Consider the following 114949-nt stretch of genomic DNA (forward strand, 5'->3'; position numbering starts at 1 on the left):
ATCAACGTGAACGACGAAGTTGAAATCGTAGGTATCAAAGAAACTACGAAGACAACGTGTACAGGTGTTGAGATGTTCCGTAAGCTTCTAGACGAAGGCCGTGCAGGTGAGAACATTGGTGCCCTACTACGTGGTACTAAGCGTGACGAAGTAGAGCGTGGTCAAGTACTAGCAGCTCCAGGCACAATCACTCCGCACACGAAGTTCGAAGCAGAAGTATACGTACTGTCTAAAGATGAAGGTGGTCGTCACACGCCATTCTTCAAAGGCTACCGTCCACAGTTCTACTTCCGTACAACTGACGTAACTGGTGACATCCAGCTACCAGAAGGCGTAGAAATGGTAATGCCAGGTGACAACATCAAGATGGTAGTAGAGCTAATCTGCCCAATCGCGATGGATGAAGGTCTACGCTTCGCAATCCGTGAAGGTGGCCGTACAGTTGGTGCTGGTGTTGTAGCAGGCTAAAGCCCAACCCACAGGGTGATGATGTAGGCAAGGCTTTAGCCTTGCAACCGCCAAAGGCGGTCACATTCCAGAGGCCAGTACCTAGACACAACCGTGTTTTTATATGTATGGTTAGGCTGAAGCCCAACCTATAGGGGCTGATGTGGTAGGATAAAACTGAACCCAAATGGTGATGGTGTAGGCAAGGCTTCAGCCTTGCAACCGCCGAAGATGGTCATATTCCAAAGGCCAGTGACTAATCACAATCACAACCAATTATTCACAGCGTAGTGAGATTCAACTGTATCTGCGAATCTATACTCACTCATTCCTCTTGATATCATTGCGTTGCAATGAGAGCGTCTACCAGCTCAATGCTACCTCACCTATGATGTTGTCTACCGGAACGAAGCCCCAATAGCGGCTATCTAAGCTATTATCACGGTTATCTCCGAGCACAAAGTAATGATTATCCGGCACTTTCCACTTTGATTTTCCTTGATAATATCGCTCAGTTCGTGGGGAGGCATGTTTGTTTAGCCATATGTTATAAGTGTGTTCCTCTATCGACTCTGAATAACCCTGATACGGCGGCTCGCTTATTGCGCTTTGCTCAATTTGAGGCAGAGCTCGCATAGATGCACATTGAGCATCAAGCGTATCGCAGGCGGGTTGAATGAATACTTGCTTGCCCTTCAGCGCTATTGTATCCCCGGGCAGGCCAACAACGCGACTTATGTAGTTGATACTAAGCTGCTCTGGGAACTGAAAGACAATAAGACTACCTCGCTGAGGCCTTTTGGAAGGGGATTCTTTTTTTAGTTGAATGCCCGCTAAGCGATGATTTTCATAACCGAGCTTATTTACCACCACTACACTATTAGGTGTTAACGTGGGGCTCATCGAAGAGGATGGTGCAGCAAACAATTCAAAGGCATTGATTCGCGTAAACAATATAAGTACCAGAAATAGGATGAAACCTAACAGCGATATCCACCAGTTAGCATACCAGCTACGGGGTTGGTTGCTGTCATAGTTTTTTGCGAGCCAAAGAGTGTGGATGAACATCAATATAAGTAATAAAAATGCGAGATCGATGTAGCTAGATAAAAAAGGTGTCAGCTTGGGGCCTAATAGAGCGACCAGTGCAAAAAGGCTCAAATATGCGAAAAATAGCCGTCCTCTATTAACATAAAGGAACGCGAAAGGTTGCATAAAAATACCTAAAATGACTGAAACCCAAGTATTTGGTTTCCATAGCTGTTTTTGAGTTGTCATACTTATCCTTGTATATCTTGTTCTCCATGGTGGGAGTCATGACTCTACAACAATTCCTATTAAAGGCCAAAGGTATGGTGTTTTTTCAGTTAGGTTGAAGCGCGGTGTTTCTATTAGCTGTTTACTCACAGGGATAGAGGTTGTAGGCAAGGCTTCAGCCTTGCAACCGCCAAAGGCGGTCACATTCCAGAGACCGGGACCTAGTATACAATCAATAATCCCCCAAAATGGTTAGGTTAAAACCGAACCCACAGAAACAGATGTTGTAGGCAAGGCTTTAGCCTTGCAACCGCCGAGGGCGGTTATATCCCAGAGACCGGGACCTAGCCACAACTGTGTTTTTATATGTTTCTCACACATGGTTAGGCTAAAGCCCAACCCACAGAAACAAGTGTTGTAGGCAAGGCTTTAGCCTTGGAACCGCCGAAGGTGGTCATATTCCAGAGTCCAGTACCTAGCCACAACTGTGTTTTTATATGTTTCTCACACATGGTTAGGCTAAAGCCCAACCTACAGGTCCTGATGTTGTAGGCAAGGCTTTAGCCTTGCAACTTTGATTACATACGCCACTCTCACCTCTAACCTCAAGGGCTGTTATGCGCCTTTTAAATACTCTTTTCTGTTTAGCTGTGTCCCCATGCCAACTTCTCCCATTAAATCTCCCCACAGCTCTCTGTAGTGCGATCTTGTCGCGTTGGCGACGGCAACCAAAGGGAGAATGATACGATTCCCCCTTTGGAATCCCCCCGTACCCCGAAGCATTTGCTATTGCTTGCGCGTGTTGATGCTGTCAACGCACCCAGCGAAACTCGACTTCCTGTCTCGGTTCGCTTAACTCGGCATCCATGCCTCGTTGTACTATCAGCACCACCATGCTCAGCGCAAATGCACGGGGAATTGGGCTGATACATCGGTGTTCTGAGACAATTTTATTTTGTTGTGAGCTCTTTAGAAACTCCGCGAACCCGTAATTCGCCAATGCTTCCGAACTCAGGTTTTTGCTAAACGCTCCGCTTAGGCTGGACACGATTTAACGGCACTTCCCTGTGCCGGTAAATCTCGCTCGGCGTCCTGCCTCGCTGTCTTAGCCACGCGCCGCAGCAAAAGCCGATTTCTCCAGCGCGGATTTAAACGGGTACTGGGCTGATACATCGGTGTTCTTGAAAGGGCAGGAGCTTGTGGCTGTATAATCTCTTATAAAACGCGTCACCAAAATTCATCTTGATTTAAGCCGCGTGTACTACAAATGCTGTTTAACAAGTGTTAGTCTAAAATAATATGAAAAGTGGTGCGTTCTGATAGTGCCTTGTAGTCAAAAATTAAAAATTATGTTGATGTGAATAATATGGATATGGAACTTTTTTTTGGTTCATTTTGTAAGAAATTACCTTGGAGCGTTGTTAGTCAGGTATTAAAAAAACATCAAATTTCCCCAAGTCAGGGGGCTGATAAAACAATTTCTAGATTAGTTGAGCTGTATAAAAGTAAGAAAATTACGCAAAGCTTAATTAATGAAGTGAAGGGTGTTTATAACAGATATACTAGATTTGGTGACAAAACACTTTCGATAGATGTAGTTGATAAAAATGACTTAAGTAGGTTGATTGCCGTAGCTACTTCTGCTGTTCCTGATATAAAAGCTAGTGATATTAATTTTCCATATTATGATGATAAGACCGACAAACTTTTAACAGAAGACCCGGTTTTCGTGCACCAAGAAGTGCTCGGTAAGTACATACACCTTTATTTTGCGAGCGTAAGAACAATAACAGAAACCATATCGATAGATGATTCATTTTTTGCGCAAAATAACAGTTCATTCAAATTTCCAGTAGGGATTTTTGACGTTTCTGCAAAACAAAGAGTTAAAAGAAGATATTACGACGTAATTACAGTTGACACCAGTGCGGGGCATATTTTTTATAAATTAGATATCAGTGTGCCCTATATTTCACCTGAAATAACAACTATTAAAACTAAGTTGCACTCAAAGTTTATTACCATGATAGGTAAAAGTATTGCCAGGAATAAGCATAACCTTTTTCCTGCTGTTGGAAAAATATATAAAAGCTCACAGGGTAGAGTTTGTGAACTGGGATATCAGGTATCTGCTGTAACACATGGTGAAAAAATGCGCTCTAAGCATAAGGATTTGAGGCGAGAAAAGTTTCACCAAGGCGGTAAAAGTGTTGTTCCAAGTGTGGATGTCTTTCGAATTGCCAACAGATACGAAACTACGGACCCTATTATTAATGTTGAGTCAGAAATCTTATTGCCAGGACAAACTCGAATGTTGACTGCAGGGCAATCACCCTTTCTAAACTATGCTATTCTGACAAAGTGCTTAAACGATAGCGACTTTCAAAAGCATATAGATAATTTAATATGATTTTTCAAAAGTTGAAAACGCGAGTTAGGAATGACTGGGACGAACCGAATATCATAAAGATGATAGACGGGATCCTAGCTGCGTTTGAAACTTTCCCAGAACATTATCACGATTCTTATTCTTCAATTTACACTATCGAGAATATTTTAGCTGACGATGAAGAACTGACTTCAGACCCTAAATTTAGAGCAAATTTGATGCTCGTAATTGATTATCTAGTTAGTGACTCAGTTAATGTATTGAGTTTGTCTTATTCAGTCCACGGTCCCGAAGGTCTAATTCCTTTGAGTGTGGAAGAGTTACGGGAAGCGTACTCACAGGGGTTTTATGTATTTGATAATGGGGAGGCTATTGATAGCCTTAATGATAATGTAGTAATAACCTTCGGTTTATCAGATACTTATTTTAATGAATGATATTAGCGCAATACCTGGTAGGTTACAGGATTTAACACTCTCGGAATTAACCTCTGGAGAATACAACTCACTCTTCCCTAATGCTATTTCAGGCTTGAGTCGGGACTTGTTACATGCCCAAGATTATGAAAAGTTCAATAATGCTGTTGACTCTAGCCTAAATAACATACTGTCAAAAATCCAAAGCCATCCGTATGCTCGAAGATTTGATTGCGAGGACCGTATAACAATAGATATTGTAAACAGTTTTCAATTACTGGGTTTTAATGCAGAGCATGAGGCTTATCATAATGGAAATGTAGACATTACGGTTAGTCATGCGCAATCTATTTATTGGTTAGGTGAAGCTAAAATCGATAGAAATTCAGGATACATATTTGAAGGCTTCCGGCAGTTGGTTGACCGTTACTTAACAGAGAATAGAACCAAAACGTTTCCAGTAATGCTTATATATTGTAAGACTAGGAGTATTAATAAAACTAAAGAAAATTGGTTGAGTTACCTAAAGAGAGGGGATTTAATCAAAGAGTTTTCGATTAACGTAACTGATGATGGTGGTGGAAAAGATTATCTTCTTACATCTCATCGCTGTAAAAAAACTAGCCAAACAGTGACAGTAAAGCATCATTTCATCTCTTTAAAAGATTGCGCGTCTGATAAAAGTGCAAAAAACAGAAAAAGTAATAACTGTCCTAATTGCAGTAAGCCATACTAAAAAACCGACAAGCTCTAAACTTGAAAGCCTTAGCCAACTTAGTTGCAAGCAACTCGTCCCTGAAGCAGTATTCCGGCTCGACATCCGTTGTCTCGCGTTCAAGCCTAAAATAGCTCCACGTTTTCGCTATTTTCGGGCGGCTCTCACCCTTTTGACCGCTTCTCCACCACCGCAGCCGTCATCCTTGATATACAACACAAATCGCCAGCACTGTTGTAAATTTTTATCTCCCACACTGATGAGCGGCCGCCTAGGTGCACGGGTTTGGTTACGGCTTTAAGTGTGCCGGTGCGTGAGGCTTTGAGGTGGTTGGCGTTGATCTCCTGGCCGACGCAGTAGTACTTGCTGGTATCGACCACAAAATTGGCGGCGTAGCTGGCCACGGTTTCGGCCAATGCCACGTAAACGCCGCCATGAACAATGCCCATGGGGTTATATAATTCATTGCTCACAGGGAGGCAGGCGACTAGGTAATCGTCGCCTATCTCTGTGATCTCAATGCCGAGTTTAGTCATTAAGGTGCCTTTTTCTCCTACACCTAAATCGAGCTTTTTACATAAGGCTAAGTCAATCTCTTGGGCCCAAATACTCATCTGTACTCCTTAAACAGCAACGCGGGTAAAGGTTTTAATTCGGTGTTCAGTGGCTAATGTATCGACATAGTTGAGTACATGCTCTGGAAAGGTTAAGCCTTTGACCACAGTGAGGTTGCGCAGAAACGGAAACAACGCCACATCGGCCCAAGTAATATGTTCTGGGGTTTGTAGCCATGTTAACTCACTCAATGCGTGCTCCATCGTGGCGATGTCAGTGTCGCTATTGGCTAACACGCTATCGAAAGATTCGCCCAGGCGCTGCTCTTTCTTTTCGCGAAAATAGCTGATAGCGGTATCAATAGCGTATTCCGGCAGGGCCAGTTGCGGCCAACGCACAAAGGTCAGCCGTAAAAAGGTTTCAAGGTGCTTTTCAACCCACTGTTGGGCTTGATTAAAGTGCTCTCCCTGTGACAGCTCCTTGTTGGCAAGAGTGCAGAAATACTCGGCAATATCTAAGCTTTCGGCCATCGCGGTATCATCATCTTTGACCAAAATAGGCACTATTTTTTTACCCACTAACTGGTTGGGAGTGGCCTCGTCATCGTTGAGTAGGAAACGCACGTCCACCTCTAGCCCCAAGGCGCGTGCAACCAGTAATGACTTTATACAATAGGGGCAATGTTCAAATATAAACAGCTTCATAAAAAATACCTCAGAGCTTGCGAATTACTACCTTTTGGCCTTAGCTGTAACTAAACAATAGTTGCCGGACGAAAGCAAACTTTCGCCATTAGATCATCATGCAATATGAATCCGTTTACGAATTTTGGTTTACTCACAGCAGTCCACAGGATTGGTTTAAAAAAAGCGCCGACTTTGACGCCACAATAAAAAAGCAATTTTTACCTACTTACGAGGCAGCGCGCCAAGGCGAGCTTTATTCTTGGCGAAAATCTGCTCGAGGCGCGTTATGTGAAATTATAGTGCTGGATCAGTTTCCTCGTAATATGTTCCGCGATACGGCCCAAGCGTTTGCAACCGATGCACTGGCTTTATGTTTGGCGCAGAATGCGGTGGAGAAAAAGTTTGCTTTAGAGCTTGATGATACCGAGCGTAGTTTCTTATACATGCCCTATATGCACAGTGAGAGCCAGGCGATTCATGTGGTGGCTGAGCAGCTTTTTCGGCCCTTAAGTAACTATAAATATGAACTGGCTCACAAAGAAATCATTGACCGTTTTGGGCGTTATCCACATCGTAATGATATTCTCGGTCGGCAATCGAGCGACGCTGAACAGGCGTTTTTGAATCAGCCTGGTAGCCGCTTTTAGTTAAGGGCTTTGTGCCCAGCGCTTCGCTTGTTCACGTTGTTCATAACGAAAGGATTTAACCTCTGCATGAATAAAGTGTGCGCCAAGGTGCTGGGCAAAGTCACCAAGCAACGAATTGGTGGCAATGGCTACTTTATTCACCTTTTGATGATGGTCGCGCACAAATTGCAGATGAGAGAGTAACGCGGCAAATGAGTCCCACCCCGGAAAGTGTTCAGTAGCAATAATGAGAGCATGTAGCTTTGCATGCTGTTCAATATAAGGGTCGATAATACGCACGGCTGCTGCAAAGTCTTCTGCTGTCAGCTGGCCTTGTGGTTCGAGTAGAGCGGTATTGTGTGTTTCGTTTATAGTGATATTGAGCATATATCCTCGCCAACGAGTTCCTTGTATGCTCTATCAATATAGAATATTTACTTACAAGCGGTTGGTTATTGGTGCAAGGTTGTAGGTAGTGCGCTGAGGTTTAAAGTTTCACCTACGCAGCTTTGCAGCAAACTTTGAACTTGGTCTTTTTCGTTTTGCGAGTAGCGAAGGTCATATTTGCTCATGATGTAATTAAAGCGCTGAATGTACTGACAGCGGTAATCTTGATGCGGCGGCAACCATTGCCAAGGGCCTTTTGCGCCTTTGCTACGATTTAGGCCATCATCAACAGCAAGCAAATTCTCCATATCGTTGGCAAATTGTGCCTTTTGCGAACGACTCCAGGTGGCAGCACCGTGTTCATAGGCAAATTTAAGCGGCACAATATGGTCTATATCTAAGTCATCGTCATTGCGTAGTATCTGCCCCGAATAAGGGTCATGCCACTGGCCGCTGGTGACGGTGCAGCGCGCTTGAGTGGTGTAGCTTACATCACTGTGTGATTGGGCAATCAGCACTTCAGCACGAGCGTCTTGGCAGTCGTGATCGGTGTCTAACCAATGTGGCCAGCTATCCCGATGATAACTATTTTCTGATGTTTGTTTAGTGTAGTTCTTTGGTAAACGTCCACCGTCTGCTAGACAGCTTTCTAAGTTCGCATAGGGGGTAAAAGATTGAGTGCGTTGATAATGAGCCGAGTCTTCAGGGTGACAAAGGCCGCTGCGCGACATCTTGATCGTATCGGCTTTGCACGCACCTATCGTCAGTGCCGAAATAAGTAAAAGGAACGCTGAAAATACACTTTGGCGAGTCATCTAACTGCTTAATAATATGACTAAAACAGCGCTACTTTAAAGCATTGTCGCGCATTCGTCACCTATCACTTTATGAGTATGAGGTGAGGTTGCATATGAACAAAAGCGAAGTTGCATTAATTAAGGTTGCAACGGTCAGCAAATTCCCTGATTTTATTTGCGATTTTCATTTAACTGTATATACTCACAGTTAAATGTACTGTATGGAAACCCAGTTGTATGCGCCCATTAACTAAACGCCAATCGCAAATTCTTGAGCTGATTAAAGTCTTTATTAAAGATACCGGCATGCCGCCGACGCGTGCAGAAATTGCACAAACACTGGGGTTTCGCAGTGCTAACGCCGCAGAAGAACATCTTAAGGCGTTGGCTAAGAAAGGCGTAATCAAAATGAAGCCTGGAGCGAGTCGAGGTATTCAATTGGTCGAGGAAGAAGAACCCGAACAATTGGGCCTGCCTTTAATTGGCCGCGTTGCTGCGGGCGAGCCCATTCTTGCCCAACAGCATATAGAGAGTCACTGCCAGATAGACCCACTGCTGTTCAAGCCTGCTGCAGATTATTTGCTGCGCGTAAATGGCATGAGTATGAAAGACATCGGCATTATGGATGGCGACTTATTAGCGGTACATCGCACTCAGGTGGCTGAAAACGGCCAAGTGGTGGTCGCGCGGGTTGATGAAGATGTCACCGTGAAGCGTTTAGAAAAAGCTGGGCGTAAGGTTCTGCTGCATGCAGAGAATGAAGAATTCACACCCATTGAAGTCGATTTAGAGAATGAATCCTTTAATATTGAAGGCTTAGCTGTAGGTGTGATCCGAAACGCCGACTGGATGTAATTAAATTTACTTATTTTGCCTCTAATAGGTCTGTTATTAGGGGCTTTCCCCATGTTCCCTCCTTAGCCACAGTGCTTTCTAACAGCTTGAATCTCCCTGTTAATTTATTAATAAAACGTAAACAAAAATAGTGTATTAACTTGCTATTAGCTCAATCTTTGACTAATTGGTTATATTACAGGCTTTGCTGGTCGGTTTTTCAACAGTTTATTTAGGGTCAAAGTTGTCGACTGGTAAAAGCATAATAATAACGAAGATTGGGTATTAAGCTGTAACCGCCTCTTCCTTGCATTGCGCAACAATAAGGAGATGGTACACATGAAGAAGCTGAGCTCCCTCATGTTGCTATGTCTGTTATTCCCTCAATTGGTGTCCGCGAATAGCAAGTACAACTTGCGCCAAGGGGTAACTGACATTAGCGAAAATGTTTACCAACTACACATGACCATATTTATTATATGCTGTGTGATTGGTGTGGTTGTTTTCGCGGTGATGTTTTGGGCGCTGCTCAAACACCGTAAGTCAAAAGGGGTCACCCCCGCTACCTTTCATGAAAGCACCAAAGTAGAAATACTTTGGACAGCGATTCCATTTGTTATTCTCATAGCCATGGCTGTACCGGCCACCAAAACCCTGATTGCTATGGAGGATACAACAAAGGCCGATATCACCATTAAGGTGACTGGTTCACAATGGAAATGGCACTACGAGTATATGGGTCACGATGTGGGCTTTTACTCACTGCTGTCAACGCCTCAAGAGCAAATCAAAAATGCGCAAAATAAGGGCGACAATTACCTCCTCGAAGTAGATAAACCCTTGGTCATTCCCACTAATCAAAAAGTACGCTTTTTAATGACCTCAGATGACGTCATTCACTCTTGGTGGGTGCCCGATTTTGCAGTAAAGAAAGACGCTAACCCTGGGTTTATCAACGAAGCTTGGACACGCGTAAACGAACCAGGTACGTATCGCGGCCAGTGCGCCGAGTTATGCGGTAAAGACCACGGCTTTATGCCGGTAGTCGTAGAAGCAAAACCCCCTGAAGAGTTTGACGCTTGGCTGGCAGAGCAGAAACAAGCGAAGCAAGCTCAGGCGCAGGCCGATGCTGAGCTGCTAGAACAAATCCTCTCTGAAGATGAGCTAATGGCATCTGGCGAGCAAGTGTACATCACTCGCTGCGCAGCTTGTCATCAGCCTACGGGGCTCGGTTTACCTGGAGTCTTCCCCGCCATTAAAGGCAGTCCAATAGCTACCGGCGATATTAACGACCATATCGATATTGTGGTGCACGGTAAGCCAGGGACTGCGATGCAGGCATTTGTCGGTCAACTTACGCTAAAAGAGTTGGCTGCGGTGGTTACTTACCAACGCAATGCCTTTGGTAATGAAACCGGTGACATCGTTCAACCAAGCGTGATTCAGGCCTATATTGATGGGGAGGAACAATGAGTACAGCAGCTGCAACACATGAACATCACGGGCCTGCAACCGGAATTAAACGCTGGCTTTTTACTACTAACCACAAAGACATCGGCACCTTGTACTTACTATTTTCGTTGTTGATGTTTTTAACCGGTGGCGCCATGGCAATGGTGATCCGAGCCGAGCTATTCCAACCAGGACTTCAGCTGGTTGACCCTCATTTTTTCAACCAAATGACCACAGTACATGGTTTGATTATGGTATTCGGCGCTGTGATGCCTGCCTTTACGGGCTTAGCTAACTGGATGATCCCCATGATGATTGGCGCGCCAGATATGGCTTTGCCGCGAATGAATAACTGGAGCTTTTGGATTCTGCCATTCGCTTTTGCCATCTTATTGCTGTCGCTGTTTATGGAAGGCGGCGGTCCGGCCTTTGGGTGGACCTTTTATGCGCCCTTATCGACCACCTACAGCAACGACAATACTGCACTGTTTGTATTTGCCATTCACATTATGGGGATAAGCTCCATCATGGGGGCCATTAATGTCATTGTGACCATCGTTAATATGCGTGCTCCAGGGATGAAGTGGATGAAATTACCGCTGTTTGTGTGGACATGGTTGATCACTGCGTTTTTATTAATTGCAGTGATGCCGGTGTTGGCGGGTGCGGTGACCATGGTGCTCACTGATAAGTATTTTGGCACTGATTTCTTCAATGCCGCCGGTGGTGGCGACCCTGTGATGTTCCAGCATATCTTTTGGTTCTTTGGTCACCCGGAAGTGTACATTATGATTTTGCCAGCGTTTGGCATTATCTCCACCATAGTTCCTACCTTTTCACGCAAAAAACTGTTTGGCTATTCGTCCATGGTATACGCCACGGCCTCCATCGCCTTGCTGTCTTTTGTGGTGTGGGCCCATCATATGTTTACCACCGGTATGCCACTGGCCGGGGAATTGTTCTTTATGTACTCGACCATGTTGATATCGGTGCCAACGGGAGTAAAAGTATTTAACTGGGTAGCCACCATGTGGCGCGGTGCCATCAGCTTTGAAATACCAATGATGTTTGCTATCGCCTTTATTGTGTTGTTTACCCTCGGGGGCTTCTCAGGGTTGATGTTGGCAATTACCCCAGTGGATTTCCAGTACCATGACACCTACTTCGTGGTGGCGCACTTCCACTATGTTTTAGTGACCGGGGCGGTGTTCTCTATTATGGCCGCTGCTTATTACTGGCTGCCAAAATGGACTGGGCACATGTATAGCACCACGTTAGCGAAATGGCATTTCTGGCTGTCGTTGGTTAGCGTTAATGTGCTGTTTTTCCCCATGCATTTTGTAGGTTTGGCGGGTATGCCGCGACGTATTCCAGACTATGCGCTGCAGTTTGCTGACTTTAACGCCATTATCAGTATTGGCGGTTTCGCCTTTGGACTCTCTCAACTGCTGTTCGTTGCCGTGGTGTTCAAGTGCATCAAGGCTGGAGAGCAAGCACCAGCGAAAGTGTGGGATGGCGCAGAAGGCTTGGAGTGGGAGGTAGCATCTCCGGCACCCTACCACACCTTTGAAACGCCACCTAAGGTGCAGTAATGAACCACGCACCGTTATTAAAGAAACTAGTCATCAGCGTCATTGGCATGTTTGCGTTCGCCTTTGCCTTGGTGCCGCTTTACGACGTGTTCTGCGAAGTAACAGGGCTTAATGGTAAGCCCTCACTCGAACAGGCGCAGCAAAGCGAGCATGTGGATGACTCTCGCGAAGTGACGGTGAGCTTTACAACCCATGCACAAAGTGGTGCCCCCTTTGAGGTGTTAGCGCAAAAGCAAGAAGTGGTGGTGAAACCCGGGGCGATGACAGTGGTGACATTTGCCGCAGCGAATACCAGTGGTGAGCCGCGAGTCATGCAGGCTATTCCATCTGTTTCTCCAGGGCTCGCAGCCAAGTATTTACACAAATTGGCGTGTTTTTGCTTTGACCAGCAGCCGCTACAAGCCAATGAACGGCTTGAATACCAATTGCGCTTTTATGTCGACCCTGCGTTGCCGCAGGAGTATGAGGAATTAACGCTGTCTTACACCCTCTTTGACATCAGCGCTAAGCGACAAGACTTACTCGCAGCGCAAGCGCGATAAACCGAGCGAGGTTAACGAAATGAGTAATCAGTACGAAAAATATTATGTTCCGGAGCAAAGCCCCTGGCCGATAGTGGGGGCTGTTGCGTTGTTTTTTATCGCTGTGGGCGCGGGTCTTAGCGTTATGCAGTTAGAGCAAGGCGGTGGCTCTGGTACCTATTGGCTTATTGCCGGTATTGCGGTGCTGGTGTACATGCTGGTGGGATGGTTTCGCAATGTGATTAATGAGTCACAAAGTGGTTTGTATTCGGCGCAAATGGATCGTTCTTTTAAACAAGGGATGAGCTGGTTCATTTTCTCAGAAGTTATGTTCTTTGGCGCTTTTTTTGGGGCGCTATTTTATGCCCGTATGTTGGCTGTACCTTGGCTTGGTGGTGAGGGTAATAACTTGATGACCAACGAAGTGTTATGGCCTGAATTTAGCGCCTCGTGGCCGCTAGAGTTAACACCAGGCGGTGATACAACTCAGGCGATGGGATGGCAAGGTTTGCCGCTAATTAATACCATTATTTTGCTAGTTTCTTCGGTGACTTTACAGTTTGCGCATACTGCAATTGAGAAAGACAACCGTAAACAGCTTACGGTATTTCTTGCTCTGACGGTGATACTCGGCGCGGTATTTCTGTTTCTTCAAGGTGAAGAATACATTCACGCATATCAGGATCTAGGCCTTAAGTTAGACTCGGGTATTTATGGCAATACCTTCTTCTTGCTCACAGGCTTCCACGGTATGCATGTCACCTTAGGGGCGATCATGCTTACCGTGGTACTCATTCGCGTAATCAAAGGGCACTTTAGCAGTGAAAAGCACTTCGCATTTCAGGCTGCGGCTTGGTATTGGCACTTTGTTGATGTGGTGTGGTTGTGTCTATTCGTATTTGTGTATGTGTTGTGATCGGAGAAGGGTTAAAGCGCAGCAAGCCAGCTTGCTGTGCGAGCAAAATAATAATCAGGACGATGGCGCACAAGGCAACACGTTTGCCTAAGTAGTGCGACATCGGCACCTTGGAGTCAGACTTCAGCATAGCCAACATGGCACGGAATAAGGTGTATATGACAAAAAGTAGCAGCGCAACAATAATAATTTTTATAAGCACAGTGCAGTTTTCCTCTAATTGGTGTACGAGTGAATACTCATAAGCTTAGCGCATTTTTGTGGAGTAGCATTGTCGTGTTAGTAGTAAGTACTTGTGTAGGCTTGGGTTTCTGGCAGTTAGATCGTGCCGAGCAAAAGCAAGAGCGCGAGCAGCTATTGCAGCAATGGGCCAGTAAAGGGCGCATTCCTTTTACCCAAGCTCAGCGCCTGATCAATTCTGATGTTGATGCCACAGGTATGCAAACGGCAGTGTCTGGTCGTGTGCTACAGCACTACTGGTTGCTTGATAACCAGGTTTATCAAGGCCGAGTTGGCTACGACGTATTGGTGCTGGTTATGCCTCAAGGAGCTAGTCGGTGGCTACTGGTCAACCTTGGTTTCATTGTTGCGCCAACAACACGTGAGCAACTGCCTCAGTTGCAGCTACCGACACAGATAACGCTTGATGATGTGCTCATTAAAGAAGGCCCGTTAGGGTCAATTACCTTGGCGCAAAGCTCACCATCAATGGGTTGGCCTAAGCGTGTACAGCAAATCGATATAACAAAAATCGCGAATCAAGCGAGAGTCCCCGTTTATAATTTTATGGCGTATGCGCAAACGCCTTCGCCGTTAGTTGCTACCGAGCCACATTACCAGCCTGTAACCATGCCTGCAGAAAAGCATATAGCCTATGCATGGCAGTGGTTTCTCATCGCCTTAGCGGCGTTATTGATTGCGCTTACCGCCTTTTGGCGTGCAAGGAGAGGGTATGACAAATCGTAAACCATTAGTGATTTTTATTGCTTGTTTCATTATTCCCGTTGTTGCCGCTATTGCCGTTCTTAAAAGTGGCTGGCTACCAGCAAGTACTAGTAATAACGGCACTTTAATGAGTGAGCAGGTGGAACTTGAACAGTGGGGCCAGTACCCCGTGTCGCCCTGGACTATCGCGCTAGTGAATCAAGCTGGTTGTGGCCCTTGCCAAGCTCAGTGGCAAGACATGCAGTCGCTCTATGTGGCGCTTGGGAAAAACCAAAGTAAGGTGCGCATGGCAGTATTAGGGGAGAGGCCACGCAGCGCCGGGGTGCCCGAGGTGTTGTATGTAGATTCAGTGCCCAGTGCATTAAAAGCAGGTCATCTGTACTTGATAGATCGCCATGGCTTGGTGGTATTGGAATATGACTACGCTGAGCAGGAGCAGCAAAATCGACTTATCCATAAAGGGTTACTAAAAGACATTAAAAAACTACTTAACTATTCTCGCAGCAGCTAACGAGGCCAGTATGACAAAAAATTATAAAACTCTGGTGTTATGCACTGCCATTCTCGCAGTGTTGGTGGTGGGCTTGGGCGCTTATACACGTTTGAGTGATGCAGGGCTTGGGTGCCCGGACTGGCCCGGTTGTTATGGCTTTCTCACCGTACCCGATCAAGCCCATGAAATACAAAAAGTGCAGCAGCATTTTCCTGGTGCGCAGGTAGATCAAGGTAAAGCTCTCAAGGAAATGGTGCATCGCTATTTTGCCGGCGGCCTAGGCTTATTGATCCTAGCTTTAGCAGTGTATGCATTACGCCATGCAAAGTTACCCCATGTCCCGTTGCGTTTACCAATGGTGTTGTTGTTACTGGTTATTTTCCAAGCCTTACTGGGCATGTGGACGGTGACCATGAATTTACAGCCTTTGGTAGTGATGGGGCATCTTCTTGGTGGCTTTTCCATTGCTAGCTTACTGTGGTTACTTTACCTGCGAACCCATTCTCAGCCCGTATTTGGTGGCGACCCCGGAGCGCGAGCAAGTCTAGGTTGGAGCCTGTCCGCGTTAGTTGTGGTGGTGATACAGATTGCCTTAGGGGGATGGCTCGCGGCAAATTATGCAGCCACACATTGTATTGGTTTCCCGATGTGTGCGGGCAGTGAGGCGTTCTCACTCAGTAGTGTTTTCCAGCTACCTACCGAGCACAGTAATTATGAATTTGGGGTGTTGTCGTTCGAATCGCGTATGTCTATTCATCTATTGCATCGCTTTGGCGCATTCATTACCGCCGTGGTGTTGCTCAGTGCCATGTGGCAGGTATTTCGCAGTGCGCAATCACAGATGATTAAACAGGCGTGTGGCTGGGTTGTGGCGGCCTTAGTGGCGCAAATAAGTTTAGGTATCGCGTTAGTACAGATGAGTATTCCGTTAAATGTGGCACTTGCCCATAACTTGATGGCGCTATTGCTATTACTGACCTTAGTGCGGTTGTGTTATCTACAAAAATCAAAAAGTTAATAAGGGAGCAGGCTATGAGCAAAGCGATTTATTGGCAGTACGGAGATAGTAAAGACACCACATGGCGCGATTATTTAGCCATGTGCAAAGCGAAGGTTGTGCTGATGTTGGTATTAACCGCTTGGGTTGGCGTAGCTTTAGCTCCCGACATGGGGCGCAGTTGGTTATTGCAAACAGTGAGCTTACTGGGTATTGGCTTATTATCAGCAGCCGCAGCGGTGATTAACCATATTGTGGATAGAGAAATTGATATGAAAATGGCTCGCACTCGCCATCGCCCGGTGGCCCGTGGCAGAGTGAGTGAGCGCAATGGCTTTATGTTTGCAGCACTGATTGGTGGGCTTGGGTTTGCTGCTTTGGTTAGCGCTGCTAACTGGCTGTGTGCCATTTTAACGCTGATGGCACTGGTGGGTTACGCAGTTGTATATACATTATTTCTAAAGCGGGCAACGCCTCAAAATATTGTTATCGGGGGGCTTGCAGGGGCGATGCCTCCTTTGCTTGGTTGGGTTAGTGAAACGGGGCAACTTGCTGCAGCACCATGGCTCTTGGTGATGATCATTTTTACTTGGACCCCTCCGCATTTTTGGGCTTTAGCTATTGCTAGAGAGGCAGATTATCGTCGAGCGAATGTGCCTATGCTACCTGTGACGCACGGTATCGATTTTTGTAAAACATGTGTATTGGCGTATACCGTGATTCTCGCCTTAGTGTGCATTTTGCCCTATTTAATTGGTATGTCAGGACTATTTTACTTGTTATCAGCAGTTATTCTTAATGGTGTATTTATTGCTTACGCCTGGCGTTTAAAGCGTGAACAGGACCATCGCAGTGCAATGGCCGTTTTTAAGTTTTCAATTGTGCATTTAATGGTACTCTTTGTCGCATTATTTATAGATAAGTGGATGTTTTATGTGGCGTAAATTAGGCGCGGCCGCACTATTTTCTGTTCTGCTACAAGGGTGTTCAAAGCCGACATTAGAGGTTGATGCGCTGGTGTATGAGCCAGCCAAAGTAGTGAAGCCATTTAAGCTTAAAAATCAACACGGCGACGATGTCGGCGTTGATGACCTAAAATCGCAGTGGGATTTGCTGTTTTTAGGTTACACCAGTTGCCCTGACGTGTGCCCCATGACCTTAGCAAAGCTCCGGCAGGTAGAAAAAAAGCTTGCCATAGAAGATATAAACGTTTGGTTTATATCAGTAGATCCTAATCGCGATACTGCACAAAAGCGTCTACAGTATATTAATTACTTTAATCCTAATTACCAGGCCGTGTCGGGACCGCACAAGGCACTTTACCCCTTTGTCCAGAATTTAGGGCTAATTTATGCAGTGACTGAAGAGCAAACAGGAGACTATTTAGTGGACCACAGTGCCTCTGTGGCACTGGTCGATCCGCATGGGAAAATACGGGCTATCTTCAAACCTGAATTTAAAGCTGGCAGTGTACCAACGATTAATACAGACACTATGATCAAGGACCTTAAATCTATACTCAGCTACTACGGTGGCTGAGCCAGGATCAGCGTGTCTCCCTTCGGTTGTCTATACATAGGCAGCCAATTCACCTAACTCTCTATTTATTTAAAGATTTTTTTACAAAATTCGCTGGCAATCTAACTAACTAGGTCTAAGCTTTTGATATGAGAAATGTTAAATGCTCAAGCATAATTTATGTTTAGGTTGCCTAACGAATTAACCATTTCACAAGTTGAAAATTTACAGGCAGAGCTACTGAAGCAGCTCCAGCAGGGCAGTGATCTATGTTTGGATATGGGCGATGTAACTCGTGCCGATACTGCCTGTATTCAGCTTTTGTGTGCGTTACAAAAAGCATTACAACTTGGCGATCACAGCATTACATGGGAAGGCTCGAGTGAAGCGCTCGTAAACGCTTGTCAAAGCTTGGGTGTAGCCAATTATTTAGCGCTAAATGGAAACTAAATTAGGGGTGGGTATGACGAAGATTCTAGCCGTGGATGACTCAGCTTCAATGCGTCAAATGGTGAGCTTTACCTTGAAAAAGGCAGGTTATGAAGTCACTGAAGCGAAAGATGGCAGCGAAGCGTTAGCGATCGCCAAAAAGGATAAGTTCGATGCCGTAATTTCAGACGTCAATATGCCGGTTATGGATGGCATCACCCTGATTCGAGAGCTAAGAACCTTGGGTGATTACAAGTTTACCCCTTTGCTTATGCTTACGACCGAATCCGGGCTAGATAAAAAGTCTGAGGGCAAGGCTGCGGGGGCCACCGGCTGGATAGTTAAACCCTTTAATCCAGACCAACTACTTGCAGTAATGAAAAAAGTAATTCGCTAAGGCTGCGCGGCTATGAGTATCGATCTCAGCCAATTTTTCGAAGTCTTCTTTGAAGAGAGTTTCGAGGGCCTTGATGCCATGGAGAGTGAGCTGTTAAATCTTACTCCAGGTGAAGCCGATAGCGAAACGCTCAATACCATCTTCCGCGCAGCCCACTCGATCAAAGGCGGCAGTGGTACTTTTGGGTTCACTTCAGTGTCCGATTTTACCCACGTTTTAGAAACCTTGCTGGACCAAATACGCCAAGGTCAGCGTCAACTTGAAGCACAGCACGTAAACCTGCTATTGCGTTCGGTCGACTGCTTGCGAGAGATGTTGCAGGCACTGCAAAGCGAACAAGATCCAGAATTACACACTGCCAAGGAGCTACAACAACAATTTGAGGAAATTCTTGGTCTAAGTGAAGGGGAAGTGGCGGCCAACGAAAACGAAGCGAGCGCTTCACCGTCGCAGCAAGCAGAAACTAGCACCTATCAAATTTTATTTAAACCGCACCATCATTTATTCAAAACAGGCAATGAACCCCTGTTTATGCTCAGTGACTTGGGTGATCTCGGATCCATTGAAGTTCAAGCTGATTTATCCGCCATCCCTGAAATTCAGAATCTACAGGGTGATGAATGCTTCATGTCTTGGAAAGTATTTTTGCAAACTGAAGCAACACAAGAGCAAATTAAGGAAGTGTTTGAGTGGGTAGAAGATGATGCTGATATCGATATTAGTCTGTGCGGAGGCTTGTTCTCAGAGCAAGAGCCATCCGCACCGGTTGAGCCATTGGAGCACGATGATGCTGCACAGCAATCAAGTGAAAACGAACCGGTGGCCCAAGCGACTCAAGCACCGGCAAGTAAAGGCAAAGCAAATAAAGCTAAATCTAATGAGTCGACTTCCATTCGTGTTGGCATAGATAAAATTGACTCGTTAATCAATATGGTGGGTGAACTGGTTATTACGCAATCCATGCTCAGCCAACTGGGTGAGCAGGAAGTGACCGAAAATACCTTGGCTGCACTGCAGGAGGGGCTTGCACAGTTAGCGCATAATACCCGCGATTTACAAGAAAATGTCATGCGTATTCGCATGCTGCCAATTAGTTTTGTATTCAGCCGATTTCCACGTTTAGTGCGAGATATATCGCAAAAACTCGGTAAGCAGGTGGAGTTAAAAATTCTTGGCGAGGGTACCGAGCTTGATAAAACAGTGATGGAGAAGATCTCTGATCCCATGGTGCATTTAGTGCGCAATTCGTTAGATCACGGCCTAGAGACGCCAGAACAGCGTAAACAAAGTGGTAAACCTGAAATTGGCACGGTGACACTCAACGCCTTTCATCAAGGCGGCAATATTGTGATTGAAATAATGGACGATGGCCGAGGCCTAAATACTGAAAAAATCAGAGAAAAAGCCATCGCTAATGGCCTAATCGATGGCAATGAAGAGCTCAGTGACGACGACATTAACGAGCTCATTTTCGAACCTGGGTTCTCCACAGCCGACGAAGTGAGTGACATCTCCGGGCGCGGTGTCGGGATGGATGTGGTGCGCCAGAACATTAGCTCCTTAAGCGGTTCTATCGAGGTGGTGTCGACCCCAGGTACGGGGTCAACTTTTACCATCCGTTTGCCACTGACGCTCGCTATTTTAGATGGTCAACTGGTCCGCATTGCCGAACATACCTATATTGTGCCGCTCATTACCATCGTTGAGTCATTACAAATTGATACGAATAAGGTCAGCCGGGTCGGCAAAAGCTTGGAGGTACTGCGCCTGCGTGATGAATACATTCCCATTTTACGGTTATACCAACTGTTCAATCATCATGATGCCATTACCGAACTAGATAAAGCTCTTCTGGTCGTGGTCGAGTGTGATAACCAAAAAGTGGGTCTGCTGGTGGACGACTTACTGGCGCAACAGCAAGTGGTAATAAAAAGTTTAGAGGCGAACTATCAGAAGGTTGATGGTGTTTCCGGTGCGACTATTCTCGGAGATGGGCGGGTATCGCTGATCGTTGATATTGCCGGGTTAACCAAAATGGCCGGTTTGAAAAAGCCAGGTGCACAAGAGGCACTCATTGATGCTGCAGCCCTGCATGAGGAGCAGGTATGAAAGTAGAAGGCATTAACGAACATATTATCTTGCAGAATAATCAGGGTCACATTCAGCAATACCTGACATTCATGATGGCTGACGAAGAGTACGGCATGGATATCCTGAGTGTACAAGAAATACGTGGTTGGGAGGAAATAACCGCGATTCCTAATGCCCCAGATTATATCAAAGGGGTCATTAACCTCAGAGGAACTATCGTACCGATCATTGACTTGCGTTTGCGCTTTGGGATTGAGCCACAGCCTTACGGGCCTCTGACGGTCGTCATCGTGGTTAAAGAGCAAGTAAGAGAGAAAACTAAGGTAATGGGCTTGGTGGTTGACGCTGTGTCCGATGTTTACGCAATTAATCAACAGGATGCGAAAGGGATCCCGGAATTTAACGATTCAAGCGACAACGAATTAGTGGAGCGACTCGTTAATGTAGGGGAAACCATGGTCATTCTTCTGGATTTGCCAAAAATACTCGATTGTTAATGGCGAACAAGTACTAACAGGGTGGAAAAGCATGGGCTGGTTTACTAAGGAATCTAACACTTCAAACGAAGACACAATGCTTTTAAAAGCATTAAACAGGTCTCAAGCAGTGATCGAATTCACCCCATCGGGGAATATCTTAACCGCTAATGATAACTTCCTGCGCGTGATGGGTTATAACCTTGAAGAAATCCAAGGTCAACATCACCGATTATTTGTCGACGCCAAGGAGGCTTCAAGCCCTGAATATAAACGTTTTTGGCAGCGCTTGAGCGCCGGCGAATATATTGCTGATGAGTTTCGGCGTATAGGTAAATCCGGGGAAGATGTCTGGATCCAAGCATCGTATAACCCCGTCATGAATCAGCAGGGTGAGGTCGTTAAGGTGGTCAAGTTTGCCACTGATATTACCGAAATTAAGCTCAAGCGCGCTGAGTTAGAAGGACGGGCAAAAGCGATATCACGGGCGCAGGCGGTGATAGAGTTTGAGTTAGATGGCACCATTATCACTGCCAATGATAACTTCTTATCAACCTTGGGCTATCGCTTGGAAGAGATTAAAGGTCAGCATCACCGCATGTTTGTCACCCCTGCCGAGGCGGCAAGCCCTGAGTATACCGTGTTTTGGCAGCGCTTAAGCCAAGGAGAATATCACTCGGGGCAATACAAACGTATCGGTAAGAATGGCGCAGAAATATGGATCCAAGCATCTTATAACCCTATTTTTGATATGAACGGCGACCCTGTAAAAGTCGTGAAATATGCCACTGATATCACCGAGCAGCGCCAGCAAGAGCGACAAGCACGGGAGTCAGCGCGCCTAGCAAGTGCATTAAAGGTTTGCCAAGCCAATGTCATGATGGCTGACAACGACCTTAATATTGTGTTTGTTAACGAACAAGTCAAAGCCATGCTGCGCAATCGCGAAAAACAAATTCAATCAGCATTGCCTAACTTTAAAGTGGATGACTTGATAGGGACGTGCGTCGATGACTTCCATGCTAAACCGTCGCACCAGCGAGCAATGCTGGCAAAACTTGATGAACCCTACAGCACTAATCTTAAACTTGCCGGGCTAACGTTCAACCTAATAGCAACGCCTTGGGTCGACGAAGATGGCAAGCGTTTAGGAACCATTGTTGAATGGCAGGATATGACCGAAGAGCTTGCTCGAGAGGAGAAACAAAAACAGGCAGCACGAGAGAACCTACGTGTACGCCGTGCCTTAGATAATGTCTCGACCAATACCATGATTGCCGACAATGACCATAATATCGTGTATTTGAACGAGGCGGTGGTCAACATGATGCGCAATGCTGAGCGAGACTTACGCAAAGACTTACCCAACTTCGACAGTAGCAACTTGCTTGGTCAAAACATTGATGTATTCCATAAAAACCCAGCGCATCAACGCTCAATGTTAGAGAAACTCTCTACTACCTACAGTACAGAGATTGTCGTCGGTGGGCGGACCTTCGGATTAGTTGCCAACCCAATATTAACCGAGGAAGGTGAGCGTGCAGGGACCGTAGTCGAGTGGGACGATCGCACCGCCGAGGTCTCTATTGAGAAAGAAATCAATGACTTAGTAGGCGCTGCCCGCAGAGGTGAGCTGAATGCTCGCGTGAGTTTAGATGGCAAAGATGACTTCTTCCTGCGTTTATCTAAAGGCCTTAACCAACTGGTCGAGGTGGTGGATGAAGCAGTGGATGAAACGGCCACTATGCTGGATTCATTAGCTCATGGTGATTTAACTAAGCGTATTGATAGTGACTTCCAGGGGGCCTTCGAAAAGCTCAAGCGTGATGCCAACAGTACCGCTGATAAGCTCACCGAGATGATTGAGAAGATCACCAGCTCAGCCAACTTGGTGGCCACTGGAGCGGAGGAAATCTCACAAGGTAACACCGATTTAAGCCAGCGTACCGAGGAACAAGCCTCATCGCTGGAAGAAACGGCATCGAGTATGGAAGAGATGACCAGCACGGTGAAGCAAAATGCCGATAATGCCAAGGTTGCCAGTGAGCTTGCAGAGAAAACATGCGACAAGGCCAAGCAAGGTGGCGACGTGGTTAATCGTGCCGTTTCAGGCATGGCAGAGATTAACGAAGCGAGTAAGAAAATTGCCGATATTATCGGTGTTATTGATGAGATTGCTTTTCAAACCAACCTGCTTGCACTTAATGCCGCTGTGGAAGCGGCTCGAGCGGGTGAGCAAGGTCGCGGCTTTGCGGTGGTTGCCGGTGAAGTGCGTAATTTAGCACAACGCTCAGCGGGTGCAGCCAAAGAAATTAAAGAGCTTATCCGTGACAGTGTCGGCAAGGTTGAGGATGGCACGGTATTAGTGAATGAATCAGGTGCAACGTTGCAGGACATTGTTGAGTCGGTGCAAAAAGTAACGCAAATGATCTCTGATATTTCAGAAGCCTCCATTGAGCAAAGTGCAGGTATTGAACAAGTAAATAAAGCCGTGGCGCAAATGGATGAGATGACTCAACAAAATGCAGCCTTAGTTGAACAAGCCTCTGCTGCTAGCGAATCGATGGCGGAGCAGGCCAATAGTATGCGCCAGCTACTGAGTTTTTTCTCCATCAATATGCAAGCAGCTCTTCCGGATATGAGTACGAGCCCGAGTAATGCAGTGAAACGTTTGAACGGAGCTCAAACGCAAGTAAATAAATCACCTGCCCCCTCAGGGAATAACTTTGTTGACGATGGAGACGAGTGGGAAGAGTTTTAATAGCGTAGTGGCTACATGATGTGCCCAACTAAAGTGCGTATTGGCGAGGAGGCCCAGCAATGTCAGAGTTTATTTTTACAGATAAAGACTTTAAAAGTATTGCTGGGCAAGTTTATCAAGCGTGCGGCATCGTGCTCGGACCGCAAAAACGAGAAATGGTGTATTCGCGGCTGGCAAAACGGTTGCGCCAATACGGGTTTACCAAATTCAAGCAATACCTAGCGTTTTTGGAGCAGCATCCCGAGCAGGAGCTTAGCCACTTTATTAACGCATTGACCACCAATCTAACGTCATTTTACCGTGAGAAGCACCACTTCGATTACCTAGAAAAGGAGCTGCTCCCGCGAGCGTTAAAAGAAAATACTCGCGATCATAAGATTCGTATCTGGTCGGCAGGGTGTTCCACAGGTGAGGAACCATATTCCATTGCGATGTCGGTTGCCAAAGTCTGTCCGCGTGTTGGCTGGGATATCAAGATTCTCGCGACTGATTTAGACTCCAATGTGTTGCACAGCGCACAACAGGGAGTATACAACCAGCGACAGGTCACAGGGATCCCGGAGCCACTGTTGAAAACATGGTTTTTAAAAAGCCGCAGTGGCGAGCAAATGAAAGTGAAGCAGGCACTACAGAAGTACATAACCTTTAAGCGCTTAAACTTACTTGAGCCTTGGCCTATGAAGGGCCAATTCGACGTTATTTTTTGCCGAAATGTAGTAATTTACTTCGACAAAGTGACCAAAGAGCACCTTTACAATTTATTTGCACAGCGGCTCAAACCCGGAGGGCACTTATTTTTAGGTCACTCCGAAACCATGGGTAAAGAGCAAACTCAGTTCAATAACCTAGGTCGTACTATGTATTCTAAGGTCGGTTCATGAACCCAGCATTCAAGCCAACCTTACGCGGGTTTGAGCAAATAAAACGGTTTTGGGACTCAGGCCGTAATAAAGTAATGGCCAAGGTGTTGCCCGGTGAGTTTTATGTCACCAAGCAAGATGAGTTGGTGTCTACGGTACTGGGATCATGTATCGCCGCGTGTATCTACGACCCGGTAATGGGAATCGGTGGTATGAATCATTTTATGTTACCCAGCTCTTTGCAGCTGGAGCAAATAGATCCCGATAGCACCGACTGCCGTTATGGGAACTGGGCAATGGAATTTTTGATTAATGAAATTGTTAAAAATGGTGGATTGCGCAAGAACCTACAAGTGAAACTTTTTGGTGGCGGTAAGGTTATTCGCTCTATGACCGATGTCGGTATGGGCAATATCCGCTTTGCCAATGCATACCTAAAGGAGGAAGGGCTCAACTTGGTTGCACATGATGTAGGAGGTCCTTGGCCGAGAAAAGTGCTCTTTCACCCAGAATCAGGCGCAGTGAAGGTGAAAAAGCTGCGCACAATGCACAACGACACCATTCAGAAACGAGAACTGAAATACCTTCGCGATCTTGAGCAGGCAGATAACAATACCGATATTGAGCTGTTTTAGGAGTGACCATGATCCGTGTATTAATTATCGATGACTCAGTGTTAATCCAGTCACTATTAAAGGAAATTATCACTGACGCCCATGATATGGAGGTGGTGGGCTGTGCCAGCGATCCTTATCAGGCAAGGGAGATGATAAAACAGCTCAACCCCGATGTGCTCACTCTCGATATTGAAATGCCAAAAATGGATGGCATCAGCTTTTTAAAAAACCTCATGCGCTTGCGACCAATGCCAGTGGTGATGATTTCGACACTGACCCAGCAGGGCGCACCCATTACACTCGAAGCGTTGGAGTTGGGAGCTGTAGACTTTGTTGCTAAGCCCACCAATAATGTTCGCGCCCAAATGCAAGCTTATGCAGGTTCAGTACAGCAAAAAGTGCGCACTGCGGCTAAGGCCAACATTCGTCGTCACTCCAGCAAAACACTTGCGCCGGTAACCGTTCAAAAAGACCAACAGTTTAAACTCAACCACCTCGTAGCAATAGGTGCATCTACCGGTGGTACCGAAGCTATTAAAGAAGTGATTACTCGCTTACCTGGAAACTTCCCTGCGGTGGTTATTACCCAACACATACCACCGGTATTCAGCCAGTCTTTTGCCATACGTATGAATAATGTTTGTGCGATGCAGGTGCATGAGGCAAGTGATGAGCAAGTCATTAAGGCGGGCAATATCTATATCGCGCCAGGTGGCGAGCACCTGATGGTGCAGCGTAAAGGCGGTAAACTGGTATGTCGGTTGTCATCAAGCGAACCGGTTAATCGTCATCGTCCAGCGGTGGATGTGATGTTTTCGTCCATTGTTGAGCAACAACTAGCTAAGCACACCTGTGCACTATTACTAACGGGCATGGGGGCTGATGGTGCCAAGGGGCTGTTACAGTTAAAACAGGCAGGAGCAGTGACAGCGGCCCAGGATCAGGCAAGTTCAGTGGTTTGGGGCATGCCCAAGGCCGCCATTGACCTTGGGGCCGCACAGGTAACCTTAAGTTTAGCTAAATCTCCGCAATGGCTTATTGAGCAGGCGAAGAAGTGATCACCCAAGGTTGTGAAAACCAAAAGTAGCGCCCGCTCGCTTGTTGTGAAGGCGCAGTGCAGTTGTAACGGGCACGCCCGTCTCCCAGCTCTTGTTTGGCGGTGATTTTAACCTGCTTAGCAGAGAGCCAGTTGAGTTCGGCTCGACCTTGACCAGATACATAGCAAGCGAATTGATTTTGATGAAAGCCTTTTTCTTTGAACGAGATCGTCAGTTCAGGTTGACGTTTTGTCGTGACTGTATCGTCATAGGTTAAGGTATCGATATGAAACGGCAGTGACGCCAGCTTAGTAGACAGGGTATCCAAGTCTGCATAAAAACCAGATGCGGGAAAACGTGGTAAACGCGTAAAGTCGTTGTCTGGGCCTACGGCCCCTGAATGTTGTCCTATGCCAACATAACCCATGTCTTGCACCAGTTTTTGTAAGGCTCGGTCAAATTCGCCATAAGGGTAGGCTAAATACTTTAAACTGTAACCCAACTCTTCCTCTATACGTTTTTCTGAATACTGTAAATCCGCGCGGATACGCTCTTGCCATTGGGCCTCACTCTCGCCATCTAAGCGGTGGTGCAGATAGTCATGCTGAGCGCTATGATTGGCGATAAGGGCACCTTGCTCACTGAGTGTCTTGAGCTGCTCCCAGGTCATGACATAGCTGCGCTGCTCATCAATAAGTTTGGGGTTAACAAATATGGTATAGGGGTAGCCGAACTCGTTAAGAATAGGCGCTGCTTGCTCAATGTTGTTGTCGTAACCATCATCAAAGGTAATGGCCACGGTTTTATCATTATAGCTTTCGCCCTGTTTGAGTCCTTCAATCAGAGTGTCTAACGCAATGACTTCAAAATCATTTTTTTTAAGGTACTGCATATGAGCACGAAATGTGCTGGCATCAACACTGGTGACCTTAGGCAAGGTTTTACTTACGTGATGATACTGTAGAATAACGGCAGCTTGAGCCGATGCGCACGCCAGTGCAAAGAAAGAGAAAATTACTACATGGGACACTTTTTTAAACATAATACCCACCATAAAAGCTTATTGATGCTTGCTGGGCCTATGATTCTATCGAATATCACCGTGCCATTACTAGGCTTGGTTGATACGGCGGTCATAGGTCACCTCGGGAGTGCCCATTATTTAGCAGGTATTGCCCTAGGTGCAACGGTTATTTCTATGTTGTTTTGGCTGGCGGGCTTTTTGCGCATGAGTACCACCGGGCTTATTGCCACGGCTTATGGCGAACAAAACAAGCGCCAGCTTGTGGCCTCGCTACAGAAAAGTATCATGTTAGCGCTGCTGGTGACGTTACTACTTATTGTTTGCCAGCATCCTTTAGCCTGGTTAATGGCACAACTCTCCGATGCCTCGGCGCAAACTATTGAGCAAGCCAATCATTACTTTTATATTCGTATTTACAGTGCCCCCGCAGCACTGAGTAACTTGGTGTTGTTGGGTTGGATGCTCGGTGTACAGTATGGTCGTGGCCCTTTTCTGCTGGTGTTATTAACCAATGTGGTCAATATAGCACTCGATCTTTACTTCGTATTGAGCCTAGAAATGGGAGTCAAAGGTGCGGCCTTAGCATCCGTGATGGCTGATTACTGCGCTCTCGGGTTTGCACTGTGGTTAGTGAGCCGTTTATTTAAACGCCATCAATTGCAATGGCACTGGTATTTATCCCCTAAGCTACTGCAGTTAGGCGCCTTGCTGCGTCTCAATGGCGATATTTTCTTTCGTTCGCTGATGCTGCAGCTGTGCTTTAGCTTTATGACTTTTTACGGGGCGCGCCTTGGTGATGTGGTGTTGGCGGCGAACGCGGTGTTAATGAATTTTTTATTGCTAATCAGTTTTGCTATGGATGGTATTGCTTATGCAGCGGAGGCCAAAGTGGGGCAGGCTAAAGGAGCCAAAGATGAGCAACGTGTGCGTATGTGGGTGCGTATCAGTATGCAATGGGGCTTAGTCTTTGCGTTGCTATATGCACTTATCTTCCTACTCGGTGGTGCGCAAATTATTCGGCTGCTGACCGATGTGCCCGCAGTTAACGCCATGGCGATTACTTATTTACCTTGGCTTATCGCCATGCCACTTATCGCTATGGGCTGTTTTCTATTCGATGGTGTTTTTGTGGGGCTAATGCGGGCCAAGGATATGCGCAATACCATGATCTTCTCAGCAGCTGTGGGCTTCTTTGGTGTTTTTGCCCTGACTCAAGGCTTAGGTAATCACGCACTGTGGGCGGCGATGACGGCCTTTATGGGCTTGCGCGGGATTACTTTGGCGCTGCGTTATCATCGTCTGGCCAAGTCACATCAGTTGCTGATATAACCTGCGAAAAGCGATTAGCAAAAATGCCCAGATAGCCCCAAAGGGCAAAAAATAGGGCAACGGCGAGTAGAATAAGGCCAGGGACTTGTAACAGTGGTACATAAAAGTAGCCTGCCGCAATCAGGCCCATGGCGATGGCAAATAAGCCTAAACCGATAAAAAATCGCCTGAGGCTTAGCTTGGGCTCGCTGCCCAAGCTATATACTAGGCGTTTAAACTTAGTAGTATGAGTGTTCGCCACGGCTATGCTCGGTGATATCACGCACGCCAGAGATTTCGCTAAATTTAGCGACCATTTCCTTCTCGATACCCTCTTTGAGGGTCACATCGATCATTGAACAACCATTACAGCCGCCACCGAATTGTAAAATGGCAATGCCATCAGCGGTAATTTCTACTAGCTGAACTTGACCGCCGTGATTCGCAAGCTGTGGGTTCACATCAGTTTGCAACATGTGCTCTACACGCTCCTCTAATGAGGCATCGTCAGACAACTTACGTGCTTTAGCATTAGGTGCTTTGAGAGTGAGTTGTGTGCCCATTTGGTCGGTAACAAAGTCGATTTCGGCATCTTCCAAAAAGGGTGCACTCTCACTGTCGACAACAGCATCGAAGCCATTGAAGTTCAGACGAATGTCACCTTCCTCAACGGCATCGGCAGGGCAATAAGACACCCCGCACTCAGCTTGTGATGTGCCAGGATTGACAACAAATACACGGATGTTGGTGCCTTCGGCTTGCTCACTAAGCAATTTGGCAAAGTGGCTTTGAGCAGATTCTGAAATTGTGATCATAGTAACAACGCTATACTTGACTATTTTACTCGGTTACTGCGTATCATACTCTGCTCATCGCGTTGTCGCCAGTGTTGACCGTAAAAAGTTGGCTTAATTTTAATCGGGTGGTAGCGTGAGGACTATGGTCCTCTAACAGCAATAAATTCCATGCGTCGAATACTTTTTCTAGTGGTGCTTTTATTTGCATCTTCACTGAGTGCTAAGCCACTCGATTACTACTTTAACAATGATATTCAGTTCGACCCTAATGTCCCTACACCACAGTCGGTGCTTGGGTATGAAGTCGGTGAGTGGCATGTACGCCACGATCAACTGGTTTACTATATGCGTGCTTTGGCCGATGCCAGCGAACGTGTCAATATTGAAACCATTGGATACACCCATGAGCGGCGACCACTGCTGATGTTAACGTTTGCCGCACCACAACGCCTAGCCGATATCGAGCAAGTTCGCGCACAACACTTAGCGCGCTTAGAGGGTGAGCCGGGCACGAACGATGACCCAGCTGTGGTTTACATGGGTTATAGTGTTCATGGTAATGAATCTTCAGGCAGTAATGCGGCATTATTAGTGGCGTATTACTTGGCCGCAGCACAAGATCAGCGTGTTGAGAAGCTACTCAATGACACTGTGGTGCTGTTGGACCCGTCGCTGAACCCAGATGGCTTGGCACGTTTTGCAAACTGGGCAAACTCAAACCGAGCCATGACACCCAGTGCCGACCCTCACACACGCGAACACGATGAAAACTGGCCGAGTACTCGCACTAACCATTATTGGTTTGACTTAAACCGCGACTGGTTACTACTGCAACACCCTGAGTCTCGGGCCCGTATTGCTCAGTTCCATAAGTGGCAGCCCAATGTGCTGACCGACTTTCATGAGATGGGGCCAAACAGCACTTATTTCTTTCAGCCAGGTATACCATCGCGGAAAAACCCGCTAACACCCAATGGTAATGTTGATCTAACCAAAGCCATCGCGAAACATCATGCTCGCATCCTTGATAGTGAAGAGCGCTTATATTTTACCGAAGAAGCATTTGATGATTTTTATGTTGGTAAAGGTTCCACTTACCCAGATGTGAATGGCAGCATCGGTATTCTCTTTGAGCAGGCGAGTAGCCGAGGCCATGTTCAAGACACTGTTAATGGTCAAATGGACTTTGCTTTCACCATAAAAAACCAGCTCCTTACTAGCTTCTCTACTTTTGACGCGGTGCTTGAAAACCGTCAGCAGCTACTTGATTATCAGCAGGATTTTTACCAACAAGTAGGTAAGCTCGCAGATAAAGACAAGCTGAAAGGTTATGTGGTGAGTGCACCTAAGGATGCTACCCGTTTAGATTATTTCTTAGAGTTACTCGCGCAGCATCAAATTAAGGCTTATGCACTCGAAGAACAAACCACTGTTGATAAGCACACTTTTGCTGCGGCTAATAGCTACTTTGTGCCACTGGCGCAACGCCAATACCGACTGATTAAGTCAATTTTCTCTGAGCAGCAAAGTTTTAACGACAATACCTTTTATGACGTATCTGCTTGGACACTTGCCCATGCCTTTAATCTTGAATTTGCGCCATTAAGCAGTACTTGGGGGCTGGAGCTTGCAGAGCAGCCATGGCAACTGGATGCGCAGCCATCAGCGCAAGAACTAACAAGACACTACGCGTTTGCCTTTGAGTGGTTCGACTATGATGCACCTAAATTATTAAGCTACTTGCTGCGTGAGGGAGTCAACGCTCGCGTTGCCTTAGCACCACTGAGTGCAAAAAGTGGTAACGCGACAAAACAGTTTGCGGCGGGATCTATTGTTATTCCCGCAGGCATACAACAACACGAACATTGGCTAGATATTTTAAATGAGGCGCAACAACGCTTTGCTATACCTATCGTTGCCTTGGACTCAGGATTAACCAGTAAAGGCGTTGATTTAGGTTCGCGGCAGCTTGCTCCTGTGCACTTACCAAAAGTCTTGCTGGTGGGCGGTAAGCAAACCAGCCAGTACGAGGTGGGCGAGCTGTGGTATTACTTAGATCGCCATGTGGGTATCACGCCAAGCATTATTGAGTTGGACAACCTAAGTGGTGTGAATCTAGATAATTACACCCACATCGTGCTCGCCAATGGCCGCTACTCGGCAATGAGTAAAGCGCAAAAAGTGGCACTACAAAAATGGGTTAAACGCGGTGGTGTTATCTGGGGCCAAAAAGGTGGAGCTAAGTTCTTGGTTGATCAGCAATTACTAAAAGCCAGTTATGTATCGCGTAAAGATATGGCTGCAGTATTCGCAACCGAAGGTCTCAAATATGGTGACCAAGATATGCTTGCCGGTAAGCAGCGTATCGCCGGGGCTATTTTTAATACGGAAGTCGATTTAACGCACCCGCTGAGCTATTCGTTAACTCGTAAGCAGCTGCCAGTATTCAAAAACAGCACCTTTTTGCTGGAGCAATCCAGTGCTCCGTTTGTTAACGTAGCGAAATACACCGAGAAGCCGTTATTAGCTGGGTTTACCCATGATAATAACGTAACGCAAATCGCTAATGCGGGAGCCATTGTTGCGCACTCATATGGGCAAGGTACGGTGGTCGCGATGACAGATAACCCGGTTTTCCGAGGTTTCTGGTATGGCACTAGCCGTATCTTTAGTAATGCCTTATTCTTCGGTGAGCATATTCATGCTCGCGGTGAATAATCCAAAGAGCCGGCTTTAGCCGGCTCTTTTTACTTTGCGGTTAGGCACACAACCCAGGCCGATACCTCTTTTGCCCCAGCCTCTTTTAACTTACGAGCAGCACTATCTACGGTAGCGCCTGTGGTCATGACATCATCAACGATGGCAATGTGCATACCCTGAACACGCATTCTAACGGTAAAGGCGTTGGCTAAGTTTTTGCGTCGCGAACGCGCGCCCAGCTTAGCTTGTTGCTTTGTGCTCAATGGTCTGGCAAGAGCATTGGCGACAAATAAACCTTGTGGCACCGCCTGCTGCCAAAGCAGCACACATTGATTGAAGCCGCGCCAAACAAGCCGGGGATGAGCTAAAGGGATAGGCACGATACTATCAGGCCATTGCCAATTATCAGCACGGCTAAGAGTATATAAATGCTGCTGTAAAAGCTGTGACACGGCGACCTGGTAGTGCAGCTGATGGGCGTACTTGTATTGCTTTAGCCAAGTACTCACGGGTGGCCGATACCACTGCAAAGCCACTAAGTGATCAACATAGCGCAATGGAAACAGTCGTTGAATATCGGCACGAACTAATAAGTCGGGCTCAGAGAAGGTGCTAAATGTCGCGCAACAGTGTTGACATAACTGTGCTCCCATCGGCAGAGACTGTGAACAAAGCTTGCAGTACTGCGGAAATAGCCAACTGCGCAGGTGTGATAAAGCATCCATTGCATAACCTTTAAATCCCGTTATTATTGCTACATTGCGTGCTTGGGCTCTCTGCCCAGGCAATCCGTTTTAATAGTGGGTGTGGTCGTTAGAAAATGCAAAAACAATTGGTGTTACTGCACGGTTGGGGAATGAATAATAAGGTATGGGAGCTTATTCGCCCAGAACTCAACTTTTTATTTGATGGCGAGGTACGTGCGTTGGACTTGCCAGGATATGGTGAGAGTCAGCAGTTACACACTTATGATTTACCGACTATGAGTGCGGTGCTTGCAGATCAACTGCAGGACAACAGCGTTATCGTGGGGTGGTCTTTAGGTGGGTTGGTGGCGCTTTACCTTGCCTATTTTTACCCACATAAGGTCAGCAAAGTTATCCTTGTGGCATCCACTCCATTTTTTGCCCAACAAGCCGACTGGCCGGGTATAAAAGCACAGGTTCTAGAAGATTTTAGCTCGCAACTGCTGAACAACAGCGCAAAAACCATCGAACGCTTTTTGGCTATTCAAGCAATGGGTAGTGATACCGCCCGTGCCGATACAAAGCAATTAAAAGCGTTACTTAAGCAAGCACCACCGCCTCAGGCTGAAGCATTGCGCCAAGGCCTGGATATTTTACAACACCATGACTTACGCCACGAGTTTGCCCATATTAAGCAACCAGTGGGTGCTATTTTTGGTCGTTTGGATGCCTTGGTTCCCTACAAAGCTATTGCACAAATGCAGGCGTTGCGTAGCGATTTAGATATTGCCGTGCTTGATAAGGCCTCTCATGCGCCTTTCATATCTCATAAAGATGAATTTTTAGCTACTTTAAAATCAATGCTTTGACCTAAAACCAGCGAGACATAGCCGAAACACCTTTATTTCGTCTACTTTTTGCGCAATAATAACTATAAGTGTAATTGTAATGTAGGTGGGAAAGTTATGCCTGTAGGAGCTATTTTTAATGCTGGTGTAGAAGGCTTTAATCGCGCTCAACAAGATGTTGAGCAAGCGACCGCTAACATTAATCGCGCCACTATTGAGCGCCAAGACCAACAGCAAACTCAACAGGGTCGTCAACTTCAAGGTGCCAATGCTGATGAAGCGGTAACGGCTCCGGTGTCACAGGCTCCGCGCGTGGATGAGGAGCTGGTGAATCTTAAAGTAGCTGAATTCAACGCTAAAGCTAACACTGAGTCAATTCGTACTGCCGATGAAGTGTTAGGAACAATTATCGATATTCGTGCATAGACATGAACATAGTCACGCCAACGCCAACTATTAATTTTAATACCGCAAACGTTTACACCGAGAGTGTAAGGCGTGACAACCAGCTGCGCGAAGTGATCCCCGAGCCTAAGCAGCCAGCACAGAGCGCAACCGATAATAAAGCTGCATCAGACGCAGACAAGGCACGTAACCCCGGTCAGAGTAAAGACGCGCAAAGCAGCGAAAAAGAAACAGTTGCCCAGCAGAAAACGATTAACGAGCGCGACAGTGAGGGGTTTGAGGAGCAATCTAGCGAGCAGCAGCAACAGCAGCGCGAGCAGGAACAGCAACAAATCCAAGAGCTTGCAGAACGTGACCGTGAAGTTCGAACCCACGAACAAGCCCATGCATCGGTAGGGGGTCAATATGCCGGCTCACCGAGCTACGACTATCAACGTGGTCCAGATGGCAAAAATTACGCGGTGGGTGGAGAAGTACAAATAGATGTGGGCGAAGTACCGGGCGACCCACAAGCAACCATCGAGAAGATGCAGCAGGTGCGCTCAGCGGCGTTGGCGCCAGCAGAGCCCTCCGGTGCTGATCGAGCCATAGCGAATGAAGCAACGCAAAAGCTGGCCCGGGCTCAGGCTGAGTTGGCTGGGCAACAGCTCAACACCTCTGAAGAGGACGAAACGCCAACACCGCCAGCATTCGCAACCAACGAGCCTACTCGTCGTTTTGAGCGTGACCAAGAAGTTGAATCAAGAGCCCTACGTATTGCCGATTTTTATCAGCAAGTCAGTGCGCCGCAAGAGCGCAAGCAATCGGCTTTTATGGCGCAGGTTTAGCGCTACTTTTCCTCTTACTCGTCACCCCTATACTCGACACATTTCCTATTTCGGCCTGAAATGGTTTATTTAAAAGCAACGGCACCATCATTGCGACTGCTGATGCGTTAGTGAGGGCAAAAAAAACGCAGCGGTTGCTGCGTTTTCTATCTTAAAAAAGCTTACTTCTTAAGTTTGGCAAAGGCTTCAGCGAATGCATTGCCCATAGCGGCGTTATTCGCTTCTTTAGGCTTGCGCGGTGCGCCTTTACCTTTGTTTGTAGCGCCTTGAGGCTTTCTCGTTTGTTTGCGCTCTGCTTTCGCCGCACCAGCAGCCGGTAGCTCATCGTTTAAGCGCATGGTGAAGCTGATGCGCTTACGCGACACATCCACTTCCATGACTTTAACTTTAACAATATCACCGGCTTTGACCACTTCGCGTGGATCGCTAATAAACTTGTCGGTTAACGCAGAAATATGAACTAAGCCATCTTGATGGACGCCAACATCAACAAAGGCGCCAAAGTTGGCGACATTGGAAACGACTCCCTCAAGCACCATGCCCGGCTTTAAATCGGCTATGGTATCAACACCGGCTTTAAAGGCCGCAGTCTTAAACTCAGGGCGTGGGTCGCGGCCTGGTTTGTGTAGTTCTGCAATAATATCGGTGACCGTAGGCAGGCCAAACTTATCATCGATATATTCTTGTGGATTGACGTCCTTCAATGCTTCTGCATTGGCTATCAGTGCATCAATGGGCTTACCCGTTTTTGCGCAAATGGCCTTTACGACTGGGTAGGCTTCTGGGTGCACAGCTGAAGCGTCCAGAGCATCTTTACCACCGACAATACGCAAGAATCCGGCACTTTGTTCAAAGGCTTTAGGACCTAGGCGCTCTACTTTTTTCAGCTCAGAGCGACTCACAAAGGCACCATGCTGATCACGGTATTGAACGATGTTCTGCGCCAAGGTTTTATTCAGTCCGGAAACTCGAGTTAATAGGGGCGCAGATGCGGTATTTACGTCAACACCCACGGCATTTACACAGTCTTCAACAACTGAAGTCAGGGTTTGCCCAAGCTGACTTTGTGATACATCATGCTGGTATTGGCCAACACCGATGGATTTTGGTTCAATTTTTACCAGCTCTGCTAAAGGGTCTTGCAAGCGACGGGCAATAGAAACCGCGCCACGTAATGAGACATCTAAATCCGGGAACTCTTGAGCTGCAAACTCAGACGCAGAATACACTGAAGCGCCCGCTTCACTGACCATCACTTTATTCAGTTTGAGCTCCGGTTGTGCCTTGATCAGTTCAGCGATGAGTTTATCGCTCTCACGGCTGGCGGTGCCATTACCAATGGCAATTAACTCGACTTTATGTTGACGACACAGTTGCTCAATCGTGCGTAGCGATTTATCCCATTGATTTTGTGGGGCATGAGGGAAGATGGTGGCGGTCGCTAAGACTTTGCCGGTGCTATCGACAACGGCCATTTTACACCCGGTACGCAAGCCAGGATCAAGGCCTAAAGTGACTTTCGCGCCTGCTGGCGCAGCCATTAATAAATCTTTTAGGTTCTTGGCAAACACATCTATGGCACCGGTTTCTGCATGCTCACGCATCGCCGCTAAAAACTCATTCTCTAGATGCAGTGATAGCTTCACTTTCCATGTCCACTGCGCCACTTGGGCGAGCCAGGTACTGGCTGCTTTGCCTTCCAGCGGCAAATTGAAATGCTCGGCTATCATCGACACACATAAAGCATGGCCATCAGCGCTCTCGGCGTCTGGGTTAATGCTCAGTGCCAGCACGCCCTCGTTGCGCGCACGAAGCATGGCTAAAGCGCGATGAGAGGGAACACTCGCCACACCTTCACTGTGTTCAAAGTAATCTTGGTATTTAGTTCCTGACTGCTCTTGGCCAGCAATAACCTTACTTTCAATATGACCATGCTGCTTTATATGCGCACGCAACTTGGCAAGCAGCTTGGCATCTTCGGCAAAGCGCTCCATCAGAATAGCGCGGGCACCATCTAATGCTGCCTTATTATCTGCGACTCCTTTATCGGCATCGACATATTCTGAAGCTTGGCTTTGTGGGTCAAGATCAGGGTTCTCGAATAAGGCATCGGCCAAGGGCGCCAGACCCGCTTCGATAGCAATTTGCCCTTTTGTGCGGCGCTTGGGCTTGTAGGGAAGGTAGAGGTCTTCAAGCTCTGTTTTAGTCGTTGCTGCGGCGATGTCGGCTTGCAGTTCGCTAGTGAGCTTATCTTGCTCTGCAATGGTTTTAGTAATGAATTGACGGCGCTCTTCGAGCTCACGCAGGTAACCTAATCGCTGCTCTAGGGTGCGTAATTGAGTATCGTCTAATCCACCAGTAACCTCTTTTCGGTAACGCGCGATAAACGGTACTGTTGCTCCTTCATCAAGCAACTTGGTTGCTGCGATCACCTGTTGCTCTTGCGCTTGCAACTCTTGCGCAAGCAAAGTTGTGAGATTGCCCATTGAAAACCTTTACACTTGTCGCCCTAATACGGGCACATTAATCATAATTGCATTGGATAATATCACAGCCAACAGTGAACAGAAGGGCAAATTTCGCCGTCCCTGGCGAGGTGTTTCGCTTTGCAAAACTTTGTTAATGCGGATGCTCGACGCTGGCTACAACCTCTTGAAAAGATTGTGCGACAGGAGTGATATCTAATGCGATACCTAACTTTCTGGCAATAGCACGGGCGCAGAAAACTCCAGTTACTTGCTCTTTGTCAGTCACTAATAAATAGAAACTGCCACGGTGTTCCATAGTGCTGAGTACATTACCCAAGGTGGTATTGCGTGCAGCAAGCATACTGATACAGGGCAGGGTATGCAGCGAACGCATAATATCATGAACCTGTAGCTCACTGGGGTTGATGCCCATCTGCGCTGCTTGAGTTGTGACTCGCGCGCTCTGTAATTCGACGCTAGAAGTAACGCCTAGCACGTTATTCTGTTCATCGACCACTAACAGTGCGTCGGTGGGAGTAGCGCTGGCAAGTTTTCGTGCAGCGTTCAAAGGGGTGTTAGCCAAAATGCGAATAGGCGCTTGGGCTGTAAAATCTTGCAGTAATGTCATGGCATTACTGTTTGTGTTTAACGCCTCTGGTACAACTTGGGGAGCAGTAAATTGGCTCGCATTTGTTACGTAATGAGTACGTAGGGTTTTAAAATCAGTCATGATCTTCTCCAAATAATTGTTAATAAAAAACAGCTTATTTAAAGAAAATGGGAGGCGCTCGTTGTTGTGGGCGTAAGTTACATAGTGCACCTTTACCTAGCTCGGCGTGAGCCGCTCTAAGTGCTAAGGATTGGTATGTATTTGCTGAAATTGAAGTAGCGGTAAAGTCAAAATCTTTCTCGCTATCTTTATCTTGAGCTGGGCTTGATGTAGCTTCTAACTCGAGGGCGACACTAGGCTGATCAGTAACGCTACAAAATTGCGTGTGAGCATTGGCAACACTCCAGCTGTTAAGCACAAGTAGGCTGAGTACCAATAATATTATGTGTTTTACACTGTATTTGTGCATCACTATACTCGCCTAAAAATACCGCTACATTTAACTATGGAATGTAGACTGTGAATTAAAACTGAACAAAAAGCAATGAAAACGAAATTAATTACACGCCGTGGATACCAGCAGTTGCAACGAGAGTTAGACCACTTATGGCGCACCGAGCGCCCAGAAGTAACGAAGAAAGTCGCTTGGGCGGCGAGCTTAGGTGATCGCTCGGAAAATGCAGATTATCAGTATAATAAAAAGCGTCTGAGGGAAATAGACAGGCGCGTGCGCTATTTGCGTAAGCGCTTAGAAGACCTTCAAGTCGTTGATTACAGCCCTCAGCAAGAAGGAAAAGTATTTTTTGGCGCCTATGTCGAAGTGGAAGATGAACAAGGCGAAGTGTTACGCTTTCAAATTGTCGGTCCAGATGAAATTTATGATAGCAAAACTGTCATCTCAATTGATGCACCAATGGCGCGAGCGTTGTTAAAAAAGCAGGTTGATGATGAGGCCTGGGTATCTACCCCGACAGGGCGCAAACTTTGGTACATCAATGACATTCACTATCGCAGTGACGATAGTTAGGCCGACAACAAATGTAACAATCTAATTGTTGTTGTACATTTCCCCTGCCCGCTATTTCGAATATAGTTAATGAAGGAAAAACAACGAAAAGAAAAATAATGGGACAGGAAACAACAAAAATCCTCGTTGTCGATGATGACATGCGCTTACGCAGCCTTTTGGAGCGCTATCTAGTTGAGCAAGGATTTATCGTACGCAGCGCCGCCAATGCCGAACAAATGGATAAGCTATTAGAACGAGAAAACTTTCATTTGATGGTTTTAGATTTAATGTTGCCCGGCGAAGATGGCCTTTCAATTTGTCGTCGTTTGCGACAAAAAGAAAATGAAATTCCTATCGTGATGTTGACCGCTAAGGGTGACGAGGTTGATCGTATTATTGGCCTCGAATTAGGTGCTGACGATTACATTCCTAAACCGTTTAACCCACGCGAACTATTGGCTCGAGTGAAGGCTATTTTGCGTCGTCGCGCTAAAGAAGTGCCGGGTGCGCCTTCATCAGAAGAAAACTTAGTTAAGTTCGGTGACTTTGCGCTAAATCTGGCAACGCGAGAAATGACTCAAGGAGATGAGGTTATTTCACTGACCAGTGGCGAGTTCGCGGTACTGAAAGCTCTTGTTTCACACCCACGTGAACCACTGAGCCGCGATAAGCTTATGAACTTGGCTAGGGGCCGTGATTACAGCGCTTTGGAGCGCAGTATCGATGTGCAAGTATCACGTTTAAGACGGATGATCGAAGCCGATGCCGCGAACCCTCGTTATATTCAAACAGTGTGGGGACTGGGCTATGTATTTGTGCCCGACGGCAACAAGTAAATGAGCTTATTTCCCAAAAGCGCATTTGGGCAAACGGTATTTTTAGTTGGTGCTTTGCTACTTATAAACCAAGTGGTGTCCTATGTTGCGGTGAGCTTCTATGTGGTCAAGCCGACCATCGAGCAAGTGAATATCATGCTCGCAAAGCAGGTGAAAACGGTATTCATTGGTGTCGATGATGGCGTCGAAGTCAGTGATGAAGTGTCGAAACGCTTCTTAGAAGAAACAGGAATCGAGTTACTCACCCAGCGCGAGGCTTACATTAACGGGCTAGGGCAAGCTCGTGAATATTCAATGCTCTCCAACATTATGTCGCAGCAGCTTAATGGTTCGGCCCGTGTGCGTATTAGTCAAACTAATCCATTGGTGTATTGGATAGAACCGCCGCAGGCTCCAGGATACTGGGTGCGGGTGCCACTATCTGGCTTCACCGAAGCCAATATTGAGTTTTTAACCTTTTACCTAACCAGTATTGGCTTTCTCAGTGTGCTGGGAGGGTGGTTATTTGCGCGGCACCTAAACCGCCCACTCAAAGCACTCCAAGAAGCGGCGATGAAGGTGAGTAAAGGCGACTTTAGCACCGTTGTTGATGAGCAAGGCTCGACTGAAATGGTTGAGGTAACGCGAGCCTTCAATCAGATGTCGCGTAGCATTGCTGCGCTAGAGCAAGATCGGCGCTTGTTAATGGCTGGGGTATCACATGACTTGCGAACGCCGTTGACCCGTATTCGCCTAGCCACTGAAATGATGTCTGATGATGAGGACTATCTGCGCGAAGGTATTATTCACGATATAGAAGATATGAACGCAATCATTGATCAGTTCATTGAATATCTACGCCACCATGACAAAGGGGATAACCAACCTGAAGATCTCAACGCTTTGGTTGAAGAGGTGGTCCATGCTGAGCAACAGCATGGCCGAGATATCACACTCACTTTGAACCCCAGCCTTCCTAATGTGCCGATAAGTTGTGTGGCAATCAAGCGTGTACTCACCAATATGATAGAGAATGCCTTGCGTTATTCTGATGACAGCATAGAGGTGAATACTCACTTTTGTGCGCGCAAGAAATACGTCTGTGTCAGTGTGTTAGACAAAGGGCCTGGCATCCCTGAATCTGAGCTGGAGAAGGTGTTCGCGCCTTTTACCCAAGGTGACCAGGCACGAGGTAGTGAAGGCAGCGGTTTAGGGCTGGCGATTATTAAGCGCATCGTTACCATGCACAATGGCAAGGTTGAGCTCAAGAACCGTGAACAGGGCGGCTTGTGTGCAACTATATACTTACCAATAAAAACGCCAGCGTAATGCTGGCGTGGGATTGAATTCTCAGCGCAATGGCTAAGTATAAACAGCAGCCCTTAGCTTTGCGGGCCGGCTTGTTTAATCGCATCAGAAACATCGTATTTAGCGAAGTTCTGATTAAAGTCGTCTGCGAGTTTCTTCGCGTATTCGTTGTATTTGTCTTTATCAGCCCAGGTGTTGATAGGGTTCAGTACCTCAGTGTCGACACCAGGTACCGCCACCGGCACGTCTAGGTTTAATACATCGATATGTTGGGTCTCTACATCGGCAAGATTGCCTGACACAATCGCATCAACTACAGCACGCGTGGTTGGGATATCAAAACGCTTACCAATACCGTAAGGACCGCCTGTCCAACCAGTGTTAACCAAGTATACTTTAGCGCCGAACTCACGCACGCGCTTCATTAATAGTTCCGCATAAACACCCGCAGGGCGAGGGAAGAATGGCGCGCCGAAACAGGTTGAGAAAGTAGATTCAATATCAGACGTTGAGCCAATTTCTGTTGAGCCTACTTTAGCGGTGTAGCCACTTAAGAAGTGGTATGCTGCAGCTTCTTCACTTAATACTGATACTGGTGGTAATACACCGCTCACATCACAAGTTAAAAACACCACGGCTTTTGGTTCGCCGGCGCGATTTTCTTCTTTGCGCTTGGCAATGTGCTCTAGTGGGTAGGCGGCACGGGTATTTTGCGTCAAGCTAGCATCGCTGTAATCAGGCGTACGGGTGTCGTCTAGTACCACGTTCTCTAAAATAGTACCAAAGCGAATAGCATCCCAAATAACCGGTTCGTTCTTTTGCGATAAGTCGATGCATTTGGCGTAACAACCGCCTTCAATATTGAAGACGCTACCAGGAGCCCAACCGTGCTCATCATCGCCAATCAAGAAACGACTAGGGTCGGCAGACAGGGTGGTTTTACCCGTGCCTGAAAGGCCAAAGAACAAGGCGGTATCGCCATTCTCACCCACGTTTGCAGAGCAGTGCATAGGTAAAACACCTTTCCCTGGCAGTAAGAAGTTCTGTACTGAGAACATCGACTTCTTCATTTCACCAGCATAGTGCATACCAGCAAGTAACACTTTTCGCTCGGCAAAGTTAATGATCACAGTGCCATCACTATTAGTGCCATCGCGCTCTGGGTCGCATACGAATGAAGGTACATTCAAAATCTGCCATTGCGGTAAATTCGCAGCATTGAACTGCTTTGGCTCAATGAACATATTTTTCGCGAACACGTGGTGCCATGCAGTTTCTGTAGTGACAACAATAGGTAAATAATGCTCTGGATCGGCGCCTACTTCTAAGTGAGAGACAAAGTGATCGTTTTCAGCAACGTGGTTTTCCACACGTTCCCACAACGCATTAAATTTATCGGCATCGAATGGGCGGTTAACATTGCCCCACTGAATATCATTTTCAGTACTTGCTTCTTTTACGATAAAGCGATCTTGAGGAGAGCGACCAGTGCGACGGCCTGTTTTAGCAACAAATGCACCGTTAGCGGCTAGAGTACCTTCGCCGCGACGAACTGCCTGCTCGATCAGTTCTGCGGTTGTAAGATCAACAAAACGAGTAGCGCTTGAAGTCATTTTTTTACCTAAAATTGTGAGAGGTTGAACGGGTTAATCTAAAGCTGTGTGAGAGTGCTTTATGGATTTTATAGTAACAGAAGGTTTGCTTGTATACGAGCGGTGAAAGCCCTAAAAATGGCGGTTTTATATGAAAAAACATGAATAATTTCAGTGATACCGGTGTCATAAAAAAGCAAAATTTCATGATACCGGTGTCATTATTTTAAACAAAAAAGCTCGAGTTTTTCGTACTCGAGCTTTTTAAATGAATGAATGCTTAATTAATTGAAGATTGCTTTAATTTGCTCTTCGTTAAAGCGGTATTCACTGAGGCAATAATGGCAGTTAATAACAATTTCGCCATTCGCCTGTACGTCGGCAAGTAATTCATCTTTGCCGACATTAACGAGTGCATCAATGGTTTTCTCGCGACTACAGGTACATTTAAACTGCACTGGCTGTGGCTCGAACAGTTTAGGGTTGTCTTCATGGTACAAGCGAGTCAATACGGTGTGTGCATCTAAATTTAATAACTCGTCTTCGGTTACTGTATCGCTGAGCGTCTCTAAATGACTAAAATCAGCAGTCGCTTTGTCTTGGTTGACGGGAAGCACTTGCAGGAAAAGGCCCGCTGCACGTTCTTGACCAGGGCTTATATCCGTGGCGAACCACATCCGTGTTTTTAGTTGCTCAGATTGGGCAAAATATTGTTCCACGCATTTAGCTAAGCTGTCATGCTCTAGCGGCACAATCCCTTGATAGCGTTCGCCTTTGACTGGGGTGATAGTAATAATCATATGACCTTTACCCATCAGCGCCAGTAACCCATCTCCTTTTACTTCACCTTGCATGCGAGCGACACCGCGTAGGTTTTGCTCATGATCGCCGTTGATGGCTGCAAACTTTACTGGTCCATCACCTTGGATTTGCACATTAATATGGCCTTGAAACTTGAGTGTCGCAGTCAACAACGAAGTGGTTACGAACAGCTCACCCAAGAGCTTTTTTACGGCGTCAGGGTAGTCGCGGTCTTTGATCACTTGCGCGAAAGCATCGCTTACTTGAACGAGCTCACCACGAACATCGTGTTGCTCAAAAATATAACGGTGTAATAAATCGTTTTGCATGAGTTTCTCTATTTGGCTTTCATCTTAATCAGTTCACGGCGCTGCTTTTTGTCCGGTTTCTGATTAGGGTGTGGCGCAAAGAAGGCATTGTTTTTACGCGCAATGGCGTTTTCTTCGCGTTTTAACTTACTTTGCTCGGTTTCTTCGTAGCAGGTCAGAGCAATGGGGGCACCCACACGCTTTTCAAGTAGTTTAAGCACTTTAATATGTTTTTCATCGAAGCCTTGAGCAAGGCGAATACTCGCTCCCACTTCGACCTGACGACTAGGCTTGCAACGTTGACCGTTATAGTGGACCTTACCCCCTTGCACCATTTCTCGTGCTATGGCGCGAGTTTTGTAGAGGCGCACGGCCCATAACCATTTGTCTAAGCGCACAGATTCGCTGTGTTCGTTCGCTGCTGACTTGCTCACTTTACCTCGGTACTATTTTCTCTAAGTTAAGGGCGAAATTTAGCACAACACAACGACCAAAAAAAGCACAGAACGCTGTCATATTGCTGTCTTGCGCGGAGGTTATACTAGGCTACATGTTTTTACATTAATGCTACATGGTGTGCTTGTTGTCACTCAGTGATAGATGTACTATGTGACGTTAACGACTACAATAATAATAGTATAGAGTTTTGGATTCAGCCCAACTACAACAATGGCTTAAGCAGCTCCCACAGAAAAAAATCGTGGCCACTATCGTGCTGGTTGCGGTGTTGTATTGTGGTTATCTAGCCGCTGGGTTGCTTTGGCTGGTATGGCCACAACCGCAAGCAAGCACGGTGATGCCACCTGTGAGCCAAGCAAACAAAGGTGCAGAGCGAGCAAATATTGCCGCCATCCGTTCAGTTAATTTGTTCGGTGATGCCGCCGCTGTCGAGCAAGCTGAACCTAAACAGGAAGTTATCAGCGACGCCCCTGAAACACGTCTAAGCATAAACCTAACCGGCGTAGTAGCAGCTACCAACGACAAAACCGCCGGGCTCGCCATTATTGAATCCCAAGGGCGCCAAGAGACCTACGGTATTGATGATGTCATCAAAGGAACACGCGCTAAACTAGCAAAAGTACTTCCTGACCGAGCTATTTTGGATGTCGGTGGGCGCTTTGAAACACTGATGCTTGACGGCTTGAGCTTCACTAAAACCGTATCTATGCCTGTGCCAGCAAGTCGGCCACAAGCTGATAATGCCCCCAAAGCGAGTGCCGGTAAGGCGAAAACCATCAATGCCACAGCCAGTGCCGAGGCCAAGCAAGCTCTACAGCAAACACGCAAACAAATTCTTGCCGACCCGGGAAAGTTATCGGAGTATCTACGCATCACTCCGGCACGTAACCAAGGTCGTCTACAAGGGTATAAATTAAGCCCTGGAAAAGATCCGGCTCTATTTAAACAAATGGGCCTTGAAAATAATGACATCGCCATTGCTATAAATGGTTATCAGCTAACCGATATGAAACAAGCCATGGCAGCATTGCAAGAGCTGCGCAATAGCACCGACGCATCTATTACCGTGAACCGCAACGGGCAACTGTTCGATGTGCAATTTAGCCTGCAATAATCACACGTTTGGAGTAAGAACAATGGGCGCGAAATTTCGCACAAAAATAATAAAAGGGCTTGCCAAGTATGGCGCGCTACTTTTCGCCGCTGGGGTAAGTTTAAATCTATACGCAGTCGAATATGCGGCAAACTTTAAGGGCACAGACATCAACGAATTTATCAATATCGTTGGTAAGAACCTTAACAAGACGGTGATCATTGACCCCAATGTACGTGGCAAAATTAATGTGCGTAGCTACGAGCTCATGGATGAACAGCTGTACTATCAATTCTTCCTCAACGTTCTCGAAGTACACGGCTATGCTGCTGTCGAAATGCCTAGTGGTATCATTAAAGTAGAGAAAAGCTCAGACGCGAAAAAGTCTAATGTGCCAGTCATCGGTGAAGATGACGGCATGGGCGGTGATATGCTGGTAACTCGGGTTGTGCGAGTGAAAAATGTAACCGTCCAAGAGTTGGGTCCACTGATCCGTCAGTTTAGTGACCAAAAAGATGGCGGCCATGTTACCAACTTTAACCCTTCTAACGTCATGATGCTGACCGGTCATGCCGAGTCGGTAAACCGCCTTGTGGAAATTATTCGCTTGGTTGACCAAGCCGGTGATAAACGTGTTGATATTGTGCGTCTGAAACATGCCACGGCCTCTGATGTGGTGTCTGTTGTTGATAATATTTTTAAAGACAATGGCAAAGGCAGCGTCCCCGACTTTTTGATCCCTCGGGTCGTTGCAGATGAGCGTACCAACAGCGTGATTGTCAGTGGTGAAGGGCAGGCCCGCACGCGCGCCATTGAACTAGTCAAGCGTTTAGATAACGAGCTAGAGACAACCGGGAATACCAAAGTATTTTACCTTAATTACGCTAAATCAGATGAGCTGGTTAAGGTATTACAGGGGGTTAGTAAGTCTTTAAAAGAAGAGCAGCAAGGCAATGGTAATGCTGCGCGCACCACACGTCGCGGCAGTGATGACATCAGCATTGAAGCGCACGAGGCGTCGAACTCATTGGTGATTACCGCCCAACCCGACATGATGCGTTCACTTGAAAAAGTGATTGAACGATTAGATATTCGCCGTGCGCAAGTCTTGGTAGAAGCCATTATTGTTGAGGTTTCTGAAGGCGATGGCGTTAACTTTGGTTTGCAATGGATCACCGAACAAGGTGGCATGTTGCAGTTTAACAACGGCACCACCGTGCCCGTTGGCTCACTGGCAGTGGCAGCAGAGCAAGCCCGTGATAAAACCGTAAAACGCACTGTGGTAGGTGATGAAACCGGTAATGCCAGTGAGTTTGAAGAAACGATAGAAGGTGATTTAGGTCCTCTTGGTACCCTTTTAGGTGGAATCAATGGCTTAGCTATGGGTATCGTTAAGAATGACTGGGGCGCGATAGTCCAAGCCGTCTCTAACGACACCAATTCGAATATCTTGGCGACCCCTTCGATTACTACCATGGACAATGAAGAAGCGTCGATGATTGTCGGTCAAGAAGTACCCATTATTACCGGCTCGTCGACCGGCAGTAACAATGAAAATCCATTCCAGACTGTTGATCGTCAGGAAGTGGGTGTGAAGCTTAAAGTAACACCGCAAATAAACGATGGCTCGGCAGTGCAGCTAACCATTGAACAAGAAGTATCGAATGTCGCGGGTTCAACGGCGGTGGATATTTCCATTAACAAACGTGCTATTACCACCACAGTGTTAGCCGACGATGGTGGTATGGTTGTGCTCGGCGGTCTTATCGACGAAGACGTCCAAGAAAGTGTCTCTAAAGTGCCGTTACTCGGTGATATTCCTGTGCTCGGTCACTTATTTAAATCCACCAGTACGTCAAAGCGTAAACGTAATCTTATCGTCTTTATTCGCCCCACAATTTTACGCGATATTGAGAGCATGAACCGTTTGAGCCACAGTAAATATAAATTTATCCGTGGTGAGCAGCTCAAACAAAGCGATGACGGTATCGATTTGATGCCAACCGAGCAAGTGCCATTGCTACCTGAGTGGAATGACGCGCTCGTATTGCCGCCGACCTATGAAGAATATTTGAAAGAGCAAAATAAGGCTGAGCGAGACAATGACTGAGCAAATCGCCGCCCAAAGCAGCGCCGAGGTGCCCGTCACTGACGAAGCGCTGATGGAGGTATCAGAAACCGTTGCCACAGCGCCACTGCGACTGCCATTTGCCTTTGCGCGCCGCTTTCAAGTGCTATTGGTGGAGCATGATGAGACGTTACTGCTTTACCATAGCCATGATTTAGAGCCTCAGGTTATGTTGGAGGTGCGCCGCTTCGCAGGCCGAGGGTTTAGCGTAGAGAGGTTGCCGGAGGACAAATTCGAACTCGTCCTTGAGGCGGCCTATCAACGCGATAGTTCGGAAACCCAGCAGTTAATGGAAGATATCGGCAATGAGGCCGATTTATTCTCTCTCGCTGAGGAGCTACCGCAAACCGAAGACCTGCTTGCTGCTGACGATGATGCGCCGATTATCAAGCTGATTAACGCCATGTTGGGCGAGGCTATCAAAGAGGGTGCATCGGATATCCATATCGAAACCTTCGAGCAAGAGCTTGTGATTCGTTTTCGCGTCGATGGTGTGCTCAAAGAGGTGCTCAAGCCTAATCGCAAGCTAGCTTCGCTGCTCGTATCGCGTATTAAAGTTATGGCTAAACTGGATATTGCTGAAAAGCGTGTTCCTCAAGATGGTCGTATCAGCCTACGCATTGCTGGGCGCGCGGTTGACGTGCGGGTGTCAACGATGCCATCAAGCTTTGGTGAGCGGGTGGTGCTGCGTCTACTTGATAAAAACAATGCCCGCCTTGATTTACAAGACCTGGGAATGACGCGACGCAACCAAGATCTGTTTGCAGAGCTTATTCGTAAACCCCATGGCATTATTCTTGTAACCGGCCCAACAGGTTCGGGTAAAAGTACCACCCTGTATGCGGGAATGACGGCCATTAATAGCCGAGACCGCAATATCCTCACCGTTGAAGACCCTGTTGAGTACGAGATCCCCGGTATCGGCCAAACTCAGGTCAATCCCAAAGTGGATATGACGTTTGCGCGCGGTCTGCGAGCTATTTTGCGTCAAGATCCAGATGTGGTGATGGTGGGTGAAATCCGTGATTTAGAAACCGCGCAAATTGGTGTTCAGGCGTCACTCACCGGTCACTTAGTACTGTCAACTTTGCACACCAACACCGCAGCCGGGGCGATCACCCGTATGGAAGATATGGGGGTAGAACCTTTCTTATTGTCCTCGTCGCTGTTAGGAGTCTTGTCTCAACGTTTAGTGCGCACCTTGTGTAATAATTGTAAGCAGGCTCATGAAGCTGATGAAAGTGAATGCCAGCTCTTAGGTGTGCCCGCTGAAAACCCACCTACTATCTATCGCGCCCAAGGCTGTGAAGAATGTAACTATAACGGTTATAAAGGGCGTACCGGTATTCATGAGTTGTTAGTGGTGGACGACCATATCCGTGAGCTGATCCATAACGGCCATGGTGAGCAAATGGTTGAGAAATATGTGCGTCAGCACAGCCCAAGTATTCGCCAAGATGGCTGCTCTAGAGTTCTTGCTGGAAAAACGACTTTGGAAGAAGTGTTACGGGTTACCCGTGAGGAGCAATAGTGGCAGCATTTGAATATCGCGCGTTAGATGGGCGAGGCAAAGAAAAAAAAGGGCTTTTAGAGGCCGATACGGCAAAGCAAATACGTCAGCAATTGCGTGACAAAGGACTGATGCCTGTTGCCGTGGAATTAGCCGCTTCTCAAGAAAAGGCCAGTGCTGCCAATAAAGGCTTATTAGGCAACGTATTTAAAGCGAAAATATCGACGTCAGATCTTGCCCTTATTACCCGTCAGCTTGCCACTCTTATTCAATCCGCTTTGCCAGTTGAAGCTGCGGTCATGGCCGTGGCCGAGCAATGTGAGAAGCCGCGCCTGAAGAAAATGTTGATGGCGGTACGCTCGAAGGTAGTTGAGGGTTACACCCTAGCCGATGGCCTCGCGGAGTTTCCTCACGTGTTTGATAATCTGTATCGGGCGATGGTCTCAGCAGGTGAAAAATCAGGGCATCTAGACCAGGTTTTAAACCGCTTAGCGGATTACACCGAGCAACGTCAACACATGCGCTCACAGATTACCCAGGCCATGGTATACCCTATCATTTTGGTGATTTTTGCCGTGGCCATTGTTTCCATTCTTCTGGGAACTGTGGTGCCCAAGATATTGAAAACCTTTGAAAAGTCAAAGCAAGCTTTACCTTGGACCACCGAGTGGGTGATGGCTGCCAGCCACTTCGTGCAAAACTATTGGTTTGTGTGCATCGCAGTATTTGTGTTGCTCACAGTCGGTATTAAGCAAGCGCTGAAAAAGCCCAATATTCGCTTTTGGTATGACAGCAAGCTGCTCACCTTACCCGGTATCGGCAAAGTGAGTCGGGGCTTAAATACTGCGCGTTTTGCTCGTACCCTAAGCATTCTTTCTTCCAGTGCTGTGCCGCTGCTTGAGGGTATGAAAATTTCAGGTCATGTGCTTGCCAACGAGAAGATTAAAGCGGCCGTTGCCGAGGCGGCTACTCGAGTCAGTGAAGGGGCTAGCCTTCGAGCGGCGCTTGAGCAAACTAAGCTTTTCCCGCCCATGATGCTACATATGATAGCCAGTGGTGAGAAGTCAGGCGAGTTAGAGCAAATGTTAGAGCGCGCCGCCGACAACCAAGATCGTGAGTTTGAAACCATGGTCAATGTGTCACTTAAACTTTTGGAACCCGCGATGATAGCAACCATGGCTATTATCGTGTTATTTATCGTAATGGCCATATTGCAACCGATTATGGCGATGAACAAGGCCATTGGCTTATAAGCTAAGGCGCAGATGGATTTAAGCAATTAGAGGTAATGACAGTGAGAAAGCAATCTGGTTTTTCATTATTAGAAGTGATGGTAGTTCTGGTCATTATTGGCATGATCATGTCAATTGTGGCACCCAACATTATGGGACAACAGGAAGAGGCCGCATTAGACAAAGCAAAGCTAGATATTCAACAGCTTGAAGATGCATTGAGCCTGTATAAATTAAAAAATAAGACCTACCCAACCACGGAGCAAGGTCTTGAAGCTTTGGTGACCAAAACAAGTATTGAACCGGTGCCAAAACGTTTTCCTGATGGTGGTTTCATAGAGAACTTACCGGAAGATCCATGGGGTAATCCGTATCAGCTTATTTACCCAGGAGAAGTCGGTAAGATTGACGTATTTTCAATGGGTCCGGACGGTGAAGCGGGTACTGAGGACGATATCGGTAACTGGGACGAAGAAGAGCGTTAATTTGTATGGCAGTTGCTCGTCATCGTGGCTTTAGTTTAATCGAGATTTTAGTGGTTTTAGCGATCATCGCTTTTACCGCTAACCTCGTGGTATACAGCATCGATGACTCACATGAGGATGAGCTCGAGCAACACGCCCTCGCGCTGCAAACCAGTATTAATTATGCCTCTGAGTACGCCATTTTAAATCAGCGTCAATTAGGGTTGTATGTTGCCGATAATGGCTATGAGTTTTTAACCTATGCTGAGCAGGAATGGCGGCCATTGGAAGATGCCGAAGGGATACTGAAAGGCAAGCAATTCGAACCGCCTTTTGAGTTGACCCTTAATCAAGAAGATTTGCCATGGGCGCAAGATAGCCTGCTCGATGCCGTCGACTGGCAGCAGCTTTTAGGGGTCGATGAAGAGGACTTCCTTGAGCTGGAAAAAATGAAAATCCCGCAGGTGATGATCCTTTCCTCTGGAGAGGTCAGCCCGTTTGAGCTGGCGTTGGCCGTGGATAGCCGTGAAGAAGAGCTTATGCCCTACACCATAACCGGTGAGTTTATGGCTCCCGTGGCACTTGATAGAGAGCAGTGGCCATGAATCGAAACAGGGGGGGGCGGTATCAGGGCTTTACGTTGTTGGAAGTGATGGTGGCCTTGAGTATATGCGCCATGGCTGGCATCGCGGCGATGCAAATCAGCGGCGAGCATATTAATCACTTAAGTACCATCGAAGAGCAAACCTTTGCGTCTTGGGTGGCAGAAAACCAGTTAGTTGAAATTCGTGCTCAAGGTGACAAGTGGGCTGCTAAAAATAACCATAAAGGCAAAGTCGAGTTGGCTGGAAAAACCTGGTATTGGCAGCAAAAAGTCACGCGCACGGCGGACAGTAGCTTTGTAAAAGTGGATATCGAGGTGTACACCGATGAGCAATACGAGCAGTTTGCTTACACCCTGTCCACCTATATCGATAAAGAGGCCAAAAGCAATGGCCGGCGCTAATGGCTGTCACAATGCGGGCGAAGGCGGTTTTACCTTAGTCGAGGTGTTGGTCGCGTTGGCTGTGATGGTGTTTATTATCGGCGCAACCCATCAGATTTTGGACGTAACCACACGCACCAAGGAAGCGTCAGAGCAAACCTTGGATGAGCTCTCACGGCTACAAAACGTATTTCGTATGCTAGAGCAAGACTTTAGCCAGATCACTAAACGCAAAGTGCGCAACGAGGCTGGTGATACGCAAGAGCAATTCCTGATGCACGAACGTTATTTATTCGATAGCGAGTTTGATGGTATCGGCTTTGTGCGCAGCGGCTGGACAAACCCCGGCTACCTATTACCGCGCAGTGAATTGCAAGCTGTGGCATATCGGGTACAAGAGGGGCGGCTAGAGCGGCTATATCGACTCTATGTCGATCAGTTAGATAGTACAGAGCCACGTGTGCAAGTGCTGTTGGAGGGGGTGCAAGAGCTCACTTTTGAATTTTATGACAGTAAAGGAGAGCAGCCATGGCAGCCACAGTGGCAACAAGAGGGATTACCCAAAGCGGTATCTATTGAGCTGACGCTAAAAGACCGGGAGCCAATTAAACGTTTGTTTTTACTTGCAGGGCAAGGCAAAGAGGCAAAAAGTGGCGAAAAGTAAACAGTCAGCTCGTGGTGCAGCGCTGGTTATCGTGTTGTTTATTGTCGCCTTGGCGACGACGATAGCGGCACAAATGAGCATCAATTTAATGGTGCAAGTGCAAAAGTCTACGAATTTAGACGATTTCCGCCAGGCGAAATGGTATGCCTATGCAGCGGAAGCGCTGGCACAAAAAGTGTTGCGGGAAAGCATTGAAAAAGAGCCCGATAAAATGCATTTACAACAACCTTGGGCACTCGCCGCTGACACCCCTTATCCGGTGGAAAACGGCACCATTAGCGGTGCGATAAGGGACTTACAAACGTGCTTAAACTTAAATGCCTTGCGCGCTGAGCCCAGTGCTGCTGAAGGCGGCTTTGTAAAATCAAATCCTGCGCACAAGGCGCTGCTAGCCTTGCTCAAAGAAGTTGAGGAGTTGCCTGCGCAAGAGTCGGAAGAGGCCATGGCTGACAGTGTCTTTGATTGGCTTGATGAAGACAGTATTACCATGCGTTCTGGCGCTGAAGAAGATGAGTATTTGTCACGTGATGTGCCTTACTTAACCGCCAATAACTTCTTCGCCGATATTTCAGAGCTGCGTTTAGTGAAGGGCTTTAACCCCTTAGTCATGCAGAAAATAGCCCCCTATGTGTGCGTTATTCCTGATGACGAGCTGTTTTCTATTAACGTCAATACCATTACTGAAGATCAGGCGCTGTTATTAGCAGCAATGGTCAATGGTCTCAGTGAGTCAGGTGCGCAGGCGGTGATTGCCGCTCGTCCCGACGAAGGATTCGATGAGCTCAATGAGTTCACCACAGAAGTAAAAAAACAAGGCGGACAGGATGTGAAGGCAGATGATGAGCGTTTTGTGTTGAAAAGTGAGTACTTTCAATTACAGACCACCGCTACCTTCGTTGATTTCGAGTTTACTATGACGTCATTACTACAAGCAGATAAAAACAACGTAACTATTTTGGCGCGAAAATTTGGAGGCGTGCAGTGAGAGAGTCCTTACTGATCCACGTGGGCGAGCGCCCCGATCAGCCCATACATTGGCTGGTCTATAACCGCAGTGAAAATGAAATTATTGGCAGTGGTCAACTACATGATGCCAATGAATTAGAGCAGTTAGCAACGAAAGCACATAACCGTGAGTGCACCTTAGTGTTACCCAGCGCTCAGGTGCAATGTCACCGCGTGCAATTGCCGACTAAGTGGAGCCGCAAGCTAGAGCAAGCGCTTCCTTATATGATTGAGGAGCAGGTTGCCGTTGATGTCGACAGCTTGTTTATCGCTCACGGCCAGGCGCACAGTGATGGCGAGCAGCACTTCATTCAGGTTGCTTTGGTGAACCGTCAATGGTTGCAAAATTGGCTATCAGTATTGAGCGATGCGCAGTTGCTTGTCGAGCATATTCACAGTGATGCCCTGTTATTACCAGAGCCTCAGCCACAGCGAGCTACCGCGATGGCTGTCAATGAGCATAGCTTTTTGGTGCGCTATGGAGCGTGGCATGGTGCACAGCTAGAACCACAGTGGGCCGAAGCCTTTTTAAGTGCCGTTGGCGTACAAACCTTAGACTTGTATAGCCCGTTGCCTGGTTATCACAGTGAGCAGATAGCCACCGAAGTACATGAAGAGAAGTTTGAGTTACCTTTGGCGATGTTCGCCACCGCCTCGTCGCCAATCGATCTTCGCCAAGGCGAATTTGCTTATAAAAAGCAAAGCTATGGCTGGTTAAAAACTTGGCGCCCAGCGATGGTGGCAGCAGCGGTGACCTTGGTCTTTATGCTTGGGGTTAAAGGCGCGCAGCTTTATCACTATAGTAGCCAAGCTGAAGCAACCAAGGCTCAGGTGATCAGTACTTATGAACGTGCTTTCCCAGGCACTAAAGTGCGTCCTCATTTATTACGGAGTCAGATTAACGGTGCTTTGAAAGAAAGTGGCCAAGATCCGAGCGCTCAATTTTTATTATTACTACAAGATTTTGCCGATGTGGTGCAACAAAGCAAACAGTTTGTGCCGCAAACATTACGCTTTGACCAACGTCGCAATGAGCTACGCGTAGGGGCTCGAGGGCAAGATTTCCAAAGTTTTGGGCAGGTAAAAGCCAAACTCGAGCAGCGCGGTTTAGATGTTGAGCAAGGCTCACTCAATAACGATGGTGAAAGTGTCATCGGCGAGTTAAGAATAAGGGGAGCACAATGAGCGCACTCACTAATTATTGGCAGTCCTTAAAGCCGCAAGAGCAACGCTTACTCTTAATTGCTGGTGCGGTATTTGTGGTGTTCTTCTTTGTCATGGTGGTTTATCGGCCGTTGAATAATGCCATTGAAGACGCCAAGCAAGACCAGCTAAAACAACAAGAGTTGCTGCAATTTGTGCAGCAAAGTGTGGTCAAGCTCAAAGCAAAAGGTGCCGTTGCCAACACCGGTGGCAAAAATGTGACGCAAATCGTCAACCGCACCCGGGGTCGATATCAAATTGCGATCAGTCGTATGCAGCCAAGCGGTGATGGCTTACGGGTAAACATTGACAGTGTGCCGTTCAACCAGTTGTTAGCTTGGCTTGACGAGTTGGTGAACAATCACGGCGTTAGCATCGCCAATATTGAACTGTCGCAAGACCAAAAGCCTGGGCATGTGCGCGTTAGCCGCATTGTATTGGAGTAACTATGTCTGTGAAGAAAGCATTCGCTCTGGGAAGCTTATTTTTACTATCTTTTATTATCTTTGCTGTGGCTTTATTTCCCGCCTCTATCGCGCTTAATTTGGCGGCTAAGCAATTGCCGCCAGGATTACAGCTAGGGCCAGCAAGCGGAACCATCTGGCAAGGACAAATAAATGGTGTGCGCTATCAAGGTCAATACCTGAGCAAAGCGCAGTGGCAAGTAAATGCCTGGGCATTACTAACAGGTAAAGCGCAAGTGGATGTCACCCTAGGTAATAAACGTAACCCTGAGGAGCTCTCTGCGGGTGGGGTGATTAATTATGGGTTGTTTGAGAAGGACTTAACGGTTACTGATGCTAATGCCCGTATTCGTATAGAGCAGGCATTGGCACAAGTACAACTACCTATTCCCACTCAAGCGCGGGGGCGGATTTTTGTTGATATTGCCCAATATCAATTGGGTCAGCCGCACTGCCAAGCTCTCGCTGGTGAAATTAGCTCACCAGATATCACCGTGAAAGGGCGCAATGGCTGGTTCAGTATTGGTGAATTAGAAGGGCAGTTAGCCTGTAAAAACGGCGGTATTAGCGTGAAAGTTGATAAAGAGAATCGCCTTGGGCTGCAAGTTGATGCGGGCCTTAACGAGCGTAGTCAACTTACAGCAAGTGGTTTTGTAAAACCGGATGCGAGTCTACCTAAGGATGTGCATGATGCTGTACAGTTCCTTGGCAACCAAACCAGTGATGGGCGTTATAGGATCAACTTCTAATGACCGACAGTGTGCAGCAACAACTGCAAAAATACTTGGATGAACATGACCACGCAATGGACTTTGTGCAGCTGCAAGGCTACTTGTTTGCCCTTGTGTGCGCCCCTCAGCCTATCGAGCCAGAGCAATGGTTGGTCGATGTGTTGGGCGAGCAAGCCGCGAAGAGCGATGAGAGCGTATTATTTGCGTTAATGAATGCGCAGCAACAGGTGAGCGATCAAGTTTATAGTGAGGGGTTCAACCTGCGTAAGGTTGTGCAATTGCGTCAGCCTTGGCAGCATAACTTTGCCAATGATGCACCTATACTTCTGTGGAGCCAAGGGTTTGCGATTGGTGTTAGCTATTATATTGAGCCGTTGCTAACGGCGCAGGCGGTGGATGATGACAGTCGCGAGATGTTGCTACAAGCGGTGACCGTACTGAGTTTGTTCAGTGAGCAACAAGCATTTTGCGCACAAGCGGCACAAAGTGGGCAGAGCGAGCAACAGTTTGCCGAAGTCTTGTTCGATATGATGGCCGACTTTAGCCTCGGCTTTGCTGAGCTGATTGAGCTTGTTGCGGTGCAAAGTGGCTTGTTTGATGATGAGCAAGAATGGGACGGTTAGGATAGCTGCAATAACACGTCGGTACAGCCCTTTTCGCACCGTGCGCTCGCATAGCCCGGCTCAGCCAGAGCGAGGGTGACTTTTCCATGGCAGTGCTCGCAGCGCACCTCTTGACCTTTAGACAGTCGCTGTAGCAATTTTTTTTGCTGCACAAACGACTGGCTTTGCTTTTTGGTCAGTGACGAGAAATCCATAACTTAGTGGGTGCTGGCGATGACCGAGCAGCTTTGGCGCAAAGCATCACCAAACAGATATTCATTAAGCTCGCGGTTTAAACAGTATTTATGCTCCCATGCGTACATGCTCTTAACGGTACGCAAAGCAGACGCTAGATGTTGATCCTGTTTGTCTGTCAAGCGTACCTGTTGGCGAATTTGCTCTAGGGCTCGTTTGGCTTTGACTTCTTTGTTCACTTTACTGGCCGCGCTCAAATCGGACATGGTCTGATTAAACAGCTTGTCGCGGGGGCCTTTTACTATCGGGTGGTCTATGGTGAAAAAAGCCAACACCAAAAAAATAATAACCAATAACTTCTTCATAACTAAACCTTGATCTAGGTAACTGCGAGCGCAGCCCTAGTTTAGTAAACTCTGTGTTTTAAAAGCAAGCAAAAGCCATCATATATGCCTGCAAAGGCATCATTTTTGTCGCTAAATTGATATACTTGCACTCTAAGCAGTTAAACTAACTGTCCCCTTCCTAAAAACGTGGCGTTGAGGAAAGACAATGGATAAAGAGCAGCGGATCAAGGTAAAAAATATCCCTACTGACGTGAAGATCGAAAAGCCCAGTGCGGCGCAAAGCGATCGATTTAATCCCCGTAACCGCATTTACGTTCGCGCTGTAACAGGCCTCCATCAATTGTTACGTCAACGTATTGGTCTGGTAGGAATGTTGGCCTTTATGTTACTTCCTTGGATTAATTACAATGGCCAGCAAGCAGTGTTATTCGATTTAATGAACCAGCACTTCACCATTTTTGGGCTGACGTTTTTACCGCAAGATCTCACCATTCTCGCGTTTATTTTTATGATTGCTGCCTTTGCGCTGTTTTTGGTGACTACCTTTTACGGCCGAGTATGGTGTGGTTATACCTGCCCGCAAACCGTGTGGACGTTTATTTTTATTTGGTTCGAAGAGAAGATAGAGGGCACTGCAAATCAGCGTAAAAAGTTGGATCAGCGCCCCATGGACTTTGATAAGTTTTGGCGTAAAACAGCCAAGCACGGTAGCTGGCTGCTTTTCTCTCTCTATACCGCTATTACCTTCGTTGGCTACTTCACTCCTATTCGTGAGTTGTTGCCTGACTTTCTTACCTTTTCAGCCGGTGGTTATGCGGTATTAAGTATTGCTGTCTTTACGCTATGCACCTACGGTAATGCTGGGTGGATGCGCGAAATCATGTGTTTGCATATTTGTCCTTACTCACGTTTTCAATCAGCCATGTTTGATAAAGATACCTTCACAGTCAGTTACGATGCTAAGCGCGGTGAGAAACGTGGTCCACGTGGGCGTAAACAAGATCCAAAGGAACTGGGTTTAGGCGATTGCATCGACTGTAACTTGTGTGTGCAAGTGTGCCCGACCGGCATCGATATTCGTAACGGCCTGCAGTATGAGTGCATAAACTGTGGCGCCTGTATTGATGCCTGCGATGGCGTGATGGATAAAATGAATTATCCACGCGGGCTTATCTCCTACACCACCGAGCGCAACCTTGAAGCGTCGGCAGAGAAAACCAAACCCGTTCGTGGCAAGCTGATTGGCTATTCAGTCATTCTATTTATTCTTATTGGTGCGCTGGCGGCCAATATCATGATGCGCGTGCCGATGGACTTAGACATTATCCGCGATCGGAATCAGCTGTATCGGGTCAATATGGAAGGCTTGGTAGAGAATACCTATACCTTAAAGATTCTAAATAAAGCCCAGCAAGAACAGCGCTTTAGAGTCGAAGTGCAGGGGTTGGAGCATTATCAAGTGATTGGTGAGCAGGAGTTCACCGTACAGCCGGGGCGCTCCCACAATGCACCGTTGTCGGTGATCATTGACCCTTATGACTTACGTAAGCCAATGACCGAATTTGAGTTTGTGCTTTACCCAGTGGATAGCCCTGACACTCAGCTTAAGCAATCCAGCAACTTCTTTAAAGGGCGCTAATGTGAGCGAGTTTAGTTTTGCATCTTTGACACCTGACACCATTTTAGATGCCCTTGACTCGGTTGAGGTGTACGCCGAGTCCGGGTTATTAGCACTCAATAGCTATGAGAATCGGGTGTATCAATTTTTGGCAGAGGATAAGCGCCGCTATGTTGTAAAGTTCTATCGCCCAGAGCGTTGGAGCGATGCACAAATTTTGGAAGAGCACCGCTTCACTCAAGAATTAATGGATGCTGAGGTGCCAGTGGTGGCACCTTTGACAATCAACGGCAAGACCCTGTTTAAGCATCAAGGTTATCGTTTTACCTTGTTCCCAAGTGTGGGTGGCCGGCAGTTTGAAATGGACAACCTGGATCAGTTGGAGCAACTCGGGCGCTTAATCGGGCGGATGCACCAAACGGCTAAAGCGTCTGCTTTTGAGCAGCGACCAACGCTTGGGTGCGACGAGTATTTGCATCAAGCTAAGGTTCATTTACAGCAAAGTAACTTGGTGAGCACAGCCATGTCGCTGCCATTTTATACGGTACTGCAACAGGTTATTGATAAAACGGTACAACTTTATGATTGTTCGCAGAGTATTCGCTTGCATGGTGACTGCCACGCTGGCAACATTCTATGGTCTGCGGACAACACCCTGACATTCGTTGACCTTGATGACAGCCGACAAGGCCCTGCGATTCAAGATTTATGGATGATGCTCAGTGGTGACAGGCAAAATCAGTTATTGCAGCTTGATACCTTGGTTCTGGCATATGAAGAGTTTGCCGACTTCGACCATTCTCAGTTGCGATTGATTGAGCCATTGCGAGCCATGCGCATGGTGCATTATATGGGCTGGATAGCAAAACGTTGGTCAGATCCGGCGTTTGAACGGAACTTTTCTTGGTTTGCTGAAGACAAATACTGGGAACAGCAAACTCTGGCTTTAAAAGAGCAGTTGGCGGCGTTAGATGAGCCACCATTAAAACTTTTACCTTAAGCACCTGCTTTTGATGTTTAATGTATACATTGAGATGACTATGATAAAAACTTTAAAATATTCACTACTACTACTTTGCCTACCTGTTGCCGCTTGGGCAGCTGACTTTAAAGCGGGCGAGCACTATCAAGTACTTGAAGCTGAAGCGTCTGAAGCTGATAAAGTAACCGAATTTTTCTCTTTCTACTGCCCTCATTGCTTCAAGCTTGAGCCTATTGTTGGGGCACTTGAAGAGTCACTGCCTGAAGGCGTGCCTTTAGTTAAGAGCCATGTAAACTTCTTACGTATTGATAAAGATGCGCAAAACCGCTTAACTCGGGCTTACCTCGTTGCCAAAGAAGAAGGTAAAGATGCCGAAGTAGCGCAGGCGATTTTCGATAGCATTCACCGTCAACGCGAGCCATTACAAACGCAAGAGTCTGTGGAAGCGTTGCTCGCAGAGCAAGGCATTGATGCCCAACGTTTCGCTATGCTTGCTGCGAGCGAACCTGTTGTAAATGGTGAGAAAGAAGCCGTGGATGACCAAACAACTTACTCAAAGCTAGGTGCTTTGACCGGTGTGCCAACACTCATCGTTAACGATAAGTACAAAGTACATGTGCATAAAGTGGCATCGCAACAAGAGCTAAACGAGCTCGTAAACTATTTATTAGAAAAATAATCGGAGTACTCGATGAAGAAGTTCATTGCTTTAGCCATGATGGCATTAGCGCTGCCTATCAGTGCAATTGCGGCACAGTTTGAAGAAGGCACGCACTATGAAGTGGTTTCGGACAGAGCTAGCCGTAAGCCGGAAGTGAAAGAGTTTTTCTCTTTCTACTGCCCCGCTTGTAACGCCTATGAAGGCTTGCTTATGGATGTAAAACCAAAGCTCAGCAAGGATGTTGACTTTAAGAAAAGTCACGTTAACTTCATGGGCGGCCGCAGCACCGAGAACCAAGATATGCTGTCACAAGCACTCGCGACTGCTGAAGTGCTGCCGCAGAAAGATAAGCTGATTGCAGCCATGTTCAGTCATATCCACACTAAGCGCGCTAAGTTTAACGAAGTCGCTGATGTGAAAGATATTTTTGTTGCCAACGGCGTAGATGGCGATAAGTTTGACAAGCTATTTAAAGGTTTTGCTATTCGCACTAAAGCCTCGAAGATGCAGCGCGATCAAGAATACTTTAAAGAAAAAGGGGCCCTACGCGGTGTTCCTACCTTTATTGTTAATGGTAAATATCGCCTACTACTAGGTCGTGAGTCAGGCGTTACCGATCCTGAAGATATTGCTGCACTAATTAATTTTCTTGCGAAAAAATAAGTTAAGAAAGACATAAAAAAAACCGCATTTAATGATGCGGTTTTTTTATTCTGCAAACAATGTCAGTTACTTGCGAGTGAGGAACACACCGGATTCAATATGATGGGTGTAAGGGAACTGATCAAAAATCGCGAATCGCGTTACCTTATGAGTACTTGCTAGCCTATCTAAGTCGCGCTCTAAGGTATCTGGGTTACAGGAGATGTAGACAATATTGTCATACTCACTCACCAACTTACAGGTTAGCTCATCCATACCAGCACGCGGTGGATCAACCAAGATGGTCTGGCAGTTATACTCTTGTAAGTCGATGTCTTTTAAGCGGCTAAAGCTGCGTTCTTGACGCATAGCTTGGGTAAATTCCTCGCTACTCATACGAATAATATCGAGGTTAGTCACCTTATTAGCAGCGATATTGTATTGTGCCGATTTAACCGATGACTTCGAAATTTCTGTGGCCAATACGCGATTGAAAGACCCTGCTAAGGCGACTGAGAAGTTACCATTACCGCAATAAAGCTCGAGCAAATCATTATTCAAAGGGGCGCACACATCTTGAGCCCAGCCCAGCATTAGCTCGTTCACCTTGGCATTGGGTTGGGTAAAGCTGTTTTCTACTTGCTGATAAACGTACTGCTGGCCATTTACCTGCAAGCGCTCGATAACATAGTCATTTCCTAACACTTCTTTTTGTTTGCGAGCTCGGCCAATGAGTTCAACATTAAAGCGTTTTTGTAATCTTGCTTGTAATTCCTTGGCACCAGCTAGCCATTGTTCGTTGAGTGGCTTGTGGTAAAGCAGGCTCACCAATGCCTCACCGCTTAGCGTCGTGAGGTAATCGATTTGAAACAGTTTACGGCGCATCAACTCATCATCTTTGAGCTCGTTGATAAGCGCGCTCATAAGGTCATTGATTAACGGCGCACCCGGATCAAAGTGATCAACGCGGATCTTCTCTTTGCTCACGGGGTCAAACATAATGTGGTAGAGCTCGTCCTGATCATGCCATACTCTAAACTCAGCACGTTGACGGTAATGCTTCGGCGGCGAAGCAAACACTTCAAGCTGTTGCACACCAAAGCGCGAAAACTGTGTCGTGATTCGTTGTTGTTTTTCTGTTAGCTGCGCGTCATAGGTGCTGGTATCGATATCAATTACTGGCATGCAAACCTCTCGTTATTAAGTGCGCCGCTATTGTAGGCAGTTGCCACGGTTTGTCCAGTATTGGCCATTATAAAGTGCACAAAATTTCTACAGTTTCTGTGCGTGCTGCCGATAACAGCGGTAGTAGTATATTAATTGACTCATGAATGTGTGCTGCCAAGGCTTGGCAACCACTGCAGAGGAGGGCCTTAGCTCATGAAAATTAGCGATTTAAATCATATCTTTAACCAAAGCAATCGTTCTGGTTTAAAAAATAAAGGTGATGCGCCGGCACAGCCCGCGATTAACTCTCCGGGGTTTGATAGTTACTCATCGGGTTATGGCCAAGTGGGTGCCAAGGTATTGAATGATAAATTGGCGCAAGCGTTAGGGCTCGAACAACCAAAACAGCAAAGCAAGCCGTTATTTGACTTCGAAGAGGTAGTGAAAAATGTGCTGCAGTTTGTCACAGGCGCGGTGAAAAAAGCGAAAGCCGATGGCGCCAATGACGACAAGTTACAAGAAATGCTGGCGCAAGCGCGCGAAGGCGTGCAAACCGGTATTGATGATGCCTACGGTGAGCTTGAAGATGCCGGGCTACTCAACGACGAAATTAAAACCGGCATTGAGCAGTCACAAAAAGGTATTGAGGAAGGGCTCAATGAGTTTGAGCAATCGCTTTTTGGCGAGCAAAGTATTGGTAATGGCGTAGCGGTAAGCCAAGCCCAGTATATGCAGCTACAAAATAATGCCGAGTATCGTTTTACTACCGCTGAAGGCGATGAAGTGGTCGTTAGTTTAGCGCAAAACTACCAAGCTGGTGCGGCAGCCAGTTTATTTGCCCCCGGCGAAAAGCAAGGGTCTGGCTATGCATCTGAACAGTTTGAGAAGCAGGAATTAAACTTCACGTTATCGGTTAATGGCGAATTAAATGAAGATGAGCAGCAAGCTGTAAATGATTTCATGGCACAACTGCAAGGCGTAAGTGAAGACTTCTTTAGCGGCCAATATGATGAGGCGTTCAATAAAGCCAGTGAGTTGCAGCTAGATAACCCAGAGCTAGTCGCCTTCTCTATGGATCTGACACAAACTAAAACTCGTGCTGCAATAAGAGAGTATGAGCGCACGGCTCCAGGTAAGGAAGTTGCCAAAGAGCTGCAACCTTTCAATGAGTCGCTGAAAGAGGCATACAAGCAGGCGGGTGACTTAGGGCTGCAAAATGAGTTATCGGGGTTGATGCTTTGGCTCAATCAAGATAAAGAGCAAGAGAAAGTGCAGGAGTTTATTGACTACAGCAAAGCGATGTTCTCGCAGCTGGAGCAGCTGTTAAAAGACTCACCATCGACCCCCAGCGACGACAGCGAGTAATAGACAAAAAGCACCATTTGGTGCTTTTTTAATGCCTTGGTTACATTCAGTTCATAGTACTTTAATATGATGCTCAGCAGCTATTCAGCAAACCTGTGTTTAAATTTGAAGTACAAAGTGGGGCTAAGCTTTTGTTTTTGCTTCACTGCGGTCTACACTTTGGGTGTGGAAATGAACTGTTGGCTTGGACCACGACGTAGAGCACATTGATGAATGTGGCTACGATAAAAGCAAGAAATGCCAGCTAATAAAGTCAATAACAATCGAACGAGCTCAGATTTATGAAGCAGTATTAGCCGCTTTTTCAATCTGGTGTGTGACGCACAAATGCTAAGCGCGTGCTCGATAATCGTTAACATGGGATGGATACAATGAAAATCAAATCACTCTCTGCAGCTATTGTACTGGCTTTCGCAACTCAAGGCGTTATGGCTGACGAACAAACAAACCCGCAAGAAGGCCTCCATATTGGTGTTTTTGGGGATTATTTCTGGGCCGATTGGGATCGCATCGATGGTGCGCCTGTAGGCACTGAAATTGGCGAATCTTTTGGCTCAGGTGTTGAAGTGGGTTATCGCTTTAACGAATATTGGACTGCACGCCTAGAGTTCGCTGCACTCGAGCTTGATATTGAAAATACCGACAATCATAAAACCGGCGAGCGTTATGGTGCGGACGTACTATACCACTTTAACGATACCGTTTATGGTGTGTTGGGTGCTAAGAAGTTTGATGTTTATAACGATTTCAATGCGGCAAATCTAGGTGTGGGTTTTCGCCATCACCTAACTTATAACTGGGCTGCCTATGGTGAAGCAAATTACTACGAAGGCTTGAACCAAAACCACTCAGATTTCGGCCTTAAACTCGGTCTTAGCTATCACTTTGGTGATAAGCCGCAGCCGAAAAAAGTAGAGCCGGCGCCAGAGCCTGTTGTTGCTCCAGTAGTGAAAGAAGAGCCGAAAGACAGCGATAAAGACGGTGTTATTGACGCACGAGATAATTGCGCAAATACACCTATGACCGATGCGGTGGATGAGAACGGCTGTACTCGTTACATGGAAAAAGGCGATAAAGTGAGCTTGTTAGTGCGCTTCCCGCATGATAACTCAGACGTAAACCAGCGTTACTTTGATGATATTCAAGAAGTGGCTGACTTTATGAAAGAGTACCCAAAAACCACAGTGCTATTGGAAGGTCACGCCTCTGCAGTGGGTGATGCCGCTTATAACAAAACGCTCTCTAAAAAGCGTGCCGATCACGTAGCGAACCAGCTTATCGACGACGGCATTGCCGAGTCGCGCATCAATACGGTGGGCTTCGGTGAAGAGCGCTTGTTAAACGATGCAAACACTGCACAAGCACATGCGCAAAACCGTCGCGTTGAAGCACATATCTCTGTAACTGAACGCGTAAAAGTAAATCGCAACTAAGTATCAACTGATGAAAAAGCCCAGCGCGATGCTGGGCTTTTTTGTTGCAAATAATTATTACTCAACATTCACCACTTTATATCTTCTCTTAATTGATATTCATCAAATTTATAGTGACTATTTCCTTACTGGGCAATGGCAGCAATTTTCTTCTATCTTTAAAGCCTTTATAATTGTATTCGTGTCAAAATTTTATAAATAGCACGTAAGCGCTTTGGCGATACGCGCTGTTTTCACGTCACCAAGAGGGCAAAATTGTGCTTCAAGAATATCGTAAACATGTTGAAGAGCGTGCAGCCCAAGGTATTGTGCCTGCACCACTAGATGCTCAGCAAACAGCTGACTTAATCGAACTTATTAAGAACCCACCAGCCGGTGAAGAAGAATTCATTTTAGACTTACTTGTAAACCGTGTACCACCTGGTGTGGATGACGCGGCTTACGTAAAAGCAGGTTTCCTTGCTGCAGTTGCTAAAGGCGAAACGCAAACGCCACTTATTGATAAAGAAAAAGCAGCAGAGCTACTAGGTACTATGCTTGGCGGTTACAATATTGCGCCAATGGTAGACCTTCTTGATGACGACGCTTTAGCACCGATTGCTGTAAAGGGTTTGTCACACACTTTACTTATGTTCGACGCGTTTTATGACGTGGAAGAAAAAGCTAAAGCAGGTAATAAGTACGCGCAGCAAGTTATCGAATCATGGGCAAATGCTGAGTGGTTTGAGAAAAAGCCAGCAGTACCAGAGAAAATCTCTGTTACCGTGTTCAAGGTAACCGGTGAGACTAACACCGATGACCTTTCTCCAGCTCCTGATGCGTGGTCACGTCCTGATATTCCATTGCATGCTTTAGCAATGCTGAAAAATGAGCGTGATGGCATTAACCCTGATAAAAACGGTGAAGTAGGTCCTATTTCACAGCTAGAAGAGCTAAAAACAAAAGGCTTACCACTTGCCTATGTAGGTGATGTTGTAGGTACTGGTTCTTCACGTAAATCAGCGACTAACTCAGTACTTTGGTTTATGGGCGAAGACATTCCACACGTACCGAATAAGCGTGTTGGTGGTGTTTGTCTTGGCGGTAAAATTGCCCCTATTTTCTTCAACACCATGGAAGATTCGGGCGCGCTACCAATCGAGTTAAATGTTGATGACATGAATATGGGCGATCAAATTGATATCTACCCATATGAAGGTGTGGTGAAGCGCCACGGCACCGATGACGTGATCAGCACTTTTGAACTTAAATCAGACGTGATTCTTGACGAAGTGCGTGCTGGCGGTCGTATTCCACTGATTGTTGGTCGTGGCCTTACCGATAAAGCGCGTGCCTCATTGGGTATGGAACCGGAAGATATTTTCCGTAAGCCGAAGATCATCACCGACTCAGGTAAGGGCTTTACCCTAGCGCAAAAGATGGTTGGTCGCGCTTGTAACATGCCAGGTGTTCGCCCAGGGCAATACTGCGAGCCGAAGATGACTACCGTGGGTTCACAAGACACCACCGGTCCAATGACGCGTGATGAGCTTAAAGACCTAGCTTGCCTTGGTTTCTCTGCTGACTTAACCATGCAGTCTTTCTGCCACACTTCTGCCTACCCGAAACCAATCGATGTGAAAACGCACCACACGCTGCCTGATTTCATCATGAACCGTGGCGGTGTATCACTGCGCCCAGGCGATGGTGTTATTCACTCTTGGCTAAACCGTATGCTACTTCCAGATACAGTGGGTACGGGTGGTGACTCACACACCCGTTTCCCTCTAGGTATTTCATTCCCAGCGGGTTCTGGTGCGGTTGCGTTTGCAGCGGCGACTGGGGTTATGCCACTGGATATGCCTGAGTCTGTATTGGTGCGCTTTAAAGGTGAAATGCAGCCAGGTATCACGCTACGTGACCTTGTCCATGCTATTCCTTATTACGGCATCAAAGAAGGTCTGCTTACCGTTGAGAAGAAAGGTAAGATCAACGAATTCTCTGGCCGTATTCTTGAAATTGAAGGTGTTGAGCACCTTACTGTTGAGCAAGCATTCGAGCTCTCTGATGCATCAGCAGAACGTAGTGCCGCCGGTTGTACTGTGAAGCTTAGCCGTGAATCAATCGCTGAATACCTAGAGTCAAACATTGTCATGTTGAAGTGGATGATCTCTGAAGGTTACGGTGATGTACGTACTATCGAGCGTCGTATTAAAGCGATGGAAGAGTGGCTTGCCAACCCAGAGCTAATGGAAGCGGACAAAGATGCAGACTACAAGCACGTGATTGAAATTGATCTTGCAGAGATCAAAGAGCCAATCTTGTGTGCGCCAAACGACCCAGATGATGCACGTTTACTCTCTGACGTAACCGGTGAGAAAATCGACGAAGTATTCATCGGCTCATGTATGACTAACATCGGTCACTTCCGTGCCGCTGGTAAGCTTCTTGATAACTACGGCGGTCGTTTGCCAACTCAACTTTGGGTTGCGCCACCAACGAAGATGGACCGTGACCAGCTTACAGACGAAGGTTACTACGGTATCTTTGGTCGTGTCGGCGCTCGTATTGAAACACCAGGGTGTTCACTGTGTATGGGTAACCAAGCACGTGTTGCTGATAAAGCGACTGTGGTGTCTACCTCAACGCGTAACTTCCCGAACCGTTTAGGTACTGGTGCTAATGTATTCTTGGCTTCTGCTGAGCTTGCAGCGGTTGCAGCGATTTTGGGTAAACTACCTACGCCTCAGGAATACCAAGAGTATGCCGAGAAGATCAATGCGACAGCGGCTGATACGTATCGTTACTTGAACTTCCATAAAATGCCTCAGTACACCAAAAAAGCGGATGAGGTCATCATCCAGCAAGCGGTGTAATGCAGCGTTAAATAAAAAAGTCCACACAAGTGGGCTTTTTTATGCTCAAAACAAAGTTGATTAGGTGTTTATTTTTTCACTGTATAAAAATGTTAGATTATTTACCTGTTATATTTTAATGTGTGCATTTTTGATGCAAAAACACATAAACTAACTGGGTAAATAAAATCAAACCACCACCGAAAATAGCTTAAGATCCCCGCAAATTTGCATAAAAGGCAGGATCTTTATGACAACGTTAAATAATCAGAACCTTCTCCAGCTTCGTTTTATCGACCAAGCTCATATCGACGCAGTAAAGCCTTCGTTTGATAATCTTCCCGACAACCCGTATGCCGATGGTGCATTTCGTAAGCGTCGCTACTCAGTGGTTAAAATGCAGCAAGGCGAGCTTACGCTACAGCCGACTAAAGCCTTTGTTCAGGATGACTCCATCAATAACTTCCAAGGCAATATTGAGCGTACCTACGAGAATCTAGAACAGTCGCTGTTGGCCAGTGCAGGCATGAAGCGCATTGTGGAAGAGTTTCGCACCATGACCGGCATCAGTGATGACCGTGATATTGAAATTCATCAGTTCCGCATGTTGGCAATTGAAAGTGACACGCCGCCGGCACCTGAAGGCGTGCATCAAGACGGCTTTGACCATGTCTGTGTATGTGGCGTATCGCACGAAAACCTGGAAGGCGGAGAGCTGCTGGTGTATGAGCATAAAGAAGCGAAACCGTGCTTTAAAATGGAGATCAAAGACGGCATGTTTGCGCTGATTGATGATCGCCAAGTTTGGCACAACGCCACGCCGATGAATAAAATTGATGATGGCAAGCCAGGTTACTTGGACTGCTTCGTGCTCACAGCTTAAGGGACAGCCATGAACTTAACCGAATTACGCCAGCAGTTTCCGGCGCTAATGCAGCAGGTGGATGGTCAATCTCCGATCTTTTTTGATGGTCCGGGTGGGGCGCAGGTTCCGCAGTCTGTTTTAGACGCGATGAGCAGCTACCTTGGCCACTACAATGCTAATTTGGGCGGCGCGTTTTTCTCCAGTGACAAAACCGTGGCGGTGATGAGCGCCGCGCGTCAAGCAGTGGCTGATTTACTAAATAGCCCAAGCCCTGAGCAAATTGTCTTTGGCGCCAACATGACCAGCCTGACATTCAGTTTCAGCCGCGCTTTGGCTAGAGACTGGCAAGCGAGTGATGAGATCATTGTCACCAATGCTGACCATTATTCAAATGTATCATCATGGGTTCAGGCTGCTGAAGACAAGGGGGCGCGAGTGCATGCGCTACGCGTCAACGAGCAGGATTGCACCTTGGATATGGCTCATTTCGAGCAGCTTCTTAATGACAATACTAAGCTGGTGGCAGTGACCTATGCTTCCAATACCACAGGCTCTATCAATGATATTAAGCGCATTATTGAGCTTGCTCACCAGCACGGTGCGTTAGTCTATGTGGATGCCGTGCACTACGCACCACATGAGCTTATCGATGTACAAGCGTTAGACTGTGACTTCCTTGCTTGCTCAGCTTATAAGTTCTTTGGTCCGCACGTGGGCATCGTTTACGGTAAGCGCGCTCATTTAGAGCACTTTACTCCTTACAAGGTCGCGCCGGCGAAAGATGTGGTTCCGGGACGTTGGGAAACGGGCACACAAAGCTTCGAGGGGTTGGCCGGTGTCACCGCCGCAATAGAATATATCGCCAGTTTAAGTGGTCTTGATGCCAGCACGCCACGTCGTCAGCGCTTGCAAGTCGCCTTTGCCAACAGTAAAGAGCATGAAATGGCGCTCAGTCGCCACTTCTTAACGCGTTTGGCGGAGTTTCCACAGATCACTCTGTATGGCATTAGCGATGTTGAACGAGTGCAACAGCGTACACCCACTTTTGCACTGACCATTACCGGCTTCGAACCGCGCCAAGTTTCGGAGTTTTTAGGCCAGCATCACCTCTGTGTATGGGATGGTAACTTTTATGCGCAAGGCCTGTGTGAGCAGCTCGGCGTGATGGATAAAGGTGGAGTCGTGCGTATCGGATGTATGCACTACAACAGCATCGCCGAAATAGACCGCTTATTCGAGCTTTTGGCAACGCTCATTAACAACGCGTAATGATGTAGGTTAAAAGGCGGCGTAACAGCCGCCTTTTTTGTTAGCTACTAGGCTGTCCGTAAATTTGCTCGGCACGGTTAAATAGCACCCAAGAAGTGAGAATGTATTTGTCATTGGATATTGGCTTATTGCCTCGGTGGGTGTGGGTGAAGTAACCCGGAGCAACCACCATGGTGCCACGTTTAGGTGCTATCTTACGGTTCTGATAATAAAACTCGGTTTCTCCCCCTTCGCTGACATCATTGAGATAAAACATAAACAGCAATACCCGATGCAGCGCTTCGTTGTGGCCTTGTTGGGGATATACTTCGCTGTGCCAATAGGGGTAACCGCCCTTATTCACTTCATACTTTTGCGCTTGGATATTCCCCAAACGAAACAGTTGCTGTAGTAAGGTGCCCATCTGCGGCTTTGCCACTTCATCAAAGTTTTCCACGGTAACATCAACTGGCTGTCCGGTTTTTGGGTGATAAACTTTAAGGCCAAAGGCACCAATCATCATAAAAAAGTGTTCTTGCACGTAGTCCATCACGTGTCGCGCTGTTACCTGCTGGATATGTTGTAGCGCTTGAGCATACTCGGGGTGGGCATTGAGGTACAAATCGCGGCTATCTTTTTTCGCTAAATCAATACCGCCAGAGGTGCGCCCTGGCTGGGTATGCGGGCTTTGCTCAAAAAGGTCGATAAACTGACTACAAAACTCGTCACTAAGCGCGTTATCATAAACGCCAATAAAGTCTGACATGACTCAACCTTACCTTTTGGAATTATTATGCTTATTGAGAAGGTTCAGCCCCGTTTTAGCGAAACTGATGTCCTTGGACACATTAACAATACCGTACTCCCTGTATGGTTTGAAGCCGCCCGTACCCCAATTTTCAAAATCTTTACCCCCGATCTCAATCCCCATCAATGGCGGTTAATTGTCGCTAAAGTGGAAGTGACTTTTATGGGGGAGCTATTTTACGGCCAAGAGGTCGAGGTTAAAACCATGATAGAGCGTATCGGGTCAAGCTCCTTCGTCATTAAACAACAAGCTTGGCAGCATGGTGAATGTTGCGCCGAGGGGAAAACGGTGATGGTGCGCTACAATTTCAGTGATAAAACCTCTCAGCCCCTGAGCGATGATGAGCGCACGGCGCTCAGTGAGTATTTATCAGACTGACTACGCAGGCCGACATAAAGGGCCGCAGAGGCGGCGCCTGATACGATGGCAATGGCCTCTTGATGGTTTTAGTTAGCGTGCCATTGCTTATGCTTCAGCGCTCGCCCCTGCGGTCGCCCCTGCAGTCGCCCCAATATTTAGTCGATGGATTGTGGTTGCTGCTGAGGGGTGGTCGCGACCATGTAATTATAAGCATTGGCACTGTCCTGCTCGTGCCACCATGACAACTGCAACTGCTTACTATGGCGCTGTACCAGCGCGCTGCTCTCTCGCAATTGTTGCCAGTCAATGCTGCTCAATTGTGCCAACGCCAACGTGCCAAAGAGCAACAGGTAAGGAAGTGCTTGCTTGGTTGTTTTGGTCATCTTTCTTTTTGCTCCAATTGCTGCTCAATACGTGCTCTCAGCGCGCGTTCTAATGCTTTGTCATCAACCTCAATCACTAAACCCTGCTTTAAGCGGCGCTGCATCTTGCGCTCAAGTGTAGCCAGCGAGCGCTGCTGTTGTGTATGCGCTGGGTTTTCAGTCACCGCCGTGGCTGTGTTAAGGCTCATAAGTACTTGAGCGCCGCCGGCATGCGCCGAGTTCAATATCAGCGCTAATAGGGGGACGGACAAACTGCTGGCTTTCATCACCGTGCTCCTTAGTTGCCTTGCTGCTCGGTAATGCGCTTGGCGACATCTTGGTTAATACGGCCAATAGACTCATGTAACTGCATATCAAGTTGTTGTTCTAATTTATTGTTTAATTGCGTCAAACTGGTGCTTGGCATAGTCGCCGTGGGCTGTGTATTTACTTGCGGCTCGCCAGCCTGTGCTGCTGTCGCGAGAAGAGTGCTCATTAGTAATACTGCTTGTAGTGGCTTGTTCATAATTTAATCCTCGTTATGGGTGTTGTTTGCAAAGCCGCTAGGCTGTGCCGTTTTGTTGTTATCCATATTAGGCCGAGGTTTTCGCCACGTCGCTTATCTACATCTTACGGATTTCTCATAACTTCATGTTACTCAAAATAAATATTTAAAATCATAAAGATAGCCTCAATTATTATATTTAAATATAACCTTTTATAAGGTTTTGATTCACTTTTTGTTCACCTGTGTTAGCATTGCGTTGGCTTTAATCAAGGGACTTTTTCGAGTGCAGTACAGAGTTGGACCATGGACACTACTTGAGCAGCGAGGAGTGTTGCTTAGCGGGGATATTGAGCGAGAATTAGACCCGCTGCTGATTAAGCTGATCACTTTTTTTCTCCAACGGCCGCAGCAGATTGTTACCCGTGAACAATTAATTGAGCATGTTTGGCAGCAAGGCTATGTTGATAATAATGCCATAAATCGCGCCATTTCTGAGTTGCGGAAAAAGTTAAAACACCCTGACGATCCAGCCATTTTTATAAAAACTCACTACCGCCAAGGCTATAGTTTGGTCCGTGAAGTGGCGACATTGGATAACGCTGCCAGTGCAGCTACACCACAAACTGCGGCGCCAGAGCCGCTTGCGCACACTCAAGTTAACCCCCACGAGGGCAAGCAGCCGATAACACCTACGCGCTCAAAGCCCAGTTATGCTTGGTGGAAGTATGTGGCTGCGGTGGTGTTTGTCGCTGTGCTTGCTAGTACCGCTTACACGCTGAACGGGTCTGCGTTTTTTACACCGTCACAAACAACCGCTGTTATCGCTGAGCAAAAGCCAATGAGTCGCCACAAAGTGACCTGGAAAGTGGGCAGTGAATATGTGCCTCTTATCAACGATAGCGGACGCTTACTGGCTTACAGCAATGAAAAAGACGCATCAGGGAAAGAAGGCGCCTTTGTTCTCGATGTGATCACTCGGGACGAAGTCGCCATAACCTATAAAGATGCTGAAGTGGTGGCCCTGTCTTGGCAACATAATAGTGATACCCTGGTGATACGCGCCAGAAACGCGACTGATAGCAGTTGCCAATATTTAGCCATAGATTTCAAAAACTTCCCTGAATTAGGCGAACCTAAGCCGCTCATGGAGTGTGATCATCGTTTTGATTACAGTGGCCAATTAAGTAATGATGGTCGCTATTTTTATTTTATCCGTGGCGAGCTGTACTCGCATTATATTGGGTTATTTAGGTACGATGTATACTCGGACACGACTTCTCAGCTGATTGCGCCTATGGCGGACAAGGTCGGTCCAGGGTCCTTGTCGTTATCTCCAGATGGAAAGCACATCGCCTATTTACAGCTGGATCTCGATTTTCAGGTAGAGGTTTATGTATACAGCTTGGACACCGGTGAAATAAAACGCATGAACTCACCGCCCGCTAGTTTTTACAGAAACTCGGCATTGGATTGGTATAACAGTGAGACCTTGCTCTATGGTGATGAAAAAGGGCGGCTATTATTTATAGACATTCACAGCGCTGAAATCGCCGAGGCCTATGCCTTACCTGATGATATCAAGATGTCAGATATCAGCTATTACGACAACTCGGTGTATTACTCACCGCTTAGTCGCATAACCTATCAAGTGGTCGCTTTGGAAAGTTTTACTGAGGCGGCTCAATATCAGCAGCTTTATGCCTCCGATAGCAGTGAGTATGGGCTGGTCGCTCATAGCTCCGGGCACTATTTTATTTCGCTACGCTCTGGCCGTCCTCAGGTATGGCACGCCAGTGACGGGCAGGTTAAGCAGATATCATTTCTAGATCATCCAGACTATGCTCTTTTGGACAACTTAAGGGTATCGCCGAGTGGCGAAAACATCGTGCTGACAGAGCAGAAAAAACCTATCTTACTCGATGTTGAAAGCGCAAAGGCAACGGCTATTAGTGAGCTTGCACACATTCCGATAATGGATTGGGCGTGGCATGAAAGTGGCCAATCGTTGTATGTGTTAAGCAAATCATCGTCACCACGGACTCTTTATCAGTTTGATTTTATCTCTCGGGAGCTTAACAAGGTGCGCGAGACGGATGCCTTACAGCTAGTCACCGGTGCTAACGGCGAGGTCTTTTTGTTCAAAGATAAGACCTTGGTGTCATTAACGGATAACGCCCAGTACAGTGTGCCCTGTGAGCTATCAATGTCTTCTCATGTGCCTATCCATGTGCGCGATGGCTACGCCTATTCCATGGACTATACATACAACGTGTATCGCTGGGCTTTGACTGGAGAGCGGTGTGAGCAGGTGCAGCTGCCATTTGAGATACTAAGCGCGGTGCCCGATGCTGATGGGCGCATCATTATCACTCGCAAAATTAGTGAAGATAGCTCAATCAACCGCCTTATGTGGGAATAATAAGGCCTGAGTTAAAACAATTAAACTCAGGCCCGAGAGTGGGTATTACTTGAGCATAGGTTTTAAGTATTTACCGGTATGTGAGCGCTCGCACTCGGCTACCTGTTCTGGCGTGCCAGCAACGAGAATTTCGCCCCCGCCGCTGCCTCCTTCAGGGCCTAAATCAACGATCCAGTCTGCGGTTTTGATGACATCTAGGTTATGCTCAATCACCACGATGGTATTACCATGGTCGCGCAAACGGTGTAATACCGCCAGCAGCTGCTGAATATCATGGAAGTGCAGACCAGTCGTTGGCTCATCAAGTATATATAAGGTTTTGCCGGTATCGCGCTTGGATAATTCACGAGCGAGTTTTACCCGTTGCGCCTCACCACCGGAGAGAGTGGTTGCGGCTTGGCCAAGTCGAATATACGACAAGCCGACATCCATCAGCGTTTGCAGCTTGCGTTTTATCGCGGGGATGGCATCAAAGAACTGTCGCGCATCTTCTACCGTCATCTCTAACACTTGGTGAATATTCATGCCCTTGTAAAGCACTTCCAGGGTTTCGCGGTTATAGCGTTTGCCCTGACAGACGTCACACGGCACGTATACATCAGGTAAAAAGTGCATTTCTACTTTAATTACGCCATCGCCTTGGCATGCCTCACACCGGCCGCCTTTAACATTGAAGCTAAAGCGGCCCACTTTGTAACCCCGAGAACGCGCCTCTTGCGTGCCTGCAAACAGCTCGCGAATCGCGGTGAAAATACCGGTGTAAGTGGCGGGGTTGGAGCGTGGCGTGCGCCCGATTGGGCTTTGATCAATATCGATAACCTTGTCGAAATGATCTAAACCTTGAATATCTTTGTACGGCGCAGGTTCAACGGCGGTTGCGCCGTTCAGTTCGGTGTGCGCCACCTTAAACAAGGTATCGTTAATAAGGGTCGATTTTCCGGAACCGGAGACCCCGGTGATACAGGTCATCAAGCCAAAAGGAATACGCACATCGACGGCTTTAAGGTTATTGCCGGTGGCACCGAATAGCTCCAGCCATTTATCAGAGGCGGCATGGCGCTCTTTGGGCACGGCGATTTCTTTGCTGCCACTGAGATACTGCCCGGTTAATGAATCAGGGTTGGCCATGATTTCATCTCGGGTGCCTTCAGCAACCACATAACCACCATGTACCCCAGCGCCGGGGCCGATATCAATAACATAGTCGGCGGCGCGAATAGCATCTTCATCGTGTTCCACCACGAGAACGGTGTTGCCTAAGTCGCGCAGACGGGTCAGCGTTTGTAGCAGGCGATCGTTATCGCGTTGATGCAGGCCAATCGAGGGCTCATCAAGCACATACATCACCCCCACCAATCCCGCACCTATCTGGCTGGCGAGACGAATACGCTGCGCTTCCCCCCCAGAGAGGGTATCGGCGCTGCGCTCAAGCGACAGATAATTTAGACCCACATTGACGAGAAAAGACAAGCGGTCGCGAATTTCTTTGAGGATCTTATCGGCAATTTGCGCTTTTTGGCCGCTAAAATCGAGCTGCTCAAAATAGTCATAGGCTTGACCGATACTCATCAGGGTGACGGCGGGTAAGTTGGTGTCACCGATAAATACATTTCGGGCCTCTTGGCGCAGTCGTGAGCCATGACAGCTCGGACAGGCTTGTGAGGTTTGATACTTAGCCAGCTCTTCACGTACCGAGTTTGACTCGGTCTCATGATAGCGGCGTTGCATATTGTTAAGAACGCCTTCGAACTCATGATTGCGGGTAATTAAATCGCCACGGTCATTGCGGTAGCTAAAGGCTATTTTCTCCCCTCCTGAACCTTCTAGAACCACTTTTTGTGCTTGCTCATCAAGGTCTTGAAAGGGGGTGTTAAGATCAAATTGATAGTGCTCGGCGACCGATTGCAGCATTTGGAAATAGTAGAAGCTGCGTTTATCCCAGCCTTTGATAGCGCCGCCAGCAAGGCTGAGCTCACTGTTGTGAACAACGCGGTTGGGATCAAAGTACTGGCGTACCCCTAAGCCATCACAGCTTTGACAAGCACCTGCGGGGTTGTTGAAGGAAAATAACCGTGGCTCCAGCTCGCTCATGGCATAGCCACAGGTCGGGCAAGCAAAGTTGGCGGAAAACACCATCTCTTCCTTTAAGGAATCATCCATAGCGGCAACCTGAGCAACGCCCCCTGAAAGCTCAAGGGCGGTTTCAAAGGATTCGGCTAAGCGCTGTTGCTGACCCTCTTTCACCTTAAGGCGATCGACAACCACTTCAATGGTGTGTTTTTTATGTAATTCAAGCGGCGGTGGATCGGACAAGTCACAGACCTCGCCATCAATACGGGCACGGATATAGCCTTGGGCAGCGAGTTGCTCGAGCAGCTTTACATGCTCCCCTTTACGGTTTTTGACCACCGGGGCGAGCAGCATCAACTTACTGCCCTCAGGTAACGCCAAGACTTGGTCCACCATTTGGCTAATGGTTTGCGCCGCTAAGGGTAAATTGTGGGTTGGGCAACGTGGCTCACCAACACGGGCAAACAGCAATCGCAGATAGTCGTATATTTCAGTGATGGTGCCCACCGTCGAGCGCGGGTTGTGTGATGTCGACTTTTGCTCGATGGAAATGGCGGGGGAGAGGCCCTCAATATGATCGACATCGGGCTTTTCCATAAGTGATAAAAACTGTCTGGCGTATGCGGAAAGCGACTCAACATAACGGCGCTGACCCTCGGCATATAACGTATCGAAAGCGAGGGAGGATTTGCCGGAGCCTGATAAGCCGGTGATGACAATCAGCTTATCGCGAGGGATTGTGAGGTTGATGTCTTTGAGGTTGTGGGTGCGTGCACCGCGAACTTCGATATTTTCCATTCTTCGCCTTTTACCCGTGCAATTTAATAGCCCGTAAGTATCGCATATTTGTACAGGATTTAGCGATGCCTTATTGACCTAAAGAGTGAATACTGTAGCAACGAAAAACTCAGTACGAAGCACAGCAGGGCAGGCGATCAGTGTAATATTAATGCCGCTGGGCATGTCATATTGGCGCGTGGATATGCTATCATCGCCGGCCAATAAATTTAATTTGCTTTATGGCTGCTTAGTACTTCGTCATGTCCGCATCTCAACTTAATACTGTCGAAAAACGTGCAGCGGTATCGCTAGCCAGTGTCTTTGCATTTCGTATGCTTGGGCTGTTTATGCTGATGCCGGTGTTGGCTGTCTATGGACAAAGCCTCAGTGGCTTTTCTCCCTTGTGGATCGGCCTCGCGATTGGTGCTTATGGTCTTACCCAAGCGCTGTTGCAAATTCCTATGGGGTGGTTATCTGACCGCATTGGTCGTAAGCGGGTGATCATCGGTGGGTTGGTATTGTTTACCTTAGGCTCGGTGGTCGCCGCGTGTGCCGAATCCATGTATACCCTAACATTAGGGCGTGCGTTACAAGGGATGGGGGCGATTGCCAGTGCACTGCTGGCGCTTGCTGCCGACCTCAGTCGTGATGAGCAGCGTCCTAAGGTGATGGCCGTGATCGGCATGTGTATCGGCATGAGTTTTGCCGTCGCCATGCTGTTAGGGCCCATGGTTGCCGCGAGCTTCGGTGTTTCCGGGATTTTCTGGCTGACCGCTGCACTGGCGGTGTTAGGCATGGCCATTGTTACTTGGATGGTGCCTACGGCGGTTAATCGTGCGCCCAAGGGCGAAACCAGTGTTACTCTTGCTGATGTGGGTAAGTTAGTGCGTCACCCAGACTTAGCTCGCTTAGACTTAGGGGTGCTGTTTTTGCACCTGTCACTGACGACCGTATTCGTGTCACTACCGACGCAACTGATTGCCGATGGGCTTGAAGCCGCCAAACACTGGCAATTATATATCCCCGTATTTGTGCTTTCTTTTGTGCTTATGGTGCCGATGATGATCGTCGCCGTTGCCAAGCAAAAAGAAAAACCCTTGTTTTTAGTCGCTATCGTGATGCTCATTGTGAGTATGCTTGGGCTGGTTGCCGGTGCGCATTCAGTGTATGTCATCGCGGCATGTATGATGCTGTACTTCGTGGCTTTTAACTTTCTAGAAGCCACTATGCCGGCCTTGGTATCGCGACTGTCCCCGGCGAATCAAAAAGGCTCAGCGATGGGCGTTTTTTCCTCATCGCAATTCTTGGGCGCGTTTTTAGGAGGCATTTTAGGCGGTTATGTGGCCCAAACCGGCAGCCCTGAGATGGTGTTTGCGGCGGCTGCTGTGGTTGGGGTAATATGGCTTGTCATAGCCGCGAAAATGCGAGTGCCGCCGCGTAGCAAAATTATTAGTTTGCTTAGTGCTGTTGATTCAGAGCAGGATGCACAGCAGTTGGCGGGTCGTTTAGTGGCATTACCTGGGGTGTTAGAGGCCACGGTGGTGTGTGATGAAAATCGCAGCTATCTTAAAGTAGACGACAAAAAATTTGATTTAGAGGCGGCGCAAAGACTCGTCGCCGCAGTGTAATTTATAGGAGTAAAAATCCATGGCGCGCGGTGTTAATAAAGTAATTTTGGTGGGTAATCTGGGTCAAGATCCAGAAGTTCGCTATATGCCAAACGGCAATGGCGTAGCAAATATCAGCATTGCTACCACAGACAGCTGGAAAGATAAAAATACTGGGCAAATGCAAGAGCGTACGGAATGGCACCGTGTCGTGTTATTTGGCAAACTCGCTGAAGTAGCTGGTGAGTATCTTCGTAAAGGTTCACAAGTGTACATTGAAGGTCGTTTACAAACGCGTAAATGGACCGACCAAAGCGGTCAAGATAAATACACCACTGAGATTGTTGTCGATATGGGCGGGCAAATGCAAATGCTTGGTGGTCGTGGCGATAACCAGGGTGCTGCCTCAGGCGGTTATCAAGGTGCTCAGCAACAAGGCGGTTTTGGTGGCAATAACCAAGCACAAAATAACCCACAGCAGGGAGCTCCTCAACAGGGGGCTGCGCAGCAAGGTGGTTACGGGCAGCAACAAAGCAATAACTATGGCCAGCAACAAAGCAACCAAGGTATGCAGCAAGGCAATCAACAGCAGGGTGGCTTTGGCTCTCAGCAGAATCATCAGAGCAATCAGCATGGTGGCGGCCAGCAAGGTGGTGGCTTTGCCCCTAAACCACAAAATGCTCCCCAGGGTGGTGCTTCAAACCCTATGGAACCCCCCATTGATTTTGACGACGATATCCCGTTCTAACAACTAAAAAGTTGTGCGAAAAGCTTATTGATATCTCGCTATTTTATTCCACAAGCCCCATTCTATGGGGCTTTTTTATGGGTTCTTGCTTGAGCTTCCCCCTTTCATGGACAACACTTTAGGCATGAGAATGATTATTCGTCGGCCTGTATTTTGTCTTTATTTCGTCCATACCGTACGTGGATCACTGTTGGTTTAGCGGCTATTACACTCGCTATATTGTGCAATGCTGTACTTGCGTATGCCTTGCATATGCAGCGCCAAGCCGATATCCACCAGCTATCACATCAGTTAGATCGGGTTACTGATGTAGATGATGCGTTATTAACGACCTTACTCGAACCTTATGGCTTTTTCCTTGAGCCTCCTCAGCATGCTTATGTTGACCCTGTGTCTGTGGTTATCTCCATCGGGAATGAACACCAAGAGATATTTGGCTCGCCATTGTGGTTGTCGAAAAGTCACTGGTTTATCATCGGTAATGCGCTGCTGGCGTACATGTGTTGGCAGGTGGTCAACCTTCTTAGGCGAAAGCGTATATCGCAAAAGAGCAAAGTATCATCGTTAGAAAAAACAGAACAAGCACCGATGAGTGCGAGTATTTTAGGCTTAAACCACTTGTACCAGAGTGTGTTTGTAATTGCCCATTGCACTAAACTGAGTGTTGCTGCAAACGGGGTCGCGAGTTTGCTCGAGGCTTTGTTGCAAGAAAGCTTAAGCTACAAGCAACAGCTGTCGGTGAAGGTGCTTAATACCGGCAGCTTCGCTATTACCATCCATGATATTCATTACCAACACCTCGACAAGCAACTTGAGGCACTCAGTGACACCATCTTACAAAGCTGCCAAGCTTTACTCCCTGAATTGCGGGCTGCAGAGATCAAGGTGGGCATTTGTAACTACCGAAGCGGTGCTGACCAAGCCATTGTGTATCAATTAACGCAATCGGCGTTGGCATTGGCAAAGCAAAGTAAAGACAAACATTGCTACCGTATCCCCTTTAGCTATAACCACTCTATGTTGTTGGCAGCGAAGTCCTGCTCGCTGAGTGAAAGTGTGCAAAAAGATCATTTTATTTGCTTTTTCCAGCCCGTATTTGATTTGCATAGCGAGCAAATACTGCATCACGAAACCTTGCTACGTGTTCGCCACCAGCAGTTGGGCCTGATTTCACCAGAGTATCTCGAAGAGCCGCAAACACGCAAAGCAGAAAGCAGTGTGGATAGCGCCGTTTTAGCCCGATTGGATAAAATGCTTGCCACCGAGGTGCAACAAGGTGATGTCAGCATCAACTTGCAACAATCAAGCTGGTTCGATGGTGAATTTTGGCAACGTCTTAAGCTCTTTCTCGAGCAACATCGCAATGTTCTTATTGAATGTAAGGCCGAACTCTTAGATCAGCATCAATATATCGTGCGTAGGCGGGTGCGCCGAACTAAGGCATGCCAACGCGGAATTATTATTGACCAATTACGAACATGGCCAAATGTGGATCTCGATAAATTGGCGGTGCCTGTACAAGCGATAAAACTGGCGCCCGAACTTATTGCCCACATTGAAGTGGATAAAAATGTGCAAAAGCGTGTGCTGGCTTACGTTGCAAAGGCCCAACAGCACAATATTCCAATAATTGCCGTAGGCGTTGAAAGGCAACAACAAGTTTTGGTGTTACAGCAGCTCGGGGTTAGGGCTGCACAAGGTGCATACTTCTCTGGTGCACTGCAACTGTCAACCTTCAAGTCGCTTTGAGTAGGCCGCGATAACGCAAGCCATTGAGCCCTTGCAAGCCCCCGGTATGTACGGCAATGATGCGACTGTCGGCAGGGAAATACCCTTGTGCAATCAGTTGCCACAGTGCGTACATCATTTTCCCCGTGTAAATAGGCTCCAGTGGCACTTGATAGGTGGCTCTGAAATCTTGGCAAAAGCGCCATTGTCTGTCACTAAAGCGGCCATAACCGCCATCATGAAAGTGCTGCATTAATTGCCAGTCACAGTGGTGTGTGGAGGTTAGTTGGCTTATTTCATGATTCAGGTAATCTGCATTTTTGAGCACGGCAATACCAAGTACTTTTCGCTGCGTATGGCCTGCGCATAACCCTGCTAAGGTACCGCCACTTCCTGTAGCGCACACTAGATAATCGTGTTCTGGTAAGGTTTGGGCTAGCTCCGCTACACCGCGTAGCGCCGCGTGGTTGGTTCCGCCTTCAGGGAGAATGTAGACATTACCAAAGCGTTGCTTAAGCTCATTGAGGTAATCTTTTTGCTGGCGCAAGCGGTAGTCTTTACGCGTTACCGCCACTAACTTCATACCGCAGGCGTGGGCAAAGCGCAGTGTGGGGTTGTGCATATCAAGTTCAGGGCCGCGCACGATGCCAATAGTGCTTAGACCAAATAGTTTTCCAGCGGCGGCCGTTGCATATAAATGATTGGAGAAAGGACCGCCAAAAGTGAGCAACTGACTACATTCAGAAGCCTGAAAAGCCGCTAAGTTGTACTTTAATTTTCGCCATTTATTACCTTGGATCAGAGGGTGATACAAATCGTCGCGTTTGATGCTTAGTTGCACGTTGTGATGCCGCAGCAGAGGATGGTGAATTTGCTGCATGGGTGACTCTTTAATGGATGTGATCACTGAGTTCATAGTTTTGCCCTAGTTTTCCCCCTAATTAACTTGCTAAATTCCGCAAATTATTGATACTTTGTATATTCTTATAGGTGATACTGCAGACTATATGGCATCTAAACTCTTGGCCCGTGTTCCTTGGCTAAATACAAAGAAAAAGTCCGAAGCAATAGTGGGCGTTGCCTTGTACGCAGACGTGTTACGCGCGGTGCAGTTAAAGCAAAAAAAGCAACAATGGTTTGTCAGTGATACCGAAGAGCTGCCGCTCAACGATTCAGCTAACTATTCGAAAGCATTACTTAAATTGCTACGCAAGATCTCTTCTGACGCTTGCGACTTGTACGTGGTGTTACCACAATCCTATTATCAGATAGTACAGGCCGAGAAGCCAGAGCTGAGCGAGCAAGAAATCACTCAGTCACTGCCGTGGACACTAAAAGACTTGGTGACCATAAACGCCGAAAATATCATTGCTGATTATATCGATTACCCGATTCAAAGCACCGGTCAAAAGGCCAAGATTAATGTGTTTGCTACCGATAAGCAGCAATTGCGGCCACTGGTCTCTGAGCTCGATAAGCTCAATGACTGCCACCTTCAGCAGCTATCGGTGAAAGAAACCACCCTCGCGGCGATGACCGCCAAAGATAACTATGCCCGCTTGGTGGTGTACCAGGAGCCTAGTGATGAACCCAGTGTGTTAATCATTCGCGACCAACAATTGCTGCTTAATCGCAGGCTACGAGGGTTCAGCGCGTTACAGCAACAGCCCGATGAGACCACCTTATCGCACTTAAGTGATTCGTTAGGGCTTGAGATTCAGCGCTCTATGGACTTTTATGAGAGCCAGCTCAAGCAACCACCAATAAAGGAAATTCTTATTCAAGGCATTGATGATGCTCAGGCGGTGATCTCGCGTTTGCAAGCGTTTCAAACTACCCCTATTGTGGAGTTTAAACCGCTTATGGATTTGGCTGATGTGATTGACCCTAAATTCCATATGGCTTTGGCGGGCGCCTATTTTCCGATGTTGGAGCAGGCATGAAGAGCAGCATAAATTTTTACCAAGAAAGCTTGAAGCCGCGTCATGATCCGCTGCCGCTAGCTGTGGTCGTAAAAATATTCATCGCTGCATTTGTCGTGTTGGCTGTGGTTATCGCCCTGCAAGTGTGGCGTAATAACCATCAGCAACAGCAGCTGCAGGAGCTTACACAGCAACATCGCCACCTAAAAGCTGACGTGGCAGAGCTTAACAAGCAATTAGCGCAGCGGCGCGATACCAAGAATTTGCAGCAGCAACTAGAACAGCAGCAGCGCGCAGAGCAGCACCGCCTTAGTTTGATTGCATATTTACAAGGGAAGGGCAGCGGTGCACCACTTCGTTACAGCGCCTTGATGAATGACTTGGCGCGCTATCACAACCCACAAGTGTGGCTGACAGAAATTAATATTAGTCAGCGTCATGTGCAGTTACAGGGCAAAACGGCGGTACCTAGTGAAATAGCTCCATGGCTTAAACAATTAAGAAATTCCGACTACTTTTTAGGTAAAGAGTTTTCGGTTTTGGAATTCGATCAAAGTGATGAGCTGAGACAGTTTAATGTGTCTACTCGCATTGATGGGGAGCAGCCATGAAACGTTGGCAACATATAAGTAACCAGTTTAGCCAGCTGCAACAGCGGGAAAAGATGCTGGTGCTGACAGTGGGGCTGTTCTGTATTCTGTACTTAGGTGGGTGGTTTATAAGCATGCCATTGATGGAAAATCACGACCACGCAGCCACGCAAATTGCCGGTTACCAAAGTGAGAATGCATCACTGCGCGCACAGCGACAGGCACTCACTCAAGCTTTGGCTATTGATTATAAAGCTAATCTCAAATTGCAACTTCAAGAGCTGCACCAGCGTAACCGCGATTTAGACCAACAATTACAACAGCTCAGTGATGGTTTTGTGTCTGGCGACCGTATGCCGGATGTCCTCGGAGATTTGCTAGCTCAGCAACAAGGGGTGCAGTTACTGGGTTTTAAAGTGATGGGTGTGGAAGCGGTGCAAACAGGCGAGCAAAGTGAGCCATCGTCACCACAATTACAATTTTATCAGCATAATATGCAGATGACCTTGCAAGGTAATTACTTTGCTTTGCGAGATTATATGGCACGAATTGAACAAGCAGCCACTCGGGTACTCATCACAGGCTTTCATTATCAGGTGCAGGAGCATCCGAGAGCGCAACTCACCTTGAACTTAGCAACGGTAAGTAACAATGAAACATTTATTAGCCTGTAGCCTGTTCATGGTCGTAAGTGTGCCAATAGCGGCACAAGTATTACAAGACCCAACCCGCCCCGCTGTGCAAGCGCAGATATCACGTAGTACTGAATCGGTGCAGCAGCAATGGGTATTGGAGTCGGTAGTGAGTAAAAAAGGTCAACATAAGGCCATTATTTCTGGGCAGTTATACGCTCAGGGGGATAAGTTAGCCGATTACACTGTCACCAATATTAGCGCCCATGCTGTGCTCCTTGTTCAAGGTGCAAAGCAATTGAAGTTAGAGTTATATAGCAATGAAATCAAAAAATAAGTTATTAGTCCACTGGTTTATAGTTGGTACCTCTTCGTTGCTGGCTAGCGCCTGTGCGACCTTCGGCACCGGAGAACGAGTGCAACCTCATATTGCCAAGGAACTAGAACCCGCAAAACAGTCGCAGGTTAGTGAGGCACCGCAACCCCCGAAAGATTTTGAGCAAGAATTGCTGAGCTCGGTATCAGCACACACCAAGGTGCAGCCCAGCACGGCTATTGAGCGCTTCGATGTGGTCGCCAATGAAGTTGCACTGCGGCCATTTTTTAACGCCCTGGTAGACGATACCCCTTTCAGTGTCGCTATTCATCCTGAGGTATCCGGCGCCATTAGTTTGAACCTTAAGCAGGTCAGTATGGATGAAGTGCTTAAGATCATCACCCGCATGTATCCACTTGATGTGTTTCTTGAAGGCCAGGTAGTGCAAGTCTTACCAGCCAAAATGCGCACCGAGTCTATAGCGGTAAACTATCTGATGATGCGTCGCTTCGGTGTATCGAATGTCAGCGTCATCTCTGGCGGTGTGAGCGATTACGATCAGAATAATAACGGCAACAGTGGCAACGGAAATAACAACTTTAGTGGCAATAATGGCGGTAATAACAACGCCATTAATAACAATAATGGCAACAACAGTGGCTCTGGAAATATTCAACAGCTTAACGGCTCAAATATTCAAACCAGTAGCGAGAGTGATTTTTGGGCTGACTTAAAAGAGGCATTGCAATCGCTGGTGGGCACACACGGTGGTCGTTACGTCATTGTTAGCCCACAGGCAAGCTTGGTAACAGTGCATGCACTACCGAGTGAAATTGCTGCCATGAAAGAGTTCTTGCGCCACAGTGAGGAAAGCTTGCAGCGGCAAGTGATTTTAGAGGCGCGCATCATCGAGGTGACACTCAAAGATGAGTATCAGCAGGGAGTCAATTGGTCTGAAATAGCGGCAAATATTGGCAGTACATCACTGTCATTCTCCTCGACAGCAGCGCAGCTCGGTAATCAAATTTCTGCGGAATTAGGGGGTGCTGCTAGTTTGGTTTTCTCTAATCCCGATTTTGCTGGGGTGATCAATTTATTGCAAACCCAAGGTGATGTGCAAATGCTCTCAAACCCTAGAGTGACTGCAACTAATAACCAAAAAGCGGTGATTAAAGTAGGGGAAGATGAATACTTTGTAACCGATGTGTCCAGCAGCGAAGACATTGGCAGTGTCACTCAACAAAATAACAATGACATTGAACTTACGCCGTTTTTCTCTGGCATAGCCTTGGATGTAACACCTCAAATAGACAAATATGGCTCGGTGATTTTGCACGTACACCCGTCAGTGACGCAAACCGAGGAGCAAACCAAGTCAATCAAATTAGGGAACGAAAGTATCGAACTGCCTTTGGCCCAAAGCAATATTCGTGAGTCTGATACGGTAATCAGGGCATCGAGCGGTGAAATCGTGGTTATCGGAGGCCTAATGCAAACCATTACCTCTGACGAGGTTTCGAAAACGCCGGTGTTAGGCGATATTCCTCTCGTTGGTAATCTGTTTAAAAGTATTCGTAAGAAGCAGAATAAAAAAGAGTTGGTCATCTTACTGCGTCCGACCGTGGTTATGCCAGACACATGGAAGAAACAACAACAACGCTCACGTAAATTGTTAGAAACTTGGTACCGCAATTAATGTATCTCAGCTTTTTTAACCTAACGGAAATGCCGTTTTCGCTCACCCCGAACACGCAGTTCTACTGTGCTCTTGAGCCTCATAACGAAGCGCTGAAAGTGCTGCTCAGTGCACTGAGTATGTCCGAAGGGTTTATAAAAGTTACCGGGGAAGTAGGTACAGGCAAAACGCTGATTTGTAGAAAGTTGATAAACCACCTTGAGGATAATTATGTGGTTGTCTATTTGCCCAACCCTTATTTGACCCCAGATGAATTGCGATGGGCGGTGGCGGCTGAGTTGGGGCTGGAACTTGCGCCCGAACAAGATCAACAAACATTGAGCCAATCCATAGAGAAGCGCCTGTTAACCCTGAGTCAAGAAGGGAAAAAGGTGGTTATGATTGTTGATGAGGCACAATGTTTTAGTTGGGAAGCGCTGGAGGCGTTGCGGTTATTAACCAACTTAGAAACGGAGCAAAAAAAACTGCTCCAAGTAGTCCTCTTTGGTCAACCAGAACTGGATACTAAGTTAGCCAACCCGCAAGTAAGGCAATTGCGCCAACGTATCGGTTTCTCCTACCAACTTAGGCCGATGACAGCAGCGGAAGTGGACTACTACATTAATCATCGCCTTCGCCGCGCAGGCGCGCAGTCCCCCCTCTTTTCACCGCGTCTGAACCACCATATAGCACGGGCTTGTCGCGGCATTCCTCGGTTAGTAAATACGGTATGCCACAAAGCGCTATTATTGGCTTATGGGGAAGGGCAAACAGCACTCAATAAGCGCTATATTCGCGCGGCAATTGCCGATACCGAGGATTGCTACGCGCCAACATCTATGCGGCGCTGGTGGTTGTTTGCAGTGCTCAGTGCGACAGTGATAGGCGTGGCGGGTATTTGGTTGTGGAGACAAGTGCTGTGAGTCTACTAAACAAGGCCCTGAAAGATATTGAGCAGCGCGATGGCGAACATGAACTGGCGTTAGAGCCGACCGTACAACTACCGCAGGCGCGGCCTTGGCGAAATGTCATCACCATTGTTGCGGTGTTAGTGAGCGCCATGGTCGTCATAGCCCTTGCTTATTTATTAATTCCTCAAGCACCTGAAGAGTCAGAGGCTGCTCATTCAGCACCTGAACCAAAAGGTTTAGTCACTAAGCCGCTCGAAAAGCAACCTATAACACTTAAACAATCAGTTGCGAGTCAAGTCATTCAGCCACAATTAAATGAGGTTGATGATGAGGCTGAGCTACGTCGGCCAAGTAACCGTGAAACACGTGTTACTAATGAGAGTACTTACAACGGCAATAAAAACGGTAAACAACGAGTATCGCCATCAAAAGACTCATCTTTGAGCCAGTCACGGCAATTACCCGATACTAAAGAGCCCGTCGCTGAAATTTCCCAAGATAAGATGCTTGAGTCGGCGCCAAAACCAATAATAAAGCAGCCAAGAACGTCTAAGGCCGAGTCTCCCGCAAGTGCAGCCAACGCCACGCGGCCAGTAACGTCATCCAGTGACACCGCCGTAAAGGTCGTCAAGGCGTTAAGTGTTCAGCAGCGCGCGCAGCGCTGGTTTGAGCAAGGACAACAGTCGCTGCGCTTTGCAATGACGAATGAGGCTATAAAGCAGTTTGAACAAGCCGTTATTCTTGTTCCCGAACATGAACAAGCCCGGTCATCACTCGCTGCGACCTTATATGGACAACAGCGCTTAGAAGAAGCATACAGTGTGCTTATTAATGGCTTAAAAGTGGCGCCAGAAACCCTTTCATGGCGTGTCATGATTGCCAAAATGGCCATTGAACAACAGCAATATCAGCGCGTGCTTGAGGTGTTAGGAGATGGCCAGAATGCGCGCGCAACGCAACTGGGTAACAACGACTATTGGATTTTAAAAGGATCGGCAGCGCGCCAGCTAAAGCAGCACGATATTGCCAAGGTATGCTTTACTGAATTAGTAAGGCGTCAACCCAATGTAGCTAAATGGTGGTTGGCGTTGGCCACATCAGAAGACGCACTAGGCCAATACCATAGCGCTCGAGGGCATTATGCTACCGCCTTACAATTAGGTGGCTTATCAGGGCCGTCACAACAATACGCTCGGGCTCGCTATGATAGTTTACAGGACACGCCATGATTAGACCTCGCTTAAAAATGCGCTTAGGGGACCTCTTAGTCCACGAGCAAATAATTACCGAAGAACAGCTTGAGCAAGCGCTGGCGGCGCAAAAAAGCTCCGGGCGGAAACTTGGTGCGACTCTAGTTGATTTAGGCGTGATTGCCGAGCCACAGTTACTGCGCTTTTTGGCTCAGCAACTGAATGTTCCCTTTTTAGATATTTCGCAACGTCGCATCGCGCCAGAAACCGCCACCCTCTTACCTGAGGTTTATGCGCGCCGTTACCGTGCGCTAGTTATTGAGGATAACGGCGACAGCGTGTTATTGGGTATGAGTGACCCTGCTGATTTGAGTGGCCTCGACCAGTTAGGGCCTATTTTGGGTTCGAAGCGCATTGACCTTGCGGTGGTGCAAGAGTCACAAATGTTAGAGGCGTTCGATACCGTATACCGACGCACCCAAGATATTGCTAACTTTGCTGAACAACTTGATGAGGAATATCAAGAAGGGGAAGAGTTCGAACTCAACGCCCTTGATGACAGCACCTCAGATGCAACGGTTGTTAAGCTACTGCAATCCATTTTTGAGGATGCGGTACAGGTTCGTGCCTCGGATATCCATATTGAGCCCGATGAAAAGATGCTGCGCATTCGTCAGCGGGTGGATGGTGTGTTGCAAGAGAATATCTTAGATCACGTTAAGATTGCCTCAGCCTTAGTGCTACGCCTTAAGTTAATGTCTGGCTTGGATATATCAGAAAAGCGCATTCCCCAAGACGGGCGCTTTAATATCAAAGTAAAAGGCCACAGCATAGATGTGCGGCTCTCGACCATGCCGGTGCAAAATGGTGAATCGGTGGTGATGCGTTTGCTGGACCAATCCGCCGGGCTGCTCACCTTAGATCAAACCGGTATGCCAGCACCTTTGCTACGTAAGTTACGGGAAACGCTGAAGCGTCCGCACGGCATGATCCTTGTTACCGGCCCTACCGGCTCGGGTAAAACGACGACCCTGTATGGGGCCTTGAGTGAACTTAATCAGGCTCAGAATAAAATAATCACTGTGGAAGATCCTGTCGAATACCGTATCAGCCGTATAAATCAGGTCCAGGTGAACAGTAAAATAGGCTTGAGCTTTGCGAATGTGTTGCGTACAACCTTGCGCCAAGACCCTGATATTATTATGGTCGGCGAGATGCGAGACCAAGAAACCGTGGAAATAGGGCTGCGAGGTGCACTAACGGGACACTTGGTATTGAGTACTTTGCACACCAATGATGCCATCACCAGCGCCATGCGTCTTATCGATATGGGCGCGCCACCTTATTTGGTTGCCAGCTCCTTGCGAGCGATTATCGCTCAGCGCTTAGTGCGCCGTATTTGTCAAAACTGTCAGCAACCCTATGAAGCCGACGAGCAAGAACGTGCCTGGGTACGTTATTTACAGCCTCACCTAGCGGATGCGCAATTCTACCAAGGGCGGGGCTGCAACAGCTGCAATCATACCGGTTATAAAGGCCGTATCGGGGTGTTTGAGCTACTAGAAATGAACGAAGATATGATGGATGCGCTGCGCCAAAGTGATACCCAAGCCTTTGCACAAGCAGCGAAGAATAACCCAGATTTCTCACCTTTATCACATATGGCAATGGACTACGCTCAGCAAGGGATCACCACCTTGGATGAAGTATTCAAAGTAGCTGAATATGTACCTGAAGTGGTAAACAACTAGTGGCGCATTTTCGTTATCAGGCCAAAGATAGCCAGGGCAAACTAATTAAAGGCGTGGTTGAGGCTAATAACGCACAAGCGGCTGCGGATCAGTTATTGGCGCGTCAAAGTGTGCCCATTAAGATAGATGAGACTCAGGTCGTAAAAAGCGCCGATAACAAACCGCTTATGGCTTGGCTTCAGCCCAAGGTCGGCCTTGATGAGATGATTATCTTTTCACGGCAAATGTATTCACTGCTCAAAGCGGGGATCCCGATTATCCGCGCTATTAACGGCCTGGCTGAAACCACCACAAATCCGCGTTTTCGCGAGGTATTAAAAGAAATTACCACTCAGCTTGAGCAGGGGCGTAATTTATCCGCTGCTATGGCGAGCCACAAGGAGGTTTTTCATCGCTTAATGATCTCTATCGTGGTGGTGGGTGAAAACACCGGTAAGCTTGAGGATGCCTTTTTACAGTTGGCTGAGTATTTTGAACGCGAGCAAGAAACGCGAAAACGAATAAAAGCGGCATTGCGCTACCCAACGTTTGTGATCATCGCGCTCATCGCGGCCATGTTTATCTTAAATATTTTTGTGATCCCCGTGTTCGCGCAAATGTTCTCTAAATTCGATGCTGAGTTGCCGCTGATGACGCGCATTCTCATTGGCACTTCTAATTTCTTTGTTCATTACTGGTGGTTGTTGCTGGCATTGATGGCGGCAAGCTATTACGGAATACGGCGTTACTTAGGTACCGAGCTAGGACGATTGAAATGGGACCGCGTGAAATTGCGTTTACCCATTATTGGCAGCATTATTGAACGCTCTTTGTTATCTCGATACAGCCGCAGTTTTGCCATGGTGTTACGTTCTGGTGTACCAATGACCACCGGGCTATCCCTTACGGCTGATGCCGTTGATAATGCCCATATGCATCAGCGTATTGTCGAGATGCGACGCGGCATAGAAAAAGGCGACAGCCTATTGCGGGTTTCCCGACAGAGTGAGCTCTTCTCGCAATTGGTGTTGCAAATGGTTGCAGTCGGGGAGGAAACCGGTCGCGTTGATGAACTGTTGCAAGAAAGTGCCGACTATTATGAACGCGAAGTGGATTTTGATTTAAAGAGCCTGACCGCGAAGATAGAGCCCATTTTAATTGCTTTGGTGGCGGTAATGGTGCTAATACTGGCATTGGGTATTTTTACTCCTATGTGGAACCTGATGTCTGCGATTAAAGGGGGCTAAAGTGCGTAATCAGCAGCAGGTGAGCCGGCGTTTGAGCCGGGTTTATCAACTGCTTATTAGTGGGTTGCTGATTTGTGTGTTTATTGGCTTTTTTATTTACTATATCAGCCAGTTATTTAATACTGTCAATGACGTGAACTTGCATAAAGCAGTGGCGGAGTTCCACCACAGTGCCGTTGCTATTCATGGTAAGTGGCTAGCCCATAAACAAGATACCATTCTCTTAGAGCAGGTGAGCGCGCAAATGCAGGTGGTGGGTCAACAACAGTTTGTGGTTAATCGCTTTGGTTGGCCGACAGGCGTTGAAGGCGATGGGGCTCCCTGTCAGGGCTTATTTGCCCGCATGCAAGGGCAGGGCAACCTAGCTGGGGTCAGTGTTAAGCCGATATGGGCAGGGCAAGCCTTAGTCGGGTGTGAGTTTCTTTTTAATGAGCGAACCTGGTTTCGCTTTGATGTACACACGGGTCAGGTGGCTGTTACACTCAAATAAAAAAATATAATGATTTTTGAGTAATTTAGCCTTTGGTCTAGAATGAATTTAGGTACTTAACTCTGTTGGAGTAGGCAATGAAACGCAAACAACAAAGTGGCTTTACACTTATAGAGCTTATTATAGTAGTCATTATTTTAGGGCTTTTGGCTGCAACCGCATTGCCGCGCTTTATTGATGTTACCGATGATGCCCGCGAAGCATCGGTTGAAGGCGTGGCTGGTGGATTTGCAGCGGCGATAGGATTAGTGCGCTCACAATGGGAAGTTGACGGTCGCTTAGTCGATAACGGTGGTGCTGATATTACCACTGTGGTGTATGACCAAGTTACCTTAGGTGTTGATGGCGATATTGGCTACCCTACCAACGATGGCAGCTCCGATACCACTGTTGGCGCTATGGCGCGCCAAGATTGCAAAGATGTGTTTGATCTTATTTTACAATCAGCGCCTATTAATACTATTGATCCAAATCAGGCCACGCAAAGCCGCTATTATGTTCAATTTAACGCAGCCAATTCGCAGTGTATTTACTATCTTGTGGATTCACTCGACACCACCAATGTCGCGAATTTGCCTGATGATTCTGTGCCTGATGGTGCAGCTACTGATGGTTTTACTTACTTCCCCGCAACTGGGCAAGTAACCGTATTTTAAGTTTGCTATAACGAGGTACAGATGATGAAAGCAACAAAACAGCAAGGCTTCACCTTAATCGAATTGATTATTGTGATTGTTATTCTAGGGATTCTCGCAGTCACAGCGGCGCCACGCTTTTTAAACCTGCAGGGTGATGCCAATGCGGCAACGGTACAAGGTGTGAAAGGCGCGATGAATTCTGCCAAAGATATCGTGTATGGAAAGGCCATTATTGAAGGTCTTCAAGACGATGCAGGTGATGGCACCATAGGGGTTGACTTAGGCACCGATGGAACCGTTGATGTAACAACTTCCTTTGGTTACCCGCAAGCTGCAGCTACAGGTATTGCTGCAGCGATGGATATTGATTTAACCAACGACTTTGCAAGCAATGTGATTGCCGCTACAGGCGGGACACCGGCTATTTTTGTGGTAAGAGCTGATGGCAGTGCAGCACCGACTGCGGTAGTGGCAGGCAATGGCACCGGCGGTGAAGCTAATGATGGCTGCTATGTGGCCTACACCGAAGCAGCCGATGCTAATACACCGCCAGTGATCACATTAAACCTTGACGACTGTCAGTAAGCAATGAACAACCGTGGTTTTACGCTCGTTGAGCTCATAATCACGATTATCCTTATTGGGGTATTGGCGGTGACTGCCATACCCCGCTTTCTCGGCTCCAACAACGAAGATGCCTATACTTTAAGAGATCGCACGCTGGCGATGATCCGCAGTATCCAGTTGCAGGCGATGCACAATCTTAATAGTAATAATTGCGTTAAAATTACCACCATGTTAATTGCCCCCCCCGCTAATCAAAATTGCGCAAATCCTATTTCTACAGCCTTTGACGACTACCTCGTTGTTGATAGCACCGGCACTGATATCACTTTTACCACCACCGATAACAACGGTGGCAGCTTTAATTCATTGTCTTTTAACCATTTAGGACAACCAGATATTAATTGCGCCAAGACCTGCCGCGTACAGGTGGGGAGTCAAGCCGTGTGTATTAGCGGCGAAGGGGCCTTGTATGGCTGTTAAGCGCCCACGAGCAAATGGCTTTACGCTGGTCGAATTAATTCTTGGCATTGTTATTTTTGCCATTGCGATGGTCATTGTATTCACCTTGATTGCCCCGCAAGCAAGGCAAAGCGCAGAGCCGCTGGTGCAAGTAAAAGCAGCCAAGCTCGGGCAGTCATTGATGAATGAAATTCTGGGTAAATCCTATGATGAAAACAGCCATCGCAGCCCGCCCTTTCAGCGCTGCGATGAAAAACCAGTCGGTTGTACGCTGGCAGCTAATCTTGGTGAAGATACAGGCGAGAGTGACAGTGGCAATGTCTGTGGTGGTCGTGTTAACTACGACGATGTCGATGATTATATTGATATGCCGCAACAACCAGTTTGTGACGCGCAGGGCTCGCCCCTTTTAGACTATGGCCAGTACAGAGCAAATGTTTCGGTTGTTTATGATCAGGATTATACTCAAAGTACGTCAGATACAGGAGATAGTGCCAAACGCGTTGATATAAGTGTTTTTGCTCCGAACGGAGAAGTGTACCGCTTTCAAATTTATCGAGGGAACTATTAATGAGAGGTGTTAGCGGGTTTACCCTAGTTGAACTGATAATAGTGATAGTCCTCCTTGCTATTGTCGCTATTGGCACTACCCAGTTTATTAGTCTTGGTGCGCAAATTTATACCGAAGGTCAACAACGTTCAGAGCTAGTTTCTCAGGCACGTTTTCTCATACTGCGGTTAGAGAAAGAGTTACGCAATGCACTACCCAATGCAACAAATTTTGATACATCCACTGGGTGCTTAAATTTCATACCAATCGTAAGTAGTGGTACTTACTTAGATGAAGCGACTGACAATCCATTGAGAATCGTGGATTTTCAAGATGCAGTTAAAGCGGGGAACTCAATATCAATTTTCCCCGTTGGTCCATCAAATTTACGTAAAGAGACTGTGAGTAGCGTGGTAGTAGAAAACACCGGAAAATTGACTAAAAAGGTTACCTTCAATACCGCTTTTGAAGTGGAATCTCCGGCAAAACGTTATTTCATTATAGACGAGCCAGTTAGTATTTGCGCTAAAAGCGAGGGTGGCAGAACGGTGTTGGAACGCCGGGTAGACAGTTCAGGCTCTTGGTTGGCAGTTGACATTAGGGATTGGGTGGCAAGCTATGACCCACAAACAGCCAACGTACATTTTGCACTTGAATTACGTTCTGCAAGGGGGGAATCTCTTCAAATTAGCCACGAGGTTCATATAGCCAATGCGCCATAGAACTTGCGTTAACATACACAGTCAAAGGGGCTCAATGCTTGTCATTGCTGTCGTGGTGTCGGTGTTGTTATTAACGCTGGGGTTAGCTATGAGTAATATATTGACAGCAGAAACAAAGAGGAACGCGGTGGAATACTATGGTGTTATGGCTTATGGTGCCGCGCAAAGTGGTGTCGAGCGTACGCTCGTGCGCTTATACACTCATGATCATAGCGTATCCGAGCTGGAATGTTCTGACTTAGAAGTTGGAACTTTAGCCACCCCAGGTGATGGTATGACTTTTGATAGTGGGCAGTTGAAAAACTGTGAAATAGATATCATAGATTGCAGAAAGGCTGACGATGTAGCAGAGCGAATGGCCAGTTCTGGCTTTGTGGATGTTTATCGTTTTACAAGTTATGCCCAATGTGGTGCTAGCAACCTTGATACTAGCCGTAGCATCGTAGTTGAAGTGAAAAGAGAAGATAAGCTATGAGGAAGTTTACTTGGCTATGGTTATGTTTACTTCTTGTGAGTAGCTTCTTTGCGAACGCAGTTCCTAAAGTGGAAGGGCGTTTTATTGAACTGCAAAATACCTACGATAACCCCATTTGGACAACCATCAACTTTTCACAAGCGTATGATGAACCTCCAGCGGTTTTTATGCTCTCGACGAATCAAGGGAGTAACCCAGCGATTGTAAAAATTCGTAATGTGACAAGAACTGGATTTGAAGCCTTACCTTTGGAGCCTCCGGGTGAAGATGGTGAACATATTACTATGGGGGCACATTACTTAGCTATTGAATACGGTGTACATGAGTTTGAAGATGGCTTGTTTATGGAAGTAGGTAAAACTACTTTGGATCAATCCAGCTTGCAATATGGAAGCGGCTCTACTTTTACTTTACCCCAAAGCTACAAGCGAGTTAATTTTGACTATGAATTTAGTGAGCGTCCTGTTTTAGTACATTCCATCCAAACTTTAAATAGCAACGATACTAACCCGCCAAGAGATGCCTTAAGACCGTTTTTGACTGTGGCTATCGAATCGGGAAGTTTAGATACTCAGGGGGTTAATATGGCGCTGGAAGCGTCTGAAACTCAAGCGGGTAATATTGTCCCAGAGACGATTGCTTATTTGGCCGTTATCGAGGGCAGCAACCGATTATTTAATGATGATGATGACAAAGAAATTTATTGGGAGGCGTTATTCAGTGGTGAACGTATAGATGGTTGGGACGATGGCTGTGACGATACTTTTTTTAATAATAACTATAGCTCTTCTCCCTTAGTTGCTGCTAGTAAGATTAGCCGCAATGGTGCCGATGGTGGCTGGCTACGTAGCTGTCGATTAAATAGCTCGCGATTAGGGTTGACGGTCGATGAAGACCGATACAATGACTCTGAACGTAACCATACCGTTGAAGAAGCAGGTATTATTGCGATGACATCGAATTTTGTTTTTAGTGGTAACTCCCCCTCTTGCGAGATTGTTTTTCCGGGTGCGTTGGCTACTTTCAACAGTGCTCCAATTCGGTTGGTAGATGGTGTTATAGTCGATGATCCCAATGGGGGGGTTGTGCAAACAGAGATTTTGGAAGATACATCCACGGAGCCAAACAAAGCACGCTGTGATGGTGTTCAATGTATCGCAAGCGGCGTGAATGCAATCACCACTGCACAAGCTGAAGGTATCCCGACAATTGATAATGATGGCCCAAGCTCACCAAACTTACCCAGTGAGTTGATCGGCGACTACTTTATCGATGCTAGCCTGGTACAAATGGTCAACACCACATACGAAGTACTAGGTAAAACGCGTATATTTATAAAAAGCTCTTCCGCAGTGGCGCCGTTATTGCAAATTAGTAATACGCAGTTAAATATTTCAGGCTCACCAAGTGATCTAACAATTTACGTTGACGGGAATATAAGCATAGCAAATTCCAATGTTACAGCTTATATGATGTCTACAGGCACGGCTATTGTTGGAGCTGCCTCGAAGGTTAGAGGTGCGCTTACTGCTGGGGGAGACATAGACACGGGGGCGCAGAGCGAATACCTTTACGTAAGACCAAATAACCTCGCCGGTATCTGCGGTAAAGAAGTTATTGAAACTGTGAACCATTACCGCTTTGAGCTCGCAGACAACAAGGGCTCTACTTGTGCAGCTAAGCCGGTAACCTTGAAGGCATGCGCAAATGTTAGCTGTAGCCAATTATATTCACAACCAACAAGCGTAGACTTATTGCCCGCAACCGGTGGCAACAATACCTGGTTACCGAGTGATAGTGTTACTTTTACTGGGCAGACAGATCTACAGTACGCACGTTCGGGAGGGGGCAATGTGAAGTTGGCGATTACGAACCCTATGCCTTCATCGCAGTTTAGGTGTTTTATTGGGGGGAGTGAAGTAGGAATCGAAAGTTGCAAAGTGAAGTTCGAAAAAGAAGGAATGGTATTTCGCAATCTTACTGATGGCGACGAAACCATTGTCACTCAGTTTGCAGGTAAACCCTCAGATGCTGGAGTTAACGCCAAAACCTATGCGGTAGAAGCGTGTGGTAACGGTAACCAGCTGGCCAACAAAACGCTAGACTCTCGTTTGAAGTTTAACTGTGGCGCGGGCCAAAGTTGCACGAATAGTTTGCTATTTAACCATCAAGGTGACAGTTACAATTTAAGTACTTTGAGCTTTTCGGGCATACCTTTGAGGTTTGATGCTGACTCTAGAGCAGAGTTTACAATAGCTTATCCCGATGCTGGACAATTAAGCATAAGTGGTGAGCTGGATGTGCCTATTAACCCGAATTCGAATAAGACGACTACGTTGAGTGGGGCGAGTAATCAGTTTGTGGTGCGCCCCTTTGGGTTTGATGTCACTGCCAGTGGAGCTAATAGTCAAGCACTCGATGCCAATGGATCACTCTATCGACTTACGGGTGAAAGGTTTCCAGTTACTGTTCGCCCTGTGCAGTGGCAAAGTGGTGATGATACTAATAACGATGGTGTTCCTGATAACTACCAAAATTTGCGCGATAACTTAGTTGCAAAGCATTATGTTGGTATGGTTGGTGTCACAGCTGAAAACGTCATACCTGCAGGTGGGAAGGATGGTGTATTTGATATCGATGACGAATCCGCGTTCAAGTTCGAGGGTAATGATACCCAAGTAATTAGTAACATCAGCTATGACCAAGTGGGTGTGATTAATGTCATCGTAGAATCTGAAAACAGCTATCTGGGCTCGGGTAAAGTTCGTGGTCAAGCCAATAACGTTGGTCGCTTTGCGCCATCTGATTTCAGTATGAAAAGTGCAAGTATTGAGCCGGCGTGCCCAAGTGGAGACTTTACTTATTTTAACCAACCTTTTAACACCGTTACTTATACGCTAGTTGCTGAGAACCATAAAAACGAAGTTATGCGTAATTACCGTGCTGGGTTCGATAAACTCTATACACCTAGCTTAAGTGCAGTGCACGGGGGGGAAGAGCTAGAAAATCGTATTATCAACGTGGATTCTCTAAGTTGGCCACAAAATGCAATCCAAGCTGGGGAAATCAAAGTAACTGAAAGTGATGTGACTTTTATACGCCAAACTAATGCTTCTCAAATAGATGGCCCTTACGACAATACTAACATCAATTTGTTATTAAAAGCTGAGCAACTTGAGGGAGCGGTGTTGAATGGACAGCCTTGTGGAGGAGACTGCTCGCAAACAATAGCATCGCCAGTGAAGTTAAGATATGGCCGCCTAGCTCTACAAGATAATTACGGCCCTGAGAATGAGGAGTTACTCGTCCCCATGACGGCGCAGTTTTGGAACGGTCAGGGTTGGGCGATCAATAACCTAGATAATTGTAGTCAATATAGGTACCAAAGTTTGTCGTATCCTAGTGATTTAACAGTGACAGGGAATAATGGGCAATTGAACTCTGGGGGCTACAAAAGCGGAGAGGGTATAGAAGTGGATGCTAATGGAAATACTGGCTCGTATTCAGTGAGCTACCCTGCGCCTGATTGGCTGCTCTGGGATTGGAACGGTGATAATGCGGCCGATGAAAACCCCAGTGCGACACTCAAGTTTGGTACTTTCCGTGGTAATGACCGTATTATTTATTGGCGCGAGCAGCTCAACTAACTAACCTTTTTTAGGTAATGTGCTGGTTTTTATTCATTTTCTAGTAGAAATGGTTTTTTAGACTACCCTTAACAAAACAAGATGATGCTTATTTGTTAGGAAGGAAACCATGCGACTAGCTCTGTCATCACTACTACTATGCGCCCTTGCAGTATTCAGTATGGCGACTAACGCACAAGATACCTCAAAAGTAGCGGAAATCGCCGAGCAGCTCAGCGAAAATCAGCAGCAATTCGAGCGCGATCAGCTGCAAATAAAAGCACACCAAGATGAGCTTACTTTATTGCACACTCAGTTGCAGCGTATGCAAGCGCAGGTAAAGCAGGCTGAGCGTCAACAACAGCTTGCCAAACAGGCACTTGATGAGGGCTATCAGGCTTTTCTGAAAGACCCAAACACGCCCTTGACCAGCTTACAAAAAGACTACCAGCAGGCAACTCAAACTCTGCATGATAAGCAAGCGCAAATTCACGCCCAACAAGCGGCAATCAGTGGGCAGCGTGAAAGTATTAGCGCATTGAATACTGCTGTGGCACAAAACCGAAAAAGTAAACTGGCATTGCAGCAATCGCTTGACCAAGCTCGCGTTGAACGTTTACGCACCGAATTTGCCCGCAAAGGAACCTTGGAAGTGGTGCATACTATCAACTGCCAGCGCGATGAAACCTTAGGGCAATGCGAGCGCCGTGGGCAGCAACAAGGGCTTAGCAAAGCGACCTCTCGCTTTTTAGATCAAGTGTACAACAATTTATCCGAGTACCGTTTAGTCAGTGCCAAGCGTGATTTAGCCAACGCTCGGGTCAAAGTGGTATCCAGCCATGTAGTTGACAGCGCCTTTAGCGGCCAAGGTAATTTTAATGTCAATTTGAGTGTAGCCATGGCCGGCGAAATTGATAATTCGCAATTGTGTTCGTTGCTCGAAGTTGACCCAGGTTATTGCCAAAGTCGCACAATCACCGTGAACCGATTACAAAATCACAACATCAATAATAAGGTGAGTCAGGGGCAGTTAAGTGAGCAAAGCGATAATACCGGCTCGGCAATCGAGGTTGGTCGCATAGCCGCTTTAGGAGACTTCCAAGAACACGCTAAAGACGCTAATCCGGTAACGTTAACGGTACGCTCTAATGTTGTTGATGACACCGTATTTATCAATGGTGAACCATACGGGCAAACTAAATTGGATGTCACATTGCCACTGGGTGAGTATCAAGTGGAAGTGCGCAAACCGGGGTACAAAAGTTACCAAGTAAAGGTGGTGCTCGAAAAGCCCCAAGTGGTATACGCTCAACTCAGCAAAAGCGCCGTAAAATTAGCCAGTAAATAAGCGTTATTGTGGCCGTTTGTTAAACACTTTTGCCCTTGGCGCTGTTTTTTCATGCTAGCGCAAGCTTTATGTTGCCGCGAGGGGGATGCATTGGTAAAGTGTCTCAAGCTTTCAGATAATAAGAATTTTTCAAAGGTCAACCAGTTCCATGTTTAAGAAACTCCGTGGTCTCTTCTCCAACGATCTTTCGATCGATTTGGGTACTGCCAATACCCTAATTTATGTAAAAGAAGAAGGTATCGTGCTTAACGAGCCTTCGGTTGTAGCTATTCGACAAGAACGTGCTGGTGGACCAAAGAGTGTGGCCTCGGTAGGTACTGAAGCAAAGCAAATGCTAGGCCGTACGCCAGGCAATATAAAAGCGATTCGGCCGATGAAGGACGGCGTAATTGCTGATTTCTATGTTACCGAAAAAATGTTGCAGCACTTCATCAAGCAAGTCCATAACAATAATTTCTTACGCCCGAGTCCGCGCGTGTTGATTTGTGTTCCTTGTGGTGCAACTCAAGTTGAGAAGCGTGCTATTCGTGAGTCAGCAATGGGGGCGGGAGCTCGCGAAGTGTACCTTATTGAAGAGCCTATGGCGGCTGCAATTGGTGCCGGTTTACCCGTGTCTGAAGCAACGGGTTCAATGGTTGTTGATATTGGTGGCGGTACCACTGAAGTGGCCATCATTTCACTTAACGGAGTCGTATATTCTTCATCTGTACGTATTGGTGGTGATAAGTTCGATGAAGCCATTATTAATTATGTACGCCGTAACTTCGGTAGCTTGATTGGTGAAGCCACGGCTGAGCAAATTAAACATGAAATCGGCTCGGCATTTAAAACCGATGATGCAAAAGAAATTGAGGTCCGTGGTCGTAACCTAGCTGAAGGGGTGCCGCGTTCGTTCACTCTGAACTCACATGAAATTTTAGAGGCGCTGCAAGAGCCGCTTATGGGTATTGTTAGCGCAGTCATGGTTGCTCTAGAGCAATCTCCTCCCGAGTTAGCCTCTGATATCTCTGCTCACGGCATGGTATTAACCGGTGGCGGAGCACTATTAAAAGATTTAGACCGCTTGTTAATGGAAGAAACTGGTATCCCCGTCGTGGTTGCTGATGACCCGTTAACTTGTGTTGCTCGAGGCGGCGGTAAAGCCTTAGAAATGATAGACATGCACGGCGGTGATGTATTTAGCTACGACTAATGAAGCTATTATTTGGTCGTACTGTCTCAATGCAACTGCGGTTGACCATCGCAGTTGTGTTGAGTGTTATCTTGATTGTTGGCGATCGCTACACCAGCGGTGGCACTGCTGTTCGTACTTCGCTTAATACGCTAGTAAGCCCTTTACTTTATCTAGCAAACCTTCCTTATGAGCTTATCTCCACCAGTGCCAAAAACCTCACCTCTCGAGAACAATTACTGCGAGAGAACCAAGCGCTGAAGACCAAGCAACTATTGCAAAGTGAACAGCTGCAGCAATTTGAATTCTTAGCTCGTGAGAATGACAAGTTACGAGCGCTATTGGGTTCGGACCCGAGGCAACAGAATAACAAGCTAGTTGCGCAAGTGCTGTCGGTGCACTCTAACCCTTATAGCCACCAAGTGGTTATCAATAAGGGTACCTCCGATGGTCTAAAAGAAGGCCTGGCGGTAATTGATGAGCTCGGTGTGGTGGGGCAAGTGGTGCAGGTGGGCGCGAATACCAGTCGTGTCTTGTTGATCACAGACACAACTCATGCCACCCCCGTGCGCGTATTACGCAACGATGTGCGAACTGTGGTTGAAGGCATCGGTAAAATTACCCGAGTTAAACTCTCGCATGTGCCACATAGTTTAGATATTCGTATTGGCGATGTGTTGTTAAGTTCAGGTTTAGGGGAGCGCTTTCCAGAGGGTTACCCGGTGGCGGTAGTTACGGAAATTAATCGTGATGAAGGACGACCATTCGCGCAGATTTATGCGGAGCCCGTAGCGCAACTTGATCGCATTCGTTTGTTAGTGGTCTTGAACAGTGCAGCGGCGACGCCTGAGGTAAATAATGATTAATCGTCAATTTTGGCTCATTATCGTTACCATCTTTTTTGCATTGGTGCTGGCGCTGATGCCATTGCCTATCTCTTTTGAACCCTTTCGCCCTGACTGGGTGTTACTGGTACTTATGTATTGGTCCCTTGCGGTCCCTCATCGTCTTAATATTGGCAGTGCATGGTTAACAGGGCTCGTAATAGACCTCGCAACGGGCTCACCTCTGGGGGTGCATTCGTTGACTTATGCCATTACTATTTACATTACCGCGAGTAATTACCAAAAGCTGCGTAATTTCTCTATTTGGCAACAGGGGTTGCTTGTGGCGGTGTTTTTGTCTCTGCATCATTTATTGCAATTCTGGCTGCACCACTTTTTGCTTGAAGTCTATTTTGCACCGCAATTTTTATGGCCGGCAGCGACCGGTGCTATTTGTTGGCCATGGCTATTTTTATTATTACGTAAATATCGCCGCCATTTTCGGATCCGTTAGTTATGTCTGCTATATATCTTGCTTCGCAATCGCCGCGTCGGCGTGAGCTATTGCAGCAATTGGGCATTGAATTTGAGCAATTTGCTGTTGATGCCGATGAAACGCCACTCGCACATGAAACACCAAGACAGTTGGTAGAACGTCTCGCATGCTTAAAGGCTGAATCAGCCGTGGCTATGGGCTATACCGACCGCCCTGTTTTAGGTAGCGATACGGTGGTGGTATACGACCACCAAGCCTTAGGTAAACCTAAAGACTATGACGATTTTGTTGCTACAATGAACAAACTCAGTGGCCGCACGCATCAAGTGATGACGGCAGTCGCTTTGGCGAATGAGACTAAAACCAGCTCCTTAGTCGTCACCACTGACGTACAGTTTAAAACCTTGACCGCGTCAGAAATCGAGGCGTATTGGCTCACTGGTGAGCCACTCGATAAAGCCGGCGGCTACGGAATTCAAGGACGCGCTGGTGCCTTTGTCACCCACCTCAGCGGTAGCTATTTCGCCGTGATGGGGTTACCTTTGTATGAAACACAGAAACTAATAGCTGAATTTTAGCCATGAGCTCAGAATTACTTATTAATGTAACGCCCAGTGAAAGCCGTGTAGCACTGATTGAAAACGGCGTATTGCAAGAGGTGCAGGTTGAGCGCATAGGCAACCTAGGCATCGTCGGCAATATTTATTTAGGCAAAGTAAGCCGGGTCTTACCGGGTATGCAGGCCGCTTTTGTTGATATTGGTCTAGAGAAGGCAGCGTTTCTACATGCCTCAGACATAGTCAATAGTGCGTCTTTTGAAGAAGGGGTGGACGACCAGCATATCAAAAAGGTGCAGGATATACGTGAATTGGTGCGCCAAGGTCAGCACATTATGGTGCAGGTGGTCAAAGATCCCATCGGCACTAAAGGAGCGCGCTTAACCACGGATATTACGATTCCATCACGTTATTTGGTGTTTATGCCAGACGCCACTCATGTAGGGGTTAGTCAGCGTATAGAAGGCGACGAAGAGCGTCAGCGCCTGAAGGATATTGTTGCCCAGTACAACGACGAAAACGGCGGCTTTATAGTTCGTACCGCAGCGGAAGGAGCCAGCGAGCATGAGCTTAAACATGATGCAGAATTTCTTAAGAAACTGTGGTTGAAAATTGTCGACAGGCGGAAGAAAACCCGCAAAGAAAACATCCTCCACGAGGATTTAAAGCTTGCTTTTCGTACTTTGCGTGACTACGTAGGCGAAGACATGGAACGCATTCGTGTGGATTCAAAGCTTACCTATCAAGAGCTTACAACCTTTACAGAAGAATTCGTACCACACCTTGCGAAGGTATTAGAGTACTACCCGGGCGAGCGGCCTATTTTTGATTTATTCGATGTAGAGAACGAAATACAAAAAGCACTGCATCGTAAAGTAGAGCTCAAATCCGGCGGCTATTTGATCATCGATCAAACCGAAGCCATGACCACGGTGGATGTTAATACCGGCGCCTTTGTTGGCCATCGTAATCTAGAAGAGACAATTTTTAATACCAATATTGAAGCCACCAGTGCCATCGCCCGGCAACTAAGGCTGCGTAATTTAGGCGGTATTATCATTATCGACTTTATCGATATGGTGTCTGAAGAACATAAACGCCGAGTATTGCACTCTTTGGAACAAGCGTTGTCCAAAGACAGAGCGAAAGCGAATATTAACAGCCTTTCTGCACTCGGGCTTGTGGAAATGACGCGCAAGCGTACTCGGGAGAGTTTAGAGCATATTCTCTGTGGGGTGTGTCCGTCTTGTGCAGGTCGTGGCTCGTTGAAAACGGTCGAGACCGTGTGTTACGAGATTCTGCGAGAAATTGTTCGAGTTAATCGAGCCTATGATGCAGATAAATTTATGGTGTATGCTTCTGCAGCGGTTAGCGAAGCGCTAATTAATGATGAATATCATAACCTTGCAGAGCTAGAGCTCTTTATTGGTAAACAGGTCATGATTCAAACGGAAAACCTATATAGTCAAGAGCAATTCGATGTGGTGATGATGTAGTGAACGCCAAGTCGGTTTGCTTTTTTTGTTTGCGGAAAATTTGGCAAATCAGCGCAGTTACCCTAGTGTTGCTTGCTGTGCTGGTGTCGCTGGTCAAATACAGCTTACCTTATGCCAATGATTATCGTGCTGAGGTCGAGCAGTTTCTTGGTGAGCAGTTAAATGCCGATATCTCCATTGGCTCATTAAGTGCAAGCTGGCAGGGTAATGGCCCAGCGCTTGTCATAAACCAAGTAGGGTTTGCCGACAATGCCAAAGCCCCGATTAGCGTCAGCATTGAGCAAACCCGGTTGCATATTAATTTATGGCAATCATTACTGGATAGGCAGCTGCACTCCAATTATTTTGTGCTGCAAGGGTTTGACGCTGAAATCGACGCTCGCGCCCTACTTAGCAGTGAGTCAAAAAGCAGCAGCTCGCAGCAGCAAGCCTTAATCGAAAGCCTGTTTCTGGGTGAGCAAGGGCATTTTGCTATCGAAGATAGCGAACTGAACATCATTAGCCTCGATAACCGCCATCACCGTATTTTTTTAGAAAACTTGGTGTGGCAAAACCGTGCTAAAGACCATTTTGCCGAAGGTCAGGTGAGCCTCCCGGGCATCGAGCAAAATACTCTTGAAGCTCGCCTTAAACTCTCCGGCGCGCGCTTAAATAATATTTATGGCGATTTATATCTGCAGGCACAGAGTTTGAACATCTCTGGTTGGTTACAAGAGTTTGTTCGCCCGGAATTAACCCAATTACAATCGAATCTCAATTTTGAATCTTGGCTGCACTTTGCTGAAGGTCGCCTAACCGATGTGCAATTGGCGATGCAACCGAGCCAACTCAATTGGCAATACCAGCAACAACCTCAATACCTCGAGTTGCAACAGGGTATGGTGCGTATTCATCCTCAAGCAAAAGGCTGGCGAGTGCGTACATCTGGGCTGCAGTTTAGCGATGAACAATACCAGTGGGCACCGATTATTTTTGATGCACTCATCAGCGAACAGCAACAAGTGTGGGTGCAAGACTTAGATATTTCCATGTTCTCCACCTTTGCACGGTTAGGAAAATCGCAGTTATTACAAGAGCTGCTGACGGTGCAACCGCAAGGGTTTATCAACGAGGGCTACTTTCACTGGCAAGGTGATAAGCAATGGCGAGTATGGTTTGAAGCCGAACACTTAGGGTGGTCGGGATTTCATGGTATTCCTGGTGCGCAAGATCTCAGTGCCAGCGCGCATATTAACAACCGTAAAGGTTTACTTAGTATTGCTGGTAGCGACAACCACCTATTGACCGGCAAGACGTTTAGCGAGCCGCTCGCTTATCAACAACTTGCCGCAGAAGTCGCATTCTTTAATGATGGCGAGCATTGGTCCATCGAAAGTGATGAAGTCACTTTAAGCAATGATGATTTAGACTTAGTTGCCGAATTTGCGCTGACTCTTGATTCGCAGCCAGATATGAACCTATACGCAGAAATCAGTGGCGGCAGTGCAGCCAATGCCGGGCGGTACTTTCCTGAACCTTATATGCATAAAAACCTGATTGACTACCTAAATGGGGCAATAAAAAGTGGCGATATGCACTTTGCTCAGGTGTTGTTACAGGGACCGCTCGATCAGTTTCCCTTTACCGAACAGCAGGGGCGGTTCGCGGTCAATGCCCAAATAGAAGATACGGAGTTCGCTTTTGCCCCTGATTGGCCGACGATAAAAAATGCTGCGGTTGACTTAGCGTTTAACAATCAGCGCATGGATATTTATAGCCGCAGTGGCGAGTTACTCAATTTAGCGCTGGGTGACAGCGTCCATGTGTATTTGCAGGACTTGCTCAATGCTGACACTTTAGCCATTGATATTACAGCTAATATTGAAGCGCCTAAGCTACAGCCTTTTTTTGCGCAAACACCATTAGCTGAGCCGCTTGCCACCGTCTTTGATGTGATACAGGCACAAGACCGCCTAGATGGCGAGCTGCAGCTGCTTATCGACCTCAAAGACAGTGGAGTGCGAGCTTCAGGTGAGGTGTTATTCGCTGGCAATGCCGTTCACCTAGCGCAGCCCGGTATCGACTTAAGTGAACTGCGGGGCAGGTTGTCGTTTGTAAACGATCGTATTGAGATAAATGAAGCCCAGGCCTATTGGCAAGGGATGCCGCTCACTGTGAGCTTGCTGGGTGGAAACCAAGGCGAAAATTATCACGCTGACGTTAACATTGGTTTGCAAGCTGATGTGGCGCAGTTACAAAAGCGGCTGAATGGCTTGTTAGATGCGCAGTTGAGCGGTACCACTGCGCTCAATGCGCAGTTGGCTCTAAACTTTGATAACCAAGGGTTTAGTTACGAGGCGCATGTGCAAAGTGATATGCTCGGGGTAACCAGCACTCTGCCGACGCCGTATAACAAAGCCGCAGACGATGCGTGGCCGCTTAATGCCTTAATTCAGGGGGATGACATTTCTAACCTGATCATGGTCGAGTTGGACGAGCAATTATACTTTAACGGCATCCTCAACAACGGCGAGCAGCAAATGAGTAATGCTCACCTCATTGTCGGTAAGCAAAATTTAGGGCTTAACAAGCAAGGGTTTGAGGTGAGCGTTAATCTCCCAGAAGCCGATATCCTCGCTTGGCAGCCGGTGCTTAATAACATTATTGATGTGGCTGCGCGCAGCAGTGGAGAACCTTCGGTAATGCCACCGTTAACTAAGGTGGTGGGGCAAGTAGGCACAGCTCATGTTGATGCGGTGCCCTTTAATGAGCTGGAATTTACGTTAATTAATCAACCCACAGCAATGGATTTAAAGTTGCTCGCCAAAGAGCTGCGGGCCCGAGTAGACATTCCCACTGGTAGCCAAGCAGAACGCCGCGATATTCGCGCCCATGCAGACTATCTACGCGTCAACATCCCTACTAATGATAGTGGCGGCGATGACGTTACACACAGCAGCGAGACGGATTTAAAGTGGTTAACGCAGCTACCGAGTGTAGCGTTTACCTGCAGTGATTGTCGCATTAACCATTATCAACTTGATCAGGTTGAGCTGCATTTTGCGGGTGCTGGCGAGCAACTGACGATTAGTGAGTTGGTGGTCGATAAACGCGAACATGTGCTGCGTGCCGATGGCTATTGGCGCGATGGGCAGACTCATGTCAAAGGCCAATTTAATAGTGATGATATTGGTTCGCTGTTTGATGAGTTTGATATCACTTCAACGGTTCAAGACTCTGAAGCGAACATGGATTTTGCGCTGCATTGGCAGGCGGCTCCTTACGATATTGATATCGCCAGCTTGGGCGGTGAAATTAGTTGGCAACTCGGTGAAGGGCACCTAAGTGAAATTAGCGATGGCGGAGCGCGTGTCTTCTCGTTACTGAGCTTGGACTCTCTGGTGCGCAAGCTCAAGCTGGATTTTCGCGATGTGTTTGCGAAAGGCTTTTTCTACAATAGTATGCAAGGCAGTATGCAGTTGGCCCAAGGGATTGCTTACACTAAAGATACGAAAATGGATGGCGTGCCTGCTGATCTTACTATTAAGGGTTATGCCGATTTAAATACGCAAACCATTAACTATGATTTAGCCGTGGCACCACAGGTTACTTCTAGCTTACCCGTGATTGTTGCTTGGATGGTCAACCCAGTAACAGGGTTAGCTGCGCTGGCCTTGGATAAGGTTATCCACTCAGCGCGAGTTATTTCTGAGATTAAATTTAAAGTCAGTGGGGCAATGGATAACCCTGAGGTGGTTGAACTCGATCGTAGCAGCCGAGAAGTCACCTTGCCGCAAGCTGCGCAAAATCAACCTCCGGCATCGCAACCCGAACAACCACTGGAGAAACCATTACTATGATGTTGTATGCGTTACAGTTTTGCGCCCAGCAAGACAGTGAGGATAACTTTCAGCGTATGCAGCAGTTTTTATCTCAGTTACAGCCACAGCGGCCTTGCTTAGTGTGTTTGCCGGAAAGCTGGCTATGCTTTGCAAAAAGCAGTGAGCAGGTATTGGCTGTGGCCGAAAAACACTTATATTGGCGCCAGCGTTTAGCTGCGCTGTGTAAGCGTTACGGTCTATGGCTTGCGGCAGGTACTCTGCCGGTCGCCACCTCAGAAGGGCGTTACCTCGCGGCATCCTTGGTCTTTGATGACCAAGGCCAAGAGCGAGCGCAATACAATAAAATTCACCTGTTTGATGTGACCGTAGCGGATGGCACAGGCACTTATCACGAGTCCAAACATACCGAAGCCGGTGAGCAGGTGGTGGTACTCGACTCGCCCTTTGGACGGCTAGGGTTAAGTGTGTGCTATGATATGCGCTTTAGCGAACTCTATCGTCAGCAAGTGCAACTGGGGGCTGATATACTGCTTGTTCCTAGTGCTTTTACAGTACCCACCGGTCGAGCGCATTGGCACACCTTATTGCGTGCACGAGCGATAGAAAGTCAATGTTATGTGGTCGCTGCCGGGCTGTACGGTCGTAATAATAGTGACTGCGCTCACAACAATGGTCGTGAGACCTATGGCCATAGCCTAATTGTTTCGCCATGGGGTGAAGTGCAAGCTGAGCTGAGCCATGGCGAGGGCTGGATAGCCCAATCAGTAAACAGTGAAGAATTAAATCAACGCCGTGAGTCCATGCCTATGCATGCTCACCGCCAAGCGAGAAAAGTAAGTTTATGAGTCAAGTTGAGCACAACCTTTTAACGCAAAGCCGATTGGACCGCGATGATCTCGCCAACGCCTTGCAATACATCCACCAGCATAAGGTGGACTATGCGGACTTATACTTCCAATCGAGCTACAACGAGTCGTGGGTGTTAGAGGACGGTTTAGTCAAAGAAGGGAGCTATAACATCGATCGCGGCGTGGGTGTGCGCGCGATCAGTGGCGAGAAAACCGGTTTTTCCTATTCTGATGCGATTAATCTCGAAGCGATTAATAATGCCGCGATGGCCGCACGCAGTATTGCTGATGCGGATCGACATGGTCAGGTTAAAATATTCAGTGAGCAAGATGTGAAACGTCAATTTGCGCCGCTGCAACCGATTCAGAGCATGAGCGATGACGATAAGGTGGCGCTTCTGCGTGAAGTTGAAGAGTATATCCGTCAATTGGCGCCTGAAGCTGAGCAGGTGGTGAGCTCGATGTCCGCCGTCTATGAAGAAGTGCTTGTGGCGGCGAGTGATGGTACCTTTGCAACCGATATTCGCCCGCTAGTGCGATTGAACTGCTCAGTGCTGTTGAAAAAGGGTGATCGTCGTGAGCGTGGGGGTGCCGGTGGTGGAGCCAGACTCGATTTTAACTATTTCAAAGAATTAGTCGACGGTAAGCCGCGTTGGATGCACTACGCTGAGGACGCTGTACGTATGGCTAAGGTCAACTTAGAAGCTATTGACGCTCCAGCGGGAACCATGCCTGTGGTGCTGGGTGCGGGTTGGCCTGGGGTGTTGCTGCATGAGGCCGTAGGTCATGGTCTTGAGGGCGACTTTAATCGCAAAGGCGCTTCAGCGTTTAGTGGCAAAATTGGTCAGCAGGTGGCGTCAGAGCTGTGTACTGTGGTTGATGATGGCACCATGGCGAACCGTCGTGGGTCATTAAATATCGATGATGAAGGCACACCGGGTGGTTATAACGTACTTATCGAGCAGGGTATCCTAAAGGGCTATATGCAAGATAAGCACAACGCTAAATTGATGGGAGTAGCGCCTACTGGAAACGGCCGTCGCGAATCCTATGCACACTTGCCTATGCCACGTATGACTAATACCTATATGCTCGGTGGCGAGCATAGCCAAGAAGAGATCATCGGCTCAGTAGACAAAGGCATATACGCGCCAAACTTTGGCGGTGGCCAAGTGGATATCACCTCTGGCAAATTTGTGTTCTCTGCCTCAGAAGCCTACTTAATTGAAAATGGCAAAATCACCACACCTATCAAAGGTGCCACGCTGATTGGTAATGGCCCAGAGGTAATGAAGCAAATATCTATGGTTGGCAATGATCTAGCGCTAGATAAAGGCGTGGGCATTTGCGGTAAGGACGGACAGAGTGTCCCGGTAGGGGTGGGGCAACCCTCTTTGAAAATCGACCAACTCACCGTCGGTGGAACCGCTTAAACATCCTCAAAAGAAAAACAGCGCAAGAGCGCTGTTTTTTTCTAACTTAAAGCTGGTAACCGAAACGCTGCTAGAGCATTAACTCTTTGAGGATTTGAAATAGCTCTTTGTGAGACTTTCCGGGTTTCTCTTGCTTTACCTCTTTGCCTGCTTGGCGAATAATTTGTCGCATGCGCTGGCGGTCAAGCTGCGGATATTGCTCAAGCAGAGGGTTTAAGCGACTATCACCTTCAGCGATTAGCTCATCTCGAATTTGCTCTATTTGGTTTATCACCACATCTTTTTGATTGTTCTTATTGGTGATAATGGCCATAGCTTGATGAATGTCTTCGACATTATCGGTGCCGCGCAAGGTTTTGGCGATGTAATTGAGATGGCGACGATAGGCGTCTTTTTTCTCTTTCAGGCGGTCGGCTAAGTTCATCGCCTCCACAAGCTCGTTACTCAATGGTAGTTTTTCACGCGCTTTTTTTGAGAGGTTGGCGATTTCTACACCCAGCTCATGAAACTCCATGGCATCGCGTTTTAGCTCGCTTTTGGAAACGTAAATAATCTCTTCTTCAGGTTGTTTGCTCTTAGCCATAACATGCTCGATTAATGCTCTTTGCAGCCATTATATCACTAAAATGCGTAGATGCTTTGTGGTACGCTTAGATCAATATTCACCAACTGTGAAAGCCATTATGCAAGAAAATGAATCGGCAGCGATTTATAGCCAAATCGATGAAGTCAAAGAGGCCGTAAGCGAGGTGCTTGCCCAAGCTAAGAAACTCGGTGCAACGGCTGCGGAAGCCGCTATGTCACGTACTTCAGGACTCTCTGTAGGCACTCGTCTCGGTGAGGTAGAAACCATCGAGTTTAACCAAGACGGTGGTTTGGGTGTGAGCATTTATGTAGGTAATAAAAAAGGCTCAGCATCAACCACAGATTTAAGCCCCAGTGCGCTGCGTTCGGTGGTGGAAAAAGCCATTGAAATCGCCAAGTACACTTCAGAAGACCCATGTAATGGCCTTGCTGATGCTGAGTTATTAGAGCAAAGCCCACCGGATTTAGACTTGTACCACCCGTGGCAGGTGACCCCAGAGCAGGGCATTGAAATTTGCCAAGAGGCAGAGCAGGCGGCGTTGAACCTTGATGAGCGCATCGTCAACTCTGATGGTGCCAGCTTTAGTAGCCACCAAGGGCTGCGTGTGTACGGTAACAGTCACGGTATGTTGGCAGGCTATCCCCGCACTCGCCATAGCATCAGCACTATGGTCATTGGCCAACAAGGTGAGCAGATGCAGCGCGATGCTGCCTATACCGTATCGCGTGAGCAAGCAGGCTTAAAAGCGGCGAAAGACGTCGGCCTGGAAGCGGCGCAAGAAACGCTTGCACGGCTTAATAGCCAAAAACTAGGAACCATGAAGGTGCCGGTGATCTTTCGCGCCGATGTGGCTAACTCCCTGTTTGGGCATTTAGTGTCGGCCATTGGCGGCGGTGCGCTTTATCGTAAGTCGAGCTTCTTGCTCGATAGCCTCAATACCCAAGTTTTCAGCGATATTGTTAATATTAGTGAGCGTCCGCATCTAGCCAAAGGTTTTGCTTCTTCACCCTTTGATGCGGAGGGCGTTAAAACGCAGGATCGTGAGATTATTCACGGTGGCGAACTACAGACCTATTTATTAGCCAGTTATGCGGCGCGCAAAATGGGTATGACCGCCACAGGCCATGCCGGCGGTATTCATAACTGGTTGGTACAGCAAACCCATAATGACTTGCACGCTTTGCTTAAACAAATGGGTAAAGGGCTGCTAGTGACCGAGTTGATGGGGCAAGGCGTCAATACTGTCACCGGCGATTACTCGCGCGGAGCGGCCGGGTTTTGGATTGAAAATGGTGAGATCCAATATCCTGTTAGTGAGATTACCATCGCTGGCAACCTTAGTTCGATGTTTAAAGGCGTTGCTGGCATTGGCGGTGATATCGACCCTCGCGGCGGGGTGTTAACCGGTTCGGTGTTAATTGAACAAATGCAAGTTGCGGGGCAGTAGCTCAAGTAACACGATAAAGCCTAGAGCCCCTCTCTAGGCTTTTTTAAATAAATTCTAAAAAAGTGCTTTACCTCAACTTAAGTTGAGGAAATACCTTAGTCCCTGAAATAATAAATCATCTTCGGGAGAACGTTATGTATTTAGAGCATGTAAACCTAGTCGTGAATGACATCAACCAAGCCCTCAACTTTTATCGTGCCGCTTTTCCACATTGGCGGGTGCGCAGTCAAGGCGAGGGGTTATGGTCGGGGAAGCCGCGTACCTGGGTGCATTTTGGCGATGATTACCACTACCTTGCTTTTAGTGACAATGGCATTGGTGACAACCGTGATCTCAGCGGCCATCAAGTTGGTTTAGCACACTTTGCTTATGTCACCGAAGATCTTGATGGCGTCATTCAACGACTCCAAGACGCGGGCTTCGAAGTTGATAAAGTGGGCCCTGAAAATCCTTATCGCCGCAACGTGTATTTTAAAGACCCAACTGGTTTTGAAGTGGAGTTTGTCGAATACGGATCGGATATTCCAGCACAGAGAAATAACGACCTATAGACTTAAATGCTGCTAAAAGTTGCAAAATAAACACTAAATGAACGTAAATCTCTTGATTGTTCGCTTTTCGGAAATTTTTTCACTGAGGTGTGTAACTTAGGTAAGGTTGTACCTAAATGCTTGCTGAACAAGTCGCTTATATTATTGATTTTGCTGATAAAATAAAGTTGGCAAGGGATTCGCAACACTTAAAGCGTCACAAGCAATAGTAAGGAGACGACATTATGAAAACGTTCACTAAGACAATCGTAGCTGCAGCTGTACTTGGTTCTACTGCCTTCACTGCCCAAGCAAATGATTGGCAGAACGAGAGTAAAGATGCATGGATTGATGGTAAAGCTGAAACTGTGCTGCTACTGAATGGCAACCTGAACAACTTTGACATCAACACTGATGTGAAAAATGGCAAGGTTATGCTCACGGGTAAAGTAGACAGCGAGGTCGATAAAGAGTTGGCCGAAGAGCTGGTTGTTAGCCTAGATGGTGTAAACGATGTAGAAAACCAGCTAACGGTTATGAACAACGAAGAAGGTATGAGCCACAATGATGATGCAGGAGATACTGGCAGCGATTTAACCGACGCTAAGATCTCGACGGTAATCACTACCCGTCTACTATTTGATTCAGAAGTTGCTGGCACTGACATTGATGTTGATACCGACCAAGGTGTCGTTACGCTTAAAGGTAACGTAGATAGCGAAGCCGAGCGTGACCTTGCGATTAAAATCGCTGAAAACACAGAAGATGTTCGTGAAGTAAACGATGAACTGCGAGTAATGGCTGAATAATTAGTTGTAAGTTCTCGGTAGAAGGCCCAGCTTTGCTGGGCTTTCCTTTATCTACAAGCAGGCGTAACTAGCGGAGCAATCATGGACATTATTAGAATCATTTTCTCAATTCTTATTCCCCCACTCGGTGTATTTTTGCAGGTGGGCTTAGGAATGCACTTTTGGCTTAATATTTTACTAACCCTACTAGGCTACTTCCCTGGCCTTATTCACGCTATCTATATTATTGGGCGGCGTTAAAAGGTTAGTTACACATTCAGTTGAAATTCACAGTACTACTTAGGTATAATTTACTTCATGGCAGCAAGGATGCGCTATGGTCTCAAGTGGTTTCATCAACTTTCCGGGACATTCTTGCAATTATTATTCCGGTAGTTTTTAATGCAAGAAGATACAAACAAGCCTAGCTTATTCAGCTCAGGTGCAAAGTCCCTCAGCCTTATAGCAAGGTTTCATCATAAAAGTTTAGATGTTGAAGACTTAATCCATGAATTTGACATCCCCTCCCAAGATTCAAAACTCCTAGAAATTCAGTTAATACGTGCCTCGCGCTCGTTTGGATTCAAAGCGAAGGTTATGTCCTGTGATGTCGCAACCTTGGATAACAAAGTCTTACCAGCGATGGCTAAACACAAAAGTGGACACTATGTAATTCTAGCAAAAGTGGCTCATGGTCAAATTCTCGTTCATGATATACAGAGCTCCTCACCGCAAAAAAGCTTATCTCTAGATGAATTCAAGCTTAATTACAGCGATAGAATACTTTTTTTATCACCGAGACAAGCTGTTTTGAGTAAGTCAGCCAAATTTGGCTTTGGGTGGTTTGTTCCGGTGATGTT

At 47.1% G+C, this 114949-nt stretch carries 114 protein-coding genes (1 of these 114 cut by a window edge); 89 read left to right on the forward strand and 25 right to left on the reverse strand.

The features are described 5' to 3' along the window. The coding region (locus MHM93_RS10940) for an EF-Tu/IF-2/RF-3 family GTPase (RefSeq protein WP_275444209.1) at positions 1 to 468 on the forward strand (468 nt) is incomplete at its 5' end. 342 nt (positions 469 to 810) lie between these two features. Here the strand turns inward: MHM93_RS10940 and lepB are convergent. Next, complete coding sequence (gene lepB, locus MHM93_RS10945; RefSeq protein ID WP_239449164.1) at positions 811 to 1725, reverse strand: signal peptidase I; 915 nt, start codon at positions 1723 to 1725, stop codon at positions 811 to 813. A gap of 1345 nt (positions 1726 to 3070) precedes the next feature. On the opposite strand from lepB, the gene MHM93_RS10950 reads away from it, so the two are divergent. Genes MHM93_RS10950 through MHM93_RS10960 form a run of 3 tightly spaced genes read left to right on the forward strand, consistent with a single transcriptional unit; the run spans position 3071 to position 5245 of the window. Continuing rightward, a complete protein-coding gene (locus tag MHM93_RS10950) occupies positions 3071 to 4114 on the forward strand; it encodes a hypothetical protein (protein ID WP_239449165.1) in 1044 nt (347 codons plus the stop codon). Next, complete coding sequence (locus MHM93_RS10955) at positions 4111 to 4530, forward strand: hypothetical protein (protein WP_239449166.1); 420 nt, start codon at positions 4111 to 4113, stop codon at positions 4528 to 4530. The genes MHM93_RS10950 and MHM93_RS10955 overlap by 4 nt, the downstream gene beginning before the upstream one ends. Next, complete coding sequence (locus MHM93_RS10960) at positions 4523 to 5245, forward strand: hypothetical protein (protein WP_239449167.1); 723 nt, start codon at positions 4523 to 4525, stop codon at positions 5243 to 5245. Before MHM93_RS10955 ends, MHM93_RS10960 begins: the two co-directional genes overlap by 8 nt. 143 nt (positions 5246 to 5388) lie before the next feature. On the opposite strand, the gene MHM93_RS10965 is transcribed toward MHM93_RS10960, so the two are convergent. Next, positions 5389 to 5838, reverse strand: coding sequence for a hotdog fold thioesterase (locus tag MHM93_RS10965; protein ID WP_239449168.1), 450 nt, complete (start codon positions 5836 to 5838; stop codon positions 5389 to 5391). Between the two features lie 9 nt (positions 5839 to 5847). Beyond that, positions 5848 to 6483: a glutaredoxin 2 gene (grxB, locus tag MHM93_RS10970; RefSeq protein WP_239449169.1), complete on the reverse strand. Its 636-nt coding sequence runs from the start codon at positions 6481 to 6483 to the stop codon at positions 5848 to 5850. Positions 6484 to 6581: 98 nt separating this feature from the next. On the opposite strand from grxB, the gene MHM93_RS10975 reads away from it, so the two are divergent. Beyond that, positions 6582 to 7112, forward strand: a complete 531-nt coding sequence (locus MHM93_RS10975; RefSeq protein ID WP_239449170.1) for a DUF924 family protein — start codon at positions 6582 to 6584, stop codon at positions 7110 to 7112. Here the strand turns inward: MHM93_RS10975 and MHM93_RS10980 are convergent, their stop codons facing one another. Both MHM93_RS10980 and MHM93_RS10985 read right to left on the reverse strand, forming a co-directional pair. Next, positions 7113 to 7478 carry an STAS/SEC14 domain-containing protein gene (locus MHM93_RS10980; protein WP_239408740.1) on the reverse strand — a complete coding sequence of 122 codons (366 nt, stop codon included), beginning with the start codon at positions 7476 to 7478 and terminating at the stop codon, positions 7113 to 7115. It abuts the gene before it with no gap. Between the two features lie 65 nt (positions 7479 to 7543). Continuing rightward, entirely contained in the window at positions 7544 to 8293 is a 750-nt protein-coding gene (locus MHM93_RS10985; protein ID WP_239449171.1) for an HNH endonuclease family protein, read from the reverse strand. A gap of 219 nt (positions 8294 to 8512) precedes the next feature. Here MHM93_RS10985 and lexA point away from each other — a divergent pair, with 219 nt between their 5' ends. From lexA to MHM93_RS11010, 5 genes are all read left to right on the forward strand, one after another. After that, on the forward strand, positions 8513 to 9130 hold the full coding sequence (gene lexA, locus MHM93_RS10990) for a transcriptional repressor LexA (RefSeq protein ID WP_022943698.1): 618 nt from the start codon (positions 8513 to 8515) through the stop codon (positions 9128 to 9130). Between the two features lie 318 nt (positions 9131 to 9448). Next, positions 9449 to 10582, forward strand: coding sequence for a cytochrome c oxidase subunit II (gene coxB, locus MHM93_RS10995; RefSeq protein WP_022943699.1), 1134 nt, complete (start codon positions 9449 to 9451; stop codon positions 10580 to 10582). Then, positions 10579 to 12153, forward strand: a complete 1575-nt coding sequence (gene ctaD, locus MHM93_RS11000; RefSeq protein ID WP_022943700.1) for a cytochrome c oxidase subunit I — start codon at positions 10579 to 10581, stop codon at positions 12151 to 12153. The genes coxB and ctaD overlap by 4 nt, the downstream gene beginning before the upstream one ends. Beyond that, entirely contained in the window at positions 12153 to 12695 is a 543-nt protein-coding gene (locus MHM93_RS11005; RefSeq protein WP_022943701.1) for a cytochrome c oxidase assembly protein, read from the forward strand. Before ctaD ends, MHM93_RS11005 begins: the two co-directional genes overlap by 1 nt. Positions 12696 to 12714: 19 nt before the next feature. Beyond that, positions 12715 to 13590 (forward strand): cytochrome c oxidase subunit 3, encoded by an 876-nt coding sequence (locus MHM93_RS11010; RefSeq protein WP_045979080.1) that lies wholly within the window; start codon positions 12715 to 12717, stop codon positions 13588 to 13590. Here the strand turns inward: MHM93_RS11010 and MHM93_RS11015 are convergent. Next, positions 13490 to 13792, reverse strand: coding sequence for a DUF2909 domain-containing protein (locus MHM93_RS11015; RefSeq protein WP_081604362.1), 303 nt, complete (start codon positions 13790 to 13792; stop codon positions 13490 to 13492). The genes MHM93_RS11010 and MHM93_RS11015 overlap by 101 nt on opposite strands. 29 nt (positions 13793 to 13821) lie before the next feature. Here MHM93_RS11015 and MHM93_RS11020 point away from each other — a divergent pair, with 29 nt between their 5' ends. From MHM93_RS11020 to MHM93_RS11080, 13 genes are all read left to right on the forward strand, one after another. Further along, a complete protein-coding gene (locus tag MHM93_RS11020; protein ID WP_239449172.1) occupies positions 13822 to 14556 on the forward strand; it encodes an SURF1 family protein in 735 nt (244 codons plus the stop codon). Beyond that, positions 14543 to 15046, forward strand: a complete 504-nt coding sequence (locus MHM93_RS11025) for a transmembrane cytochrome oxidase associated protein (protein WP_239449173.1) — start codon at positions 14543 to 14545, stop codon at positions 15044 to 15046. Before MHM93_RS11020 ends, MHM93_RS11025 begins: the two co-directional genes overlap by 14 nt. A 10-nt stretch (positions 15047 to 15056) precedes the next feature. Beyond that, positions 15057 to 16046, forward strand: coding sequence for a COX15/CtaA family protein (locus MHM93_RS11030; protein ID WP_239449174.1), 990 nt, complete (start codon positions 15057 to 15059; stop codon positions 16044 to 16046). A gap of 14 nt (positions 16047 to 16060) precedes the next feature. Continuing rightward, positions 16061 to 16969: a heme o synthase gene (cyoE, locus tag MHM93_RS11035; protein ID WP_239449175.1), complete on the forward strand. Its 909-nt coding sequence runs from the start codon at positions 16061 to 16063 to the stop codon at positions 16967 to 16969. After that, entirely contained in the window at positions 16959 to 17564 is a 606-nt protein-coding gene (locus tag MHM93_RS11040; RefSeq protein WP_239449176.1) for an SCO family protein, read from the forward strand. The genes cyoE and MHM93_RS11040 overlap by 11 nt, the downstream gene beginning before the upstream one ends. Positions 17565 to 17723: 159 nt before the next feature. Continuing rightward, entirely contained in the window at positions 17724 to 17993 is a 270-nt protein-coding gene (locus MHM93_RS11045) for an STAS domain-containing protein (protein ID WP_053909940.1), read from the forward strand. 13 nt (positions 17994 to 18006) lie between these two features. Further along, positions 18007 to 18369, forward strand: a complete 363-nt coding sequence (locus MHM93_RS11050) for a response regulator (protein ID WP_026110938.1) — start codon at positions 18007 to 18009, stop codon at positions 18367 to 18369. Between the two features lie 12 nt (positions 18370 to 18381). Next, positions 18382 to 20478, forward strand: a complete 2097-nt coding sequence (locus MHM93_RS11055) for a chemotaxis protein CheA (protein ID WP_239449177.1) — start codon at positions 18382 to 18384, stop codon at positions 20476 to 20478. After that, a complete protein-coding gene (locus tag MHM93_RS11060; protein ID WP_022943711.1) occupies positions 20475 to 20957 on the forward strand; it encodes a chemotaxis protein CheW in 483 nt (160 codons plus the stop codon). Before MHM93_RS11055 ends, MHM93_RS11060 begins: the two co-directional genes overlap by 4 nt. A 31-nt stretch (positions 20958 to 20988) precedes the next feature. Beyond that, the gene (locus MHM93_RS11065) at positions 20989 to 23697 is read left to right on the forward strand and encodes a methyl-accepting chemotaxis protein (protein ID WP_239449178.1); all 2709 of its coding nucleotides are present in this window, start codon (positions 20989 to 20991) and stop codon (positions 23695 to 23697) included. 59 nt (positions 23698 to 23756) lie between these two features. Continuing rightward, positions 23757 to 24578 carry a protein-glutamate O-methyltransferase CheR gene (locus MHM93_RS11070; protein ID WP_239449179.1) on the forward strand — a complete coding sequence of 274 codons (822 nt, stop codon included), beginning with the start codon at positions 23757 to 23759 and terminating at the stop codon, positions 24576 to 24578. Then, complete coding sequence (gene cheD, locus MHM93_RS11075; RefSeq protein ID WP_239449180.1) at positions 24575 to 25192, forward strand: chemoreceptor glutamine deamidase CheD; 618 nt, start codon at positions 24575 to 24577, stop codon at positions 25190 to 25192. Before MHM93_RS11070 ends, cheD begins: the two co-directional genes overlap by 4 nt. An 8-nt stretch (positions 25193 to 25200) precedes the next feature. Next, entirely contained in the window at positions 25201 to 26232 is a 1032-nt protein-coding gene (locus MHM93_RS11080) for a chemotaxis response regulator protein-glutamate methylesterase (RefSeq protein ID WP_239449181.1), read from the forward strand. Here the strand turns inward: MHM93_RS11080 and MHM93_RS11085 are convergent. Beyond that, on the reverse strand, positions 26210 to 27253 hold the full coding sequence (locus tag MHM93_RS11085; protein ID WP_239449182.1) for a polysaccharide deacetylase family protein: 1044 nt from the start codon (positions 27251 to 27253) through the stop codon (positions 26210 to 26212). The genes MHM93_RS11080 and MHM93_RS11085 overlap by 23 nt on opposite strands. Positions 27254 to 27292: 39 nt before the next feature. Here MHM93_RS11085 and dinF point away from each other — a divergent pair, with 39 nt between their 5' ends. Beyond that, on the forward strand, positions 27293 to 28564 hold the full coding sequence (gene dinF, locus MHM93_RS11090) for an MATE family efflux transporter DinF (protein WP_239449183.1): 1272 nt from the start codon (positions 27293 to 27295) through the stop codon (positions 28562 to 28564). Here the strand turns inward: dinF and MHM93_RS11095 are convergent. Next, positions 28509 to 28805, reverse strand: a complete 297-nt coding sequence (locus MHM93_RS11095; RefSeq protein WP_239449184.1) for a hypothetical protein — start codon at positions 28803 to 28805, stop codon at positions 28509 to 28511. The two genes, dinF and MHM93_RS11095, sit on opposite strands and share 56 nt — an antisense overlap. Further along, positions 28783 to 29358 carry a Fe-S biogenesis protein NfuA gene (gene nfuA, locus MHM93_RS11100; RefSeq protein WP_022943718.1) on the reverse strand — a complete coding sequence of 192 codons (576 nt, stop codon included), beginning with the start codon at positions 29356 to 29358 and terminating at the stop codon, positions 28783 to 28785. The genes MHM93_RS11095 and nfuA overlap by 23 nt, the downstream gene beginning before the upstream one ends. Positions 29359 to 29508: 150 nt before the next feature. Here nfuA and MHM93_RS11105 point away from each other — a divergent pair, with 150 nt between their 5' ends. Then, a complete protein-coding gene (locus MHM93_RS11105; RefSeq protein ID WP_239449185.1) occupies positions 29509 to 32058 on the forward strand; it encodes a M14 metallopeptidase family protein in 2550 nt (849 codons plus the stop codon). 29 nt (positions 32059 to 32087) lie between these two features. Here the strand turns inward: MHM93_RS11105 and MHM93_RS11110 are convergent, their stop codons facing one another. Next, positions 32088 to 32765, reverse strand: a complete 678-nt coding sequence (locus MHM93_RS11110) for a ComF family protein (RefSeq protein ID WP_053909928.1) — start codon at positions 32763 to 32765, stop codon at positions 32088 to 32090. Positions 32766 to 32860: 95 nt separating this feature from the next. On the opposite strand from MHM93_RS11110, the gene bioH reads away from it, so the two are divergent. From bioH to MHM93_RS11125, 3 genes are all read left to right on the forward strand, one after another. Then, positions 32861 to 33595: a pimeloyl-ACP methyl ester esterase BioH gene (gene bioH / locus MHM93_RS11115; protein WP_239408747.1), complete on the forward strand. Its 735-nt coding sequence runs from the start codon at positions 32861 to 32863 to the stop codon at positions 33593 to 33595. A gap of 96 nt (positions 33596 to 33691) precedes the next feature. Continuing rightward, positions 33692 to 34000, forward strand: a complete 309-nt coding sequence (locus MHM93_RS11120; protein ID WP_022943722.1) for a hypothetical protein — start codon at positions 33692 to 33694, stop codon at positions 33998 to 34000. 2 nt (positions 34001 to 34002) lie between these two features. Next, positions 34003 to 34806 carry a putative metalloprotease CJM1_0395 family protein gene (locus tag MHM93_RS11125; RefSeq protein WP_239449186.1) on the forward strand — a complete coding sequence of 268 codons (804 nt, stop codon included), beginning with the start codon at positions 34003 to 34005 and terminating at the stop codon, positions 34804 to 34806. 161 nt (positions 34807 to 34967) lie between these two features. On the opposite strand, the gene MHM93_RS11130 is transcribed toward MHM93_RS11125, so the two are convergent. The 3 genes from MHM93_RS11130 to MHM93_RS11140 form a co-directional block, all read right to left on the reverse strand. Beyond that, positions 34968 to 37292, reverse strand: a complete 2325-nt coding sequence (locus MHM93_RS11130) for a Tex family protein (protein WP_239449187.1) — start codon at positions 37290 to 37292, stop codon at positions 34968 to 34970. Between the two features lie 133 nt (positions 37293 to 37425). Beyond that, positions 37426 to 38004, reverse strand: coding sequence for a hypothetical protein (locus tag MHM93_RS11135; RefSeq protein WP_130147061.1), 579 nt, complete (start codon positions 38002 to 38004; stop codon positions 37426 to 37428). A 34-nt stretch (positions 38005 to 38038) separates the two neighbouring features. Beyond that, a complete protein-coding gene (locus MHM93_RS11140; protein WP_239449188.1) occupies positions 38039 to 38353 on the reverse strand; it encodes a hypothetical protein in 315 nt (104 codons plus the stop codon). A 75-nt stretch (positions 38354 to 38428) separates the two neighbouring features. Between MHM93_RS11140 and greB the strand changes: the two genes are divergently transcribed. From greB to envZ, 3 genes are all read left to right on the forward strand, one after another. Next, entirely contained in the window at positions 38429 to 38911 is a 483-nt protein-coding gene (greB, locus tag MHM93_RS11145; RefSeq protein ID WP_022943727.1) for a transcription elongation factor GreB, read from the forward strand. Between the two features lie 98 nt (positions 38912 to 39009). Continuing rightward, entirely contained in the window at positions 39010 to 39729 is a 720-nt protein-coding gene (gene ompR, locus MHM93_RS11150; RefSeq protein ID WP_022943728.1) for a two-component system response regulator OmpR, read from the forward strand. Further along, entirely contained in the window at positions 39730 to 41037 is a 1308-nt protein-coding gene (gene envZ, locus MHM93_RS11155; RefSeq protein WP_239449189.1) for a two-component system sensor histidine kinase EnvZ, read from the forward strand. Positions 41038 to 41090: 53 nt separating this feature from the next. On the opposite strand, the gene MHM93_RS11160 is transcribed toward envZ, so the two are convergent. The 3 genes from MHM93_RS11160 to hslR form a co-directional block, all read right to left on the reverse strand. Continuing rightward, positions 41091 to 42629 (reverse strand): phosphoenolpyruvate carboxykinase, encoded by a 1539-nt coding sequence (locus MHM93_RS11160; RefSeq protein ID WP_022943730.1) that lies wholly within the window; start codon positions 42627 to 42629, stop codon positions 41091 to 41093. A gap of 263 nt (positions 42630 to 42892) precedes the next feature. Next, positions 42893 to 43738: an Hsp33 family molecular chaperone HslO gene (hslO, locus tag MHM93_RS11165; protein ID WP_045979096.1), complete on the reverse strand. Its 846-nt coding sequence runs from the start codon at positions 43736 to 43738 to the stop codon at positions 42893 to 42895. An 8-nt stretch (positions 43739 to 43746) separates the two neighbouring features. Further along, positions 43747 to 44151: a ribosome-associated heat shock protein Hsp15 gene (hslR, locus tag MHM93_RS11170; RefSeq protein ID WP_022943732.1), complete on the reverse strand. Its 405-nt coding sequence runs from the start codon at positions 44149 to 44151 to the stop codon at positions 43747 to 43749. A 212-nt stretch (positions 44152 to 44363) separates the two neighbouring features. Between hslR and gspC the strand changes: the two genes are divergently transcribed. From gspC to MHM93_RS11235, 13 genes are read left to right on the forward strand one after another with little or no spacing between them, the layout of a single operon-like run. Then, entirely contained in the window at positions 44364 to 45290 is a 927-nt protein-coding gene (gene gspC / locus MHM93_RS11175) for a type II secretion system protein GspC (RefSeq protein ID WP_022943733.1), read from the forward strand. 22 nt (positions 45291 to 45312) lie between these two features. After that, positions 45313 to 47379, forward strand: a complete 2067-nt coding sequence (gspD, locus tag MHM93_RS11180) for a type II secretion system secretin GspD (protein ID WP_130147076.1) — start codon at positions 45313 to 45315, stop codon at positions 47377 to 47379. 52 nt (positions 47380 to 47431) lie between these two features. Next, a complete protein-coding gene (gspE, locus tag MHM93_RS11185; protein ID WP_239449226.1) occupies positions 47432 to 48928 on the forward strand; it encodes a type II secretion system ATPase GspE in 1497 nt (498 codons plus the stop codon). Continuing rightward, a complete protein-coding gene (gene gspF, locus MHM93_RS11190) occupies positions 48928 to 50160 on the forward strand; it encodes a type II secretion system inner membrane protein GspF (protein WP_045979098.1) in 1233 nt (410 codons plus the stop codon). The genes gspE and gspF overlap by 1 nt, the downstream gene beginning before the upstream one ends. Before the next feature lie 41 nt (positions 50161 to 50201). Next, on the forward strand, positions 50202 to 50624 hold the full coding sequence (gene gspG / locus MHM93_RS11195; RefSeq protein ID WP_026110940.1) for a type II secretion system major pseudopilin GspG: 423 nt from the start codon (positions 50202 to 50204) through the stop codon (positions 50622 to 50624). A gap of 5 nt (positions 50625 to 50629) precedes the next feature. Next, on the forward strand, positions 50630 to 51208 hold the full coding sequence (gspH, locus tag MHM93_RS11200; protein WP_239385624.1) for a type II secretion system minor pseudopilin GspH: 579 nt from the start codon (positions 50630 to 50632) through the stop codon (positions 51206 to 51208). Then, positions 51205 to 51609 (forward strand): type II secretion system minor pseudopilin GspI, encoded by a 405-nt coding sequence (gspI, locus tag MHM93_RS11205; RefSeq protein WP_239449190.1) that lies wholly within the window; start codon positions 51205 to 51207, stop codon positions 51607 to 51609. The genes gspH and gspI overlap by 4 nt, the downstream gene beginning before the upstream one ends. Then, positions 51596 to 52252, forward strand: coding sequence for a type II secretion system minor pseudopilin GspJ (gene gspJ, locus MHM93_RS11210; RefSeq protein ID WP_239449191.1), 657 nt, complete (start codon positions 51596 to 51598; stop codon positions 52250 to 52252). Before gspI ends, gspJ begins: the two co-directional genes overlap by 14 nt. Then, complete coding sequence (gspK, locus tag MHM93_RS11215) at positions 52239 to 53237, forward strand: type II secretion system minor pseudopilin GspK (protein ID WP_022943741.1); 999 nt, start codon at positions 52239 to 52241, stop codon at positions 53235 to 53237. Before gspJ ends, gspK begins: the two co-directional genes overlap by 14 nt. Then, positions 53234 to 54442 (forward strand): type II secretion system protein GspL, encoded by a 1209-nt coding sequence (gspL, locus tag MHM93_RS11220; RefSeq protein WP_239449192.1) that lies wholly within the window; start codon positions 53234 to 53236, stop codon positions 54440 to 54442. Before gspK ends, gspL begins: the two co-directional genes overlap by 4 nt. Continuing rightward, a complete protein-coding gene (locus MHM93_RS11225; protein ID WP_045979103.1) occupies positions 54439 to 54906 on the forward strand; it encodes a type II secretion system protein M in 468 nt (155 codons plus the stop codon). Before gspL ends, MHM93_RS11225 begins: the two co-directional genes overlap by 4 nt. A 2-nt stretch (positions 54907 to 54908) precedes the next feature. Beyond that, a complete protein-coding gene (locus MHM93_RS11230) occupies positions 54909 to 55673 on the forward strand; it encodes a type II secretion system protein N (RefSeq protein ID WP_239449193.1) in 765 nt (254 codons plus the stop codon). After that, positions 55673 to 56278, forward strand: coding sequence for a UPF0149 family protein (locus MHM93_RS11235; protein ID WP_022943745.1), 606 nt, complete (start codon positions 55673 to 55675; stop codon positions 56276 to 56278). The genes MHM93_RS11230 and MHM93_RS11235 overlap by 1 nt, the downstream gene beginning before the upstream one ends. Before the next feature lie 197 nt (positions 56279 to 56475). Here MHM93_RS11235 and MHM93_RS11240 read toward each other — a convergent pair whose 3' ends face one another. Next, positions 56476 to 56817, reverse strand: a complete 342-nt coding sequence (locus MHM93_RS11240; protein ID WP_152441301.1) for a hypothetical protein — start codon at positions 56815 to 56817, stop codon at positions 56476 to 56478. 187 nt (positions 56818 to 57004) lie between these two features. Between MHM93_RS11240 and ccoG the strand changes: the two genes are divergently transcribed. The 4 genes from ccoG to MHM93_RS11260 are packed head-to-tail and all read left to right on the forward strand — an operon-like array spanning position 57005 to position 60723. Beyond that, a complete protein-coding gene (ccoG, locus tag MHM93_RS11245) occupies positions 57005 to 58438 on the forward strand; it encodes a cytochrome c oxidase accessory protein CcoG (protein WP_130147090.1) in 1434 nt (477 codons plus the stop codon). Between the two features lies 1 nt (position 58439). Continuing rightward, positions 58440 to 59417, forward strand: a complete 978-nt coding sequence (locus MHM93_RS11250) for a serine/threonine protein kinase (RefSeq protein WP_022943749.1) — start codon at positions 58440 to 58442, stop codon at positions 59415 to 59417. 40 nt (positions 59418 to 59457) lie between these two features. After that, a complete protein-coding gene (locus tag MHM93_RS11255) occupies positions 59458 to 60078 on the forward strand; it encodes a thiol:disulfide interchange protein DsbA/DsbL (protein ID WP_026110942.1) in 621 nt (206 codons plus the stop codon). A 12-nt stretch (positions 60079 to 60090) separates the two neighbouring features. Beyond that, entirely contained in the window at positions 60091 to 60723 is a 633-nt protein-coding gene (locus MHM93_RS11260) for a thiol:disulfide interchange protein DsbA/DsbL (RefSeq protein ID WP_022943751.1), read from the forward strand. A 66-nt stretch (positions 60724 to 60789) separates the two neighbouring features. On the opposite strand, the gene trmA is transcribed toward MHM93_RS11260, so the two are convergent. After that, entirely contained in the window at positions 60790 to 61887 is a 1098-nt protein-coding gene (gene trmA / locus MHM93_RS11265; RefSeq protein ID WP_130147094.1) for a tRNA (uridine(54)-C5)-methyltransferase TrmA, read from the reverse strand. Between the two features lie 195 nt (positions 61888 to 62082). Here trmA and MHM93_RS11270 point away from each other — a divergent pair, with 195 nt between their 5' ends. From MHM93_RS11270 to MHM93_RS11290, 5 genes are all read left to right on the forward strand, one after another. Beyond that, positions 62083 to 63234 carry a DUF5610 domain-containing protein gene (locus MHM93_RS11270; protein WP_239449194.1) on the forward strand — a complete coding sequence of 384 codons (1152 nt, stop codon included), beginning with the start codon at positions 62083 to 62085 and terminating at the stop codon, positions 63232 to 63234. 371 nt (positions 63235 to 63605) lie between these two features. Then, the gene (locus tag MHM93_RS11275) at positions 63606 to 64667 is read left to right on the forward strand and encodes an OmpA family protein (protein WP_045979110.1); all 1062 of its coding nucleotides are present in this window, start codon (positions 63606 to 63608) and stop codon (positions 64665 to 64667) included. A gap of 257 nt (positions 64668 to 64924) precedes the next feature. Next, positions 64925 to 67522, forward strand: coding sequence for a bifunctional aconitate hydratase 2/2-methylisocitrate dehydratase (gene acnB, locus MHM93_RS11280; protein WP_022945501.1), 2598 nt, complete (start codon positions 64925 to 64927; stop codon positions 67520 to 67522). 229 nt (positions 67523 to 67751) lie between these two features. Beyond that, positions 67752 to 68384, forward strand: coding sequence for a 2OG-Fe dioxygenase family protein (locus MHM93_RS11285; protein WP_239449195.1), 633 nt, complete (start codon positions 67752 to 67754; stop codon positions 68382 to 68384). Positions 68385 to 68393: 9 nt separating this feature from the next. Then, complete coding sequence (locus tag MHM93_RS11290) at positions 68394 to 69635, forward strand: cysteine desulfurase-like protein (RefSeq protein ID WP_239449196.1); 1242 nt, start codon at positions 68394 to 68396, stop codon at positions 69633 to 69635. Positions 69636 to 69675: 40 nt separating this feature from the next. Here MHM93_RS11290 and MHM93_RS11295 read toward each other — a convergent pair whose 3' ends face one another. Next, positions 69676 to 70380 carry a 2OG-Fe(II) oxygenase gene (locus MHM93_RS11295; protein ID WP_022945504.1) on the reverse strand — a complete coding sequence of 235 codons (705 nt, stop codon included), beginning with the start codon at positions 70378 to 70380 and terminating at the stop codon, positions 69676 to 69678. Between the two features lie 27 nt (positions 70381 to 70407). On the opposite strand from MHM93_RS11295, the gene MHM93_RS11300 reads away from it, so the two are divergent. After that, positions 70408 to 70800 (forward strand): thioesterase family protein, encoded by a 393-nt coding sequence (locus MHM93_RS11300; protein ID WP_022945505.1) that lies wholly within the window; start codon positions 70408 to 70410, stop codon positions 70798 to 70800. A gap of 137 nt (positions 70801 to 70937) precedes the next feature. On the opposite strand, the gene MHM93_RS11305 is transcribed toward MHM93_RS11300, so the two are convergent. From MHM93_RS11305 to MHM93_RS11315, 3 genes are read right to left on the reverse strand one after another with little or no spacing between them, the layout of a single operon-like run. Continuing rightward, positions 70938 to 71165, reverse strand: a complete 228-nt coding sequence (locus MHM93_RS11305; protein WP_022945506.1) for a hypothetical protein — start codon at positions 71163 to 71165, stop codon at positions 70938 to 70940. After that, a complete protein-coding gene (locus MHM93_RS11310) occupies positions 71162 to 71431 on the reverse strand; it encodes a hypothetical protein (protein ID WP_239449197.1) in 270 nt (89 codons plus the stop codon). The genes MHM93_RS11305 and MHM93_RS11310 overlap by 4 nt, the downstream gene beginning before the upstream one ends. A gap of 11 nt (positions 71432 to 71442) precedes the next feature. Beyond that, on the reverse strand, positions 71443 to 71670 hold the full coding sequence (locus MHM93_RS11315) for a hypothetical protein (RefSeq protein ID WP_239449198.1): 228 nt from the start codon (positions 71668 to 71670) through the stop codon (positions 71443 to 71445). Positions 71671 to 71935: 265 nt separating this feature from the next. Between MHM93_RS11315 and MHM93_RS11320 the strand changes: the two genes are divergently transcribed. Beyond that, positions 71936 to 74071, forward strand: a complete 2136-nt coding sequence (locus tag MHM93_RS11320; protein ID WP_239449199.1) for a winged helix-turn-helix domain-containing protein — start codon at positions 71936 to 71938, stop codon at positions 74069 to 74071. Between the two features lie 45 nt (positions 74072 to 74116). Here the strand turns inward: MHM93_RS11320 and uvrA are convergent, their stop codons facing one another. Next, a complete protein-coding gene (gene uvrA, locus MHM93_RS11325; protein ID WP_239449200.1) occupies positions 74117 to 76939 on the reverse strand; it encodes an excinuclease ABC subunit UvrA in 2823 nt (940 codons plus the stop codon). 242 nt (positions 76940 to 77181) lie between these two features. Here uvrA and MHM93_RS11330 point away from each other — a divergent pair, with 242 nt between their 5' ends. From MHM93_RS11330 to MHM93_RS11340, 3 genes are all read left to right on the forward strand, one after another. Then, positions 77182 to 78549 carry an MFS transporter gene (locus tag MHM93_RS11330; protein ID WP_022945511.1) on the forward strand — a complete coding sequence of 456 codons (1368 nt, stop codon included), beginning with the start codon at positions 77182 to 77184 and terminating at the stop codon, positions 78547 to 78549. Between the two features lie 19 nt (positions 78550 to 78568). Then, a complete protein-coding gene (ssb, locus tag MHM93_RS11335) occupies positions 78569 to 79276 on the forward strand; it encodes a single-stranded DNA-binding protein (RefSeq protein ID WP_239449201.1) in 708 nt (235 codons plus the stop codon). A 153-nt stretch (positions 79277 to 79429) separates the two neighbouring features. Continuing rightward, entirely contained in the window at positions 79430 to 81025 is a 1596-nt protein-coding gene (locus tag MHM93_RS11340) for an EAL domain-containing protein (protein ID WP_239449202.1), read from the forward strand. Here the strand turns inward: MHM93_RS11340 and MHM93_RS11345 are convergent. Further along, positions 81012 to 81920 (reverse strand): pyridoxal-phosphate dependent enzyme, encoded by a 909-nt coding sequence (locus tag MHM93_RS11345; protein ID WP_239449203.1) that lies wholly within the window; start codon positions 81918 to 81920, stop codon positions 81012 to 81014. The two genes, MHM93_RS11340 and MHM93_RS11345, sit on opposite strands and share 14 nt — an antisense overlap. A gap of 91 nt (positions 81921 to 82011) precedes the next feature. Here MHM93_RS11345 and MHM93_RS11350 point away from each other — a divergent pair, with 91 nt between their 5' ends. The 26 genes from MHM93_RS11350 to tldD all read left to right on the forward strand — a co-directional run bounded on the left by MHM93_RS11350 (position 82012) and on the right by tldD (position 110738). Then, entirely contained in the window at positions 82012 to 82947 is a 936-nt protein-coding gene (locus MHM93_RS11350) for an MSHA biogenesis protein MshI (RefSeq protein WP_239449204.1), read from the forward strand. Continuing rightward, entirely contained in the window at positions 82944 to 83537 is a 594-nt protein-coding gene (locus MHM93_RS11355; protein WP_239449205.1) for a PilN domain-containing protein, read from the forward strand. Before MHM93_RS11350 ends, MHM93_RS11355 begins: the two co-directional genes overlap by 4 nt. After that, entirely contained in the window at positions 83534 to 84190 is a 657-nt protein-coding gene (locus MHM93_RS11360; protein ID WP_239449206.1) for an agglutinin biogenesis protein MshJ, read from the forward strand. Before MHM93_RS11355 ends, MHM93_RS11360 begins: the two co-directional genes overlap by 4 nt. Further along, positions 84168 to 84485 carry an agglutinin biogenesis protein MshK gene (locus MHM93_RS11365; protein ID WP_239449207.1) on the forward strand — a complete coding sequence of 106 codons (318 nt, stop codon included), beginning with the start codon at positions 84168 to 84170 and terminating at the stop codon, positions 84483 to 84485. Before MHM93_RS11360 ends, MHM93_RS11365 begins: the two co-directional genes overlap by 23 nt. After that, positions 84469 to 86160 (forward strand): pilus (MSHA type) biogenesis protein MshL, encoded by a 1692-nt coding sequence (mshL, locus tag MHM93_RS11370; RefSeq protein ID WP_239449208.1) that lies wholly within the window; start codon positions 84469 to 84471, stop codon positions 86158 to 86160. The genes MHM93_RS11365 and mshL overlap by 17 nt, the downstream gene beginning before the upstream one ends. Beyond that, positions 86160 to 87062, forward strand: a complete 903-nt coding sequence (locus tag MHM93_RS11375) for an AAA family ATPase (RefSeq protein ID WP_239449209.1) — start codon at positions 86160 to 86162, stop codon at positions 87060 to 87062. Before mshL ends, MHM93_RS11375 begins: the two co-directional genes overlap by 1 nt. Beyond that, positions 87059 to 88279 carry a hypothetical protein gene (locus MHM93_RS11380; protein WP_239449210.1) on the forward strand — a complete coding sequence of 407 codons (1221 nt, stop codon included), beginning with the start codon at positions 87059 to 87061 and terminating at the stop codon, positions 88277 to 88279. Before MHM93_RS11375 ends, MHM93_RS11380 begins: the two co-directional genes overlap by 4 nt. Further along, the gene (locus tag MHM93_RS11385) at positions 88279 to 89991 is read left to right on the forward strand and encodes a type II/IV secretion system protein (RefSeq protein WP_272946260.1); all 1713 of its coding nucleotides are present in this window, start codon (positions 88279 to 88281) and stop codon (positions 89989 to 89991) included. Before MHM93_RS11380 ends, MHM93_RS11385 begins: the two co-directional genes overlap by 1 nt. Beyond that, positions 89991 to 91217 carry a type II secretion system F family protein gene (locus MHM93_RS11390; protein ID WP_022945523.1) on the forward strand — a complete coding sequence of 409 codons (1227 nt, stop codon included), beginning with the start codon at positions 89991 to 89993 and terminating at the stop codon, positions 91215 to 91217. Before MHM93_RS11385 ends, MHM93_RS11390 begins: the two co-directional genes overlap by 1 nt. 1 nt (position 91218) lies before the next feature. Beyond that, positions 91219 to 91707, forward strand: coding sequence for a hypothetical protein (locus MHM93_RS11395; protein ID WP_239449211.1), 489 nt, complete (start codon positions 91219 to 91221; stop codon positions 91705 to 91707). Positions 91708 to 91784: 77 nt separating this feature from the next. Next, the gene (locus MHM93_RS11400) at positions 91785 to 92363 is read left to right on the forward strand and encodes a prepilin-type N-terminal cleavage/methylation domain-containing protein (protein ID WP_138508088.1); all 579 of its coding nucleotides are present in this window, start codon (positions 91785 to 91787) and stop codon (positions 92361 to 92363) included. 21 nt (positions 92364 to 92384) lie between these two features. Beyond that, complete coding sequence (locus MHM93_RS19395) at positions 92385 to 92930, forward strand: prepilin-type N-terminal cleavage/methylation domain-containing protein (RefSeq protein ID WP_275444218.1); 546 nt, start codon at positions 92385 to 92387, stop codon at positions 92928 to 92930. A 3-nt stretch (positions 92931 to 92933) separates the two neighbouring features. Next, positions 92934 to 93392 carry a prepilin-type N-terminal cleavage/methylation domain-containing protein gene (locus tag MHM93_RS11410; RefSeq protein ID WP_239449212.1) on the forward strand — a complete coding sequence of 153 codons (459 nt, stop codon included), beginning with the start codon at positions 92934 to 92936 and terminating at the stop codon, positions 93390 to 93392. Continuing rightward, a complete protein-coding gene (locus MHM93_RS11415; RefSeq protein WP_239449213.1) occupies positions 93382 to 93942 on the forward strand; it encodes a prepilin-type N-terminal cleavage/methylation domain-containing protein in 561 nt (186 codons plus the stop codon). The genes MHM93_RS11410 and MHM93_RS11415 overlap by 11 nt, the downstream gene beginning before the upstream one ends. After that, positions 93942 to 94643, forward strand: coding sequence for a type II secretion system protein (locus tag MHM93_RS11420; RefSeq protein ID WP_152441281.1), 702 nt, complete (start codon positions 93942 to 93944; stop codon positions 94641 to 94643). Before MHM93_RS11415 ends, MHM93_RS11420 begins: the two co-directional genes overlap by 1 nt. A gap of 34 nt (positions 94644 to 94677) precedes the next feature. Continuing rightward, positions 94678 to 95118 carry a hypothetical protein gene (locus tag MHM93_RS11425; protein WP_239449214.1) on the forward strand — a complete coding sequence of 147 codons (441 nt, stop codon included), beginning with the start codon at positions 94678 to 94680 and terminating at the stop codon, positions 95116 to 95118. Beyond that, positions 95115 to 98765: an H-type lectin domain-containing protein gene (locus tag MHM93_RS11430; protein ID WP_239449215.1), complete on the forward strand. Its 3651-nt coding sequence runs from the start codon at positions 95115 to 95117 to the stop codon at positions 98763 to 98765. Before MHM93_RS11425 ends, MHM93_RS11430 begins: the two co-directional genes overlap by 4 nt. Positions 98766 to 98874: 109 nt before the next feature. Further along, on the forward strand, positions 98875 to 100092 hold the full coding sequence (locus MHM93_RS11435) for a PEGA domain-containing protein (RefSeq protein WP_239449216.1): 1218 nt from the start codon (positions 98875 to 98877) through the stop codon (positions 100090 to 100092). Between the two features lie 148 nt (positions 100093 to 100240). Beyond that, positions 100241 to 101284, forward strand: a complete 1044-nt coding sequence (locus MHM93_RS11440; protein ID WP_022945533.1) for a rod shape-determining protein — start codon at positions 100241 to 100243, stop codon at positions 101282 to 101284. Beyond that, positions 101284 to 102129: a rod shape-determining protein MreC gene (gene mreC, locus MHM93_RS11445; protein ID WP_022945534.1), complete on the forward strand. Its 846-nt coding sequence runs from the start codon at positions 101284 to 101286 to the stop codon at positions 102127 to 102129. Before MHM93_RS11440 ends, mreC begins: the two co-directional genes overlap by 1 nt. After that, entirely contained in the window at positions 102122 to 102601 is a 480-nt protein-coding gene (gene mreD / locus MHM93_RS11450) for a rod shape-determining protein MreD (protein WP_239449217.1), read from the forward strand. The genes mreC and mreD overlap by 8 nt, the downstream gene beginning before the upstream one ends. Before the next feature lie 2 nt (positions 102602 to 102603). Further along, complete coding sequence (locus MHM93_RS11455) at positions 102604 to 103161, forward strand: Maf family protein (protein ID WP_239449218.1); 558 nt, start codon at positions 102604 to 102606, stop codon at positions 103159 to 103161. Between the two features lie 2 nt (positions 103162 to 103163). Beyond that, the gene (rng, locus tag MHM93_RS11460; protein ID WP_022945537.1) at positions 103164 to 104636 is read left to right on the forward strand and encodes a ribonuclease G; all 1473 of its coding nucleotides are present in this window, start codon (positions 103164 to 103166) and stop codon (positions 104634 to 104636) included. After that, positions 104636 to 108475, forward strand: a complete 3840-nt coding sequence (locus MHM93_RS11465) for a YhdP family protein (protein WP_239449219.1) — start codon at positions 104636 to 104638, stop codon at positions 108473 to 108475. Before rng ends, MHM93_RS11465 begins: the two co-directional genes overlap by 1 nt. Continuing rightward, the gene (locus MHM93_RS11470) at positions 108472 to 109302 is read left to right on the forward strand and encodes a carbon-nitrogen hydrolase family protein (RefSeq protein WP_239449220.1); all 831 of its coding nucleotides are present in this window, start codon (positions 108472 to 108474) and stop codon (positions 109300 to 109302) included. Before MHM93_RS11465 ends, MHM93_RS11470 begins: the two co-directional genes overlap by 4 nt. Further along, positions 109299 to 110738 carry a metalloprotease TldD gene (tldD, locus tag MHM93_RS11475; protein WP_239449221.1) on the forward strand — a complete coding sequence of 480 codons (1440 nt, stop codon included), beginning with the start codon at positions 109299 to 109301 and terminating at the stop codon, positions 110736 to 110738. The genes MHM93_RS11470 and tldD overlap by 4 nt, the downstream gene beginning before the upstream one ends. A gap of 70 nt (positions 110739 to 110808) precedes the next feature. Here the strand turns inward: tldD and yjgA are convergent, their stop codons facing one another. Next, positions 110809 to 111321 carry a ribosome biogenesis factor YjgA gene (gene yjgA / locus MHM93_RS11480; protein ID WP_022945541.1) on the reverse strand — a complete coding sequence of 171 codons (513 nt, stop codon included), beginning with the start codon at positions 111319 to 111321 and terminating at the stop codon, positions 110809 to 110811. Positions 111322 to 111421: 100 nt separating this feature from the next. On the opposite strand from yjgA, the gene pmbA reads away from it, so the two are divergent. The 5 genes from pmbA to MHM93_RS11505 form a co-directional block, all read left to right on the forward strand. After that, complete coding sequence (pmbA, locus tag MHM93_RS11485) at positions 111422 to 112771, forward strand: metalloprotease PmbA (RefSeq protein WP_239449222.1); 1350 nt, start codon at positions 111422 to 111424, stop codon at positions 112769 to 112771. Positions 112772 to 112905: 134 nt separating this feature from the next. Next, positions 112906 to 113322, forward strand: a complete 417-nt coding sequence (locus tag MHM93_RS11490) for a VOC family protein (protein ID WP_239449223.1) — start codon at positions 112906 to 112908, stop codon at positions 113320 to 113322. Positions 113323 to 113546: 224 nt separating this feature from the next. Next, the gene (locus MHM93_RS11495) at positions 113547 to 114110 is read left to right on the forward strand and encodes a BON domain-containing protein (protein WP_045979157.1); all 564 of its coding nucleotides are present in this window, start codon (positions 113547 to 113549) and stop codon (positions 114108 to 114110) included. 81 nt (positions 114111 to 114191) lie between these two features. Next, positions 114192 to 114350 (forward strand): YqaE/Pmp3 family membrane protein, encoded by a 159-nt coding sequence (locus MHM93_RS11500; protein ID WP_022945545.1) that lies wholly within the window; start codon positions 114192 to 114194, stop codon positions 114348 to 114350. A 141-nt stretch (positions 114351 to 114491) separates the two neighbouring features. After that, on the forward strand, positions 114492 to 114949 hold the start of the coding sequence (locus MHM93_RS11505) for a type I secretion system permease/ATPase (protein ID WP_239449224.1). The gene runs 1717 nt beyond the window's last position; 458 of the gene's 2175 nt are visible here — the first part of the coding sequence; its start codon is at positions 114492 to 114494; the stop codon falls past the right edge of the window.

Origin of the sequence: Pseudoalteromonas sp. MM17-2, from assembly GCF_022347945.1 — a bacterium.
GTDB lineage: Bacteria > Pseudomonadota > Gammaproteobacteria > Enterobacterales > Alteromonadaceae > Pseudoalteromonas > Pseudoalteromonas ruthenica.

What these genes read in the sequence shown, in the direction of transcription:
- gspI (WP_239449190.1), top strand. Translation starts at nt 51,205, where the DNA reads ATGAATCGAAACAGGGGGGGGCGGTATCAGGGCTTTACGTTGTTGGAA.
- MHM93_RS10950 (WP_239449165.1), top strand. Translation starts at nt 3,071, where the DNA reads ATGGATATGGAACTTTTTTTTGGTTCATTTTGTAAGAAATTACCTTGG.
- dinF (WP_239449183.1), top strand. Translation starts at nt 27,293, where the DNA reads ATGATTCTATCGAATATCACCGTGCCATTACTAGGCTTGGTTGATACG.
- MHM93_RS11440 (WP_022945533.1), top strand. Translation starts at nt 100,241, where the DNA reads ATGTTTAAGAAACTCCGTGGTCTCTTCTCCAACGATCTTTCGATCGAT.
- gspE (WP_239449226.1), top strand. Translation starts at nt 47,432, where the DNA reads ATGGAGGTATCAGAAACCGTTGCCACAGCGCCACTGCGACTGCCATTT.
- cyoE (WP_239449175.1), top strand. Translation starts at nt 16,061, where the DNA reads ATGAGCAAAGCGATTTATTGGCAGTACGGAGATAGTAAAGACACCACA.
- MHM93_RS11345 (WP_239449203.1), bottom strand. Translation starts at nt 81,920, where the DNA reads ATGAACTCAGTGATCACATCCATTAAAGAGTCACCCATGCAGCAAATT.
- MHM93_RS11360 (WP_239449206.1), top strand. Translation starts at nt 83,534, where the DNA reads ATGAAACGTTGGCAACATATAAGTAACCAGTTTAGCCAGCTGCAACAG.
- MHM93_RS11040 (WP_239449176.1), top strand. Translation starts at nt 16,959, where the DNA reads ATGTGGCGTAAATTAGGCGCGGCCGCACTATTTTCTGTTCTGCTACAA.
- ccoG (WP_130147090.1), top strand. Translation starts at nt 57,005, where the DNA reads ATGGATAAAGAGCAGCGGATCAAGGTAAAAAATATCCCTACTGACGTG.
- MHM93_RS11500 (WP_022945545.1), top strand. Translation starts at nt 114,192, where the DNA reads ATGGACATTATTAGAATCATTTTCTCAATTCTTATTCCCCCACTCGGT.
- MHM93_RS11030 (WP_239449174.1), top strand. Translation starts at nt 15,057, where the DNA reads ATGACAAAAAATTATAAAACTCTGGTGTTATGCACTGCCATTCTCGCA.
- MHM93_RS11430 (WP_239449215.1), top strand. Translation starts at nt 95,115, where the DNA reads ATGAGGAAGTTTACTTGGCTATGGTTATGTTTACTTCTTGTGAGTAGC.
- lepB (WP_239449164.1), bottom strand. Translation starts at nt 1,725, where the DNA reads ATGACAACTCAAAAACAGCTATGGAAACCAAATACTTGGGTTTCAGTC.
- MHM93_RS11275 (WP_045979110.1), top strand. Translation starts at nt 63,606, where the DNA reads ATGAAAATCAAATCACTCTCTGCAGCTATTGTACTGGCTTTCGCAACT.
- MHM93_RS11300 (WP_022945505.1), top strand. Translation starts at nt 70,408, where the DNA reads ATGCTTATTGAGAAGGTTCAGCCCCGTTTTAGCGAAACTGATGTCCTT.
- bioH (WP_239408747.1), top strand. Translation starts at nt 32,861, where the DNA reads ATGCAAAAACAATTGGTGTTACTGCACGGTTGGGGAATGAATAATAAG.
- MHM93_RS11045 (WP_053909940.1), top strand. Translation starts at nt 17,724, where the DNA reads ATGTTTAGGTTGCCTAACGAATTAACCATTTCACAAGTTGAAAATTTA.
- tldD (WP_239449221.1), top strand. Translation starts at nt 109,299, where the DNA reads ATGAGTCAAGTTGAGCACAACCTTTTAACGCAAAGCCGATTGGACCGC.
- MHM93_RS11055 (WP_239449177.1), top strand. Translation starts at nt 18,382, where the DNA reads ATGAGTATCGATCTCAGCCAATTTTTCGAAGTCTTCTTTGAAGAGAGT.
- uvrA (WP_239449200.1), bottom strand. Translation starts at nt 76,939, where the DNA reads ATGGAAAATATCGAAGTTCGCGGTGCACGCACCCACAACCTCAAAGAC.
- MHM93_RS11400 (WP_138508088.1), top strand. Translation starts at nt 91,785, where the DNA reads ATGAAACGCAAACAACAAAGTGGCTTTACACTTATAGAGCTTATTATA.
- mreD (WP_239449217.1), top strand. Translation starts at nt 102,122, where the DNA reads ATGATTAATCGTCAATTTTGGCTCATTATCGTTACCATCTTTTTTGCA.
- cheD (WP_239449180.1), top strand. Translation starts at nt 24,575, where the DNA reads ATGAACCCAGCATTCAAGCCAACCTTACGCGGGTTTGAGCAAATAAAA.
- MHM93_RS11330 (WP_022945511.1), top strand. Translation starts at nt 77,182, where the DNA reads ATGTCCGCATCTCAACTTAATACTGTCGAAAAACGTGCAGCGGTATCG.
- MHM93_RS11025 (WP_239449173.1), top strand. Translation starts at nt 14,543, where the DNA reads ATGACAAATCGTAAACCATTAGTGATTTTTATTGCTTGTTTCATTATT.
- MHM93_RS11305 (WP_022945506.1), bottom strand. Translation starts at nt 71,165, where the DNA reads ATGACCAAAACAACCAAGCAAGCACTTCCTTACCTGTTGCTCTTTGGC.
- MHM93_RS10985 (WP_239449171.1), bottom strand. Translation starts at nt 8,293, where the DNA reads ATGACTCGCCAAAGTGTATTTTCAGCGTTCCTTTTACTTATTTCGGCA.
- gspD (WP_130147076.1), top strand. Translation starts at nt 45,313, where the DNA reads ATGGGCGCGAAATTTCGCACAAAAATAATAAAAGGGCTTGCCAAGTAT.
- MHM93_RS11060 (WP_022943711.1), top strand. Translation starts at nt 20,475, where the DNA reads ATGAAAGTAGAAGGCATTAACGAACATATTATCTTGCAGAATAATCAG.
- MHM93_RS11410 (WP_239449212.1), top strand. Translation starts at nt 92,934, where the DNA reads ATGAACAACCGTGGTTTTACGCTCGTTGAGCTCATAATCACGATTATC.
- pmbA (WP_239449222.1), top strand. Translation starts at nt 111,422, where the DNA reads ATGCAAGAAAATGAATCGGCAGCGATTTATAGCCAAATCGATGAAGTC.
- MHM93_RS11290 (WP_239449196.1), top strand. Translation starts at nt 68,394, where the DNA reads ATGAACTTAACCGAATTACGCCAGCAGTTTCCGGCGCTAATGCAGCAG.
- ctaD (WP_022943700.1), top strand. Translation starts at nt 10,579, where the DNA reads ATGAGTACAGCAGCTGCAACACATGAACATCACGGGCCTGCAACCGGA.
- yjgA (WP_022945541.1), bottom strand. Translation starts at nt 111,321, where the DNA reads ATGGCTAAGAGCAAACAACCTGAAGAAGAGATTATTTACGTTTCCAAA.
- greB (WP_022943727.1), top strand. Translation starts at nt 38,429, where the DNA reads ATGAAAACGAAATTAATTACACGCCGTGGATACCAGCAGTTGCAACGA.
- MHM93_RS11375 (WP_239449209.1), top strand. Translation starts at nt 86,160, where the DNA reads ATGTATCTCAGCTTTTTTAACCTAACGGAAATGCCGTTTTCGCTCACC.
- MHM93_RS11470 (WP_239449220.1), top strand. Translation starts at nt 108,472, where the DNA reads ATGATGTTGTATGCGTTACAGTTTTGCGCCCAGCAAGACAGTGAGGAT.
- MHM93_RS11420 (WP_152441281.1), top strand. Translation starts at nt 93,942, where the DNA reads ATGAGAGGTGTTAGCGGGTTTACCCTAGTTGAACTGATAATAGTGATA.
- MHM93_RS10965 (WP_239449168.1), bottom strand. Translation starts at nt 5,838, where the DNA reads ATGAGTATTTGGGCCCAAGAGATTGACTTAGCCTTATGTAAAAAGCTC.
- MHM93_RS11415 (WP_239449213.1), top strand. Translation starts at nt 93,382, where the DNA reads ATGGCTGTTAAGCGCCCACGAGCAAATGGCTTTACGCTGGTCGAATTA.
- MHM93_RS11085 (WP_239449182.1), bottom strand. Translation starts at nt 27,253, where the DNA reads ATGTTTAAAAAAGTGTCCCATGTAGTAATTTTCTCTTTCTTTGCACTG.
- coxB (WP_022943699.1), top strand. Translation starts at nt 9,449, where the DNA reads ATGAAGAAGCTGAGCTCCCTCATGTTGCTATGTCTGTTATTCCCTCAA.
- mshL (WP_239449208.1), top strand. Translation starts at nt 84,469, where the DNA reads ATGAAATCAAAAAATAAGTTATTAGTCCACTGGTTTATAGTTGGTACC.
- MHM93_RS11490 (WP_239449223.1), top strand. Translation starts at nt 112,906, where the DNA reads ATGTATTTAGAGCATGTAAACCTAGTCGTGAATGACATCAACCAAGCC.
- MHM93_RS11125 (WP_239449186.1), top strand. Translation starts at nt 34,003, where the DNA reads ATGAACATAGTCACGCCAACGCCAACTATTAATTTTAATACCGCAAAC.
- MHM93_RS11135 (WP_130147061.1), bottom strand. Translation starts at nt 38,004, where the DNA reads ATGACTGATTTTAAAACCCTACGTACTCATTACGTAACAAATGCGAGC.
- MHM93_RS11140 (WP_239449188.1), bottom strand. Translation starts at nt 38,353, where the DNA reads ATGCACAAATACAGTGTAAAACACATAATATTATTGGTACTCAGCCTA.
- MHM93_RS11110 (WP_053909928.1), bottom strand. Translation starts at nt 32,765, where the DNA reads ATGGATGCTTTATCACACCTGCGCAGTTGGCTATTTCCGCAGTACTGC.
- hslO (WP_045979096.1), bottom strand. Translation starts at nt 43,738, where the DNA reads ATGCAAAACGATTTATTACACCGTTATATTTTTGAGCAACACGATGTT.
- MHM93_RS11285 (WP_239449195.1), top strand. Translation starts at nt 67,752, where the DNA reads ATGACAACGTTAAATAATCAGAACCTTCTCCAGCTTCGTTTTATCGAC.
- MHM93_RS10955 (WP_239449166.1), top strand. Translation starts at nt 4,111, where the DNA reads ATGATTTTTCAAAAGTTGAAAACGCGAGTTAGGAATGACTGGGACGAA.
- MHM93_RS11010 (WP_045979080.1), top strand. Translation starts at nt 12,715, where the DNA reads ATGAGTAATCAGTACGAAAAATATTATGTTCCGGAGCAAAGCCCCTGG.
- MHM93_RS11260 (WP_022943751.1), top strand. Translation starts at nt 60,091, where the DNA reads ATGAAGAAGTTCATTGCTTTAGCCATGATGGCATTAGCGCTGCCTATC.
- MHM93_RS11310 (WP_239449197.1), bottom strand. Translation starts at nt 71,431, where the DNA reads ATGAAAGCCAGCAGTTTGTCCGTCCCCCTATTAGCGCTGATATTGAAC.
- MHM93_RS11295 (WP_022945504.1), bottom strand. Translation starts at nt 70,380, where the DNA reads ATGTCAGACTTTATTGGCGTTTATGATAACGCGCTTAGTGACGAGTTT.
- MHM93_RS10980 (WP_239408740.1), bottom strand. Translation starts at nt 7,478, where the DNA reads ATGCTCAATATCACTATAAACGAAACACACAATACCGCTCTACTCGAA.
- MHM93_RS11005 (WP_022943701.1), top strand. Translation starts at nt 12,153, where the DNA reads ATGAACCACGCACCGTTATTAAAGAAACTAGTCATCAGCGTCATTGGC.
- MHM93_RS11230 (WP_239449193.1), top strand. Translation starts at nt 54,909, where the DNA reads ATGTCTGTGAAGAAAGCATTCGCTCTGGGAAGCTTATTTTTACTATCT.
- MHM93_RS11120 (WP_022943722.1), top strand. Translation starts at nt 33,692, where the DNA reads ATGCCTGTAGGAGCTATTTTTAATGCTGGTGTAGAAGGCTTTAATCGC.
- MHM93_RS11455 (WP_239449218.1), top strand. Translation starts at nt 102,604, where the DNA reads ATGTCTGCTATATATCTTGCTTCGCAATCGCCGCGTCGGCGTGAGCTA.
- MHM93_RS11315 (WP_239449198.1), bottom strand. Translation starts at nt 71,670, where the DNA reads ATGAACAAGCCACTACAAGCAGTATTACTAATGAGCACTCTTCTCGCG.
- MHM93_RS11105 (WP_239449185.1), top strand. Translation starts at nt 29,509, where the DNA reads ATGCGTCGAATACTTTTTCTAGTGGTGCTTTTATTTGCATCTTCACTG.
- gspH (WP_239385624.1), top strand. Translation starts at nt 50,630, where the DNA reads ATGGCAGTTGCTCGTCATCGTGGCTTTAGTTTAATCGAGATTTTAGTG.
- MHM93_RS19395 (WP_275444218.1), top strand. Translation starts at nt 92,385, where the DNA reads ATGATGAAAGCAACAAAACAGCAAGGCTTCACCTTAATCGAATTGATT.
- ompR (WP_022943728.1), top strand. Translation starts at nt 39,010, where the DNA reads ATGGGACAGGAAACAACAAAAATCCTCGTTGTCGATGATGACATGCGC.
- MHM93_RS11425 (WP_239449214.1), top strand. Translation starts at nt 94,678, where the DNA reads ATGCTTGTCATTGCTGTCGTGGTGTCGGTGTTGTTATTAACGCTGGGG.
- MHM93_RS11065 (WP_239449178.1), top strand. Translation starts at nt 20,989, where the DNA reads ATGGGCTGGTTTACTAAGGAATCTAACACTTCAAACGAAGACACAATG.
- trmA (WP_130147094.1), bottom strand. Translation starts at nt 61,887, where the DNA reads ATGCCAGTAATTGATATCGATACCAGCACCTATGACGCGCAGCTAACA.
- MHM93_RS11495 (WP_045979157.1), top strand. Translation starts at nt 113,547, where the DNA reads ATGAAAACGTTCACTAAGACAATCGTAGCTGCAGCTGTACTTGGTTCT.
- MHM93_RS11355 (WP_239449205.1), top strand. Translation starts at nt 82,944, where the DNA reads ATGAAGAGCAGCATAAATTTTTACCAAGAAAGCTTGAAGCCGCGTCAT.
- gspJ (WP_239449191.1), top strand. Translation starts at nt 51,596, where the DNA reads ATGGCCGGCGCTAATGGCTGTCACAATGCGGGCGAAGGCGGTTTTACC.
- mreC (WP_022945534.1), top strand. Translation starts at nt 101,284, where the DNA reads ATGAAGCTATTATTTGGTCGTACTGTCTCAATGCAACTGCGGTTGACC.
- MHM93_RS11235 (WP_022943745.1), top strand. Translation starts at nt 55,673, where the DNA reads ATGACCGACAGTGTGCAGCAACAACTGCAAAAATACTTGGATGAACAT.
- MHM93_RS11130 (WP_239449187.1), bottom strand. Translation starts at nt 37,292, where the DNA reads ATGGGCAATCTCACAACTTTGCTTGCGCAAGAGTTGCAAGCGCAAGAG.
- MHM93_RS11240 (WP_152441301.1), bottom strand. Translation starts at nt 56,817, where the DNA reads ATGAAGAAGTTATTGGTTATTATTTTTTTGGTGTTGGCTTTTTTCACC.
- MHM93_RS11160 (WP_022943730.1), bottom strand. Translation starts at nt 42,629, where the DNA reads ATGACTTCAAGCGCTACTCGTTTTGTTGATCTTACAACCGCAGAACTG.
- MHM93_RS11435 (WP_239449216.1), top strand. Translation starts at nt 98,875, where the DNA reads ATGCGACTAGCTCTGTCATCACTACTACTATGCGCCCTTGCAGTATTC.
- MHM93_RS10960 (WP_239449167.1), top strand. Translation starts at nt 4,523, where the DNA reads ATGAATGATATTAGCGCAATACCTGGTAGGTTACAGGATTTAACACTC.
- lexA (WP_022943698.1), top strand. Translation starts at nt 8,513, where the DNA reads ATGCGCCCATTAACTAAACGCCAATCGCAAATTCTTGAGCTGATTAAA.
- MHM93_RS11070 (WP_239449179.1), top strand. Translation starts at nt 23,757, where the DNA reads ATGTCAGAGTTTATTTTTACAGATAAAGACTTTAAAAGTATTGCTGGG.
- MHM93_RS10975 (WP_239449170.1), top strand. Translation starts at nt 6,582, where the DNA reads ATGCAATATGAATCCGTTTACGAATTTTGGTTTACTCACAGCAGTCCA.
- MHM93_RS11080 (WP_239449181.1), top strand. Translation starts at nt 25,201, where the DNA reads ATGATCCGTGTATTAATTATCGATGACTCAGTGTTAATCCAGTCACTA.
- envZ (WP_239449189.1), top strand. Translation starts at nt 39,730, where the DNA reads ATGAGCTTATTTCCCAAAAGCGCATTTGGGCAAACGGTATTTTTAGTT.
- MHM93_RS11270 (WP_239449194.1), top strand. Translation starts at nt 62,083, where the DNA reads ATGAAAATTAGCGATTTAAATCATATCTTTAACCAAAGCAATCGTTCT.
- MHM93_RS11050 (WP_026110938.1), top strand. Translation starts at nt 18,007, where the DNA reads ATGACGAAGATTCTAGCCGTGGATGACTCAGCTTCAATGCGTCAAATG.
- MHM93_RS11365 (WP_239449207.1), top strand. Translation starts at nt 84,168, where the DNA reads ATGAAACATTTATTAGCCTGTAGCCTGTTCATGGTCGTAAGTGTGCCA.
- MHM93_RS11255 (WP_026110942.1), top strand. Translation starts at nt 59,458, where the DNA reads ATGATAAAAACTTTAAAATATTCACTACTACTACTTTGCCTACCTGTT.
- grxB (WP_239449169.1), bottom strand. Translation starts at nt 6,483, where the DNA reads ATGAAGCTGTTTATATTTGAACATTGCCCCTATTGTATAAAGTCATTA.
- ssb (WP_239449201.1), top strand. Translation starts at nt 78,569, where the DNA reads ATGGCGCGCGGTGTTAATAAAGTAATTTTGGTGGGTAATCTGGGTCAA.
- rng (WP_022945537.1), top strand. Translation starts at nt 103,164, where the DNA reads ATGAGCTCAGAATTACTTATTAATGTAACGCCCAGTGAAAGCCGTGTA.
- MHM93_RS11350 (WP_239449204.1), top strand. Translation starts at nt 82,012, where the DNA reads ATGGCATCTAAACTCTTGGCCCGTGTTCCTTGGCTAAATACAAAGAAA.
- nfuA (WP_022943718.1), bottom strand. Translation starts at nt 29,358, where the DNA reads ATGATCACAATTTCAGAATCTGCTCAAAGCCACTTTGCCAAATTGCTT.
- MHM93_RS11225 (WP_045979103.1), top strand. Translation starts at nt 54,439, where the DNA reads ATGAGCGCACTCACTAATTATTGGCAGTCCTTAAAGCCGCAAGAGCAA.